Annotated in this window: 87 protein-coding genes and 3 pseudogenes (1 of these 90 running past the window's edge); 41 read left to right on the top strand and 49 right to left on the bottom strand. The window is 74.4% G+C overall.

Annotated features, from left to right (window positions below; genetic code table 11):
- Positions 1–141 precede the first annotated feature (141 nt).
- The 3 genes from ACIQWA_RS00005 to ACIQWA_RS00015 all read left to right on the top strand — a co-directional run bounded on the left by ACIQWA_RS00005 (position 142) and on the right by ACIQWA_RS00015 (position 4,325).
- Positions 142–1,545 carry a short-chain fatty acyl-CoA regulator family protein gene (locus tag ACIQWA_RS00005; protein WP_402476064.1) on the top strand — a complete coding sequence of 468 codons (1,404 nt, stop codon included), beginning with the start codon at positions 142–144 and terminating at the stop codon, positions 1,543–1,545.
- Between the two features lie 612 nt (positions 1,546–2,157).
- Complete coding sequence (locus tag ACIQWA_RS00010) at positions 2,158–2,616, top strand: SRPBCC family protein (RefSeq protein ID WP_402476065.1); 459 nt, start codon at positions 2,158–2,160, stop codon at positions 2,614–2,616.
- Between the two features lie 110 nt (positions 2,617–2,726).
- Positions 2,727–4,325, top strand: a complete 1,599-nt coding sequence (locus ACIQWA_RS00015) for a CHAD domain-containing protein (RefSeq protein ID WP_402476067.1) — start codon at positions 2,727–2,729, stop codon at positions 4,323–4,325.
- A 60-nt stretch (positions 4,326–4,385) separates the two neighbouring features.
- Here the strand turns inward: ACIQWA_RS00015 and ACIQWA_RS00020 are convergent, their stop codons facing one another.
- From ACIQWA_RS00020 to ACIQWA_RS00030, 3 genes are all read right to left on the bottom strand, one after another.
- Entirely contained in the window at positions 4,386–4,700 is a 315-nt protein-coding gene (locus ACIQWA_RS00020; RefSeq protein ID WP_402476069.1) for a WhiB family transcriptional regulator, read from the bottom strand.
- 62 nt (positions 4,701–4,762) lie between these two features.
- Positions 4,763–5,194 carry an SRPBCC family protein gene (locus ACIQWA_RS00025; RefSeq protein ID WP_402476071.1) on the bottom strand — a complete coding sequence of 144 codons (432 nt, stop codon included), beginning with the start codon at positions 5,192–5,194 and terminating at the stop codon, positions 4,763–4,765.
- Positions 5,195–5,223: 29 nt separating this feature from the next.
- A complete protein-coding gene (locus tag ACIQWA_RS00030; protein WP_402476073.1) occupies positions 5,224–6,864 on the bottom strand; it encodes a phytoene desaturase family protein in 1,641 nt (546 codons plus the stop codon).
- Between the two features lie 835 nt (positions 6,865–7,699).
- Here ACIQWA_RS00030 and ACIQWA_RS00035 point away from each other — a divergent pair.
- The 13 genes and pseudogenes from ACIQWA_RS00035 (at position 7,700) to ACIQWA_RS00095 (ending at position 21,161) form a co-directional block, all read left to right on the top strand.
- Positions 7,700–7,981 (top strand): MerR family transcriptional regulator, encoded by a 282-nt coding sequence (locus ACIQWA_RS00035; RefSeq protein ID WP_402477818.1) that lies wholly within the window; start codon positions 7,700–7,702, stop codon positions 7,979–7,981.
- A 457-nt stretch (positions 7,982–8,438) separates the two neighbouring features.
- Positions 8,439–10,226, top strand: coding sequence for a thiamine pyrophosphate-requiring protein (locus tag ACIQWA_RS00040; RefSeq protein ID WP_402476075.1), 1,788 nt, complete (start codon positions 8,439–8,441; stop codon positions 10,224–10,226).
- A 3-nt stretch (positions 10,227–10,229) separates the two neighbouring features.
- A complete protein-coding gene (locus tag ACIQWA_RS00045; RefSeq protein ID WP_402476078.1) occupies positions 10,230–13,289 on the top strand; it encodes an FAD-binding and (Fe-S)-binding domain-containing protein in 3,060 nt (1,019 codons plus the stop codon).
- Between the two features lie 33 nt (positions 13,290–13,322).
- A pseudogene (locus ACIQWA_RS00050) lies at positions 13,323–13,736 on the top strand (enolase C-terminal domain-like protein); the annotation flags it as partial.
- A gap of 78 nt (positions 13,737–13,814) precedes the next feature.
- Entirely contained in the window at positions 13,815–15,575 is a 1,761-nt protein-coding gene (locus ACIQWA_RS00055) for a glycoside hydrolase family 15 protein (RefSeq protein WP_402476080.1), read from the top strand.
- 115 nt (positions 15,576–15,690) lie between these two features.
- Positions 15,691–16,767: an SDR family oxidoreductase gene (locus tag ACIQWA_RS00060; RefSeq protein ID WP_402476082.1), complete on the top strand. Its 1,077-nt coding sequence runs from the start codon at positions 15,691–15,693 to the stop codon at positions 16,765–16,767.
- Positions 16,768–16,859: 92 nt separating this feature from the next.
- On the top strand, positions 16,860–17,315 hold the full coding sequence (locus tag ACIQWA_RS00065) for a hypothetical protein (protein ID WP_402476083.1): 456 nt from the start codon (positions 16,860–16,862) through the stop codon (positions 17,313–17,315).
- Positions 17,312–17,602, top strand: coding sequence for a monovalent cation/H+ antiporter complex subunit F (locus ACIQWA_RS00070; RefSeq protein ID WP_402476086.1), 291 nt, complete (start codon positions 17,312–17,314; stop codon positions 17,600–17,602). Before ACIQWA_RS00065 ends, ACIQWA_RS00070 begins: the two co-directional genes overlap by 4 nt.
- 53 nt (positions 17,603–17,655) lie before the next feature.
- The gene (locus ACIQWA_RS00075) at positions 17,656–17,958 is read left to right on the top strand and encodes a cation:proton antiporter (protein WP_402476087.1); all 303 of its coding nucleotides are present in this window, start codon (positions 17,656–17,658) and stop codon (positions 17,956–17,958) included.
- The gene (locus ACIQWA_RS00080) at positions 17,955–18,245 is read left to right on the top strand and encodes a Na(+)/H(+) antiporter subunit B (RefSeq protein ID WP_402476089.1); all 291 of its coding nucleotides are present in this window, start codon (positions 17,955–17,957) and stop codon (positions 18,243–18,245) included. Before ACIQWA_RS00075 ends, ACIQWA_RS00080 begins: the two co-directional genes overlap by 4 nt.
- Positions 18,242–18,994 carry an MnhB domain-containing protein gene (locus ACIQWA_RS00085; protein WP_402476092.1) on the top strand — a complete coding sequence of 251 codons (753 nt, stop codon included), beginning with the start codon at positions 18,242–18,244 and terminating at the stop codon, positions 18,992–18,994. Before ACIQWA_RS00080 ends, ACIQWA_RS00085 begins: the two co-directional genes overlap by 4 nt.
- Complete coding sequence (locus ACIQWA_RS00090) at positions 18,994–19,341, top strand: sodium:proton antiporter (protein ID WP_402476094.1); 348 nt, start codon at positions 18,994–18,996, stop codon at positions 19,339–19,341. The genes ACIQWA_RS00085 and ACIQWA_RS00090 overlap by 1 nt, the downstream gene beginning before the upstream one ends.
- 2 nt (positions 19,342–19,343) lie before the next feature.
- Entirely contained in the window at positions 19,344–21,161 is a 1,818-nt protein-coding gene (locus ACIQWA_RS00095; protein ID WP_402476096.1) for a complex I subunit 5 family protein, read from the top strand.
- A 161-nt stretch (positions 21,162–21,322) separates the two neighbouring features.
- Here the strand turns inward: ACIQWA_RS00095 and ACIQWA_RS00100 are convergent, their stop codons facing one another.
- The 4 genes from ACIQWA_RS00100 to ACIQWA_RS00115 all read right to left on the bottom strand — a co-directional run bounded on the left by ACIQWA_RS00100 (position 21,323) and on the right by ACIQWA_RS00115 (position 23,090).
- A complete protein-coding gene (locus tag ACIQWA_RS00100; protein WP_402476099.1) occupies positions 21,323–21,724 on the bottom strand; it encodes a DUF2267 domain-containing protein in 402 nt (133 codons plus the stop codon).
- Between the two features lie 51 nt (positions 21,725–21,775).
- Positions 21,776–22,180, bottom strand: coding sequence for a DUF2267 domain-containing protein (locus ACIQWA_RS00105; RefSeq protein WP_402476101.1), 405 nt, complete (start codon positions 22,178–22,180; stop codon positions 21,776–21,778).
- A complete protein-coding gene (locus ACIQWA_RS00110; protein WP_402476103.1) occupies positions 22,177–22,530 on the bottom strand; it encodes an STAS domain-containing protein in 354 nt (117 codons plus the stop codon). The genes ACIQWA_RS00105 and ACIQWA_RS00110 overlap by 4 nt, the downstream gene beginning before the upstream one ends.
- 125 nt (positions 22,531–22,655) lie before the next feature.
- On the bottom strand, positions 22,656–23,090 hold the full coding sequence (locus tag ACIQWA_RS00115; protein ID WP_402476105.1) for an Hsp20/alpha crystallin family protein: 435 nt from the start codon (positions 23,088–23,090) through the stop codon (positions 22,656–22,658).
- A 109-nt stretch (positions 23,091–23,199) separates the two neighbouring features.
- On the opposite strand from ACIQWA_RS00115, the gene ACIQWA_RS00120 reads away from it, so the two are divergent.
- Both ACIQWA_RS00120 and ACIQWA_RS00125 read left to right on the top strand, forming a co-directional pair.
- Positions 23,200–23,916, top strand: a complete 717-nt coding sequence (locus tag ACIQWA_RS00120; protein WP_402476107.1) for a hypothetical protein — start codon at positions 23,200–23,202, stop codon at positions 23,914–23,916.
- Positions 23,891–24,133: a hypothetical protein gene (locus tag ACIQWA_RS00125; protein WP_402476108.1), complete on the top strand. Its 243-nt coding sequence runs from the start codon at positions 23,891–23,893 to the stop codon at positions 24,131–24,133. The genes ACIQWA_RS00120 and ACIQWA_RS00125 overlap by 26 nt, the downstream gene beginning before the upstream one ends.
- Before the next feature lie 206 nt (positions 24,134–24,339).
- On the opposite strand, the gene ACIQWA_RS00130 is transcribed toward ACIQWA_RS00125, so the two are convergent.
- Both ACIQWA_RS00130 and ACIQWA_RS00135 read right to left on the bottom strand, forming a co-directional pair.
- Entirely contained in the window at positions 24,340–26,352 is a 2,013-nt protein-coding gene (locus ACIQWA_RS00130; RefSeq protein WP_402476110.1) for an aldehyde dehydrogenase family protein, read from the bottom strand.
- A 62-nt stretch (positions 26,353–26,414) separates the two neighbouring features.
- Positions 26,415–27,977: an MFS transporter gene (locus ACIQWA_RS00135; RefSeq protein ID WP_402476113.1), complete on the bottom strand. Its 1,563-nt coding sequence runs from the start codon at positions 27,975–27,977 to the stop codon at positions 26,415–26,417.
- Between the two features lie 177 nt (positions 27,978–28,154).
- Between ACIQWA_RS00135 and ACIQWA_RS00140 the strand changes: the two genes are divergently transcribed.
- Positions 28,155–28,610, top strand: a complete 456-nt coding sequence (locus ACIQWA_RS00140; protein WP_402476115.1) for a MarR family winged helix-turn-helix transcriptional regulator — start codon at positions 28,155–28,157, stop codon at positions 28,608–28,610.
- A 148-nt stretch (positions 28,611–28,758) separates the two neighbouring features.
- Here the strand turns inward: ACIQWA_RS00140 and ACIQWA_RS00145 are convergent, their stop codons facing one another.
- Positions 28,759–29,268: a hypothetical protein gene (locus tag ACIQWA_RS00145; protein WP_360232798.1), complete on the bottom strand. Its 510-nt coding sequence runs from the start codon at positions 29,266–29,268 to the stop codon at positions 28,759–28,761.
- A 213-nt stretch (positions 29,269–29,481) separates the two neighbouring features.
- On the opposite strand from ACIQWA_RS00145, the gene ACIQWA_RS00150 reads away from it, so the two are divergent.
- On the top strand, positions 29,482–29,802 hold the full coding sequence (locus tag ACIQWA_RS00150) for a hypothetical protein (protein ID WP_402476119.1): 321 nt from the start codon (positions 29,482–29,484) through the stop codon (positions 29,800–29,802).
- 232 nt (positions 29,803–30,034) lie between these two features.
- The gene (locus ACIQWA_RS00155; RefSeq protein WP_402476120.1) at positions 30,035–30,817 is read left to right on the top strand and encodes a S1 family peptidase; all 783 of its coding nucleotides are present in this window, start codon (positions 30,035–30,037) and stop codon (positions 30,815–30,817) included.
- Between the two features lie 155 nt (positions 30,818–30,972).
- Here ACIQWA_RS00155 and ACIQWA_RS00160 read toward each other — a convergent pair whose 3' ends face one another.
- Positions 30,973–31,602, bottom strand: a complete 630-nt coding sequence (locus ACIQWA_RS00160; protein WP_360232807.1) for a TetR/AcrR family transcriptional regulator C-terminal domain-containing protein — start codon at positions 31,600–31,602, stop codon at positions 30,973–30,975.
- A 95-nt stretch (positions 31,603–31,697) separates the two neighbouring features.
- On the opposite strand from ACIQWA_RS00160, the gene ACIQWA_RS00165 reads away from it, so the two are divergent.
- Positions 31,698–33,239 (top strand): APC family permease, encoded by a 1,542-nt coding sequence (locus tag ACIQWA_RS00165; protein ID WP_402476123.1) that lies wholly within the window; start codon positions 31,698–31,700, stop codon positions 33,237–33,239.
- A 150-nt stretch (positions 33,240–33,389) separates the two neighbouring features.
- Entirely contained in the window at positions 33,390–35,126 is a 1,737-nt protein-coding gene (locus tag ACIQWA_RS00170; RefSeq protein ID WP_402476126.1) for an amidase, read from the top strand.
- A 129-nt stretch (positions 35,127–35,255) separates the two neighbouring features.
- Here the strand turns inward: ACIQWA_RS00170 and ACIQWA_RS00175 are convergent, their stop codons facing one another.
- On the bottom strand, positions 35,256–36,626 hold the full coding sequence (locus ACIQWA_RS00175; RefSeq protein ID WP_402476129.1) for a hypothetical protein: 1,371 nt from the start codon (positions 36,624–36,626) through the stop codon (positions 35,256–35,258).
- Between the two features lie 286 nt (positions 36,627–36,912).
- Here ACIQWA_RS00175 and ACIQWA_RS00180 point away from each other — a divergent pair, with 286 nt between their 5' ends.
- Positions 36,913–37,401 carry an ArsI/CadI family heavy metal resistance metalloenzyme gene (locus tag ACIQWA_RS00180; protein ID WP_402476132.1) on the top strand — a complete coding sequence of 163 codons (489 nt, stop codon included), beginning with the start codon at positions 36,913–36,915 and terminating at the stop codon, positions 37,399–37,401.
- Between the two features lie 20 nt (positions 37,402–37,421).
- Here ACIQWA_RS00180 and ACIQWA_RS00185 read toward each other — a convergent pair.
- Together ACIQWA_RS00185 and ACIQWA_RS00190 are read right to left on the bottom strand one after the other, a co-directional pair.
- Positions 37,422–37,559, bottom strand: a pseudogene (locus ACIQWA_RS00185) (type 1 glutamine amidotransferase domain-containing protein); the annotation flags it as partial.
- 156 nt (positions 37,560–37,715) lie between these two features.
- The gene (locus ACIQWA_RS00190; RefSeq protein WP_402476135.1) at positions 37,716–38,963 is read right to left on the bottom strand and encodes an NADH:flavin oxidoreductase/NADH oxidase family protein; all 1,248 of its coding nucleotides are present in this window, start codon (positions 38,961–38,963) and stop codon (positions 37,716–37,718) included.
- 99 nt (positions 38,964–39,062) lie between these two features.
- Between ACIQWA_RS00190 and ACIQWA_RS00195 the strand changes: the two genes are divergently transcribed.
- Entirely contained in the window at positions 39,063–39,653 is a 591-nt protein-coding gene (locus ACIQWA_RS00195) for a TetR/AcrR family transcriptional regulator (RefSeq protein ID WP_402476136.1), read from the top strand.
- Positions 39,654–39,735: 82 nt separating this feature from the next.
- Here ACIQWA_RS00195 and ACIQWA_RS00200 read toward each other — a convergent pair.
- The 4 genes and pseudogenes from ACIQWA_RS00200 to ACIQWA_RS00215 form a co-directional block, all read right to left on the bottom strand.
- Positions 39,736–40,977, bottom strand: a pseudogene (locus ACIQWA_RS00200) (NAD(+)/NADH kinase).
- Positions 40,978–41,191: 214 nt separating this feature from the next.
- Entirely contained in the window at positions 41,192–41,968 is a 777-nt protein-coding gene (gene uppS / locus ACIQWA_RS00205; RefSeq protein WP_360232833.1) for a polyprenyl diphosphate synthase, read from the bottom strand.
- Between the two features lie 67 nt (positions 41,969–42,035).
- Positions 42,036–42,824, bottom strand: coding sequence for a hypothetical protein (locus ACIQWA_RS00210; RefSeq protein WP_402476139.1), 789 nt, complete (start codon positions 42,822–42,824; stop codon positions 42,036–42,038).
- Between the two features lie 31 nt (positions 42,825–42,855).
- Positions 42,856–43,155: a PadR family transcriptional regulator gene (locus tag ACIQWA_RS00215; RefSeq protein WP_402476142.1), complete on the bottom strand. Its 300-nt coding sequence runs from the start codon at positions 43,153–43,155 to the stop codon at positions 42,856–42,858.
- An 84-nt stretch (positions 43,156–43,239) separates the two neighbouring features.
- On the opposite strand from ACIQWA_RS00215, the gene ACIQWA_RS00220 reads away from it, so the two are divergent.
- The gene (locus ACIQWA_RS00220; RefSeq protein ID WP_402476144.1) at positions 43,240–44,271 is read left to right on the top strand and encodes a hypothetical protein; all 1,032 of its coding nucleotides are present in this window, start codon (positions 43,240–43,242) and stop codon (positions 44,269–44,271) included.
- A 126-nt stretch (positions 44,272–44,397) separates the two neighbouring features.
- Positions 44,398–45,312, top strand: coding sequence for an alpha/beta fold hydrolase (locus tag ACIQWA_RS00225; protein WP_402476147.1), 915 nt, complete (start codon positions 44,398–44,400; stop codon positions 45,310–45,312).
- Positions 45,313–45,370: 58 nt separating this feature from the next.
- Here ACIQWA_RS00225 and ACIQWA_RS00230 read toward each other — a convergent pair whose 3' ends face one another.
- The 10 genes from ACIQWA_RS00230 to ACIQWA_RS00275 all read right to left on the bottom strand — a co-directional run bounded on the left by ACIQWA_RS00230 (position 45,371) and on the right by ACIQWA_RS00275 (position 70,749).
- Positions 45,371–47,173 carry an ABC transporter ATP-binding protein gene (locus tag ACIQWA_RS00230; RefSeq protein WP_402476150.1) on the bottom strand — a complete coding sequence of 601 codons (1,803 nt, stop codon included), beginning with the start codon at positions 47,171–47,173 and terminating at the stop codon, positions 45,371–45,373.
- Entirely contained in the window at positions 47,170–48,981 is a 1,812-nt protein-coding gene (locus ACIQWA_RS00235) for an ABC transporter ATP-binding protein (RefSeq protein WP_402476153.1), read from the bottom strand. Before ACIQWA_RS00235 ends, ACIQWA_RS00230 begins: the two co-directional genes overlap by 4 nt.
- Positions 48,978–50,582, bottom strand: coding sequence for a (2,3-dihydroxybenzoyl)adenylate synthase (locus tag ACIQWA_RS00240; RefSeq protein WP_402476155.1), 1,605 nt, complete (start codon positions 50,580–50,582; stop codon positions 48,978–48,980). Before ACIQWA_RS00240 ends, ACIQWA_RS00235 begins: the two co-directional genes overlap by 4 nt.
- 111 nt (positions 50,583–50,693) lie before the next feature.
- On the bottom strand, positions 50,694–52,115 hold the full coding sequence (locus tag ACIQWA_RS00245) for a salicylate synthase (protein ID WP_402476158.1): 1,422 nt from the start codon (positions 52,113–52,115) through the stop codon (positions 50,694–50,696).
- Positions 52,112–57,481, bottom strand: coding sequence for an amino acid adenylation domain-containing protein (locus ACIQWA_RS00250; protein ID WP_402476160.1), 5,370 nt, complete (start codon positions 57,479–57,481; stop codon positions 52,112–52,114). Before ACIQWA_RS00250 ends, ACIQWA_RS00245 begins: the two co-directional genes overlap by 4 nt.
- The gene (locus tag ACIQWA_RS00255) at positions 57,478–58,839 is read right to left on the bottom strand and encodes an FAD-binding oxidoreductase (RefSeq protein WP_402476163.1); all 1,362 of its coding nucleotides are present in this window, start codon (positions 58,837–58,839) and stop codon (positions 57,478–57,480) included. The genes ACIQWA_RS00250 and ACIQWA_RS00255 overlap by 4 nt, the downstream gene beginning before the upstream one ends.
- A gap of 3 nt (positions 58,840–58,842) precedes the next feature.
- Positions 58,843–59,538 carry a VOC family protein gene (locus ACIQWA_RS00260; protein WP_402476165.1) on the bottom strand — a complete coding sequence of 232 codons (696 nt, stop codon included), beginning with the start codon at positions 59,536–59,538 and terminating at the stop codon, positions 58,843–58,845.
- Positions 59,532–61,844 carry a Gfo/Idh/MocA family oxidoreductase gene (locus tag ACIQWA_RS00265; protein ID WP_402476166.1) on the bottom strand — a complete coding sequence of 771 codons (2,313 nt, stop codon included), beginning with the start codon at positions 61,842–61,844 and terminating at the stop codon, positions 59,532–59,534. The genes ACIQWA_RS00260 and ACIQWA_RS00265 overlap by 7 nt, the downstream gene beginning before the upstream one ends.
- The gene (locus ACIQWA_RS00270; RefSeq protein WP_402476168.1) at positions 61,841–62,974 is read right to left on the bottom strand and encodes a saccharopine dehydrogenase NADP-binding domain-containing protein; all 1,134 of its coding nucleotides are present in this window, start codon (positions 62,972–62,974) and stop codon (positions 61,841–61,843) included. The genes ACIQWA_RS00265 and ACIQWA_RS00270 overlap by 4 nt, the downstream gene beginning before the upstream one ends.
- Entirely contained in the window at positions 62,971–70,749 is a 7,779-nt protein-coding gene (locus ACIQWA_RS00275) for an amino acid adenylation domain-containing protein (protein WP_402476170.1), read from the bottom strand. Before ACIQWA_RS00275 ends, ACIQWA_RS00270 begins: the two co-directional genes overlap by 4 nt.
- A 248-nt stretch (positions 70,750–70,997) precedes the next feature.
- Between ACIQWA_RS00275 and ACIQWA_RS00280 the strand changes: the two genes are divergently transcribed.
- Positions 70,998–72,581, top strand: a complete 1,584-nt coding sequence (locus tag ACIQWA_RS00280; RefSeq protein ID WP_402476172.1) for an MFS transporter — start codon at positions 70,998–71,000, stop codon at positions 72,579–72,581.
- A gap of 66 nt (positions 72,582–72,647) precedes the next feature.
- Here the strand turns inward: ACIQWA_RS00280 and ACIQWA_RS00285 are convergent, their stop codons facing one another.
- The 10 genes from ACIQWA_RS00285 to ACIQWA_RS00330 all read right to left on the bottom strand — a co-directional run bounded on the left by ACIQWA_RS00285 (position 72,648) and on the right by ACIQWA_RS00330 (position 85,118).
- On the bottom strand, positions 72,648–73,391 hold the full coding sequence (locus tag ACIQWA_RS00285; protein WP_402476175.1) for a thioesterase II family protein: 744 nt from the start codon (positions 73,389–73,391) through the stop codon (positions 72,648–72,650).
- 11 nt (positions 73,392–73,402) lie between these two features.
- A complete protein-coding gene (locus ACIQWA_RS00290) occupies positions 73,403–75,916 on the bottom strand; it encodes an ATP-binding cassette domain-containing protein (RefSeq protein WP_402476178.1) in 2,514 nt (837 codons plus the stop codon).
- Complete coding sequence (locus tag ACIQWA_RS00295; RefSeq protein WP_402476181.1) at positions 75,913–76,890, bottom strand: ABC transporter permease; 978 nt, start codon at positions 76,888–76,890, stop codon at positions 75,913–75,915. Before ACIQWA_RS00295 ends, ACIQWA_RS00290 begins: the two co-directional genes overlap by 4 nt.
- The gene (locus tag ACIQWA_RS00300) at positions 76,887–78,434 is read right to left on the bottom strand and encodes an ABC transporter substrate-binding protein (protein ID WP_402476183.1); all 1,548 of its coding nucleotides are present in this window, start codon (positions 78,432–78,434) and stop codon (positions 76,887–76,889) included. Before ACIQWA_RS00300 ends, ACIQWA_RS00295 begins: the two co-directional genes overlap by 4 nt.
- 220 nt (positions 78,435–78,654) lie before the next feature.
- The gene (locus ACIQWA_RS00305) at positions 78,655–79,143 is read right to left on the bottom strand and encodes a Fur family transcriptional regulator (protein WP_402476185.1); all 489 of its coding nucleotides are present in this window, start codon (positions 79,141–79,143) and stop codon (positions 78,655–78,657) included.
- Positions 79,144–79,146: 3 nt separating this feature from the next.
- The gene (locus ACIQWA_RS00310; RefSeq protein ID WP_402476188.1) at positions 79,147–80,007 is read right to left on the bottom strand and encodes a metal ABC transporter permease; all 861 of its coding nucleotides are present in this window, start codon (positions 80,005–80,007) and stop codon (positions 79,147–79,149) included.
- Complete coding sequence (locus tag ACIQWA_RS00315; RefSeq protein WP_402476191.1) at positions 80,004–80,921, bottom strand: metal ABC transporter permease; 918 nt, start codon at positions 80,919–80,921, stop codon at positions 80,004–80,006. Before ACIQWA_RS00315 ends, ACIQWA_RS00310 begins: the two co-directional genes overlap by 4 nt.
- Positions 80,905–81,900, bottom strand: a complete 996-nt coding sequence (locus ACIQWA_RS00320; RefSeq protein ID WP_402476193.1) for a metal ABC transporter ATP-binding protein — start codon at positions 81,898–81,900, stop codon at positions 80,905–80,907. Before ACIQWA_RS00320 ends, ACIQWA_RS00315 begins: the two co-directional genes overlap by 17 nt.
- 73 nt (positions 81,901–81,973) lie before the next feature.
- The gene (locus ACIQWA_RS00325; protein ID WP_402476196.1) at positions 81,974–82,951 is read right to left on the bottom strand and encodes a metal ABC transporter solute-binding protein, Zn/Mn family; all 978 of its coding nucleotides are present in this window, start codon (positions 82,949–82,951) and stop codon (positions 81,974–81,976) included.
- A gap of 340 nt (positions 82,952–83,291) precedes the next feature.
- Positions 83,292–85,118, bottom strand: coding sequence for a serine/threonine-protein kinase (locus ACIQWA_RS00330; RefSeq protein WP_402476198.1), 1,827 nt, complete (start codon positions 85,116–85,118; stop codon positions 83,292–83,294).
- A gap of 362 nt (positions 85,119–85,480) precedes the next feature.
- On the opposite strand from ACIQWA_RS00330, the gene ACIQWA_RS00335 reads away from it, so the two are divergent.
- Complete coding sequence (locus ACIQWA_RS00335) at positions 85,481–88,270, top strand: Ig-like domain-containing protein (protein ID WP_402476200.1); 2,790 nt, start codon at positions 85,481–85,483, stop codon at positions 88,268–88,270.
- Positions 88,271–88,464: 194 nt separating this feature from the next.
- Positions 88,465–88,809: a hypothetical protein gene (locus ACIQWA_RS00340; protein WP_402476203.1), complete on the top strand. Its 345-nt coding sequence runs from the start codon at positions 88,465–88,467 to the stop codon at positions 88,807–88,809.
- A 39-nt stretch (positions 88,810–88,848) separates the two neighbouring features.
- Here ACIQWA_RS00340 and ACIQWA_RS00345 read toward each other — a convergent pair whose 3' ends face one another.
- A complete protein-coding gene (locus ACIQWA_RS00345; RefSeq protein WP_402476206.1) occupies positions 88,849–89,748 on the bottom strand; it encodes a LysR substrate-binding domain-containing protein in 900 nt (299 codons plus the stop codon).
- A gap of 133 nt (positions 89,749–89,881) precedes the next feature.
- Here ACIQWA_RS00345 and ACIQWA_RS00350 point away from each other — a divergent pair, with 133 nt between their 5' ends.
- The 3 genes from ACIQWA_RS00350 (at position 89,882) to ACIQWA_RS00360 (ending at position 92,395) form a co-directional block, all read left to right on the top strand.
- Positions 89,882–90,643, top strand: a complete 762-nt coding sequence (locus ACIQWA_RS00350) for an SDR family oxidoreductase (RefSeq protein WP_402476208.1) — start codon at positions 89,882–89,884, stop codon at positions 90,641–90,643.
- Positions 90,644–90,702: 59 nt separating this feature from the next.
- Positions 90,703–91,353: an ester cyclase gene (locus ACIQWA_RS00355; protein ID WP_402476210.1), complete on the top strand. Its 651-nt coding sequence runs from the start codon at positions 90,703–90,705 to the stop codon at positions 91,351–91,353.
- A 73-nt stretch (positions 91,354–91,426) separates the two neighbouring features.
- Positions 91,427–92,395, top strand: a complete 969-nt coding sequence (locus ACIQWA_RS00360) for an NAD-dependent epimerase/dehydratase family protein (protein ID WP_402476212.1) — start codon at positions 91,427–91,429, stop codon at positions 92,393–92,395.
- Positions 92,396–92,526: 131 nt separating this feature from the next.
- On the opposite strand, the gene ACIQWA_RS00365 is transcribed toward ACIQWA_RS00360, so the two are convergent.
- Positions 92,527–92,886: an ArsR/SmtB family transcription factor gene (locus ACIQWA_RS00365; protein ID WP_402476215.1), complete on the bottom strand. Its 360-nt coding sequence runs from the start codon at positions 92,884–92,886 to the stop codon at positions 92,527–92,529.
- Positions 92,887–93,008: 122 nt separating this feature from the next.
- Here ACIQWA_RS00365 and ACIQWA_RS00370 point away from each other — a divergent pair, with 122 nt between their 5' ends.
- Positions 93,009–94,997, top strand: coding sequence for a heavy metal translocating P-type ATPase (locus tag ACIQWA_RS00370; RefSeq protein WP_402476218.1), 1,989 nt, complete (start codon positions 93,009–93,011; stop codon positions 94,995–94,997).
- A gap of 84 nt (positions 94,998–95,081) precedes the next feature.
- On the opposite strand, the gene ACIQWA_RS00375 is transcribed toward ACIQWA_RS00370, so the two are convergent.
- Positions 95,082–95,828, bottom strand: coding sequence for a G1 family glutamic endopeptidase (locus ACIQWA_RS00375; RefSeq protein WP_402476221.1), 747 nt, complete (start codon positions 95,826–95,828; stop codon positions 95,082–95,084).
- Between the two features lie 186 nt (positions 95,829–96,014).
- Positions 96,015–97,547 (bottom strand): PTS transporter subunit EIIC, encoded by a 1,533-nt coding sequence (locus ACIQWA_RS00380; protein WP_402476224.1) that lies wholly within the window; start codon positions 97,545–97,547, stop codon positions 96,015–96,017.
- Between the two features lie 808 nt (positions 97,548–98,355).
- On the opposite strand from ACIQWA_RS00380, the gene ACIQWA_RS00385 reads away from it, so the two are divergent.
- The 3 genes from ACIQWA_RS00385 to ACIQWA_RS00395 all read left to right on the top strand — a co-directional run bounded on the left by ACIQWA_RS00385 (position 98,356) and on the right by ACIQWA_RS00395 (position 103,081).
- Positions 98,356–100,305: a putative Ig domain-containing protein gene (locus ACIQWA_RS00385; RefSeq protein ID WP_402477820.1), complete on the top strand. Its 1,950-nt coding sequence runs from the start codon at positions 98,356–98,358 to the stop codon at positions 100,303–100,305.
- A gap of 390 nt (positions 100,306–100,695) precedes the next feature.
- Positions 100,696–101,856 carry a serine hydrolase domain-containing protein gene (locus ACIQWA_RS00390; RefSeq protein WP_402476226.1) on the top strand — a complete coding sequence of 387 codons (1,161 nt, stop codon included), beginning with the start codon at positions 100,696–100,698 and terminating at the stop codon, positions 101,854–101,856.
- Positions 101,857–101,920: 64 nt separating this feature from the next.
- Complete coding sequence (locus tag ACIQWA_RS00395; protein ID WP_402476228.1) at positions 101,921–103,081, top strand: serine hydrolase domain-containing protein; 1,161 nt, start codon at positions 101,921–101,923, stop codon at positions 103,079–103,081.
- A gap of 216 nt (positions 103,082–103,297) precedes the next feature.
- Here ACIQWA_RS00395 and ACIQWA_RS00400 read toward each other — a convergent pair whose 3' ends face one another.
- The 3 genes from ACIQWA_RS00400 to ACIQWA_RS00410 form a co-directional block, all read right to left on the bottom strand.
- The gene (locus ACIQWA_RS00400; protein ID WP_402476231.1) at positions 103,298–104,617 is read right to left on the bottom strand and encodes a cryptochrome/photolyase family protein; all 1,320 of its coding nucleotides are present in this window, start codon (positions 104,615–104,617) and stop codon (positions 103,298–103,300) included.
- Between the two features lie 79 nt (positions 104,618–104,696).
- Positions 104,697–106,190 carry an SDR family oxidoreductase gene (locus tag ACIQWA_RS00405; RefSeq protein WP_402476233.1) on the bottom strand — a complete coding sequence of 498 codons (1,494 nt, stop codon included), beginning with the start codon at positions 106,188–106,190 and terminating at the stop codon, positions 104,697–104,699.
- 54 nt (positions 106,191–106,244) lie between these two features.
- Positions 106,245–107,213 carry a MerR family transcriptional regulator gene (locus tag ACIQWA_RS00410; protein ID WP_402476235.1) on the bottom strand — a complete coding sequence of 323 codons (969 nt, stop codon included), beginning with the start codon at positions 107,211–107,213 and terminating at the stop codon, positions 106,245–106,247.
- Positions 107,214–107,505: 292 nt separating this feature from the next.
- On the opposite strand from ACIQWA_RS00410, the gene ACIQWA_RS00415 reads away from it, so the two are divergent.
- Positions 107,506–107,880, top strand: coding sequence for a hypothetical protein (locus tag ACIQWA_RS00415; protein ID WP_402476237.1), 375 nt, complete (start codon positions 107,506–107,508; stop codon positions 107,878–107,880).
- Between the two features lie 32 nt (positions 107,881–107,912).
- On the opposite strand, the gene ACIQWA_RS00420 is transcribed toward ACIQWA_RS00415, so the two are convergent.
- Both ACIQWA_RS00420 and ACIQWA_RS00425 read right to left on the bottom strand, forming a co-directional pair.
- Positions 107,913–108,302 carry a nuclear transport factor 2 family protein gene (locus ACIQWA_RS00420; protein WP_402476240.1) on the bottom strand — a complete coding sequence of 130 codons (390 nt, stop codon included), beginning with the start codon at positions 108,300–108,302 and terminating at the stop codon, positions 107,913–107,915.
- Between the two features lie 82 nt (positions 108,303–108,384).
- Positions 108,385–109,557 (bottom strand): MFS transporter, encoded by a 1,173-nt coding sequence (locus ACIQWA_RS00425; protein ID WP_402477823.1) that lies wholly within the window; start codon positions 109,555–109,557, stop codon positions 108,385–108,387.
- 271 nt (positions 109,558–109,828) lie between these two features.
- Here ACIQWA_RS00425 and ACIQWA_RS00430 point away from each other — a divergent pair, with 271 nt between their 5' ends.
- Both ACIQWA_RS00430 and ACIQWA_RS00435 read left to right on the top strand, forming a co-directional pair.
- Positions 109,829–110,395, top strand: a complete 567-nt coding sequence (locus ACIQWA_RS00430) for a TetR/AcrR family transcriptional regulator (RefSeq protein ID WP_402476241.1) — start codon at positions 109,829–109,831, stop codon at positions 110,393–110,395.
- Between the two features lie 33 nt (positions 110,396–110,428).
- Positions 110,429–110,632, top strand: coding sequence for a hypothetical protein (locus ACIQWA_RS00435; protein ID WP_402476244.1), 204 nt, complete (start codon positions 110,429–110,431; stop codon positions 110,630–110,632).
- Here the strand turns inward: ACIQWA_RS00435 and ACIQWA_RS00440 are convergent.
- Together ACIQWA_RS00440 and ACIQWA_RS00445 are read right to left on the bottom strand one after the other, a co-directional pair.
- On the bottom strand, positions 110,619–112,433 hold the full coding sequence (locus ACIQWA_RS00440) for an alkaline phosphatase family protein (RefSeq protein WP_402476247.1): 1,815 nt from the start codon (positions 112,431–112,433) through the stop codon (positions 110,619–110,621). The genes ACIQWA_RS00435 and ACIQWA_RS00440 overlap by 14 nt on opposite strands.
- A gap of 265 nt (positions 112,434–112,698) precedes the next feature.
- Positions 112,699–114,420, bottom strand: a complete 1,722-nt coding sequence (locus ACIQWA_RS00445; protein WP_402476249.1) for a serine hydrolase — start codon at positions 114,418–114,420, stop codon at positions 112,699–112,701.
- Positions 114,421–114,670: 250 nt separating this feature from the next.
- Here ACIQWA_RS00445 and ACIQWA_RS00450 point away from each other — a divergent pair, with 250 nt between their 5' ends.
- Positions 114,671–115,343 carry the 5' portion of a hypothetical protein gene (locus tag ACIQWA_RS00450; protein WP_402476252.1) on the top strand. It continues 464 nt past the right edge of the window, so 673 of the gene's 1,137 nt are visible here — the first part of the coding sequence; its start codon is at positions 114,671–114,673; its stop codon lies beyond the right edge, outside the window.

The following is a 115,343-nucleotide window of genomic DNA, read 5'->3' on the forward strand; positions in this document are numbered from 1 at the left end:
GGCCGAAGGCTGGGGGCCATCGGCGACCGACGACAACGCGGCGAGGTGCGTGCCCTGGCGTCGCGGGCCTGGCCTGATCCACAAGACACGCCCTAGGCTGCCCGCACCCGGTCGGCTCAGGTGCGTAGTGGGGGGAACGTCATGGGGAAGGCCTTCGCCGGCGCCAGGCTGCGCCGCCTGCGCGAGGAACGCGGCCTCACCCAGGCCGCCCTCGCCCGGCTGATCGACCTCTCTCCCAGCTACCTCAACCAGCTGGAGCACGACGCCCGCCCGCTCACCGTGCCCGTCCTGCTACGCCTCACCGAGGCCTTCGGCGTCGAGGCCGGCTACTTCGCCCCGCCGGACAGCGCCCGGCTCACCGCCGAACTGCGCGACGCACTCGGCGAGGAGGTCGCCGCCGGACGGGTCACCACCGGGGACCTCGACGAGGTGGCCGCCCGACTGCCCGCCGTGGCGCGCCTGCTCATGGACCTCGGCCGCGACCGCCGGGCCGTCGCCGAACAACTCGCCGTCCTCGCCGGCGACCGCGGCCCGGCGCCCGACACCCTCACCCCGCACGAGCAGGTCCGCGAGTTCTTCTACCGCCGCCGGAACTACATCGACGAACTCGACACCGCAGCCGAGGAACTGGCGGCGGAGATCCGGCTCAGACGGGGCGGGGTGCGGGAGGCGCTCGCCGAGCGGCTGACCACCGGGCACGGGGTGCAGATCACCAACGGGGGCGAGCAGCTCCATCGGTACGACCCGAGCACCGGGGTGCTGCGGCTGTCGGACCGGCTGCGCCCGGGCCAGCAGGCGTTCCGGATGGCCATCCAGCTGGCCTACCTGGAACACGACCCGCTGCTGTCCGAACTCGCCGCCCAGGACAGCCCGGAGGCCTCCACCTCCTGGTCGCTCACCCGGATCGGCCTGGCCAACTACTTCGCCGCCGCGCTGGTCCTGCCGTACGCCGCGTTCCACGCCGAGGCGGAGTCGGCCCGGTACGACATCGAGCACCTCGCCGACCACTTCGGCGTCGGCTACGAAACCGTCTGCCACCGCCTCAGCACCCTCCAGCGGCCCCGGCTGCGCGGCGTGCCGTTCTCCTTCGTCCGGGTCGACCGGGCCGGCAACGTCTCCAAGCGCCAGTCCGCCACCGACTTCCACTTCTCCCGCACCGGCGGCACCTGCCCGCTCTGGAACGTCTACGAGGCCTTCGCCACGCCCGGCCGCGTCCACGTCCAGGTCGCCGCCATGCCCGACGGCCGCCGCTACCTCTGGACGGCCCGCGCCGTCACCCGCTCACCCGGCGGCTGGGCCCGCCCCACCAAGACCTTCGCCATCGGCCTCGGCTGCGAGCTCCGCCACGCCGGACGGCTGGTGTACTCGGCGGGACTGGACCTGGCCGACGAGGCCGCCGCCACCCCGATCGGCCTCGGCTGCAAGGTCTGCGACCGCCCCGCCTGCCCCCAGCGCTCCGCGCCGCCCATCGGCCGCCCGCTGGCCGTCGACGAGCACAGCAGCACCTTCGTCCCCTACCCGGCACTTCCCGGTCCTCTGGGCTGACGACCGGACTGGACCTCGGTGAGCCGCCCCGCCGGTGTCGTAGAACGGCAGGTTCTCCTCGCCCAGATCGATGGCTCCGGTCAGCTTGCGTGCCGGCTTCGCCCCGGGGATGTCGGTGAGCACCACCGACCGGTACCGGACGATCTCCGTCGGATAGTTGCCGGTGGTCGGCAGCAGGTCCGCCGGCGTCGCGCCGTCGAGCATCGCCTTGTCCACCTCGAACTTGGGCGGTGTGCCCGCCGAACCCGTACTCGCCGGCGTGGTGGCAGGTGCTCGGGGTGCTCATAGCGATTCCCGTCTGCGCGAAGGTGAGGGAGAGGCCGACACGGCCCGCCGGGCTCGGGGCGCCTGACCCCGGAGCGAATGGCGCCCTCCGAATTGCTCGAAGCTACACAACCAGGTCACAGCATCCGCACACTTGGCCGGACCCGGTGCCCGGCCCGGCAGCCCTCCCCTGCCCCGCTGCGCCACCCGTGATCGCCCGTCCTCCGAGCACGGGATTCCAGCACGGGATTCCAGCGCGGGATTCCAGCGCGGGAGAGCGTTAGCTTCGCCGGCACCGGGGCAGGCGATGCACACGGCAGTCCGACGAGCGCACAGGAGGCGCGGATCATGAGCATGGTGCAGGAATCCGTCGAGGTGGACGTGCCGCTGCACACCGCCTACAACCAGTGGACCCAGTTCGAGGACTTCCCCCGCTTCATGGAAGGGGTCGAGGAAGTCACCCAGATCGACGAGCGGCACAACCGGTGGAAGACCAGCGTCGCGGGAGTGACCCGGGAGTTCGAGACCGAGATCGTCGACCAGTTGCCCGACGAGAAGATCGCCTGGCGCACAGTCGGTGGCGAGGTCCAGCAGATGGGCGTGGTGACGTTCGAGCGCCTGGACGACCAGCACACCACCGTGCGCCTGGCCATGGACTTCGAACCCGAGGGCATCGCCGAGAAGGCCGCGGACGTCATGGGGATGGTGGACCGACGCGTGAAGGGCGATCTGCGGCGATTCAAGTCCTTCATCGAGGACCAGGGCACCGCCAGCGGAGGCTGGCGCGGCCGGATCACCCCCGGCTGAACCAGCAGCCGACGCGGCGGGGCCCCCCCCCCCCCCGGGGGGGGGGGGGCCCCGTCCGCGTCGGCCACCCACGGGGCGTGACCAGGCCCGGGGCGGGAAGGCGGAACACCATGGCCAGCGAACAGACCGAGACAGAACGCACGTACGAGGGGCCCGCGCTTCCCGCAGGCCTGGAGGCACTGCCCGGTGTGGCGGCGGCCCACGGCGCCGAACCGCAGGAACTCGACGCCCGCTACTACGACACACCGGACCTGCGCCTGTTGCGCCACGGGATCACCCTCCGCCGCAGGACCGGCGGCAGCGATCCCGGCTGGCACGTCAAGCTTCCCCTGGGCGCCGACTCGCGTCAGGAAGTGCACGTGCCCCTCGATGCCGGGAACCGGCACCAGGTGCCTGGGGAGCTCGCCGCCCGACTCGCGGCGTTCACCCGCGGCACCGCTCTGATCCCGGTGGCCCGTCTGCGCACCCACCGGGTCCGGACGCACCTGCTCGACCGCGAGCGCCGGATCCTGGCGGAGATCACGGAGGACCGGGTGGCGGCCCAAGCCTTCGAGCCGGAACCGGATCCCGCCGCTCCCGCCCAGGCGGGGCAGGGAGCGCCCCCGGCATCAGCCGGGGGCGGTGCGACGACTCGGGCCGACGGGTGGACCGAGTTCGAAGTCGAGCTGGAGCACGGCACACCGGCGCTGCTCGAGCACATCGACGCCCACCTGACCGCTGCCGGCCTCACCCGCTCCCCGTGGCCCTCCAAGCTCGCCCGCGCCCTGGGCCGTTCCGACGCCCCTCCGGCCGGGCCGCCCGCCGGCACCGGCAGGGCACGATCAGCCGGCGACGTCGTCCTGCACGGCCTCCGGACGCAGTTGGACAGGCTCCTGGTCCTGGACGGCGCGGTGCGCCGCGGCGAGGAGGACTCGGTGCATCAGCTGCGGATCACCGCGCGCCGGCTGCGGAGCCTGCTCAAGGCCCACCGGCGGCTGTTCGACGACCGCCGCTCGGAACCGCTGGCGAGCCGGCTGCGCTGGCTCGCACGGCTCCTGGGTGAGGCCCGCGACCAGGAGGTCCTGTCGGACCAGCTGGTGGACGCCCTGAGCGCGGTGCCGGCCCCCATGCGCGAGGGCGCCCTGCGGGCCCGGATCACCGCACACTACGCCGCCACCTACCGCGCCGCCCGTCAGCACGTGATCACAGAACTCGACGGCGCCCGCTATTTCGGACTGCTCGACGACCTGGAGGCGTTCGTGGCCCGTCCGCCACTGCGCCGCCGGGCGCGCCGCAGTGCCGACGACTACCTGGCCGGCGCCCTGCGGCGCGAGCAACGCCGAACCCTGCGCCGACTCGACCAGGCGCTCGACACCCCGGAAGGGCCCGCTCGGGACGAAGCCCTGCACCGCGCCCGCAAGGCCGCCAAACGCGCCCGCTACACCGCCGAGGACGCCCGGCCCGCCGTCGGCCGCCGCACCGGCGAGCGCCTGGGCCGGTACGCGAAGCGGATGAGGAAACTGCACAAGGTGCTGGGCACCCAACACGACAGCGTGGTGGCCTGCCAGGCCCTGGTCCGCCTCGGCACGCGGGCCGAGGCGGAGCGCCGTCACCTGTTCGCCTACGGCGTGCTGTACGAAGTCCAGCGGCGCGTCGGCGAGGACGCCCTGGATCGCCTGCCCCGGCTGCGCCGTCGCGCCGCCCGCAGCAAGCTCACCCGGATGCCCTGAACCCGGCGGCCCGGCCCCAAACGCAGTGGAGGCCTGCCCGGCGGATGCGCCGTCGGCCCCTCATGCGACGGCCGAGGCGGCGCCCCGGGAGCTGCGGGGGGAGCTGCGGGCCAGGAGCCGCTGCCGCTCGTCCTCGGTGAGCCCACCCCACACGCCGTAGGGTTCACGTGTCTGCAGCGCGTGGCGGCGGCACTCGATGCGGACGGGGCACTCGGCACAGACGGCCTTGGCCGCCTCCTCGCGGGCATGGTGGGCGGCGCCGCGCTCACCCGAGGGGTGGAAGAACAGGGCGTTGTCGGCCTCACGGCACAGGCCGCGAAGCTGCCAGTCCCAGTGGTACACGAAGGCTCCGGGCAGGCGCGAAACGTCCGTCATTGCGGGCCTCTTTCCTGTCGACGATCGCCGGACCTCCCCTCGTATAACCGCGCCCGAGCCGACTATGCGTCCTGGGCGTTGCGGGCCAGGTTGGTGAGCAGTTGGCGGTTGCGAAGGTGCAGAGCCAGCTCGACCGGTGGGCCGTGGAGACGGGCTCCCAGCCCGCGCAGGGGGTGCTCGTCGAGGATGACGAGGGTGTTGTCGGCCCAGGGGATCAGGGTGAAGGCGATTCTGGCGGTCCCGAACGGTTCGGCCTTGGCCTCCAGTTCCAGCCGCTGCCGGGTCTCGCAGATCCGGACCACGCAGGTGTCGTCGAAGGTCAGCGGTCCCAGTCCCACACGGAAGCGCAGCGAGGCGCCGACCGTGGGCCAGTCGCGGTCGGTGTGCAGGATCTCCTTGGTGCCCACCACCCATTCGGCGTAGTGCTGTCCGTCCGCCAGGATGTCCCAGACCCGGCTGGGCGGGCATTCGATCAGCTGCTGACGTTGTGCCATGTGTGCCGTCCCTCTCGCGTAGCGGCTGCTCAGCCGGGCCCGGATCGCGGGTCCCCGCTCAGCAGCCGCTGGGCTGCGCTGAGACCAGGTGACAGGATCCGCCCGGCCAGGAGGCGGTGGGAACGCAGTGCGGCACGGGCGGCGTTGGCACCGCACGCGCCGTGCACGCCGCCGCCGGGGTGGGCGGAGGCGGAGGCGAGGTAGAGGCGCTCGATCGGCCCCTCGGGCCTGCCGGTGCCGGGGACGGGCCGGAAGACGAGCTGCTGGTGGATCGCGGTGGTGCCGCCGTTGAGTGCTCCGCCCACCAGGTTCTCGTCCAGTCCTTGGAGTACGGGCGGGGACAGGATCCGCCGGGCAGTGATCAGCTCCCGGAAGCCGGGGGCGAAGCGTTCCACCTGGCGTTCCAGGCGCTCGGCCATCGCCGCGTCCTCGCGTGCGTCCCACGTTCCGGTGATGGCGTCCTCGCCGAGGTCGGAGGCGATCCGCTGCGGAACGTGGGTGTAGGCCCAGGCGGACTGCGTTCCGGCAGGTGACCGGGAACCGTCGGCCGTGGTCATCTGCCCCAGCAGGGCGAACGGACGGCGCGGAAGACGGCCGGTGGCGACCTGGTGGGCGTAGTCGCTGAGCTCCTCCAGATCCGCTCCGAGGTGGACGGTGCCGGCGTCCGCCGCCTCCGGTGCCGTCCACGGGATGGGGCCCGACAACGCCCAGTCGACCTTGAAGGTGGAGAAGTCCCACTGGAAGCGGCGCAGGTCCCGGCGCAGCCTCGGCGGGAGGTGCTCCCAGCCGACGAGCCCGCCGTAGAGGGCGGTGGCGGCGACGTCCGCGAGTACGGCTCGGCGGGCGCGGTAGCACTGGCCGTCCTCGGTGCGCACACCCAAGGCCTTGCCGCCGCGCACGATCACCTCCACGACGCGCTGGCTGCAGTGGACCCGGCTGCCACGTGACTCGAGCCGGCGCACGAGGGCCTGGGTGAGGCTGGTGGAGCCGCCGACCGGTACGGGCCAGCCGACCTGCTGGCCGAGCATCGCCATCAGCCAGCCGAACGCGGCGCTGCCGGCCGCCTCGGGGAGGAGGTCGGCGTGCAGGGCGCAGCCGGCCAGCAGCAGGCCGGCACCGGGCTCGGTGAACTCTTCCTCTGCCAGCCTGCGGACCGGAAGGGTCAGGAAGCGTGCCGTCCGCAGAATGTCCGTCGGCCGGAGCCGGGCTGCCATCGCGGCAGCCGGTCCGATCGGCGGGAACGGGGTGAAGAGGCTGCGCAGAAGATGGGGGTGGAGGGTCTGCCACAGGGCGGTGAGCCGCTCCCACGCTGCCGCGTCGGGTACGCCGAAGGTCCTCGCCAGGTGGTCGCGCGTGGCGGTGGGACCACGGTGGAGGGTCGCGCAGCGGCCGTCCGCGAGGGGGTGCGCGAGGACGGTGGGGGCGTGGCTCCACGCCAGTCCGTACTGCTCCAGTCGCAGGGCCGTGATGGCGGGAGATGCCTTGGCCAGGGGGTAGAAGGAGCTGAACAGGTCGTTGACGAACCCGGGGTCCAGAGCGCGGTCGCTGCGGACGGCTCCGCCCGGTTGAGGCTGGGCTTCGAGGACCTCGACCTGCCAGCCTGCGTCGGCGAGGACATTGGCTGCCACCAGCCCGTTCGGTCCGGCGCCGATCACGATCGCGTCAGCCATGCTCACTCCTTCGCTGCCGCGGCCCCGCGAATCACGGTACCCAGCGCCGGGCGGGGCGGCTCGGCGGGCAGCCGCCGGTTCCGGCTCGCCCGACCGACACCGGCCGGGCGTCCCACTGCGGCCCTCCCTGCCCGGTGCCGCTCGTCCCTCGTGGCGGGCGGCGGCGGCTAGGGAGGCGCCCACCGCGGCGCAGCGGAGGACTACCTCCCTTCTCGGCTCCGCAAAATCTATGCGCGCCGCAGTAGACATTGCTCGCGGGCGGGTCTAGTGTTTCTCTCGTAGACAGCAGTCGGCGATACCGGCCAGACACGAACTGGCCGGGTTGTTGGACAGAAGTTCGCAGGTCGGTCCGGCAGTGGAGTTCCGAAGCCAGGCAGGTGCAGGACGGCGACGGGGCTGACTGCCGGACCGGGCGGCTCGCAGGTATCAGGGGCTGCCACCAGCAGTACCGAGTAGTACGCAGTTCAGTGAGTGCAGTACCAGCAGTACGAAAGTGACAGTTCAGTACAGAGGATGAACGGAGGGCGCAAGCGCCATCAGGATCGCCCGGCCCGTGAACACTCGTCCGGGCGGACACCGCAGACCCCAAGGCAAGGACGGTGGTTTCCGGTCACGCATTCGCGATCCCCGCACCCTCCTCTCTCGGGGCAGTGCGGCAGTAACAGGACCGGCTCAGGCCGGTAGATGGTGTTGTTCCCCTTCGGGGCCCCGGAGCCGACACGGCCCCGGGGCCCCTCGACGCGTTCTCCTCGAGAACCAGAGAGGTGCAGTGACTACAACGGCCAGCCCCGACACACCCGACAAGCTCGACGACGACGACTACCCCGCTTACACCATGGGACGCGCCGCCGAGATGACCGGCACCACGCCCGGCTTCCTACGAGCCCTCGGCGACCACCGGCTCATCACCCCGCTACGCTCCGACGGCGGCCACCGCCGTTACTCCCGCTACCAGCTGCGCATCGCCATGCGCGCCCGCGACCTCGTCGACCAGGGCACCCCCATCGAAGCGGCCTGCCGCATCGTCATCCTCGAGGACCAACTCGAGGACGCCCTGCGCATCAACGAAGAACTCCGCCGCGCCCAACGCCGCCAGGAGCCCGCCACGGACACCTGACCGGACCGGCAACCCGCCCCCCTGCTCCTTCCAGCCGTACGGCCGCCCGCCGCAGAGGCCGACAGGGGACGGCCTCGCGCCGCACGCTCCGGCCGTCGCCCCGTACGGCACCACCGCGGCGCGGCACCGAACGTGGCGGCTGGAGGGCGCGGCCGGGCCGGGCCCGCCGGTCAGCTGCCCGGGATGGTCCACCCAGCGGGGGCGGCACCGCCCGCGGCGCCGGCGCCCTCGGCCCGTGGTGCCCTTCACCGCTGCGGCCGGGGGCGTCGGCCGTCCCACCCCGACACCCGGACCAGCCGTCACGACAGCCCGCTCACCGCGGCAGGCGGGCAGTCGACGTTCGGCTCCGGGCGGCCTCTCCCCCGCAGCGGGTTTCGTCGCGGCGCCAGCGGTTAGCCGAGTACACGGGTCCGTCCGGCACCCGACGAGCACGACCGCACTGTGGAGGAGTTCGGCGATGAAGGTATCCGACTACGTGCTGGAGCGGCTGCGCGAGTGGGAGGTGGAGCACGTCTTCGCCTTCCCCGGTGACGGGATCAACGGCCTGCTGGCGGCCTGGGGCCGCGCCGAGAACGAGCCGCGGTTCGTGCAGGCCCGCCACGAGGAGATGGCCGCGTTCGAGGCCGTCGGGTACGCGAAGTTCTCCGGGCGGACCGGGGTGTGCGTGGCCACCTCGGGGCCGGGGGCGATCCATCTGCTGAACGGCCTGTACGACGCGAAACTCGACCACGTCCCGGTCGTCGCGATCGTCGGGCAGACGGACCGCAGCGCGATGGGCGGCTCGTACCAGCAGGAGGTCGACCTGGTCAGCCTCTTCAAGGACGTGGCCTCGGAGTTCTGCGAGATGGTCACCGTCCCCGCACAGCTGCCCAACGTGCTGGACCGCGCGATGCGCATCGCCGCGACCCGGCGCACGGTCACCGCGGTGATCATCCCGGCCGACGTGCAGGAACTGGACCACGAGCCGCCCGCGCACGCGTTCAAGCAGGTGCCCTCCAGCCTCGGTGTCCCCCACTACGCGCCCGTGCCCGCGCAGGAGGACCTGGCGAGGGCCGCCGAGGTCCTCAACGCCGGCGAGAAGGTCGCGATGCTGATCGGGCAGGGCGCCCGGCACGCCCGCCGGGAGGTCGAGCAGGTCGCCGATCTGCTCGGCGCCGGGGTGGCGAAGGCGCTGCTCGGCAAGGACGCACTGCCCGACACCCTGCCCTACGTCACCGGCTCGATCGGGCTGCTCGGCACCCGCCCCTCCTACGACATGATGCGCGACTGCGACACCCTCCTCGTGATCGGCTCCAGCTTCCCGTACACCCAGTTCCTGCCCGAGTTCGACCAGGCCAGGGCCGTGCAGATCGACATCGACCCGTCCATGGTCGGGCTGCGCTACCCGTTCGAGGTCAACCTCGTCGGCGACGCGGGCGAGACGCTGCGCCGACTGCTCCCGCTGCTGGAGCGCAAGGCCGACGGCGGCTGGCGCAAGACGATCGAGGACAACGGCGCCCGCTGGTGGGAGGTGATGCGGCGCCGCGCGGAGGTGACGGCGGACCCGATCAACCCGGAGTACGTCGTGCACGCCCTCGACGCGCTGCTGCCGGACAACGCGATCATCGCCGCCGACTCCGGCTCGTCCGCGAACTGGTACGCCCGGCACCTGCGGATGCGCGGTGACATGCGCGGCTCGCTCTCGGGCACGCTGGCGACGATGGGGCCCGGGGTGCCGTACGTGATCGGCGCGAAGTTCGCCCGCCCGGACCGGCCGGCGATCGCGATCGTCGGCGACGGCGCCATGCAGATGAACGGCCTCGCGGAGCTGATCACCGCGGCGAAGTACTACCGGGAGTGGGCCGACCCGCGCATGGTCGTCGCGGTGCTGAACAACCAGGACCTGAACCAGGTCACCTGGGAGATGCGGGCGATGCAGGGCGCGCCGCAGTTCGAACCCTCGCAGAGCCTTCCCGACGTGCGCTACGCCGACATCGCCCGGACGTTCGGCCTGGACGGGGTGCGGGTGGAGAAGCCGCAGGACGTGGAGCCGGCGTGGCGCCAGGCGCTCGCGGCGGACCGGCCGTTCGTCATCGACTTCCGCACCGACCCGGCCGTGCCGCCCATCCCGCCGCACGCCACCTGGGACCAGATCAAGGCCGCAGCGCTGTCCGTACTGAAGGGCGACAGCGACCGGGGCTCCGTCGTGCGGCAAGGGGTGAAGGCCAAGGTCCAGGAGTTCCTGCCCGGCAGCGGAGGGAACTGAGCGATGTCCGAGAGCCGTGACCTGGACCTGAACGCGCTCGAGCGGGCCCTGCGGGCAGAGGTGGACGGCGAGGTCCGCTTCGACGCGGGCAGTCGCGGCGCGTACGCCACCGACGGCTCCAACTACCGCCAGGTTCCGCTCGGTGTGGTGGTACCCCGCACGGTCGCGGCCGGCGCCGCCGCGGTCGGCGTCTGCTCCCGGTTCGCCGCCCCGGTGCTGTCACGCGGAGGCGGCACCAGTCTCGGCGGGCAGTGCACCAACGAGGCGGTGGTCATCGACTGGACCAAGTACTGCGACCGACTGGTCTCGGTGGATCCCGGAGCCCGGACCTGCGTGGTCGAGCCGGGCATCGTCCTGGACCAGCTCAACCGCCAACTCGCCCCGCACGGGCTCATGTTCGGCCCGAAACCGTCGACGCACAGCCACTGCGCGCTGGGCGGCATGATCGGCAACAACAGCTGCGGGGCGTCCGCCCAGGCCTACGGCAAGACCGCCGACAACGTGCGCCGTCTGGAAGTCCTCACCTACGAAGGCGCCCGGTTCTGGGCCGGCCCCACCAGCGAGGACGAGTACGCGCGCATCGCGGCAGCGGGCGGCCCGCGCGCCCGCCTCTACCAGGGACTGCGCGACATCACCGGGCGCCACCTGGCCGAGATCCGTCGCGGCTACCCGAAGATCCCGCGCCGGGTCTCCGGCTACAACCTGGACGCCCTGCTACCGGAGAACGGCTTCGACGTGGCCCGCGCCCTGGTGGGCAGCGAGGGAACCCTGGTGACGCTCCTGCACGCGGAACTGCACCTGGTCGAGGTGCCGGCGGCGGAGGCCCTGCTGGTCCTGGGCTTCGACGACATCTACAAGGCCGCCGACGCCGTCCCCCAACTGCTCGAACACAGCCGCCCCGCCCAACTGGAGGCCATCGACGGGCGCATGGCACAGCTGATGCGCGAGGAGCACGCCCACCTGGACTCGCTGGAGAGCCTGCCCGAGGGCGACAGCTGGCTGCTGCTGCAGTTCACCGGCGACACCGAGCAGGAGGCGGACGCGCAGGCGTACGAGCTGCTGCGGGCGATCGGCCGCGACGAGGACGACCCGTCGGTGACGCTGTCCGACGATCCCGCGCGGGAGCGGGAGATGCTCAAGGCGCGGGAGGCGGGCCTGGGGGTGACGGCCCGTCCGCCGGACGGGTCCGAGACCTGGGAGGGCTGGGAGGATTCCGCGGTGGCCCCGGAGAAGCTGGGCGACTACCTGCGCGACCTGGAGCGGCTGTTCGGCCGGTACGGCTACCAGCAGGCCTCCCTGTACGGGCACTTCGGGCAGGGCTGCGTCCACACCCGGATCCCGTTCCAGCTGCGCGAGGGCAAGGGCGTCGAGGCGTTCCGGGCGTTCCTGTTCGACGCGGCCGACCTGGTCGCCTCCTACGGCGGTTCGCTCTCGGGTGAGCACGGTGACGGGCAGGCGCGCGGCGAACTGCTGCCCCGCATGTTCGGGCAGCCCCTCGTCGACGCGATGGGCGAGGTCAAGGCGCTGTTCGACCCGGGCAACCGGATGAACCCCGGAAAGGTCGTCCACCCCCATCGCGTGGACGACAACCTGCGCCTGGGCGCCGGCTGGCGGCCCGAGCCTCAGCGGACGCACTTCGCGTATCCCGACGACGGCCAGGACTTCACCCGGGCGGTGCTGCGCTGCGTGGGTGTCGGCAACTGCCGCACCCACCAGGGCGGAGTGATGTGCCCGTCCTACCGGGCCACGGGTGAGGAGGAGCACTCCACCCGCGGCCGGGCCCGGCTGCTGTTCGAGATGCTCGGCGGCCACGACGACTCCCCGGTCACCGACGGCTGGCGCTCCAACGAGGTCCGCGACGCACTCGACCTGTGCCTGGCCTGCAAGGGCTGCAAGTCCGACTGCCCGGTCGGGGTCGACATGGCCACCTACAAGGCCGAGTTCCTCGCCCACCACTACCAGGGCCGCGTGCGCCCGGCCGCCCACTACACAATGGGCTGGCTCCCGCTGTGGGCCCGCCTGGCCGGCACGGCGCCGGGCCCGGCCAACGCCGCCCTGCACGCCCCCGGCCTCGCGTGGCTGGGAAAGCGGCTGGCCGGCATCGACCCGCGCCGCACCGCACCCCTGTTCGCCGCCGAACCCTTCCAGAAGGCCTGGCGCAGGCGGGGCAGGGCGCAACCCGATCCCCGCGATCCGCGCACCGTGCTGCTCTGGCCGGACACCTTCACCAACCACTTCCACCCGCACATCGCCGACGCCGCCGTCCGCGTCCTCGAGAACGCCGGGTTCCGCGTCGCCGTACCCGAGGGGCCGGTGTGCTGCGGCCTGACCTGGATCTCCACCGGGCAGCTCGCCACCGCCCGCCGCGTCCTCACGCGCACCACCCGGGCCCTGCGGCCATGGCTGGAGGCCGGCACCCCGATCATCGGCCTGGAGCCCTCCTGTACCGCGGTCTTCCGCTCGGACGCCCCCGACCTGCTCGCCGGCGACCAGGACATCGCCCGGCTGGCTGCGCAGACGCGCACCTTCGCCGAACAGCTCGTCAACCATGCCCGCGACGGCTGGCAACCGCCCCGGATCGGCCGGGCCGCGACCGTGCAGCCGCACTGCCACCAGCACGCCGTCCTCGGCACCGACCCGGACCGTGAACTGATGCGCCGCACGGGCCTGGACGCCAACGTCCTCGATGAGGGCTGCTGCGGCCTGGCCGGCAACTTCGGCTTCGAGCAAGGCCATTACGACCTGTCCCGGGCCATCGCCGAGCAAGGCGTCCTCCCGGCCGTGCGCGGCACCCCACCCAACGCCTTCGTCCTGGCCGACGGGTTCAGCTGCCGCACCCAGATCGAACAGGCCCGGGCCGGACGGCAGGCCCTGCACCTGGCCGAGGTCCTCGCCCTGGCACTGGACGGGCCGCCGCCCACCGACCACCCGGAGAAGACGATCCCGCGCCCGCACCCCGACCACGCGGCGGCCGGCCTGCTGACCGCGGGTGTCGCGGGCGCGAGCGCCCTGGCGGCGGCCGCCGCTGCCGCCCGGCGGCGCCACCGCGCCAGAAGGAGGTAGACCATGCGGTCCCTGCACGAGCGGCTCCACCACCTCACCGGCCTCGCCCACGTCCGCTCCGCCGTCAGCTGCGACGTCGCCGCCGGCGAGTACGGGTACGACCTGCCCTACTTCGCCCGCATGGCCCCGGCCGTGGACTGTCTGCAGGCGGACGCCACCCGCTGCGGCGGCATCACGGTCCGGCTGCGCGCGGCCGCCCTCGCCCAGGCCCACGGACTCCAGCTGTCCGGGCACTGCGCCCCGCACGTCCACGCGCACGCCGCGGCCGCCGTACCGAACCTGCGCCACCTGGAGTGGTTCCACGACCACGTCCGGATCGAGCACCTCCTCTTCGAGGGAACCCTCAGGCCGGACGGGGGCCTGATCCGCCCGGGCCGGAGCGGGGAGCCGGGCCTCGGCCTGACCGTCCGCACCGAGGTCGCGGAGGACTTCCGTGTGCGCGCCTGAGCAGGCCCGGCCCGTCCTCGCCGCTCCGCGTCCGCCCCGGGCTGCCGACCGGCCGCCCGCACCGCCGTCCTGCGGGAGATGGGAAAGGTGACCGCCTCCACCGCCGGCCCTCCCGCTCCCCACGCCCTGCGCGACTACGCCCTGCTCGCGGACGGTGAGCGCGGCGCCCTCGTCGGCCCGCGCGGCGACATCGTGTGGCTGTGCGCACCCGCCTGGGACAGCGACGCCGTCTTCGCCGCCCTGATCGGCGGCCCCGGCTGGTACACCGTCACCCCCACCGACCCCTTCGTCTGGGGCGGCTACTACGAGAGCGGCAGTCTCATCTGGCGCAGCCGCTGGATCACCACCAGCGGCGTCGTCGAATGCCGCGAAGCGCTCGCCCACCCCGGCGACCGGCACCGGGCCGTGGTGCTGCGCCGGATCCTGGCCGTCGACGGCGGCGCCCGCCTCGACGTCCACCTGCACCCGGCGCCGGGATTCGGCGCGCACGCCCTGCGCAAGGTGCGCCGGGACGGACACGGTCGGTGGACGGCCCGGGCCGGGAAGCTGCACCTGCGCTGGAGCGGCGCGCCCGACGCCCGTCCGGGCGATGCGGCGCTGTCCACCGAGGTGCGGCTGGAAGCCGGTCAGCACCACGACCTCGTCCTGGAGATCTCCGACCGGCCCCTGCCCGCACCGGAGGCGGCCGAGGTCCTGTGGCGGTCCACCGAAGCGGCCTGGAGCGCGCGCGTACCCGACCTCGCGAACACCCTGGGCCGGCGCGACGCCCGGCACGCCTACGCCGTCCTGGCCGGCCTCACAGGTCCCGCAGGCGGCACCGTGGCAGCGGCCACCACCAGCCTGCCCGAACGCGCCGAGACGGGCCGCAACTACGACTACCGGTACGTGTGGATCCGCGACCAGGCCTACATCGGCCAGGCCGTCGCCGCCGCCGGTCCGCACCCGCTGCTGGACGACTCCGTACGGTTCGTCACCGCCCGCCTGCTCGAGGACGGCCAGGCGCTCGCGCCCGCCTACACCGCGGCCGGCGCGGCGGTACCCGACCAGCGCACCCTCGACCTGCCCGGCTACCCGGGCGGTTTCGACGTCGTCGGCAACCACGTCAACCGCCAGTTCCAGCTCGACGTGTTCGGGGAGAGCCTGCTGCTGCTCGCCGCCGCGGCCCGCCACGACCGGCTCGACGCGGACGGCTGGCACGCCGCGCTCACCGCCGCCGACGCGATCGCCACCCGGCACCGCGAGCCGGACGCCGGGATCTGGGAACTGCACGACGACCGGTGGGCGCACAGCCGCCTGATCTGCGCGGCCGGCCTGCGGGCGATCGCCGCCACGCCCCGGGCCGGCAGCGGGCGCGCCGCCGGCTGGGAGGCACTGGCGGACGCGATCGTCGCGCAGACCTCCACCGACTGCCTGCATCCCACCGGCCGCTGGCAGCGCTCCCCGACCCGGACGGGCGTCGACGCGGCCCTGCTGCTGCCCGCCATCCGCGGCGCCGTCCCCGCCGAGGACCCGCGCACCACCGCCACCCTGCGGGCGGTGCGCGCCGACCTCGTGCAGGACCACTACGTCTACCGGTTCCGCCACGACCGGCGGCCGCTCCAGGACGCCGAGGGAGCGTTCCTGCTGTGCGGATTCGTCATGGCCCTGGCCGAGCACCAGCAGCACCACGACCTGGAAGCGGTGCGCTGGTTCGAGCGCAACCGCGCCGCCTGCGGTCCGCCCGGCCTCTACGCGGAGGAGTTCGACGTCGCGCAACGCCAGCTGCGGGGCAACCTTCCCCAGGCGTTCGTCCACGGACTGCTGCTCGAGGCGGCCGCCGCGCTCGCACCCGGTCACTGAGCCGGCAGCGGTCCCGGCCGGCTCGACCCCGCGTGCCGACGCCACGGCCCGACGACCGGCCACGCACACGGCGCGGAACCGTTTGCCCCGCCGACTTCGGGAAACCCGGAGAAGCATGGAACCTGTGGAAACCGTATGCCGCACCGTCGTCATTACCGGGGCCAGCGGAGGCATCGGCCGGGCCTGCGCCCAGGCGTTCGCCGCCCGTGGGGACCGGCTGGCGCTGATCGCCCGCGGCCGCGCAGGCCTGGACGGCGCGGTGCGCGAGGCCGAGGAAGCGGGGGCTGCCATGGTCGTCCCCATCGAGGCGGACGTTTCCGACCCGCAGGCGGTGGAGGCCGCCGCCGGACGGGCCGAGGAAGAACTCGGGCCGATCGACGTGTGGGTCAACGACGCGTTCGCCTCCGTCTTCGCCCCCTTCACCGAGATCACCCCGGAGGAGTTCCGGCGCGTCACCGAGGTCAGCTACCTCGGCTACGTGTACGCCACCCGGGCCGCCCTGGACCGGATGCTGCCCCGCGACCGTGGGGTGATCGTCCAGGTCGGCTCGGCGATCGCCTATCGCGGCATCCCGCTGCAGAGCGCCTACAGCGGCGCCAAGCACGCGATCCAGGGCTTCAACGAGGCACTGCGCTGCGAACTGCTCGCCTCCGGCACGCGGGTGCGGACCACGATGGTGCAGATGCCGGCCGTCAACACCCCGCAGTTCGACTGGGTCCGCTCCCGGCTGCCCGACCGGGCGCAGCCGGTGCCGCCGATCTACCAGCCCGAGGTCGCCGCCCGCGCCGTGCTGTACGCGGCCGACCACCCCGGGCGGCGCGAGTACTGGGTCGGCGGCAGCACGGTGGCCACCCTGGCGGCGAACGCCGTCGCGCCCGGGCTGCTGGACCGCTACCTGGCCCGCACCGGCTTCGGCTCCCAGCAGGAGGACCGCCCGCGCCGCACCACGGACCCGGACAACCTGTTCGAGCCGGTCGATGCCCGGCGGGACTTCGGGACGCACGGCCGGTTCGACGACCGCGCCCGGGACCGCAGCGCGCAGCAGCAGGTGGTGCACGCCTTCGGCGCCCTCGCCGACGCGGGGCGTCGCGCGGCCGGACGGGTGCAAGCCGGTTTGCCCGGCCCCGGCGGCGGGTTCCTCTCCCGGATGCGGGGAACACGCGCCCCGCAGTCGCCGGACGGGAGTGGCTGATCATGCCTCGCGGACCGGATCCGCAGCCTCGTCGAGTTGGTGACTGTGGGTGACCGCTCCCGTACCGCCCGACCCCGACGAGAGGAGGACCGGTGCTTGCCCGGCTGGTGGAGCTCGGAGTGTGGGGTGCGGTGCTGACCGGGCTGACGGTGGTCTTCATCGGCCCCGTGTCGCCCGTCGAGATGGTGGTGGCCTGCGTGAGCGCTCTCGGTGGGGCGTTCGCTGCCCGCGGGATGCGCCTGGCCGCCGGCGTCCACCTCCGCGGAGGTCGAGGCGCGGTACGCGCGCTCCGTGCCCTGCCGGGCTCGGTCGTGCGTGGTCTTGCCCTGCTGACGGGCGCGATGGCCCCCGGCCACCCGGGCGGGAGGGTCCGGCGCGTTCGGCTGCGGGCGGGGGCGGGTGCCGGATGGGCCGGCACGCTGCTCGCCGCCTCCCCGGACACCTGCGTGCTCGACGTCCCGAACGACGACGAGGTCATCGTGCACGCCCTGCGCCCGAAGGCGGGGCCGGTCGAGGAGGCCGTGGCCCGCACGGACGGCGCGCGGTGAACGCCTGGACAGCGGCGGCCCTGGTGCTGCTCGCCGTCCCGGCGCCGACGTGCCTGTGGGTCGCGGCGCGCGGCACCGCCGTGCGCCGCCTGATCGGGGCGTCGATGCTGTCGACCGTGGTCGGCGCGGTGTTCCTGCTGCTCCCGATGGCGTACGACCGGTCCTCGTACCAGGACCTCGCCCTGATGCTGGCCGTCCTGGCCCCGGCCGGCACCCTCGTCTTCGCCCGCTTCGTCACCGGCCACCGCCACGACGCCCACCCGCACGATTCCACGCCCGAGACCTGACGAGAGCGCGCCCGCCCGGCCATGTGGACCGGGCCCGCGGGAAGGAGTCCGGATTGACGCCACGCCATGTGATCGTCCTCGCCCTGCTGTGGGCCGGAGTAGGGTGCGTGCTGCTGTCCGCCGCCGCGGTGCTGCGGCTGCGCGGGCCGTTGATGCGCCTGCACGCCCTCGCGCCGGCGTCGGTGGCCGGGGTGCCGATGATCGCCGCGGCCGTGGCCCTCGACCAGGGACTCGGCAGGGGCGCGGCCAAGACGCTGTTCGTCGGCCTGGTCTTCGCCGTCGGCGGAACGGTCACGACGATCGCCGTCGGCCGCGCCACCCGCCAGGCCGAGGCCCAGGACGGGAGCCAGGGGTGAACCAGTGGCTGATCGGGGCCGCCGTCGCCGTCGTCGTCCTCGCCGCCACCACGGCGGTCCTCACCCGCGAACCGGCCCGCCAGGCGGTCGTGCTGTCCGTACTCGGCCTGGGCCTCGCGGTGCTGTTCGCGGTGCTGCAGGCCCCCGACGTGGCCCTCTCCCAGCTCGCCGTCGGCACCGCGCTGACCCCGCTGCTGATCCTGCTGACCGTCCGTAAGGTCACCCGCCGCCCCACCCGCACCGACGACCGAGCCGGGATCGGCGACGACAGGCAGGACCGGAGGTGACGGCCCGCGCCCGGCTGGCCGTGTTCCTGGCGGCGGCCGCCGTGATCGCGGCGTTCTTCACCGCCGCCTGCACCCACCTGCCGCCGTTCGGAACGGACAGCCATCCGTACGGGGAGCGGGCGGTGGCGGCGGCCCTGGACCGACACACCGCCAACGTCGTCTCCTCCGTCAACTTCGACATCCGCGCCTTCGACACCCTCGGCGAGGAGTCCATCCTCTTCGGCACCCTCCTCGGCGCAACCCTGCTGCTGCGCCGCGCCCGGGACGAACGCCACCGCCGCGCCGAGGCGGAACGCGTCGTGCCCACCACCCGCCTGTTCGGCGCACTGCTGCTGCCCGTCACCCTCGTCGTGGGCGTGTACATCGTCGCGCACGGCCAGCTCAGCCCCGGCGGAGGCTTCCAGGGAGGCGTCGTCCTGGCCACCGCCCTCCACCTGGCCTACGTCGCCGCCGACTACCGCGCCCTGAAGAAGCTGCGCCCGCTGACCGTCCTCGACATCGCCGACTCGCTCGCCGCCGCGTCCTACAGCCTCATCGGCCTGGCCGGGCTGATCGCCGGCGGCGCGTTCCTCGGGAACGTGCTGCCACTGGGCACCTTCAACACCATCACCTCCGGCGGTACCGTCCCGGTCCTCAACGCCGCGGTCGGCGTCGAGGTCGCCTGCGGCCTGATCGCCCTGCTCGCCCACTTCCTCGACCAGGCCGTCGAACTCACCGATCCCGACCAGCAGAGAGACGGAGACACCTGATGGGAACGTGGGTCTTCCTGGCCGCCGGATGGGTCCTGCTCATCGCCCTGTACGGCCTGGTCACCAGCCGCAACCTCATCCACGCCATCGGCTGCCTGGCCGTCGCCCAGTCCTCCACCTACCTCCTGCTCCTCGCCGTCGGCTACCGTCGCGAAGCGACCGCCCCCGTCTACTCCGACCTCACCCCCGGCACCCGCCCAGTGGTCGACCCCGTCGTGCAGGCCCTCGCCCTGACCGACGTGGTCGTCGGCGCGACCGTCACCGCGCTGCTGCTCGCCCTCACCATCCAGCTGCGCAAACGCCACCACACCGTCGACCCGCAGGCCCTCACCGGCCTCAAGGGCTGACCGTGACCGAAGCAGCCCTGCTGCCGCTCGCGGTGGCCGTCCCCCTGCTCGGCGCGGCGCTGCTCGCCGTCGCGGGCCGGATCCTGCCCCGGACCGGCTGCGACATCCTGGCCACGGGCTGCGCCGGCGCGGAGGTGGTCTGTCTCGTGCTGCTGTGGACCCGCAGCAGCGGGGGCGTCGCGACCGCGGACCTGGGCGGCTGGCCCGCGCGTCTCGGCATCGTGCTGGCCGCCGATCCGGTCGGCGCCGGACTGGCGCTGTTGGTCGCGGTCCTGGTGCTGGCCGTCGTCGTCTACTCGTGGCGGTTCTTCGAGGAACCCACGGGCGAGCATGCCGGCGCCTTCCCGGCCCTGATCCTGCTGTTCGAGGCCGGCATGGCCGGCTTCGCGCTCACCGGCGACCTGTTCAACGCCTTCGTCTTCTTCGAGCTCATGGGAGCCGCCGCCTACGCCCTGACCGGCTACCGCATCGAGGACCCCCGCCCGCTCCACGGAGCGATCACCTTCGGCATCGTCACCTCCTTCGCGGCCTACTGCTCCCTGCTCGGCATCGGCCTCCTCTACGCCCGCACCGGCGAGCTGAACCTCGCCCGCCTCGGCCGGCAACTGGCCTCCCACCACACCGATGTGCTGACCGTGGCCGCGTTCGTGCTCATCGCCACCGCCCTCCTGGTCAAGGCCGCCGCCGTGCCGTTCCACTTCTGGCTCCCGGACGCCCACGCCGTGGCCCCCACCCCGGTGTGCATGCTGATGTCCGGCGCCATGGTCGAACTCGGCGTCTACGGCATCGCCCGGATCTACTGGACCGTCTTCTCCGGCCCCGGCGGCATCCCCCACCAGGCCTTCCGCACCACCTTCACCGCCCTCGGCCTCCTGACCGCCCTGCTCGGGGCACTGATGTGCTGGCAGCAGCGCCACCTCAAGCGCCTGCTCGCGTTCTCCACCGTCAGCCACGTCGGCCTGTTCCTCATCGCCGTCGCGCTGCTCACCCCCGACGCCACCACCGGCACCGCGGTGTACGTCGCCGCGCACGGCCTGGTGAAGGCCGCGCTGTTCGCCCTCACCGGTGTCCTGCTGGACCGCTACGGGAGCGTCGACGAGCACGGCCTGCACGGCAGAGCGCGTGACCTGCGCACCGTCGGCGTGCTGTTCGTGGCCGGCGCCCTGGCCCTGGCCGGGATGCCGCCGTTCGGCACCGGCCTCGGCAAAGCCCTGAGCGAGGACGCCGCCGGCCGGTGGCAGCCGTGGCTGCCCGCCGTGTTCGTCGCCGCCTCCGCCGTCACCAGCGCCGCGGTACTGCGCGCGGCCCTGCGGATCTTCTGGGGCGCCGGCCCCGCCCCGCGCAGCCGACCGGACCAGGACGAGACCACCGGCGAGGGTGAAGAACCCGAGATCCGTTCCCCCCGGCGCACCCCGCCGCGTGCCATGACGATCGTCCCGGCCGTCCTGCTCGGCCTCGCCGTGCTCGTCGGTTCACTGCCCGCCGTCGCCGCCGCCCTCGCCCGCGGGGCGGCCCGCTTCACCGACGCCGCCGACTACGCCGCGACCGTCCTCGCCGGCCCCGGCACACCGCCCGGACCCGTCCCGGCTGCCGACTGGACCGCAACCGGGGTGCTGCTCGGCCTCCTGTCCACCGGCATCGCCGCAGGCCTGGCCGCTGCCGCCGTACGCAAGCCAGCACCCACCCTGCCCGCCCACCACCCTGCCGCCCGGCTCGTCCGAGCGCTGCGCCGCTCGCACTCCGGGCACCTCGGCGACTACCTCGCCTGGCTCGCCCTCGGGGTCGCGGCGCTGTGCATTGCGATCGCCGCCCAGACCTGAACCACCCGGCCGCCCCGACAACCGCTTCTCCATCCGGATCGCGGCCTCGAAATCCTCGTGCGGCCTGCCCGCGCCGGCCCTTCTGCTGCTCGGCATTGCCCGGGCGATCGCATCGGGCCTGCGCCGGGCGGCATGCTCGGCCCGCCGCCGCTACCGGCGGTTCAGGCGGCGGTCGGGGTGAGGTCGGCGCGGCCGAAGAGCAGCGCCCAGCCGTGCGGCAGTTGGTGGAGGATCCGGTCGGTGAGGTCGTTGCCGGTGAGGTCGGAGAGGGCGGCCAGGACGGTGGAGGTGTCCCAGCGGGCTGCGGCGAGGCTGGTGCCGAGGGCGTCGGCGACGGCTTCGACGAAGGCGGGGGCCGAGACCGGTCGGGGCAGCGGGATCTGGGAGGCGAAGACGGTGCGCCACCGCTCGGGGAGTGCGGCGGCGAGGTCGCAGCGTTCGTCGCCGGTGAGCTGGGAGCCGAGCAGCGCCAGGACGGCGGCGAGGGCGCGTTCGGCCTCGGCGTCGCTCGGGTAGCGGCCGAGGGTGCGGACCTGCTGGATCAGGTGGCGGTGCCGGGTCATGGCGGTGGCCTTCCGGGCGTGGGCCGCCGCACCGGGGCGGCCGTCATGGGGTCAGGGGCGTTGGCCGGCGGCGGGACGGCCGAAGAGCACGTCGTAGCCGGGCGGCAGTTGGAGCAGGACCTGCTCCATGAGCTGGTCGCCGGCGGCGTCGGCGACGGTGGACAGGACGGCGCCGATGTCCCACAGGGCGGTGGTTTCGGCGGCGCCTTCGATCCAGGCGGCGGTGGCGCGCACGAACCGTTCGGGGCTGAGCGGTTCGGTGGCCTGCAGCGGGTTGAGCAGGACCAGGGCCAGCGTCTCGGGCAGGCGGGCCGCGAGGTCCGAGCGCACGGTGCCGACCAGGTGCGCGCCGAGCAGGGCCAGGACGACGCGCGCGCAGCGTTCGGCCTCCTGCGGTGTGTCGTATTCGCCGCGTTCCTGGACCTGGTCCAGGAACGCCTCCCAGCGCAGTGTCATCGCGGGGTCCTCCCTCCGGTCGGCGGTGGATGCCGGGGCTGGGCCGTACGGCCGGGCGGGCGGGGCGCCGGGGCCGGCCAGGCCGTCAGGCCGGTCAGTTCGAGGAGCCGGGCCACCGGGCGGGTGATGCCGCGCAGGGCCAGGCGCGCACCGTTCCGGTCGGCCTGGTTGCGGGCCTCCATCAGGACGTTCAGGCCTGAGCAGTCCATGAAGGTCACCTGTGACAGGTCGAGCACCACCTGCCGGTGGTCCGCCAGTGCGCGGGACAGCTCGCGACGAAGGTCCGGGGCGGAGTCGAGGTCGATCTCGCCGGACACCCTCACCGTGAACGGTGGCACCGGGGTGGTCATGGGGCGCTCGCTGTCCGTCGGGCCCGCAGGTCGCGGGCGTGTCCGGAAGGTCAGGCCGGGGGCGGGGTGTCCCGTGCCGCGCCGCCGGGGGGATTGCGGGCGGCACGGGACGGCTCGGGGAGAGGTCAGGCCTTGATCTGCTTGCGGCCCTCGCCGTGGGCGATGGCGATCTTGCGGGGCTTGGCCTTCTCGGCGACCGGGATCCTCAGGGTCAGTACGCCGGCGTCGTAGTCGGCGGTGATCCCCTCCGGGTCGAGGGTGTCGGAGAGCATGACCTGCCGGGAGAACACACCGAGCGGGCGCTCGGACAGCTCCCACTTCACGTCGTCACCCTGCCGGTGCGGACGGCGCTCGGCCTTGACGGTCACCATGTTCCGCTCGACGTCGATGTCGATCGCGTCCGGGGCCACCCCGGGCAGGTCGAAGCAGATCACGTACTCGTCACCGGAGCGGTAGGCGTCCAGCGGCATCGGGGTCGGCCGCGACCAGGTACCGGTCGTGTTGAGGAACTGCTGGGTCAGCCGGTCGAGTTCGCGGAACGGGTCAGTGCGCAGCAGCATCGCGAAACACCTCCATTGAACGTTGGGTGCCAGTGCGCTTCACCTGAAACCGTTGTAGCACGTCATCCATCCAATGACAAACCCATGGTGTCGTCCGTAGAATGACTTCATGAGTACGAAGCCACCGAAGCCCGCAGCCAGGCCGGAGCCGGTCTCCTTCCTCGCCGCCGCCGCAGCGCTCGCCGTCATCGACGACGCCGTCCGCACGGCCCGAGAATCCGGCCGCCCCGCAGACAGACATCCCGCAGACAGACGTCCCGCGGACAACGACGCACAGGAAGGTGGTGCCGAGCAGGCGCTGGCCGCCCTCGTGCTGCTGCGGGAACTGCGCACCCAGCTCGCCGGATGGGAGGCCCCGATGGTCGAGGCCGCCCGCGCCGCGGGCGCCACCTGGGCCGACCTCGCCCAGCCCATGGGCGTCGCCAGCCGGCAGGCCGCCGAGAACCGCTACCTGCGCCTGCGCCCCGCCGGTGCCACCGCCGCCACCACCGGCACCGCTGCCACCGGCGCGGAGCGGGTCAAGGCCGTGCGCGACCGCCGCGCCGCCGACCGCGCCGTCGACGCCTGGGCCCGCGACCACGCCGCCGACCTGCGCGTCCTGGCCGCCCGGATCACCGCCGCCGCCGGCCACTCCCCCGAGGCCGGGCCCGCCCTGGCCGCACTCACCGCCGCCCTCGGCGCCACCGACCCGGCCGGCCTCATAGCGCCCCTGGCCGGTATGCGCCTCCACCTCGGGGACGCCCATCCCGACCTCGCCGCCCGCCTCGACGACCTCACGGACCGCACCGACCGCCTCCGCCATGACAGCGACCAACGACGCGCCTGACTCCCCGGCCCAGGACCGCTGGCAGCACCTCGAGGACCGCCTCGCGGCCGTCGAGCAGCGGATCCGCGAGCAGGGCACCGCGACCCTCGGCGTCCTCGACACCCATCTGGCCCGCCTCGACGCCCTGCGTCGCCAACTCGCCGCCCAGCCCCAGGGCCCCGACGCGGCCGGCAGCCCGGACCGCCACCCGGGCCCGTCCGCGGGAGCGGCTCATTGAACCGGGCGCCGAACCGGGCGCCTGCCCGAGAGGGCCGTCGGGCGCCATCGGTTCCGGGGACAGAGCCGGGGACGGCAGTCGGTCGACTGCCGTCCCCGGCTCTCGTTCGTCCTCGACGGTCGCCGTGCCTCCGCCGTCCGGGCGGCGGCTGCGCCGGGTCGGACGGTGTCACCACGTGGTCGGCGCGGGGCCGCGGCCCCGTACGGTCAGCCGAGGGGCTTGTCGAGGACGGCCTTGGCGTGGCTGAACGTGTCGATCGAGTACTCGCCGTGGTAGCGGCCCATCCCGCTCTCGCCCACGCCGCCGAACGGCAGCTCGGGCACGGCCAGGTGGGAGACCGTGAGGCCGAAGACGAGGCCGCCCGAGGAGGTCTCGGCCGCCAGTCGCTGCTTGGTCCGCTCCGACTCGGTGAAGGCGTACAGCGCGAGCGGCTTGTCGCGCTCGTTGATGAAGGCGATCGCGGCGTCCAGGTCGGGCACCGCGACGATCGGCAGGATGGGGCCGAAGATCTCCGACTGCATCACCGGCGCCTCGGGAGAGACCTCGGCCAGCACGGTCGGCGCGAGGTAGCGCTGGGCGCGGTCGTGGTCGCCGCCGATGACGGTCCGGCCGTCGCCGAGCAGGGCGGTGAGCCGGTCGTGGTGGCGCTCGTTGACGATCCGCCCGTACTCCGGGCTGCTCGCCGGGTCGTCCCCGTACAGGGCGCGCACGGCCTCGGCCAGGTGCGCCTCCAGCGCGGTGGCGGTGTCGCCGACGGCGAGGACGTAGTCGGGGGCCACGCAGGTCTGCCCGGCGTTCTGGAACTTGCCGCGCGCCACCCGCTGGGCGGTGACCGCGAGATCGGCGCCGGGCTCGACCACCACCGGGCTCTTGCCGCCGAGCTCCAGGGTGACCGGCGTCAGGTACTTGGCGGCGGCCGTCATGACGATCCGGCCGACCTGGCCGTTGCCGGTGTAGAAGATGTGGTCGAAGCGCTGCTCCAGGAGCGCGGTGGTCTCCGGCACCCCGCCCTCCAGCACGGCCACGGCCTCCCGGTCGAGGTAGCGCGGCAGCAGACGGGCGATCGCCGCCGAGGTCGCCGGGGTGAGCTCGCTGGGCTTGACCAGGGCGGTGTTGCCCGCCGCGAGGGCGCCGACCAGCGGGGCGAGGGCCAGCTGCAGCGGGTAGTTCCACGGCGCGATGATCAGCACCACGCCGAGCGGGTCACGGACCACCTGGGCCTCGGCGGGCAGGAAGGCGCCGGGGACGGCGGCCGGGCGCGGCTGCAGCCACTGCTCCAGGTGCTCCACGGTGTGGTCGATCTCGTTCAGCGTGAAGCCGATCTCGCCGCGGTAGGCCTCGGTCGCGCTCTTGCCCAGGTCGGTGTGGAGCGCGGCCAGCAGAGCCTCGGACTGCTCGGTGAGCAGCGCGCGCAGCGCACCCAGCTGGGCGAGGCGCCAACCGAGCGGCCTGGTACGGCCGGTGGCGAACGTGGCGCGCAGGCGGGCCACCACGGTGGCCGGGTCGGTGGCCACGGCGGCGACCAGGGTGCGGGCCAACTCGGCCGAGGAACCGGGGTTCTGGCCGGTGTAGAGGTTGCGGTCGATCACGGTGTGCGGGGTGAACGGCGCGGCCTCCACGAAGTCGGCGCCGAGCTCGACCAGGCGGTCCTGGACCAGCCACTTGGCGCCCGCGGCCAGGCCCACCGCCTGCTCCTCGGCGTTGCTGAAGGCGGTCATCCGGTAGCCGGCGAAGGGCCAACTGCCGTCCTCGTTCCGGGCGGCGAGCAGCGCGGCGGGCGCGTGGCAGACCACGCCCAGCGGCTTGCCCGACGCCAGCGCCCGGGTGAGCAGCCGACCGGAGTCCTCGTCCACGGCGAGGTCCTCCATCGGACCGTGGCCTCCCGGGTAGAAGACCAGGTCGTACGCCTCCGGGTCGACCTCGGCCAGCTTCGCGGGGTGCTCCAGGTCCGCGCGGATGGCCTCCAGGTAGGCGGCCAGCCACTCGGCCTTCTCCTGGCCCCCGCCTGCGGCGCCGCCGTTGGCCTCGGCGCTCAGGCTGCCCCGGTCGACGGGGGCGGGGACGCCGCCGGGGGTGGCGATGGTGATCTCGAAGCCCGCCTCAGTGAAGATCCGGTGCGGCTCGGCGAGTTCCTCGGCCCAGAAGCCGGTGGGGTGCGGGGTGCCGTCGGCGAGGGTCCAGTGGGCGGCGCCGGTGACGACGAAGAGGGCGGAAGTCATGGTTGGTGCTCCAGGTCGACAGGGGGAGGGAGTTGCGGGGTGATCAGGGTTCGTCGGGGTGATCAGGAGTTGTCGGGGACGGCCCCGGCAGCGGTCGACACGGTGACCGCCGCGGCGCGCGGCTGCTCGTCGGCCCGCGCGGTGAGCGGCCGGTGGTGCTTGCTGAGCCCGACCATCGCGACCCCGGCGGCCAGCAGCAGAGCGACCGCGGCGATCACGAAGCTGAGGGTGAACTGGCTCTCCGCGGGCAGCGCGGCACCACCGAGCGCGGCGTAGCTGACCGTCTTGGAGGCGAGCAGCGAGGTCACCACCGCGCTGGCGATCGAGCTCCCGACCGAGCGCGAGATGGAGTTGATCCCGTTGGCGATGCCAGTCTGCTCCAGCGGCACGCTGGCCGCGATCAGGGCGGGCATCGCGGCGTAGCCGAAGGAGATCGCGATGCCGGTGAGCATGCCCGCCGTGATCACCGCGCCCTCGGCGCCGTGCCCGAAGGCCAGCCAGGCGAAGCCCGCCACGCCGATCAGGGCGCCGACCGCGAGGGTGGAGCGGGCGCCGATCCGGCGCACCAGCCGTCCGCCGACCGGGGCGGCGGCCAGCGCGATCAGGGCGCTGGGCAGCAGGTACTCGACGGAGGCGCGCAGGACCGAGGCGGTGAAGCCGTAGCCGGTCAGCCGGCCCGGCATCTGGACGAGGTAGGAGATGCCGATGAACTGGGCGAACGAGGCGAAGCCCACGAAGAGCCCGGTCAGGTTGGTGAAGAGCACCTGGCGGTGGACGAACATCCGCATGTCCACGAGCGGGTTGCGCACCCGTCGCTCGACCAGCACCCAGAGGACGGCGAAGACGGCGGCACCGGCCAGCGCGCCCAGCGTGCGGGCGGAGGACCAGCCCCACTCGTGGCCCTGTGAGATGCCGAGCAGCAGCAGGACCAGGAAGACGGCCAGGGTGAGCGCGCCCAGCACGTCGACCCGGCCCCCGGTGGGCGAACCGCCGTGCGGTACCACGACGGCGACGGCCGCCAGGGCGAGCACCGTCAGCGCGGTGGAGAACCAGAAGACCAGGTGGTAGTCGGGGTGCGAGCCCTGGGTGAGCAGCCCGGTGGCCACCAGCGAGAGGCCGCTGCCGAACGCCAGCGTTCCGCTGACCAGCGCCATCGCCCCGTGCAGCTTCTCGTGGGGCACCTCGTCGCGGATCACGGAGAGGGCGAGCGGGAAGATCGCGGTGGCGGAGCCCTGCAGCACCCGGCCGATGATCAGCAGGGCCAGCGAGGTGGTGGTCGCGGCGATGACCGAGCCGACCACCATGACCGCGAGGACGGCGAGCAGCGTGCGCTTCTTGCCGAACTGGTCGCCGACCCGGCCCAGCAGCGGGGTGAAGACGGCAGCCGAGAGCAGCGCGGCGGTGGTCACCCAGCTGACGCCGGCGGCACCGGTGTGCAGTTCCTTCTGCAGGAGGGCGAGGATCGGGACGACCTGGGTCTGCGCCATGGCCACGACCATCGCGGCCAGGCCCAGCGCCAGGATCAGGGGCGTACTGCCGCGCTTTCCGACCGTGGCGGTGGTAGTGGCAGTGCTACTGGCGGCGGGGGCGGATCGGGGCACGGCGCGATCGGCGGCGTGGCTCATCGGGTGGGGTCCTTCCGGGAGGTGGCGGCCGCGCGGGGACATGGGCCGGCCGGCGCTCGAAGGCAGCGGGCGGAAACCTGGACGGTTGAAGCCTGCAAGGTTGATGTCTTCAAGCAATGCATTGAAGGTAGACCTGAAAGATTGATGAAGTCAAGCAATCCTGCCTACACTCGACGCATGACCCAGCCCGCCACCCCGCCTGCCGCCTCACCCTCCACCGGCACCGCCGCTCCCACGCCGGTCGAGCTGATGGACCAGGTCGCCGGCGCCGCGGCCGCCTACTACCGCCACTTCGCCGCGCTGGCGGCCGAACGCGGCCTCACCCTCATGCAGGGCAAGACGCTCAGCCTGCTGCGCGAGCCCCGCCCCATGCGCACCCTGGCCGAGCTGCTGGCCTGCGACGCCTCCAACGTCACCGGCATCGTCGACCGCCTGGAGGCCCGCGAACTGGTCCGCCGCGAGATGGACCCGGCCGATCGGCGGGTCAAGAACGTGGTGCTCACCGAGGAGGGCGAGCGGACCGTACGGCAGATCCGGGTGGAGCTGATGTCCAGCCTCACCGGGCTGGCCCAGCTGGACGAGGCGGACCGGCGGGCCTTCCAGCGGCTGCTGAGCCAGGTCTTCCCCGGGTGACCGAGACCCCTTCGGGCGCGTCCGGGTCGGCCGACCGCAGCACGGCGGCCCCCGGCCCGAGGTTCGAAGGACCTCGGGCCGGGGGCCGGAGCGGGGGTCACCCGCGGTGGGGCGTCACCCGCGGTGGGGCGTCACCAGCGGCGGACCGTCACTGCCAGGCGCGGTTGACCGCGTCGCGGGCCTGGCCCAGGTACTGCTGGTAGGTGCCGAGGTTCCAGGCCGCCCAGGAGGCCCAGCCCCGGCCGGTGCCGTCGTTGTCGATCCGGTAGGCCTTGCGGGCCGACCAGCCCATGTCCTGCCAGTTCTCGGCCGTGACGACATCGGCATCGTGGTAGTGGACGTCGGGGTACCAACGCTCGTTGATCTGCCACGCCCCGAGGTCCTTGGTGCCCGGGTCGGGGTCGGTGGGGAGGTTGGTGTGGACGGCCAGCCGGTTGCAGCCGGACTCGGCCATCGCGATCGCGACGGCGTAGATCGCGTCGTCGTTGCGGCCCTCGCCGGACCTGTCCTTCGCGAAGCCGGCCAGCTTCGCCTCCCGGGCGCAGGCGTCGATGCCGCTCTGGTCCCCGGAGGCGTGGGCGGTGAAGCCCGTCGAACTGATGGTCAGGGCCAGAGCGACGGCCGATCCGGTCAGCAGTGCACGAGTTCTACGGAGCACGTGTGTTCTCCCTTCGGTGCCGGCCCGGGATCGGGCCGGGTACGGGGAGGGACGCTATGCGGCACCGGTAGACAGGCGGTCAACGCGGAACGCCGGTGCCGCACAGCGCCCCTCCCCCGTACCCCCGTGCCACCCCGTGGGCGCGCGGGAGCGGCCCGGATAGGGTGGAACGGCACGTCAGAGGGCCGGGAGCGGCCGGGAAGGGCCTGGGGCATGGGGAAGAAGAGCGAGCTGGACGACCTGCGGGCCCGGGTGGCCACGCTGGAGGCGGAGGTCGACCGCCTGCGGGGAGAGGCCGCGGCGGCCGGGCGGGCACCGGCGGTGACCGCCAGTCAGACCCAGTCGATGACCCGGATCGCGGATGCCGTCGGCGTCCTGGTCTCCGCCCGGGCGGAGCAGCCGACCCGGGTCCTCCAGGCGCGCGGCGGGAGCCCGGAGAGTCCCGTCACGGAAGCGACGGAGCCTGCGGAAACCCGTAGCCTCCCGGCCCCCGCCCACGGCCAGTTCCTGGAGAGCCTGCTGTCGGGTCGTTAGACCGGGAGCCGGCCCCGACGGCGGGCTCGGAGTCGGGGTACCACCAGGAGGCGGAGAGGCGAGCGATCCTCGCTCATACTTGCGTGTTTACGCAAGCCTCCGATCGTCGGCCCTCTTCCCGCCGAGCGGCGGATGTTCCCGACGGTCCGTCAGGGGCCAGCCTTACGGGCAGCTCGACAGGTTCACGTCATCCCCCACGGGCGGCCCCCACGCCGCCGGACAAGGACACGTCATGAGGCACTTCCCCCTGCCCGGAATCCTCGCCACCGCCGCCGCGGCCACCGCGCTGGTGCTCGCCGCACCGGCGGCCGGCGCCTCCGCCGCGCCCCTGCCCAGCCGGCCCATCATCGGCGGCGGCAGCGCCTCCCAGGGCTACTCCTTCATCGTCTCGCTCCAGCAGAACGGCCAGCACCTCTGCGGCGCCTCGCTGATCTCGCCCACCTGGGCGGTCACCGCGGCCCACTGCGTGGCCGGCGGCACGGCCGACCAGTTCACCGTCCGGGTCGGCTCCAACGACCGCACCTCGGGCGGCGAGGTGGCCTCGCTCGCCAAGGTCGTCCCCCACCCGAACTACAGCACCAACAACGACATCGCCCTGCTCCAGCTCAGCGCCCCCGTCCAGGCCACCCCGATCGCCATCGCCGACGGCGCGCCGGCCGGCACCGCCGTCAGGTTGCTCGGCTGGGGCCAGGAGACGCCGCCGCGCGGCGGCGACAACGGCCCGGACCAGCTCAAGGAGCTCGACACCAGCCTGCTCCCCAGCGGCTGCGCCGAGGGCTTCGACCCCTCCTCCGAACTCTGCGTCAACAACCCGCAGGGCCCGGACGGCAGCAACCAGGGTGCCTGCTACGGCGACTCCGGCGGCCCGGCGATCGCGCAGGTCAACGGCGAGTGGCGGCTGCTCGGTGCCACCAGCCGGGCCGGCGGCACCTCCTCCACCTGCGCGGTCGACCCCTCGATCTACACCGATGTGACGGCGTTCAGGGACTTCGTCCGGAGCACCACGGCCGGCTGATCCCCGACCCCTCCGCGGGGCGCGGCAGCGCCCCCGACCGGCGGCCCGCCACCCTCTCCGGGGGTGGCGGGCCGCCGCTTCGCTGCGGGGCCGACCTGCTCAGGACGCGCCCCACGAGGTCGCAGGACACGCCCTACGACGCCCCAGGACGCCCCCTACGACGTCCGGCGCTCGATCCCGTCCAGCAGCAGGCCGAGCCCCACCTCGAACCCGCGGTCGTCGAGCTCCGTCGCGCCGCCGCCCCGGGCCAGGGAGCCGTCCAGGGCGTCCGCGAGCGCCGGGTACTGCGGCCGGTAGGCGGCCGGTTCCCGGGTGAAGCCCGCGGCGAAGGTCTCCATCGCGGAGCCGAGCACCAGGTAGTCCACGGCCGCAGCGACCTCGGCGGCGTCGGCGGGTTCGAGGCCCGCCCGGCCGAGCAGCGCGAGCAGGGCGTCGTAGCCGGTCAGCGCGCTGTCGGCCTCCACCCGGCGACGGGCCAGCAGGGCGAGGGCGTTCGGGTGCCGCCGGAAGACCGCGCGGTAGCCACGCGCGTACGCCGCGAGGCCGGCCCGCCAGTCGGGGTCGCCCAGCGGCCCGTGGTCGATCTCGTCGTTGACCAGCCCGGAGACGGCGTCGACCAGGGCGTCCTTGCTCGGTACGTGGTTGTAGAGCGACGCCGCCTTCACCCCGAGCCGCTCCGCGAGCGCCCGCATGGTCAGCCCGTCGGGGCCCTCCTCGTCCACCACCTGGAGCGCGGCACGCGCGATCCGCTCGCGGGTCAGCAGTGCCCTGCTCGGTCGGCCCACCGAAATCCCCTCTTCCGCTCTCCGTGTCCGGGGGCTATCGTGCCAGACCGACAGCAGTCGCTAACAAAGTTAGTTTTATCGAGAGGGCGCAGCCAGTGGTCGAGCACACCCCCACCGACGCCACCAACGCCACCGACGCCGCCGATGCCACTGGCACCGCGGACTCCGACCGGCTGGCCGCGCTCGGCTACCGGCAGGAGCTACGGCGCAGCCTGAACGTGCTCGGCAACATCTCCATGGGCTTCGCCGTCGTCTCCCCGGTCGTCGGTCTGTACGCCGCCGTGCAGGTCGGCATGAGCGTCGCGGGCGGCGCCTGGGTCTGGGCGCTGCCGCTCTGCCTGCTCGGGCAGTGCCTGGTCGTGGCCGTCTACGCCGAGCTCGCCTCGCAGTGGCCGCTGGCCGGCGGCGCCTACCAATGGAGCAGACGCCTGTCCAGACCCGCGGTCGCCTGGCTGAGCGGCTGGATGTGGCAGTTCGCCGTGATGTTCGGCAACACCACCGTCGCCTACCTCGCCTCGCCCTGGCTCTTCGCGCTCTTCGGTGCCGTCCCCACCCCCGCCGAGCAGGTCCTCGTCTCGGTCGGCTTCATGCTCGGCTGCGCCCTGGTCAACGCCTACGGCATCAACCTGCTGCGCCGGGTCGTCAGCCTGGGCATCGCCGCCGAGGCCGTCGCCTCCGTGCTGGTCGGCCTCACCCTGCTGCTGGTCTTCCGGCAGCACGGATTCGCCCTGCTCACCGACTTCCTCGACGCCCCGAAGGGGCTGGGCGTCAGCGACACCGGCGCCCTGCTCGCCGCCGTCGCCGTGGCCGGCTGGGCCTTCATCGGCTTCGACGCCTGTGTGTCCACCGCCGAGGAGACCAAGGACGCCGCCCGGCAGGTGCCCAGGGCGATGTGGTGGTCGCTGCTCAGCGTCGGGCTCGTCGTCGTCCTCAACGCCGTCTCGGTCGAGCTCGCCCACCCGGACCCCACCGACGTCGTCGCCCTCAAGGACCTCGACCCGGTGACCACCGCCGTCACCCACGCCTTCGGCGGCTGGGCCGACAAGCCCTTCGTCCTCGTCGTCCTGATCAGCTTCACCGCCTGCCTGATGGCCTCCCAGGGCGGCGCCGCGCGCGGCCTCTACTCGCTCGCCCGCGACGACGTCTTCCCGTTCTCCCGGCAGGTCCGCAAGGTCAACCGGCACAGGGCGCCGATCGGCGGCCTGGTCGCCGCCACGGTGATCAGCTCCGCCGCGCTGCCCCTGGGCCTGAGCACCTCGGCCATCGGCAGCCTGATCACCTTCGGCAGTGCCGCCACCTTCGTGCCGTTCTTCCTGCTCACCGTGGTCGCCCTGACCGCCCGCCTGCGCGGCACCTGGAAGCCCGCCGGGGCCGTCGGCTACGGTCGCCTCGGCACCCCGCTCAACGTCCTGGCGGTGCTGTGGACCGGCTTCGAGGTGGTCAACATCTGCTGGCCGCGCGCCATCCTCGCACCGGCCGGAGCGCCGTGGTACCAGATCTGGGCGGCACCGCTCGGCGTCGGCACCGTCACCCTGGCCGGCCTCGGCTACCTGCTCGCACGCCGCCCCGACCGCCGGATGCCCGACCCGGGCCAGGACCGGCCGCACGGCGACGAACTCGCCCCCGCCGTCGTGTAGTCGACCCGGTCGACCCACCGGGACAGCGCCCCCGACCTTCCGCTTCCGGCTCACAGACTCCGGCTCACAACTTCCGACTCTCCGCGTCCGACCACCCGCTTCCGACTCGCCGCTTCCGACGCGAGACCGAACACCCCTGGAGGAACCCGCATGACCCACCCCTTCGACGTCGTCGAGACGGGCATCGCCGACCTGCGCGCCGCGCTGGAGAAGGGCGAGACCACCTCGGTCGGCCTGCTCGACGCCTACCTGGCCCGGATCGAGGCCTACGACCGGCCTGGCACCGCCACCGCGCTCAATTCGCTCGTCGTGATGAACCCGGAGGCCCGCGCCGAGGCCGAGGCGTCCGACGCCCGCCGCGCCCAGGGCCGCACCCTCGGCCCGCTCGACGGCATCCCGTACACCGCCAAGGACAGCTACCTCGCCAAGGGCCTGACCGCCGCCGCCGGTTCGCCGGCCTTCGAGCACCTCGTCGCCCAGCGCGACGCCTTCGCGATCGAGCGGCTGCGTGCCGCCGGCGCCGTGCTCATCGGCCTGACCAACATGCCGCCGATGGCGAACGGCGGGATGCAGCGCGGCGTCTACGGCCGGGCCGAGAGCCCGTACAGCGCCGACTGGCTGACCAGCGCGTACGGCTCCGGCTCCTCGAACGGCTCGGGCACCGCCACGGCGGCCTCGTTCGGCGCCTTCGGCCTCGGCGAGGAGACCTGGTCCTCGGGCCGGGCGCCCGCCTCGTACAACGCCCTGTGCGCCTACACCCCCAGCCGCGGTGTGATCTCGGTGCGCGGCAACTGGCCGCTGGTGCCGACCATGGACGTCGTCGTCCCGCACACCCGCACCATGGCCGACCTGCTCGAACTGCTCGACGTCATCGTCGCCGACGACGCGGAGACCCGCGGCGACCTGTGGCGCGCCCAGCCCTGGATCAAGCTGCCCGCGGCCTCCGAGGTCCGCCCCGCGTCGTACCCCGCGCTGGCACCCGCCGACGCGGCGGCGGCCGGTTCGACCCTCGCCGGCCGGCGCGTCGGCGTGCCCCGGATGTACATCAACGCCGACCCCGAGGCCGGCACCAACCCCGAGGGCGGCATCGGCGGCCAGACCGGGCAGCGGATCGACACCCGCCCCTCGGTCATCGCCCTGTGGGAGGCCGCCCGCCGCGACCTGGAGGCGGCCGGCGCCGAGGTCGTCGAGGTCGACTTCCCGGTGGTGACCAACTACGAGGCCGACCGCCCCGGCGCGCCCTCGGTGTTCACCCGCGGCCTGGTCGGCCGGGACTACCTCACCGTCGAGATCGAGGACCTGTCCGCGTGGTCCTGGGACGACTTCCTGCGCGCGAACGGGGACCCGGCGCTCGCCACCCTGACCGAGGTCGACGGCGAACGCATCTTCCCCGTGCACGAGGGTGAACTCCCGGGCCGCTACGAGGGCTTCGGCGACACCGTCGCCGACTACCCGCGCTTCGTGCGGGAGCGCCCGTACGCCTCCCTCACCGACATCCCGCTGCTGGAGGCGGGCCTGCGCGGCCTGGAGGAGACCCGCCGGGTGGACCTGGAGGTGTGGATGGACGAACTCGGCCTGGACGCCGTGGTCTTCCCCGCCGTCGCCGACGTCGGCCCGGCCGACATGGACGTGAACGAGGCCTCCGCCGACCTCGGCTGGCGCAACGGCGTCTGGGTCGCCAACGGCAACCTCGTGCCGCGCCACCTCGGCATCCCGACCGTGACCGTGCCGATGGGCACCATGGCCGACATCGGCATGCCGGTGGGGCTCACCTTCGCGGGCCGCGCCTACGACGACACCGCGCTCCTGCGGATCGCCGCCGCCTTCGAGGCGACCGGGCAGCGCCGCACGGAGCCCTCGCGCACCCCGAGGCTCTCCGCCAACTGACGGGCCGGGGCGGCCCGGGGCGGCCCGGTCGGGATCATCCTTCCGGCCGGGCCGCCCGGGTTTCGGGGACGGCGTCCGACGATGGCGACCAGCGACGGCGGGCAGCGATCAGCGATCAGCGATCAGCGATCAGCGACGACGGAACAGCCCGCGGCGCTTCGCCGGCGGCGGGGGCGGGGGCGGGTCGAGCAGCGTCGTGACGGCGTGCAGGAAGGGCCGGGCCTGGGCGGTCATGCCCGTCCGGTGCAGCCGGTGGCGGCCCTCCCCCTCCCACTCGCCCAGCACCGCCCCGCGCTCGCCCGTGATCGGGTCGATCCCGTACTCCAGGGTGAAGAACCGCTGCGCCGAGCCGTCGCCCGGCGAGGCCAGCACCACCGCGAAGGCCTCGGTCGCCGCCCGTGGCCTCGGCAGCACGACCAGGAGCAGCCGGTGCTGCCCGACCTGGACGAACCCGCCCTGGAGGCCGTCCGGCGCCACCCGCTGCTCCGCGGGCAGGCTCGCGCCGTACTCCTCCCACAGCCGCAGCAGTTCGGCGTCGATCCGCTCCCCCGGCACCGACCCCAGGTGGGTCTGCGAGCGCAGCACCCGGTGCGCGAAGCGGTAGTGGTGCGGGCGCGGCGCGGGCAGGTCCCCCTCCCCCTCGGCCAGCCGGGTGACGGCGGCGATCACCTCGTCCGCGTGCACGAGCTCCAGCAGTCCGCCCTCGGCCACCCGGGTGAGCGGGGTCAGCTCCCCGTCGCGCCACCAGTAGGTGTGCACGGACAGCGGCGCGCTGGACGCGTCGTACTCCCGGGCGGCCCTCTCGATCAACACCTCCAGCACGCCCGGGACTTGGAGATCGAACGGCGCGAACAGCAGCCGGAACGGCGTGGGGAACGCCACCACCGCGCCGTCCGGCGGCAGTTCCCGGCCCGTGACCTCGCGGTGGACGGCGTCCAGGGCGAGGACCCGGCTCCCTGTCAGCGCCGAGTCCCCGGTGACGACGTGGAGGCCGCCACCCTGCCCGGTCGGCAGCACCTCGTGCTGCTCGACGGGCAGCCGGGCGAGCCGCGCCCGCGCGGCCTCCCGCAACCGCGGCACGACCCCCAGTTCGGTGACCGCCTCCGAGGTCAGCACCTGCCAGCCGACGGGCGACTCCAGGGCGAGGAACTCCAGTACTCCCGGGGCGACTTCGAGCGCGTGCGGGTGCCGCGCGGACTCGGCCAGCGACGCGGCGTCCAGCAGCAGCGGATAGAGGCGGGCGGCCACCTCCTCCGGCGGGCCGCCGCCCGCCCCCGGGCCCCGCACGGCGGCGACCAGTTCCCGGACGTGGGCCCGGACCAGCTCCGGCAGCGGGACGTCCGCCCGCCGACCCACCAGGTCGAGCAACCCGCCGAGCCCGTAGTCGCGCCCCTGGGCGTCCCGGGCGACGTCCCCGTGCAGGGTGACCTCGCACCCCGACGCCGCGAACGCCGCCCGCACCAGCGCGGCCAGCTCCGGCTCCAACTCCTGCCGTCCCATTGTCCCCTCCCCACTCACGCTCCACCCCCGCCCCCTCGGGGACGCCACCAGCCCCCTGCCCGGTTGCCGTGCCCCGGACACCTCCGGCGGGGCGGCGTGGTGGGCCGGTCAGGCCCGGGGCTGGACGCCGAGGTCGGCGAGCAGGCCGCGGCCGCCGCCTCGTCCCGGTCGAGCACCTTCAGCTCCAGATTCGACGGGCGTCTATGTTGACAGCCATCTATACAGGTGCCAACCTCACCCATATCGACACCTGTCGAATCAAGACCACGGACCGGGGAGACCCACCATGTCCCGCGTACAACTCGCCCTCCGCGTCGCCGACCTCGACGGCTCCGTCGCCTTCTACTCCCGCCTGTTCGGCGTCGAACCCGCCAAGCGCCGCCCCGGCTACGCGAACTTCGCCGTCACCGACCCGCCGCTCAAGCTCGTCCTCCTCCAGGGTGAGGCCGACACCCCCACCCGCCTGGACCACCTCGGCGTCGAGGTCGGGACCACCGAGGAGGTCAGCGCCGCCACCGCCCGCCTCCGGGACGCCGGCCTGGCCACCTTCGAGGAGATCGGCACCGCCTGCTGCTACGTCCTCCAGGACAAGGTCTGGGTCCACGGCCCCGGCCGGGAACCCTGGGAGGTCTACGTCGTCAAGGCCGACGCCGAGACCCTCGGCAGGAGCGCCGACGACACACCAACCGACAGCACCCCCGGCGCCGACGACAGCTCCACGGCCGCCTGCTGCACCGAACCGGCGCCCGCCGGCGCGGGGTGCGCCTGCGGCTGACCGCCACAGCTGCGGTCGCGCTACCCGGGCTGCGCGCCGAGGTCGGCCACCAGCCGGGTCGCGAGACGCTCGGAGGAGGCCGGGTTCTGGCCGGTGTAGAGGTTGCGGTCGACCACCACGAAGGGGCGCAGCGGCACCAGGCCCTTGACGTACCGGGCGCAACGTCCAGCGGTCCGCCGCGGACACGACGCACAGGACCTGCATCTTCGCCATCGCGCCCTCCCGGGGGCTCGTCGTTCCGGCTGCCACGTCCACCCCGCCGGGGTCGACGTTACGGCGCGGGCGCAGCACCGGCGACCCGCCGGGGCCGGGGGTCACCGCTGCGCGGCGCGGGCCGTGGGCAGCCAGGTGCGGTAGCGGCGCAGGGCCTGGCGCTGTTGGAGCTGCTCGGCGAGGAGGGCGACGGCCGGGTGGGTGCCGGGCCTCGGGGCGCGGCCGCGGGCGAGGCGGCGGAGCTGGTGGCGCACCTGGGCCATGGTGGCGGCCGAGGCCAGGGCCTTGTCGGACCAGGTGACCGGTCGTATCCCGCGGTCGGCCTCGCGCCCGGCGGCCCAGCGGTCGGGCAGGTCGGGGGTGACGGCGAGGGCGGTGCCGATGCCGACGACCTCCACACCGCCGGCCAGCGCCCGTTCGGCGGTCTCGCGCCGGGTGATGCCGCCGGTGAGCATCAGCGGGAGCGGGCTGGTGGTGACCAACTCCTCCGCGAGGTCGAGGAAGTAGGCCTCGCGGGCGCGGGTGCGGTCGTCGGCGGGGCGGCCGGTCATGGCGGGGCTCTCGTAGCTGCCGCCGGAGAGTTCGACCAGGTCGACGCCGAGCGGTGCGAGCATCGCGATCACCTGCCGGGCGTCGTCGGCGTCGAAGCCGCCGCGCTGGAAGTCGGCGGAGTTGAGCTTGACGGCGACGGCGAAGGCCGGCGGGACGGCGGCCCGCACGGCGCGGACGACGTCCAGCAGCATCCGGGCCCGGTTCTCCAGGGATCCGCCCCAGGCGTCGGTGCGCCGGTTGACCAGGGGCGACAGGAACTGCGACAGCAGGTAGCCGTGCGCGGCGTGGATCTCCACGCCGTCGAACCCGGCCCGGGCGGCGCGCGCGGCCGTGGTCGCGAACCGGTCGACGGTCGCGCCGATCTGCTCGGGGGTCATCGCGGTGGGACGGCCGAAGCGGCCGCTGTGCCGGCCCAGGTCGACGCCCACCGCGGACGGGCCCCACACCACGCCGGGCATGTCGGCGGCGACCTGGCGGCCGGGGTGGTTGATCTGCATCCAGACCGCCCCGCCGCCGGACTTTGCGGCCTCGGCCCAGGCGGTGAACGGCTCCAGCGGCGCGGCCTCGTCGAGTACGACGCCGCCCGGGCCGGTCAGCGCCTCGGCGTGGACCATGACGTTGCCGGTGATCAGCAGGCCGGTGCCGCCGGCGGCCCAGCGCCGGTACAGCTCCAGCATCCGCGGGACGGGCAGTTGGCCGTCGCCGGCCATGTTCTCCTCCATCGCCGCCTTGGCGATCCGGTTGCGCAGAACAGCCCCCGAGCGCAGGTGCAGGGGCGAGAACAGCTCGCTGGCCATTCGGGTCTCCTCTCCTCGATGTCTCCGTCGACTAGGATGTGTACAGCGCTCACATTAGGCGAGAAATGTGAGCGGTGCATACATCAGGGAGGGTGACCCATGCCACAGCCGACGACCGGCTCGTACCACCACGGCGACCTGCGCGCCGCCTGCCTGCGCGCCGCGCGGGAACTGCTGGAGGAGGACGGTGGCTCCGGCCTGTCCCTGCGGGCGGTCGCCCGGCGGGCCGGCGTCTCGGCGACCGCCCCCTACCGCCACTTCGCCGACCGCGAGGCCCTGGTCTCCGCCGTCGCCTCGGAGGGCTACCTCGAACTCGCCGCCGCCCTCACCGCGGCCCACCCCGCGCCCGCGACCCCCGACGAACTCGCCACCGTCGCCGTCGCCTACGTGCGCTTCGCCCTGGACCGCCCCGCGCTGTTCCGGGCGATGTTCGCCGAGCCCTGCGACCCGGCCAACGAGGAACGGGCCGCCGCGACCGCCGCCGTCCGCCAGTACGTCCACGGCATCGTCCACGGCGTGTTCCCCGGCGCCGACCCGGAGGCGCTGTCCACCGCGGTGTGGGCGCTGGTCCACGGCCTGGCCTTCCTGCACCTGGACGGCAAGCTCGACGCCGCCTCCCCCGAGGCGGTCTCCACCCAGGTCACGGCAGCCGTCCTGGCGGCCTTCGCCGTCGCACCGACCAAGGCCTAGGGTCCGTCAACGTGCCGTCAAAGGGAACGTCCGCCCGCCTCCCGTACCCGTCGGCTCCGGCCGCCGGTCAGCGGGCCGCCGGTCAGCGGGCCGCCGTGGGCGGGGTCAGCCGCAGGCCGGCCAGGTCCGGCGGTACGGCAGCGCCGGAGTCGGAGCCCGGGCGGAAGAACGGGGCGGACTCCCCGTCCGTCGCGGTGGCGGGCGCGTCGGTGAGCCGGAACCGCTCCCGCAGCCGGCCGTAGAAGTCGGTGGGCCGGAGGCGGATCAGCCGCACCCGCTGCGGGGCGCGGTAGACGCCGATCCAGTCCCCCGGGTCGAGGACGCCGCGCAGCTGGCCGTCGATGCTGACCGCCGCCCGGCCGGAGTGCGGCAGGACGCGCAGCGCGACCGGCTCGTCGGGGGCCGCGACCACGGTGCGGTTGAAGGTCATGTGGGCGGCGATCGGGGTGAACACGACCGCGTCCATGTGCGGGGAGAGCACCGGGCCGCCGGCCGCGAAGCTGTAGGCGGTCGAGCCGGTGGGCGTGGCGACCACGAACGCGTCGGCCGAGTATGCGGCCAGTAGCCGGCCCGAGATGTAGACCCCGGCGCTGACCTGGTGGTCCCGGGCGAGCTTCTCCACCACCACGTCGTTGAGCGCGTTGACGTCCAGGGCCAGGCCCCAGCCGTCCCCCGCGCCGTCGCCGGGCCGCACCGACGGGGGTGGCAGGGGCGCGGGGCCCCGCCCGTAGCAGAGGAAGGCCTCCATCTCGGCGGGCACCCCCGGCGGCCTGGAGGCCCGCATGGTCAGCGTCATCCGCTCCTCCACCGGGGCGTTCCCGGCGTGGACGGCGTCCAGGGCGTGTCTTGTGGATCAGGTCGGACCAGACCGCGGCGTCAGGGTGCGTGCATCGCAAGGCGGAGGAGGGAGTCCATGCGGAGCATCGGCGACCGACGACAACGCGGCGAGGTGCGTGCCCTGGCGTCGCGGGCCTGGCCTGATCCACAAGACACGCCCTCGGGCGGCGGCGAGGTCGCGGACCGGCACCTCGGTGAGGAAGCCGACGCTGCCCAGGTCGACGCCGAGCACGCTGGCCCCGGTCTTCACCGCGATCCGGGCCCCGCGCAGGAAGGTCCCGTCCCCGCCCAGGGTGACCACCAGGTCCGGGTCACCGGCCGCGCGGGCCTCCTCACGGCCGGAGCGGCGCCGGTGCTCCGGCGTCCAGACGTCGATCTCGGTGCAGCGGACGCCGTGTGCCGCGCACCAGGCGTGCACGGCACGCGCGGCCTCCCGGGCGGCCTCGCGGCCCTGGTGGACGACCAGACCGAGTCGGTGCACGGGCATGGCGGAGGACCTCGTCTCGTCGCCGGGGTACGGCGGCCCGGCCCGCTCGGATGCGGTGGAGCCGCGCCTTCCTACCGGCCCATCGTGGCGCGTCGACGCCCGATCGGCTCGCCGGACGGCGGCGCGCCGGGCACGGGCGCCCACTGGCCGGGAAGCCCCGAGGCGGTCCTGCCAGCTGGCCGGGACCGGGCAGGAGAACCTACGAGGCCGGGGCTCAGCCGCCGTAGCGCCGTTGCCTGGCGGCGAAGCTGCGTACGGCGCGCAGGAAGTCGACCTCGCGGAACGCGGGCCAGTAGGCCTCGCAGAAGTACAGCTCCGAGTAGGCGCTCTGCCAGAGCAGGAAGTTCGACAGCCGTTGTTCGCCGCTGGTACGGATGACCAGGTCGGGGTCGGGTTGGCCGGCGGTGTACAGGTGCGGGGCGATGTCGTCGACGGTCAGGGCGTCCGCGGCCTCGGTCAGTGACACGCCCGCTTCGGCTCGCGCGTACATCAGGTCACGCACGGCGTCGACGACCTCCTGGCGGCCGCCGTAGCCGATGGCCAGGGTGACGTGAGCGCCGGTGGTGCAGGTACGGGTGGCCTCGACGGCCTCCTTGAGGGCGCGGGCGGTGCTGTCGGGCAGGGCGTCGGTCATTCCGGCGAGGTGGACCTGCCAGCGGGCGTCCGGGCGGGTGAGGCGATCGACGACCACCTGCTCGATCAGCCGCATCAGGTAGGCGACTTCGGTGTCACCGCGGCGCTGGAGGTTCTCGGTCGAGCAGACGAAGACGGTGATGTGCTTGATCCCCAGGGCCTCGCACCACGAGAGCACCTCCTCGACGTGCTCGGCGCCCACCTTGTGGCCGAGGCTCGGGTTGGCCATGCCCATCTGCCGGGCCCAGCGGCGGTTGCCGTCCATGATCAGCCCGACATGCCGGGGCAGTGGACCCGCCATCACCTCGCGGCGCAGGCGGCGGGTGTAGAGCGAGCGGAGCAGGTCGGGCATGGGCACCGTCCAAGTCGGGATGGGAGCGGCCCGCCGGTTCGGGCGGGCCCTGGGCAGGCGGGTGTCGCGTGGCTCACCCGGCCGACGGCAGGTCGCGCAGGTCGCGCAGGGTGCCCGCGCAGACCGCCGTCAGCAGCAGCAGACCCACGCCGATGCCGACACCGAGCGGGTGGAATCCGGCACCGGTGAGCGAGAGTCCGAGGATGGTCGCGCCGCCGGTGGCACTGGCGCCGGCGAGGGTCCACACACCGGCCCGGAGGCGGTCGGTGCCGGGGGGCACGACGGCATCCGCACCGACGCCGGTGAAGATGCGGGGGATCTGGATCGCGCCGAGGCCGAGGGAGATCCACCAGGCCGCGAGTACGGCGGTGCGCAGGGTGGGCGGTGAGGCGTCCGCGTCGACGCCGCCGTGCACCAGGACCACCACCGTGGTGCCGAGGAGCGTCGGTACGGCGAGGCGACGGAGCGCCCAGCCGAGCAAGGTGACCGTGGCGCGCAGCGTGGGCCGGGGCCGGGGTGCGACGAGGGCCACGCCGAGCAGCAACAGGGTGGTGCAGCCGTGTGTGACCTGCTCCCGGACGGCGTCGGCGGGCAGCGGGCCGGCCTGTTCGGCGGCCAGGTGGCTCAGGAACCAGGCGGCGAGGGCGACCGTGATGCCCATGGTGGCCACCCGTCGCTGGCGCTGGGCCGGGGCGTCGGCGGGCCAGTGGGCCGGGTGCAGCCACATGTCCACGATGCCCGCGATCAGGTTGGGCCAGGACTTCCAGCCCGCGCCCCGGGCCTCGTCCTCCACCATCGAGCCCCAGCGCTCGCGGAAGGCGTTCGGGTAGAGCCTGACCAGGCTGCGGGTGACGACGCTCATGCCCACTCCTCTGTTCGCTCGCTGCGCTCGCTCACGCCGGGTTCACCCCCAGGCGCCGCAGTCCCGCGTTCGCGACCCGGGCCATGGCGCGCAGTTCGCGTTCCAGGACCTCGCGGCCGAGGGACGTCAGTCGCACGGGACGCTGGCGGCCCTGCCCGTCGAGCGGCTCGATCAGCCGCTTCGACTCCAGCCTGGCCAGCGCCCCGTACAGGCTGCCGGGGCCCAGCCGCTCCCCGGTCAGCTCCTCGATCGCCGTGTTGATGGCGTATCCGTGCAGCGGCCCGTCGGCCAGCGCGCAGAGCACCAGCGTCTGGGCATCGTTGGCTTGCATGTCGCTCCTTTCGATCTGACGGAGCACCATACTACGTGCCACGAAGTACGTGCTACGTAGTACGCGATGTGTACTATCGCCGCCATGCGACATGATGTGACGATCGATCAGCTGGACGTCGGACACCCGGCTCGGCCCGCCGCGGCCGCGGCGCTGTGGACGTCCGCCGCCGGCGCCGCCGCCTTCACGCTGTTCGCCTACCTGACGACGCAGGTTCGCCCGGTGCGGGCGGGCAGTCCCTGGCAGGGCGATCCATACGACGCGGTGGTGACCTTCACCATGTTCTTCGTCCCCCTGCTCGGTGCGCTCGGCGGAGCAAGGGCGCTGCTGTGCCGCCGCGGCCGACCAGTGCCGCGCTACCGGATCGAGCAGACACTTCGGGCCGGGCTGGTCTGCACGCTGCTCGTCGCCGCCACGCTCGCCACCGACTGGGCGGCGGTGGCCGCGCGGGCGGACCGCGCGTCCTGGGACGGCGGCACCCCCTGGCTGATCGCCTCACTGCTGCCGCTCACCGGGGTGACGGCCGGGAACCTGCTGCTGCACCGCCGGGCGATCCGACGGCTACCGAAGCCGGTGCGCGGGGCCGAGGACACGGGCGGGGACTGGCTGGACGACCTCGCACCCCTCGCGACTCTCCTCGCCGACCCCCGCTCCCGCACCTGGCGCGCGCTCGCCGCGCTGATCGGCCGCGCCAAGGTGCTCGACTTCGTGCGCCTCCGGTTCACCCTGCTCGCCGCCGCAGCCGCCGTCGCCGCCGGCCTGCTGGTCGCCACGGGAATGGCTTCCGGCGAGGGCTGGCCCGGGGCACTGCTCTTCACCGTGGAGACCGCGGTCTTCGCGGGCGGCACCTTCGCCTTTGTGATGATCTGCAACAGCGTCCTGCGGTTCGCCGCGTCTCCTCCCGCGTCGACAACGAGCCGGGCCGCCCGGATCGCGACCACCACAGGCGCGTTGACGCTGCCGGTCGCCCTGGCACTGCGGGACACCGCCTGGCAGCTGCTCGGGCTCGGCGACCAGGTCGACTCCATCGGACAGTGGGCGGCCGCCACCCTCGCATTCGCGCTACTGACGGGCGCGCTCACCTTCGGCGCGACTGCGACCGCAATCAGGAAGTGACAGCGGGAGGCATCGGTCGATTGCCGGAGTCCCGCGAACTATTCAGTATTTTACCAGAATAGCGATGGAAAGTCATATCCGCTGGGGATGTGGAAAATTGGTGCCTTGTTCGCTATGTTGGCGCCCATGACGGCGAGTACTGAATTAATTGTCGAATCTGGCGAATCCGGCGAATTGCAGCTGTGGACCGAACGGCTCGGCAACCCGAACGACCCGGCGGTCCTGCTGGTGATGGGGACCGCCACACCGGGCATCGGATGGCCGGACGAGTTGGTGGACGTGCTGGCAGCCGGCGGTCGCCAGGTCATCCGCTACGACCACCGGGACACCGGCCGGTCCGCCTGCGTGGACTTCGCCACCCACCCCTACACGCTGGCAGACCTGGCCGCCGATGCGACGGCCGTGCTCGACGGCCACGGAGTGGCCGCCGCGCACATCGTCGGGGCGTCCCTGGGCGGTGCGATCGGCCAGTGGCTGGCCGTGCACCGCCCTGAGCGCGTACTGACTCTGACGGCGATGATGACCGGCCCGATGGGCCACAGCGCGGGCCCGGCCTGGGCACGCGCCATGGCCGGCCAGGCACCCGACCCCAGCGACCTACCGCCGCCCACAGCACGCTTCCTGGCGCACCTCGCGCAACGCGCCGCGCTCCCGCAGGGGACTCGCGACCAGTACGTCACAGCGAACCTGGAGACGTGGCGAGTGCTCAACGGTGACGTCCTTCCCTTCGACGAGCCTGCCGCTCGCCGCTTCGTGGAAGCCTCCTTCGACCGGACCGCCAACCACAGCGCGGCCCTCAACCACGATCTGGCAGGACGCCACATGACCGAGGACCGCCTCGCACCGCTGTCCTCGATCAAGGCCCCGACGCTGGTCGTGCACGGCGCGGAGGATCCGCTGCGCCCGCTACCGCACGGCCGTGCCCTCGCCGAGGAAATCCCCCATTCCCGATTCCAGCCGATTTCCGGCATGGGGCACACACTGTTCTCTCCGGGACTTCCCCAACAGATCGGCGAGATCATTCGCGAGCACACCGCGTAGCAGGCGGAACGTCGAGCGGATGCCCGTCAACGGGCTCCCAAATACCGTCCGCCCGCACTCATCCCTCATCGACGGTGCCCGGATCCCGCAAGGGACGCAGCCCGTCCAGGGGCGCCGACGGGCCGAGGTGCCATTCGCGGGCCGCCAGCTGGGCGTGCCACATCCGGGCGTAGCGGCCGTCTGGTTCGGCCAACAGGGCTGCGTGGGTGCCGCGTTGGGCGATCCGGCCGCCGTCCAGGACGAGGATCTGGTCCGCGCCGGCGATGGTGGACAGCCGGTGGGCGATCACCACGACGGTCCGGCCGGCCACGAGTCGGGCGACGGCCTGCTGGACCACGGCCTCGGACTCGGTGTCGAGGGCGGCGGTCGGCTCGTCGAGCAGGACGACGGGAGCGTCCTTGAGGATGGCGCGGGCGATGGAGATGCGCTGGCGTTCCCCGCCGGAGAGGGCCGAGCCGATCTCGCCGACCCGGGTGTCGTAGCCGTCCGGGAGGCGGGAGATGAACTCGTGGGCGTTGGCGGCGCGGGCGGCCGTGGTGATGTCGGCGTCGGTGGCGTCCGGACGGGCGAGGGCGATGTTGGCACGGATGGTGTCGTCGAAGAGGTAGACGTCCTGGAAGACGACGGCGAGGTGGCGCAGCAGGTCGTCCGGGTCGAGGCTGCGCAGGTCGGCGCCGCCGAGGCGTACGGTGCCGTGCTGCGGGTCGGCGTAGCGGGCGATGAGTTTGGTGACGGTGGTCTTGCCGGAGCCGGAGGGGCCGACGAGGGCGGTGAGGCTGCCCTCGGGGACGGTGAACGAGACCTGTTCGAGGGTGGGTTCGCGCTGGCCTTCGTAGCCGAAGGTGACGTCCTCGAAGGTGATGTGGTGGCCGGTGGGCCCTGGGCCGCCGGGGGTGACGGGCAGCGGGCGGACGGCGAGCAGCTCGTCGACGCGGTGGAGGGCCGCTTCGGCCTGTTCGAAGAGCTTGGTCATGACGGCGGCGAGACCGAGCGGTTCGGCGAAGCGGGCGGCGGTGACCACGACGGCGGCGACCGTGGCCGGGGAGAGCCGCAGGTCCAGGGCGAGCGCGGCGCCGAGCGCGACCAGGGCCACGAGGGCGAGCTGGACGATGAGTTGGGCGCCCGCGACCGGGAGGGCGGCGGAGCGGTTTGCGGCGCTCTGGGCGTGGTGCTGGTCGGCGAGCACGGTCCGCAGGCGCGGGGAGTCGGCTCCGGCCTGGCCGGTGGCCTTGAGGACGGGCAGCCCCTGGACGTACTCGACGATCCGGGCGGCGAGGTCGGCGTCGGCCTCGTCCACGTGGTGGAAGCCGGAGTTGGCGCGCCGCTGCACCTGGCGGACCAGCGGGAGGGCGGCGAGGGTGGCGGCCACCAGGACGAGCCCGAGCCTCCAGTCGAGGACGAGTACCACCACGCCCAACACGGCTGGTACGGCGACGAGTTGGATGAAGAGGGTGGAGAGCGAGGAGATCGCTCCGGCGGCGGCGGTGGCGTTGCCGCCGACCACCGAGCCGAGGTCGCCGGCGGCCCGGCGGGCGAGTTCCTGTTGCGGCATGGCGCGCAGGGTCGCGCCCAGGCGCAGCCGGGTGGCCTGGGTGACGAGGTGCCAGTGGTCGTAGGTGAAGGCCGTCTCGCGGATCCGCAGCACGGCTTCGACGGTGACCAGGCCGGCCAGCAGGCCGACCCACAGCCAGGCCCGGTCGGTGCGGACCGGGTCCCGGGTGAGTTCGGCGAGCAGCGGGACCAGGGTCGCGTACGCGGCGGCCTGGACCAGCGAGGCCGCGAGGGAGATCCGCAGGGTGCGGCGGAACTGCGGCGCGTAGGGGCCCGCGGCGGTGAGCATCAGGCGCAGGATCCGCCTCATCGTGTCGTCTCCAGGTCGGCGGTGGCGCCCGGCGTCTGCTGCGGGCCTCCGGTGGTGGTCAGGCCCCAGCGGGTGGCTTCCTCGTGCCGGGCCCAGAGCGCGGCGTAGCGCCCGCCGGCGGCGACGAGCTCGGCGTGCCGGCCGCGTTCGACGATCCGGCCGCCGTCCAGGACGGCGATCTGGTCGGCGTCGGTGACGGTGTTGAGGCGGTGGGCGATGATCAGGACGGTCCGCCCGGCCGTGAGTCGGGCGACGGCCTGCTGGATCGCGGCCTCGCTCTCGGGGTCGGCGAAGGCGGTGGCCTCGTCGAGGATGACGATCGGGGCCTGGGAGAGGATCGCGCGGGCGATGGTGATGCGCTGGCGCTCGCCGCCGGACAGGCGGGCGCCGCGCTCGCCGACCTCGGTCCGGTAGCCGTCGGGCAGTTCGGTGGTGATGAACGTGTGGGCCGCGGCCGCCTCGGCGGCGGCCTGGACCTCGGCGTCCGTCGCGTCGGGGCGGGCGAGCCGGATGTTCTCGGCGACGGTGCCGGTGACCAGGAAGGGTTCCTGGAAGACCAGGGCGACGTGCCGCAGCAGGGCCGCGGAGCCGATCTCGCGGACGTCGACGCCGCCGACCCGGACGGAGCCGGAGTCGACGTCGTGGAAGCGCGGGATGAGCCGGGCGATGGTGGACTTCCCGGAGCCCGAGGGGCCGACCAGGGCGCAGACGGTGCCGGCCGGGATGTCGAGGTCGATGCCGTCCAGGGCCGGTCGGTCGGGTGTGTAGCCGAAGCGGACGTCGCGCAGGGAGACGGTGGCGTCGGCGGGCTCGCGGGGGTGGGCGGGTTCGGGCAGGACGGGGGCGGCGAGCAGCTCGGCGATCCGTACCGCCCCGGCCTTGGAGTCGTTGATGTGGTTGGCCAGGTTCATCAGGGGTGCGACGGCTTCGATGGGCATGGCGCCGATCAGCAGGCCGACCAGGAGATCGGTGTCCGAGATCCAGCCGAGGGCGCGCATCGGGACGGCGGAGGCGGCGACGAGCAGGAGCGTCGGCAGCGGGACGATGAACAGCTTGGTGAGCACTCCGGAGGCCCGGGAGGTGGCCAGCCACTCGGCCACGGCTTCGGTGAACTCCCCCACCGCGGCGGCGAACCGCCGGAAGGAGGCCTGTCCGTCGTCGAAGGTCCGCACCACCGGCATGCCCTGGACGAACTCGACGACGGCCGCGTTGACGTTCTCGTTGGCCCGGTTGTAGCGCTCCCGCTGGTCGGCGTAGTCGCGGGAGAGCAGGGCCAGGCAGACCGCCGCGACCGGCAGGACGAGGAGCACGGCGAGCAGGATCCGCCACTGCACCGCGCCGAGGGCGACCAGGGCGGCGAGCGGCTGGGCGACGCCCGAGCCGAGGAACGGCAGGGCGTCGGCGACGACGTTGTGCAGCGACTTGACGTCGTCCAGCACGATCTTCTTGATCCGTCCGGACCCGAGCCGCTGCACCTCGCCGAGCGGCATCCGGGCGAGGGCGTCGGCGAGCCGTCCGCGCAGTACCACTTCGAGTGCGTAGCTCGCCTCGTGGGCGGTGTGTTCGGCGAGCCACCTGGCGGCGAAGCCCAGGACCAGGGCCGCGAGTGCGGCTACCGTCCAGCCGGTGACGGCGCGGCCGCCGTGCCCGGCGAGCAGGTCCCCCACCGCGAAGGCCACCCCGAGGTACCCGGCGACGGAGCCGAGCCCGCCGGCCACGCCGAGCAGGGCGGCCCCGCCGAGCCGCTTGCGGACGGCCGGGGCGAGGGCGGTGAGGTCGAGGACGGCGCGCAGGCCGCCCGGCTTCATCGGAGACCTCCGCCGACCAGCGCGGCCAGGGCCCGCTTGTCCACCTTGCCGAGGGCGGTGCGCGGGAAGGCCTCCAACACCTCGACCCGGTCGGGGAGTTTGAAGGCGGCGAGGCCGATCGCGGTGAGGTGGGCGGTGAGCTCCGCGCGGGTGGGCGGGGTGCCCCGGGCGATGACGCAGGCGCAGCTGCGTTCGCCGAGGGCCTCGTCCGGGACGCCGACGACGGCGACGTCCAGCACGGCGGGGTGTCCGGCCAGGTGGTTCTCGACCTCCTCGACGGGGACCTTGTCGCCGCCGCGGTTGATGACATCCTTGATCCGGCCCTCCACGACCAGGTGCCCGCTGGGGAGGCGGCGGACGAGGTCGCCGGTGCGGTAGTAGCCGTCGCCGGTGAAGGCCGTCCGGTTGTGGTCGTCGGCGCGGTAGTAGCCGCGGAAGGTGTACGGGCCGCGGACGTGGAGCTCGCCGGGTTCGCCGGGGGCCACCTCGCGGTCGTCGGCGTCGACGATCCGCAGTTCGTCGTCGGGGGCGAGCGGGCGGCCCTGGGTGCGCAGGACGAGGTCCTCCGGGTCCTCGGCCCGGGTGAGGTTGAGCAGCCCCTCGGCCATGCCGTACACCTGCTGGAGGCGGCAGCCGAGGGCCGGGGCGATCCGGGCGGCCGTGTCGGGCGCCAGGCGGGCGCCGCCGACCTGGAGCAGGCGCAGGCTCGCCAGGTCGGCCCCGCTCCAGTCGAGCGCCTCCAGCCAGAGCAGGACCAGCGGCGGGACGAGCGCGGTGGCGGTGACGCGTTCGCGTTCGATCAGCCGGAAGGCGTCCTCGGGGCTGGGGGTGGGGCTCAGCACGACCGTGCCACCGACGTGGAGGGTGCCGAGGACGCCGGGGCAGGCGAGCGGGAAGTTGTGGGCGACGGGCAGGGCGGCGAGGTAGCGGGTGTCGGCGTCGAAGCCGCTCAGCTCGGCGACGGCGGTCAGGTTGTAGACGTAGTCGTCGTGGGTGCGCGGGATCAGCTTGGGCACGCCGGTGGTACCGCCGGACAGCAGGAGCAGGGCGACGTCGCCGGGGTCGGGCGCCGGAAGCGGCTCCGGTTCGGCGTCGACCTCCGCGAGGGCGGTGAACTCCGCCGCGTCCCCCAGGATCAGGACGTGGCGCAGGTCCGGTGCCTGCTCCCGCAGGGTGCGGGCGAGGGGGCGGTGGTCGAAGCCCAGGTGGGTGTCCGGGGCGACGTAGGCGACGGCCCCGGAAAGCCGGGCGAGGTGGACGAGCTCGGTCTCCCGGTGGGCGGGGAGCGCGTAGACGGGGATCGCGCCGAGGCGGAAGAGGGCGAAGGACAGGGCGAGGAACTCGGCCGTGTTCGGCAGGTGCACCAGCACCCGGTCCCGCGGGGCGGTGCCGAGCCGGCGCAGGCCCGCGGCCAGGCGGTCGGCGCGGTCGTCGAGTTCGCGGTAGGTCCAGCGGCGGTCGCCGTCCACGACCGCGGTGTGGGTGGGCCGTTCGAGCGCCCGGTCGCGGAGCAGCGAGCCGAGGGTGCGCCCGCGCCGGTACCCGCGTTCGCGGTAACGGGCCTCGAACTCCTCGGGCCAGCCGGTGAATCCGTCCAGCATGTCAGCCTTTCTGGGTGGAGCGTTCGGGTCGGAACGGTCGGGGTGGAGCGTTCGGGCCGGAACGGTCGGGGGGCAGCGTTCGGGTCGGAACGGTCGGATCGTCGGCCGTCGTCAGCGGTCGGCCGGGACGACGTAGGGCGCCACGGCGGCGAGCTTCTCGCAGGTCTCCTCGTACTCCCGGGCCGGGCGGGACGCCCCCACGACCCCGGCGCCCGCCCGTAGCCAGGCCCGCCCGTCCCGCTGGTACACCGCGCGCAGCACCAGGGCCGCGTCCAGCGAGCCGTCGCTGCCGGCCATCAGGACGGTTCCCGCGTAGAGGCCCCGCGGTTCGTCCTCCAGCTCCTCGATCAGCCGGTACGCGGCGGACTTCGGGATCCCGGAGGCGGTCACGGGCGGGAACACCGCGCCGAGGGCGTCCCAGGCCGTACGGCCGTCGGCCAGGGTGGTGGCGACCCGGGAGGCCAGGTGCTGGACGCTGCCGCGCGGTCTGACCGCGAGGAACTCGCTGACCGCGGTGCTGTCCGGCCGGCCGACCGCGGTCAGCTCCTCGACGGCGAGCTTGACCGAGGTGGCGTGTTCGAACACCTCCTTGGGATCGGCCAGCAGCTCGGCGCGCAGGGCGTCGTCGTGCTCCCGGTCGCCGGTCAGCGCCCTGGTGCCGGCCAGCGGCTGGGTGGACGCCGCCCCCGCGGCGTCCACCTCCAGGACGGTCTCCGGGCTGAAGCCCGCCGCCTGCCAGCCGCCGAGGTCGAGCAGGAAGGAGCGGGCCGGGTCGTTGTGGCGGCGGCCGAGGACGTAGGTGGCACAGAGGTCGACCGGGTACGGGACGGGCACCGGGCGGGAGAGGATGACCTTCTGCAGCCGCTGCCGGCCGATCTCGGCGACGGCGTGCGCGACGGCCGCCCGGTAGGAGCCGCCGTCGACCCGGGCGTCGACCGGCACCGGCTGCGGTCGCGGGTCGTCGGCCGGCTCGGCGAGCAGCTCGCGGACGGCGGCGGAGGCGTCCTCGTCCAGGGCACGGACCAGGATCCCGTCGGCGCCGAGGCGGAGTTCCAGCCGGGGGACCATCAGGTGGGCCAGCCGTTCGCCGGCGGCCCTGGCGTCGGCGCTGGCCAGTTCGAACCGGGCCCAGCCGTAGGCGTGCCAGTCGGCGACCGGCACCCGGTCGAGCGCGGCCCGCACGGCGGACCACGGGGTGCCGGACCAGCGGACGGCCGGCCCGAAGGTGCTGCGGACCTCGCCCGCGTCGACGCGGACCTCGCCCAGCGGATCGCCGGCGACATACCAGTGCTGCCCGCGCTCGTACACCACGTACTCGGTGAGCAGGCCGGAGCGGACCAGCCGGGAGACGACCGCCAGCGGGTCGAAGCTGCCGCCGATCAGGGTCTCCCGGTAGTGCCTGCGCTCGAACTCGTGCCCGGCCTCGGCCTCGTGCCCGGCCTCGAACTCGTGCCCGGCCTTGAACTCGTAGCCGGCCTCGGCCTCGTGCCCGGCCTCGATCCGGTGCCCGGCCTCGATCTGCTGTCCGGTCACGACGTGCCGCCCTTCGCGGTGGTGATCGGTGCGGCGATGAGCTCGGCGACGCGCGGCGCGTTGTGCTCCTCGATGCAGCTGAAGTGGTTGCCCTCGATGTCGGTGACCGGCAGCTCGCCGAGGCAGACGTCCCGCCAGAAGGCGAGCGTGGTGTCGTCCATGCCGGGCGCGAAGCCGGACTCCCCGCGCGGGCGCAGGAAGCGGATGTCCCCGGCGTAGGGCGGCGGCGTGAACCGCGCGGACAGGAAGCTCTGCCGGAACACCCGGAACATCGCGCCGACCATCTCGACCGGCATCTCCTGGCCGGTCGCCTCGGTGACGGCGGCGGCGTAGCTGGCGAAGCGCTGCTCCCGGGTGTGCCCGGCCAGGCGGCGGAAGTAGGCGCCGGCCCGGTCGAGTTCGTCGTCGCCGCCGACCGTGCCGAGCGAACCCAGCGGCACCCGGCCGCCGTTCTGTTCCAGCACCCGGCCGAAGGCGCGCAGCACGGCGGCCGGGTCGATCTCGCCGAAGCCGGTCTGCGGGAGGCTGATGTGCAGGTTGGGGACGAACAGGATCTCGATCATCAGGTCGTCCTCGACGTCGACGACCACCGGGTGGCTGCTCACCAGGACCAGGTCCTCGACCTGCGCGCCGCGTTCGGCCAGGCGCCGGCCGACCTCGGTGGCGAACAGGCCGCCGAGGCAGTACCCGACGAGCTGGAAGCGGGTGTGCCCCTCGGCCAGCAGCCGGTCGGCGTAGTCGTCGGCAAGCCGCTCGACGACCTCGGACGGGTCGAGCCCGCAGTACACCTCGGTGTCGGCGATCACGATCCCGAGCACCGGACCGAGGTCCTGGGCCACCAGCTCCTTCGCAAGCGGCCGGAAGCAGTCCATGGTGCCGAGCCCGGCGTGGAACAGCACCCGTACCGGCCCGTCGCCGCCGGTGCTGAACGGCACCAGGACGGCGTTGCCGCGGTCGGCGGCCCGGCCGGCCGGTCCACCCTCCGCTCCGCCGCCGGACGCCTGCCCGGCGCGGGAGCGCAGGAAGGCGGCGAGTTCGGCGACGGTCGGCTGGTTGAGCAGTTGCCGCAGCAGGGTGTCGAACGGGACGTCGGCGGCCTCGGGCAGCTCCTCGCGGAGCCGCCCGGCCATCCGGGCCATGATCAGCGAGTCGGCGCCGAGGTCGTAGAAGCGCTCGGTGCGCCCGACCCGGCCGACGGCCAGGGCCGTGGCCCACAGCTCGGCGAGCGCGGCCTCGAAGGGGTCGGCGGGCTGTTCGGCGCCGGACGTCCGGGCTCCCCCGGCCGTGACCGGCCGCCAGGTCCGTACCGTGGACCGGTCGACCTTGCCGTTGCCGGTGAGCGGGAGCGCGTCGACGACCTGGACGTGGGTGGGGAGCATGTGCGCGGGCAGCCGCTCCGCCAGGTGCCGCAGCAGTTCGGCCTCGGTGACCTGCTCGCGGTCCGTCTTGAGCCGGGCGGCGAAGAGGTGGATGCCCTGCGGGGCGAGCACGTGGTCGTCCCCGGGCAGACAGAGGATCCCCTCCGCACCGGCGCTCTTCGCCAGCAGGTCCAGCCACTGGTCGCGGTCGAGGTAGGACGGGCCCGAGGTACGGACGGCGTCCTCCGGGGCGGTCATCATGAACGCCTGCGAGGCGAGGATCCAGGGGTGTTCCATCGTCGGCTCGGTCAGCACCAACCAGCCGCCCGGGGCGACGAGTTCGGCGAGCCGGTCGAGCGACGCCGCGGTGTCCCGGGCGTTCTCCAGAACGCCGGCGGCGAGCACCACGTCGAAGGAGTTCGGGGCCAGCCCCTGGGCCCGGTGGTCCGCGTCGACGTCGAAGGTGCCGAAGCGCACCCACGGGTGGCCGCCGAAGCGGTTGCGGGCCTCGGGCAGGAAGAACGGCGAGACGTCGGTGAACAGGTACTCGGCCTCGAAGCCCGTCAGTGCCCGCAGGACGCCCTCGGTGGTGCCGCCGGTTCCCGCGCCCGCTTCGAGGACGCGCAGCGGGCGGCCGGCCGGCTGCTGCTCCGCGATCCGCCGGAACAGCGAGGCGACGGCCCGGTTGAGGTAGCGCGCCATGCCGTGCTCGCGGTAGAGGGCGTCGGCGGTGTCGAACCTCCCTTCGGGGAAGAGGAGTTGGACCGGGTCCTGGGCGCCGGTGAGCAGGGCGGGCAGGCACTCGGCGTTGCGGCGGAGGTAGGCGATGAACTCCGGCGAGCCCAGTGCCCCGGGCCAGTCGGCTTCGAGCCGCTCCCACCGCTCGGCGGCCTCGGCCTCGGTGACCTCGCCGGTTCCGGCCTGGCGCAGCACCTCCCGCCAGCGGTCCGCCAGCCACGCGTGCTGGGGCGCCGGGGTCTCGCCCGTGCGCTCCAGCTCGGCGAGGGCCAGCGCCATGGACGCGAGCACGGCCGCGTCGAGCTGTTCGGCGCAGCGCTCGGCCTGGGCCCGGGTCAGGCCCTCGACCGCGGGCTCCACCTCGGGGAGCGGCCCGGTCGCGGGCCGCGAGCGGCGCGCCGTCTCCACCACGGCGAGCAGCCCGCGCTCCTCGCCCGTCCCGTCGACGACGGCACCCGCCGCCGCCACCGCCGGGTGCTCCAGGAGCGCGGCCTCGATCTCGCCGAGCTCGATCCGGTGACCGCGGATCTTGACCTGGGTGTCCTCGCGGCCGAGGAACTCGATCTCGCCGCCCGGCAGGTAGCGGCCGAAGTCGCCGGTGCGGTAGCCCCGTCGGCCGTCCGGGAGGGTGACGAACCGGTGGGCGGTCGTCTCCGGGTCGCCGAGGTAGCCCTCGGCCAGGCCGGCGCCGGTGATGTACAGCTCGCCCGCCGCCCAGACCGGGCGGTCCCGCAGCGCGCCGTCGAGCACCCGGAAGCCCTGGTTGGCCAACGGCCGTCCGTACGGGATGCTGCGCCGGCCCGGTTCGCGTCCGGTGTACCGGTGGTGGATCGACCAGATGGCCGCCTCGGTGGCGCCGCCGAGGCTGATCACGTCCAGCCCGGGCAGGCGCGCGGTGATCTCGTCCGGCAGGGTGACCGGGATCCAGTCGCCGGAGAGCAGGGCCAGTCGCAGCGTGGGGAGCGCGAGGGCCGGCTCGGTGGCCAGGTAGGCGGCGAGCATCTGCATCAGCGCGGGGACGGAGTTCCAGACGGTGACGCCGTGTTCGGCGATCAGGGCGGCCCAGTGCGAGGGATCGGCGCCGCGTCCGGGGTCGGGCAGGACCAGGGCCCCGCCCACGGAGAGCGGCCCGAGGATGTCGTAGACGGAGAGGTCGAAGCCGAGGTTGGCCAGTCCGAGCACCCGGTCGTCGGCGGTGACGGCGAAGCGGCGGTTGACGTCGGCGACGGTGTTGCCCGCGGCCCGGTGGCTGATCACCACGCCCTTGGGGCGGCCGGTGGAGCCGGAGGTGTAGATCACGTAGGCGGGCGCGTCCGGGTCACCGCCGGTGGAGGAGGGCGCCGGGACCGCGGCCGGCAGTGCGTCGACGGCGATGACGGCGGTGCCCTCCGGCGCGTCGACGGCGACCCAGGACTGGGTGAGCACCTGGCGCACCCCGGCGTCGGCCAGGATCGCGGCCCGGCGCAGCGGCGGCTGGACGGTGTCGACCGGCAGGTAGACGGCGCCCGCGAGCAGCGTGCCGAGCACGGCGGCGACCTGCTCGACGCCCTTGTCCATGACGATCGCGACCCGCTCCCCGGGTGCACAGCCGGCCGCGCGCAGGGCGTCGGCGACGGCGGCGGCCCGGCCGGCGAGTTCGCCGTACCGGACGACCCCGTGCGGGCCGTACACCGCCGGCCGGTCCGGGGTGCGGGCGGCCTGGGCGAGGACGGGCTGGTGGAGCAGGGTGTCGGGCAGGGCGGTGGCGGTGTCGTTGGCCCGGCGGCGTTCCTCGGCCTGCCGGGCGGGCAGCGGGACGGACTGCTCGGCGTCCCAGGCGGCGTCGCCGTCGGCGAGGCCGCGCAGCAGCGCCTCGAAGGCGGCGAACATGTCGTCGACCAGGCCGTCGGGGAAGACGCCCTCGCGGACGTCCCAGTTGACCTGGAGGCCCTCCGCGTCGTCCATCGCCTGGCAGTCGATGAACACCTGCGGGGTCTGGGTGATGCCGTTGCCGTCGAGGCGTCCGGTGGCGCGGTGGCCGTCACCGTCCTCGCCGAGGCCGATCGCGCTGGTGAAGACGATCGGCAGCAGGGCCGCCTCGCGCCCGCGCCGGCGGGCGAGTTCGCGGAGCACCTCGACGCCGGAGCAGAGCCGGTGGTCCAGGTCGTCGAAGAGCCGTTCGGCGAGCGCCCTGGCCCCTGCGGTGAACGGCCCGCCGGCGCTCCAGTCCACGGCGAGCGGGCTGACGGAGGTGAAGTCCCCGACGATCCGGCCGACTTCGGGGTGCAGCGGGAGGCGGTTGAGCACGGTGAGGTTGAGCGAGAAGCGGGGGCTGCGGCTCCAGCGCTCCAGGACGGCGGCGTAGGCGGCGAGCACGGCCGCGGACGGGGTGAGGCCGCGGTCGCGGGCGCGCTCCGCGAGCCCTTCCCAGGCGGGGCGGTCCAGCTTGAGGAAGCGGCGCCGGAAGCACGGCTGGGACGGGCCGTCGGCGAGGGGCAGTTCGGGCGCGGCGGGGAGCTCGTCGATCCGGTCCCACCAGTAGTCGCGGTCGCGCTGGTGGGCGGGGCTCTCGCGCAGCCGTCGCTCGGCGAGCAGGTAGTCGCGGAACCGCAGCTCCAGCGGCGGCAGTTCGCACTCGGGGTCGGCGTGCAGGGCCTCGAACTCGGCCAGCAGCAGCCAGATGCTCGCCCAGTCCGCGATCAGGAAGTCCATGGACAGGTGCAGCACCGCGCGGTCGGGACAGCGGCTGACCTGGACGTCGAACAGCGGCCACCGGGTGGTCTCGTACAGCCGGTGGCCCATCTCCTCGCGCACCGCGTCGAGTTCGTGCTCGCCGCGGTCGGCCGCCGGGACGGCCAGGTGCGGGACGCGGGGCAGGACGCGCTGGTAGCCGTCGGCCTCGACGACCGCCCGCAGCATGTCGTGCCGGGCCACCAGCCGGTTCCACGCGGCCTCCGCCCGCCGCGGGTCGAGGTCGGGGTAGTTCACCTCCAGGTAGACGTGGCAGGCGACGCCGCCGTGGCCGAAGGCACCGCCGCGCCCCAGCAGGTAGGCGGCCTGGACGTCGGTGAGCGGGAACGGCTCGTGGGCGGCCGAGAGGTCCGGTACGACCGCGGTCGGCGTGCTCTCGGCCCGCAGCTGCTCGACGACGGCGGACTTGGCGGCCTTCAGCGCCGCCGCCCGCGACGGGGTGAGGACGCCCTTCGGGGCGCGGTAGCGCAGCTGTCCGTCCTCCTCCCACAGGGTCGCTCCGGCGCGTCGCAGCTCGGCGATCAGTTCGGCGGGGGTCATGCGTCTCGGCCTTCTCTCGGGTCGCGTCGCGGCGGGATGTTGGCGTTGAACCGGAACAGGTTCTCCGGATCCCAGGTCTGTTTGAGGTGCGCCAGCCGGTCGTGGGTCTCGGCGCCGTAGGCGGCGTGCACCCACTCGGGTTCGGGGTCGGGCAGCAGGTTGGGGTACGGGCCGCAGCTCACCGGCTGGAGCGAGCGCCAGGCACGGACGGCCGGCCCGATGTGCACCGGGTTGTCCGCGGCCCCGTACCACTGGGCGCAGACCTCGGCGAACCACTGCGCCCGCCGGTGGGTGAAGGCGGTCGGCCCGGCCGGGGCCCGGCCGATCGCACCGCCGAGGGCGCCGAGGACCAGCGAGAAGTTGGGGCCGGCCGCCGCCCACTGGGCGAGCAGGGAGTCGATCGTCCGGTCGGAGAGCTCGCTGAGCAGTTCGCCCCGGTTGTAGACATGCTGGTCGGCGAAGCCCGGCGGTGACGGCAGCAGCCGCTGGTAGTCGGCGTAGGCCAGCGGTGCGACGCCGTCCGCGACCGGCCGCGGACGGCCCTCGCGCAGGGGCGCCAGGACCTCCTCGCCCTGCACCGGATCGCCGAACCAGCTGGGGATGAGCAGCGCGCCGCGTTCGAAGTGGAGGTGCTCCGGGATGAACGGCAGCGGCGGAGCGGTCCACACGATCGCGATCAGCGAGGCCTGGTCGGGGGCGGTCGCCAGCCAGTCGCGGGCCGTGCGCAGCGCCGCCCCGACCTGCCCCGCCGGGTGGACCAGCGGGCCGGCCAGCACCTGGCCGACGGGGTGCAGCCGGAAGCCGAACCGGACCACCACGCCGAAGTTGCCCCCGCCGCCGCGCAGCCCCCAGAACAGCTCGGGGTGCTGCTCGGCGTCGGCCCTGACCCGCCGGCCGTCGGCGGTGACCAGGTCGAAGAAGAGTGCGTTGTCGCTGGTCAGCCCGAACTGGCGGGAGAGGTCGCCGACGCCGCCGCCGAGGGTGTGGCCGGCGATGCCGACGTCGGTGTTGCGGGCGCCGGGCAGGGCGAGACCGTGCCGCTGGGTGGCGGCGTCGAACTCGCCCCAGGTCAGGCCGGGTTCGGCGACGGCGGTGCGGGCCACCGGGTCGACCTCGATCCGCTTCATGCCGCCGAGGTCGATCACCACGCCGTCGTCGCAGGTGCCCCAGCCGGCGACGTTGGCCCCTCCCCCGCGCACGGCGACGGGCCGTCCGAGGGTGCGGGCGTGGGCGAGCGCGGCGATCACGTCCTCGGCGCTGGTACAGCGGGCGACGGCGGCCGGGCGGCGGTCCACCCGGGCGTTGCGCACCCGGCGGGCGGCGTCGTACCCGGGGTCGCCGGGGGTCAGCAGTTCCATCGTCTAGACCTTTCCGGCGGTGCTGGTGAGGATCGCGCCGTGCAGCTTGCCCTGGTCCAACTCGCGCTCCAGTCCGGCGAGTTCGACCGCGATGACGCCGGTCCTCGGGGCGGGCTCGACGGCCAGCCAGGGGTCCGCGCCGATCAGCGCGTCGTAGCGGGGCCGGTCGGCCGCCGCCACGCCCAGGCGCACCCGGGCCACGCCCCGCGCGCCGTTGGGGTGGGCGGTCCGGGCCGGGCGCTGCGGCGGGTCGTAGGCCGACACGACGAACGGCAGCCCGGCCGGGCGGGGGGCGAGGAACTGATAGCGGACCACGGCGCCGTCCGGGCGGGTGCGCCTGCCCCTCATGACCCGGGAGACGGGCAGCCGGGCGGAGCGCAGTGCCGTCCGGACGCCGGTGAGGTCCCGCTCGTCCGTCTCCAGGGCGAGGTCGCGCCAGCCCTCGCCCGGACGGGCCCAGCGGGCCAGCCGACGCCCGGCGGCACGGCCGTACACGGCGCTCAGCGGCCAGCGCAACGCGGCGGCTGCCGGGGGCAGTTGGAAGAACTCGATGAACGGGCCGGCGTCGAACCAGAGCAGTGCGTTGTGCGCCCGGGCGGGGTCGCTGCCGTACTCCACGGTGAAGCCGAGCGCGGTGTAGTCCGCGACGACGGTCCGCACGTCGTCGACCTTGCAGAGGATGTGACTCGCCCTCAGCATCGCGGGCTCCTCGCGGCGAACAGGCGCTGGCCCAGCGGAGCCAGGGCGTGGTCCTCGCCCGGCAGGGTGAGCACTTCGTCGAGACCGGCTCCGCTCAGGGCCTCCAGCCACTGGCCGCGGGTGAGGAAGGCCCGGCCCGAGGCGGCGCGGGCGTCCTCGGGCGCGGTCATCATGAACGCCTGCGAGGCGAGGATCTCCGGGTGCTCGCGGGTCGGTTCGGTGACCAGCAGCCACCCGCCCGGTGCGAGCAGCCCGACCAGCCCGCGCAGGGTCGCCCCGGTGTCCCGGGCGTTGTTCAGCACGCCGGCCGCGACGACCACGTCGGCGGAGCCGGGCCGGTGCCCCTGCTCCTGCGGTGCGCGGTCGACGTCGAGCAGGCCGAAGCGCAGCCCCGGGTGCCGGCCGAAGCGCTCGCGGGCCGGGCCGAGGAAGAACTGCGACACGTCCGTGAAGAGGTAGTCCGCCCGCAGGCCCGCCCCGTCGAGCGCGCCGACGACGGCTTCGGTCGTCGCACCGGTTCCGGCGCCGACCTCGACGACGCGCAGCGGGCCGGGGCCCGGGTGCGCGGCCGCGACGGCCCGTACGGCGGCGGCGACCGCGGTGTTCAGGTAGCGGGCGGTCACGGTGTCCCGGTAGACGGCGTCGGCGCGTTCGGTCCGGCCCTCGGGGAAGAGCAGCAGGGCGGCCCGCTGCTCGCCGGCCATCAGCTCGGGCAGGCACTCCGCGTTGAGGCGCAGGTAGTCGATGAACGCGGCCGATCCCAGCCCGCCGGTCCAGGCCTCGGCGGCGCGGTCCCAGGCGCGGCCGACCTCGGCCGGGCCGACCGGCCGGGTGGCGCGCAGCTGGTCGCCGTCGCGTTCGAGCAGGCCGCGCTCGGCCAGCAGGTCGATCCACCGCCGGATCAGCCGGTGGTGCGCGGGTGCCACCCGGCCGAGGAGCTCGGACAGGCGGCCGGGCGTGGCGCGGCCGGGCAGCACCGCGAGGAGCATCGAGGACAGGACGGCGTCGTCGAGGCGTTCGACGAAGGCCGCGCTCTGGACGGCGGTGATCCCCCGTACCTGCGGCTCGGCGCTCGCCGCCGCCTCGGCGACGACGCCCTGCAGGGTGAGCGGGCCCTGGGCGGGCCGCCCGCTCGGTTCAGTGCCGCTGCCGACGCCGGCCACAAGTGCCCCGGTTGCCACGGTTTCCACGGTTGGCACGGTTGGCGCGGTTGGCACGGCTGCCACGGCGGCGACCAGGTCGGCGACGGGCAGCGGCCGGTGCACCTGCCCCGGGCGCAGCTCGGGGTAGCCCGTCCGCGCGGTGACGTCCTGCCACATCCGGCAGAGCGTCAGCAGGTACTGGTCGGGGCGCTCACCGCCCGGCCCGCCCAGCACGGCGGCCCGCAGGGCCAGCAGGTCGTCGCCGATGGCGGCCGGCCACAGCTCGCGCAGCGTGCGCCGCAGGCTCGGCAGCCCGCTCGGCCCGCTCGGCCCGAGCACGGTCGTGGTGGGATCGCCGAGGTGGCCGGTGCCGGGGCCCTCGAAGTCGAACCGGTGCTTGACCGCCTCCGGGATGTGCAGGCGCGGGGTCCAGGTGAGCGGGCCGTGGGTGTCGCCGAGGGTGAGGCTGCCGCCGGCCGTTCCGATGGTCACCCGGTGCAGCAGGTGGAGGTGGTTGTCGGGGTCGCCGGGGTCCACCTGGTTGTGCACCCGCAGGGTGAGCGGGGCGCCGCCGATCCGTCCGGTCAGGAGCGCGAACGGACCGCCGGTGCCCTCGGCGGCGGAGATCCCCCAGGGGCGCACCGGGCCCAGCGCGTCGCCGAGGATGTGCAGCAGCGGGAACGCGACCTGGACCGAGCAGGCCGCGTCCAGGTATGCGGCCGGCTGCCGCTCCAGCAGGGCGCGGGCCGCCGCGGTGAAGCGCCGTACGGACGGCAGCCGCACGTACAGGTCGCCCACCCGGTAGTGGACGCCCGCACGGCGGGCCTCGCGCAGGCACGCGGCCAGGTCGTCGTGGTGGACGGGCTGTTCCTGGATGACGTGGACGCCCCGGCGCAGCAGCCGCAGCGCCAGGTCCGTCCCGGCGCCGCCGAGGACGCCCGAGCGGAGCACGACGCAGGCGAGGTCGAGGTCGTCGGGGAGTCGGTCGGGGTCGGTGAACAGCGGCACGCCGTACCGCTCGGCGCACTCCGCCGAGCGTGGGCTGCCCTGGGCCAGCACCCCGACGATCTCGAACTCCTCGGGCCGGGCGGCGAGCGCGGCCAGGTAGAACTGCCCGAACGTCGTCCCGCACACCACTGCCCGCAGCCTGCGCTGCCCGTTCACAGGGCTCCCTCCTCGACGGCGACGAGCCGCTCGATCATTTCCTGGTGGACCGTCGGCTCGGCCACCGCGCTGATCCGCGCGAGGGTGGTCGACGGGTCGAGCACCTCCGCGGCGCGGTGCACGCCGGCGGGGACCTCACCGCCCAGCACGGCGGCGGTGGCGGCCGCGGTCACGGCGCCGGTGAGTTCCGCGATGCCCGGGGCCCGCAGGACCGCCGTCCGGGTGGCCGGCCGGCCCTGGGCCGTGCCGACGAGCTGGGCGAGGAGGGTCACGTACGGCGTGCGGCCCGCGAGGTCCAGGGCGGTGGCCCGGCACAGTCCGGCGACCGCGTCCGCCGGGGCCTGGGTGCGGGCGGCGTCGAGGGCGCCCGCCAGGTGCCCGCCGTCGAGCACGCTGTACCAGCTGCCGTCGCTCAGGGCGAGGTCGCGGGCCAGCCGCACACCCTCGGCGTCGAGGTAGGGCAGGGCGTCGACCGGCCGGGGGAAGAACGGCAGGGTGACGGCGGAGCGGCGGGTGAGCGCGCCGGGGCGGCGGGCGCCGCCGCGCCAGGCGGCGAGCGGTTCGTTGGCGCCGCCGAGGACGCCGTGCAGGTAGTCCTCGGCGCCGGTGGCGGTGAACCGGTCGAGCACCCCGGCGTAGCAGGTCAGCTCGTGCACGGTGGCGAACTCGCGTGCGGCGAGCCAGCGCGGGAGCAGCCCGGACAGGCCGGGGAGCGCGCCCGCGGCGAAGACCGCGCAGCGGCCCTGGGTGGGCAGGGGTGCGGGGTCACCGCCCGCGTCCACGTGGTGGGCGCCCGCCGCGAGGGCCGCGCGGGCGATCCGGGCGGCGCTGCGGTGGGACGGTCCGGCGCAGTTGACGACCACCTCGCAGCCGCGCACGAACGCCGCCAGCGAGGCGTCGTCCTCGACGTCGACCGCGACCGCTTCGACTGCGGCCGCTTCCACCGCGGCCGCTTCCACCGCGGCCGTTTCCACCCCGGCCGCTTGCACCGCTCCGGTCAGGGCGGCCGCGGCGGCCTGCGAGCGCTGCGGGCTCCGGCCGCCGAGCCGCAGCGGGCCCGCGCCCCACCCGGCCAGCAGGCGGGCCGCCTGGGTGCCGACCGCGCCGTATCCTCCGATGACGCCGATCACAGCGTGCCCTCCTCCATGGCGTCCAGTGCCGCGCGTTCCTCGGCGAGCGCCGCGGTGACGCGTTCGAGGCTCGGCCCGGAGAAGATCCGGCGCAGCGGCAGTTCCACGCCGTAGCGCTGCTTGACGCGCTCGATGAAGCGGGTGGCCAGCAGGCTGTCGCCGCCCATCGCGAAGAAGCTGCGTTTGCGGCCGATGCCGGTACGCCCGAGCAACTCGGCCCAGATCAGGGCGACTTCCGCCTCCAGTTCGCCCTGCGGCTCCTCGTCCGGGTCCTCCGGGTCGGTCGCGGCGGCGAGGCTGACCAGGGCCTTGCGGTCGACCTTGCCGTTGGCGCCGAGCGGGAGCCAGGGCAGCACCTCGATCTGCTCGGGCACCATGTGGGCGGGCAGCCAGGCGGTCAGGTGGGTGCGCAGCGCGGCCAGGTCGAGGTCGGCGGCGTCCTCCGGGCGGCGGGCCCGGAGCAGTTGGGTGAAGGTGTCGCCGACCGGCCGGTGGCCGGGGTCGCGCAGTCCCGCCCGGGCGAGGAGTTCGGCCCAGCGCCCGCCCGTCAGCATCGGGCTGCCGGCCAGCCGGCGCTCCCGGTCGAAGCCGGTGTAGCCGCGGTCCAGCAGTGCGGCGGTGAGCAGCGCGACCGGTGTCAGCTCGGTGCGCTCGACGGCGGTCAGGGCGCCGCCGGGCCGGAGCAGCAGGGCCGCCAGGGCGGGGCCCCGGGCCGGGTCGGGGTGGCGGTGCAGGACGTTGTCGGCCAGCACGACGTCGAACCGGTGCCTGAGCGCCTCGGGGATCCGGCTGCCGGGGAAGGGGTGGCATTCGGTGGGGTGCGGCAGGGCGTCCAGCCGGCGGCCGGCGAGGTCGAGCAGCGCGGGGGCGGCGTCGAGCAGCGTGTAGCGGACCAGGCCGGGATCGAGGAGGTGGAGCAGCCGGGCCGCGAACCGGCCGCCCCCGCCGTCGAGTTCGGCGATCTCGACGGGCCGTCCGAGCCGCTCGGCCAGGGCGGTGAGGTCCTCGGCGATCGCGGTGAGGGCGGCGGCGGTGCCGGGGTCGGCGTCGGCGAGGCGCACCGGGGAGAGCACCTCGTCGTCGAGCAGCACGGCGGGGTCGAGCCGGCCGGCCAGGATCCGCCGGTAGTCGTCCAGCCGTTCCAGCAGCCGGGCGTGGGCCCGGGCGACCAGCCGGCCGTACCCGTCCGCGCCGTCCCCGCCGTCCGCCCCGACCCCGCCGTCCGCGCCATCGGCTGCGGGCGCGGGGCGGGCCGCGGCCTCGGGCAGGCCGGGCCCGGCCTCGTAGCGTTCCGCCTCCTCCACCAGGACCTTCTGCTCGACCAGCCAGGCCAGCCACAGCCGCAGGGCGGGCAGGTGTTCGTTCGCCGTGTCCAGTCGGGCGGCGAGTTCGCCGAAGCTCGCGGCCGTGGACTCGTCCAGGCGCAGCAGTTCGACGAGGAACGCCTGCGCGGCCTCGGCCTCGCGCTGGGCGGCTCCGGCGCGGGCGGCGAGCAGCCCGGCGTCCGGCTCGGTGCCGTCGACGGGGCCCGCCGGGCCGGCCGGCGCGGCCGGTACGACGGCGGCGACCAGGCGGCGGCCCGCCCCCTCCCCCGCGACCGCGGCGAGGCCGTGGCCGACGCCGGGGTACTCGCGCAGGGCGGCTTCGACCTCGCCCAGCTCGATCCGGTGGCCGCGGATCTTGACCTGCTGGTCGGCCCGGCCGAGGAACTCCAGGGTGCCGTCCGGCCAGTGGCGGCCGAGGTCGCCGGTCCGGTACCAGCGTTCACCGGCCGTCTCGACGAACCGGCGCCCGGTCAGTTCGGGGGCCGCGCGGTAGCCCCGCGCCACGCCCGCGCCGCCGATCCACAGCTCGCCGGCGGTCCAGTCGGGGCAGTCGCGGCCCAGCGGGTCGACGACGCGGTAGCGCTGGTTGCGCAGCGGGTGGCCGTACGGGATCGAGCGCCAGCCCGGGTCGACGGTGGCGACCTCGAAGGCGTTGGACCAGATCGCGGCCTCGGTCGCGCCGCCGAGGGCGACGAACCGACAGTCGGGACACAGCGCCGCAAGGCGCCCGGGCAGGTCGAGTCCGACCCAGTCGCCGGAGAGCAGGGCCAGCCGCAGCGAGGCCGGGGGCCGGTCGCCCTCGGCGACCACGAGCAGCATGTCGAGCAGGGCGGGGACGGTGTTCCAGACCGTCACCCCGTGCCGCCGGACCAGTTCCAGCCAGCGGCGGGCGTCGCGCCGGGCCTCCTCCTCGACCAGGACGACCGAGCCGCCGACCGAGAGCGGGCCGAAGACGTCGAAGACAGAGAGGTCGAAGTCGAGGGCGGAGACGGCCAGGACGCGGTCGTCCGCGCCGATCCGGTAGCGCTCGTCGATGTCGGCGACGGTGTTCGCCGCCGCGCGGTGGGTGATCTCGACGCCCTTGGGTTCGCCGGTCGAGCCGGAGGTGAAGATCACGTACGCGAGCTCGTCGGGCCCGCTGTCGACGGGGCCGGGCGCGGCCGCCGCCGTCAACTCTTCGACCACGACCGGCCGGACGGCCTCCGACCAGGTCGAGGCGGCCTTCCCGGCCCGGTCGGTGACGACCAGGCGCACGCCCGCCAGCCGGTGGATGCGCTCGCGCCGGGCCGCGGGCTGGTCGGCGCCGATGGGCAGGTAGGCCGCCCCGGCGGCGAGCACGCCGAGGACGGCGGCGATCTGGTCGGGGCCCTTGGGGAGGGTCACCGCGACCGGCTCGCCGGGGCCGACGCCCTGCGCGGCGAGCGTCGCCGCCAGCCGGAGGGCGCGGTCGGCGAGGTCGCGGTAGCTCAGCCACTGGTCCTCGCCCCAGCGCAGGGCGATGCGGTCGGGCTCCTGCCGGGCCCGTTCGAAGAAGCCGTCGTGGAGGCGCCGGTCCGGGGCGCCGGTGCCGGTGGCGTTGACCCGGGCCCGGACGGCGCGCTGGGTGTCGGGCAGCAGGTCGGGGGCGGGCGCGTCCCAGTCGCCCCAGCCGAGCCAGTCGACCAGCCGCAGCTGGGCGGCGAACATCGCGTCCAGCAGGCCGTCCGGGAAGAGCTCCTCGACGGCGTCCCAGTTGAGCCGCACGCCGCCGTCCGGGGCGTCGGTGACCTGGTGGTCGAGCCACACCTGCGGGGTCTGGGACACGCCCCAGACGTGGTCGCGGAAGATCCCGGGGCCGCTCCCTGCGCCGACGCCGAGGGCGCTGGTGAACACCACGGGCATGGTGGTCTCCGGTTCGCCGGTGTGCCGGGCGAGGTCGCGCAGCACCTGGACGGCCGACACCGCGCGGTGGTCGAGCGCGCCCCACAGCTCCTGCTGGACCCGCCGGGCCCGCGCCAGCCAGCTGTCGCCGGGCTGCGGGCGGGCGGCGACCAGCAGCAGGGAGGTGAAGTCGCCCAGCACGTGGGGGATGTCGGGGTGCACGTCCTGACGGTCGAAGAGGGTCAGGTTGAGCGTGAGGTCGGGGCGGGCGCTCCACCGGCCGAGCACCTCGGCGAAGGCGGTGAGCAGCACGGCCGACGGGGTGAGGCCGTGGGCGCGGGCGCGCTCGGCGACCGGGCGCCAGTGGGCCGCGCCGATCTGCGCCTCCCGGCGGGTGAAGCGCGGCCGGCCCACCTCGGAGGGGTCGACGGCCAGCGGGAGCTGGGGGGCGGGCGGCAGGACGGGCAGCTGCCGGTCCCAGTACTCCCGGGCGGCGGCGAGGGCGGCCGGCTCGGGTGCGGCGGCGAGCACGTAGTCGCGGAACGAGACGCCGACCGGCGGCAGTTCGACCTCCGGGTCGGCGTAGAGGGCGCCGAGTTCGGTGTAGAAGGTGAGGATGCTCAGGGCGTCGAGCACGATGTTGTCGATGCCGACGGCGAGGCGGACGCGGTCGCCCGCGCGGACGGCGCGGATCGCGAACAGCGGCCAGGCCGCCGGGTCGAACACCTGGTGCGAGGCGGTGTCGCGCAGTTCCCGGAAGGCGGCCTCCGGGTCGGGCCCGGCCTCGGTGACGGCGATGCGGTAGCGCGGAACCTCGGGCAGGATCCGCTGCTCGCCGCGCCCGTCGACCACGGCGCGCAGCATCTCGTGGCGCCGGACGAGCCGGTCGACGGCGTCCTCCAGACGGGCCAGGTCGAGCCCCGGTACGTCGTACTCCCGGTAGAAGTGGCAGCCCGTGCCGCCGAGGGTGAACTCCTCGCCCCGGCCCAGCCAGTAGGCGCGCTGGACGTCGGTGAGCGGGAAGGGCTCCGACCGGTGCGCCGGATCGGCCGCGAGCGGCGGGCGGGCGGGGGCGCCCTCGTCGCGCCGCAGGGCGGCGGCGAAGTCGGCCAGCACGGGCCGGGCGAACAGCTGGGCGAGCTTGACGTCGGCGAAGCCGTCCGCGCGCAGCCGCGCCACCAGGCGGGTCGCGAGCAGCGAGTCGCCGCCGAGCGCGAAGAAGTCGTGCTCCCGGCCGACGTCGGGCACGCCCAGCACCTGCGACCAGGCCGCGGCGGCCCGGCGCTCGGTCTCCCCGGCGGGCGGGGTGACCGGGGCGGCGGCTGGGTCGGCGACCAGGTCGCGGCGCAGCGCGGCCCGGTCGACCTTGCCGTTCGCGGTGAGCGGCAGGGCGGGCAGCAGCACGATCCGCTCGGGGACCATCGCGGCGGGCAGGCGCTCGCTCAGGTGGGCGCTCAGCTGGGCGCTCAGCGCGGCGGGGTCGGGCTCCCCGCCCGGGCGGGCGGGCGGTCCGCCGGCGGAGACGGCGGCGAGCGCGCTCCAGTCGGGCACCTGGTCGGCCGTCGGCGCGGTGACCGCGGCGGCCAGCCGGCCGTCCTCGCAGACCACGGCGACGCCCTGGCCGATGCCGGGGAAGGCGGTCAACGCGGCCTCGATCTCGCCGAGTTCGATCCGGTGGCCGCGCACCTTCACCTGGTGGTCGGCCCGGCCGAGGAACTCCAGGGTCGCGTCGGGCAGGTAGCGGGCCCGGTCGCCGGTGCGGTACCAGCGCCGGCCGTCGAGCTCCGGGAAGCGCTCGCGGGTGCGGTCCGGGTCGTTGCGGTAGCCGCGGGCGACGCCGGCGCCGCCGATCCACAGCTCCCCGGGCACGTGGTCCGGACAGTCGCGCCCGAGCGGGTCGACCACCCGGCAGACGACATTGCGCAGCGGCAGGCCGTACGGGACGGACGTCCAGCCCGGGGGCACCGGGGCGGCCACCTCGCACACGGTGGAGTGGACGGCGGTCTCGGTGGTGCCGCCGAGGGCGACGAACCGCCCAGCGGTGGTCGCGGCGGTGGTCGCGGCGGTGAAGCGGCGCGGCAGGTCCAGCGGCACCCGGTCGCCGCCGACCAGGGCGAGGCGCAGCGGCAGACCCGACGGTGCCGCCGTGACCAGCATGTCGAGCAGCGCGGGCACGCAGTTGACGACGGTGGCGCGGTGGCGGCGGGTCAGTTCGGCCCAGGCGTGGGCGTCGCGCCGCTCGCCCTCCTCGACGCACACGACGGCGCCGCCCGCCGAGAGCGGGCCGAAGACGTCGTAGACGGAGAGGTCGAAGTCGAGGGCGGAGAGCGCCAGGGTGCGGTCCCCGGGCCCGACGGCGAAGCGCTCGTTGAGGTCGTCGACGGTGTTCATCGCGGCGGCGTGGGTGAGCTCGACGCCCTTGGGCTCGCCGGTGGAGCCGGAGGTGTAGATCACGTAGGCGAGGTTGGCGTCGCCGCCCGGGACGGGAGCGGCCAGCGGCACGGTGTCCGGCGGTACGTCGACGCTGTCGAGGACCAGCCGGATCCCGGCGGTGCGGTGGATGCGTTCGCGCCGCAGCTCGGGCTGGTCGACGCCGATCGGCAGGTAGGCGGCGCCCGCGGCCAGCACGCCGAGCACGGCGGTGACCTGGTCCGGGCCCTTCGGCAGGGTCACGGCGACCAGGTCGCCGGCCGTGACGCCCCGGGCCCGCAGGTGGGCGGCCAGGGCGAGGGAGCGGCGGGCGAGCTCGCCGTAGCCGAGGGTGCCGTCGACGCCCCAGCACAGGGCGGTCGCCCCGGGGTCGGCGGCGGCGCGGGCGAAGAACCCGTCGTGCAGCCGGGCGCCCGAGGTCGGGCCGGTGGTGGCGTTGGCGCGTTCCCGTGCGGCGAGCTGGGCGGCGGGCAGCAGCGCGGGGACGGGCCGCGCCCAGGCGTCGGGGTCGGTGAGCAGCCGGTCGAGCAGCGTGCCGTAGGCGGCGAACATGGCGTCCAGCACGCCGGGGAGGAAGGCGTCCTCGCGGGCGTCCCAGTTGACCAGCAGCCCGCCGTCCAGCTCGGTGACCTGGGCGTCCAGCCACACCTGCGGCCCCTGCGAGATGATCCAGACGGCCTCTCCGAAGGACTCCCGGACCTCGGCCGGGAACAGCTCCCCCAGCCCGAGGGCACTGGTGTGGACGACGGGGGCGAGGATCCGCTGCCCGTGCAGGCGGGAGGCGTCGCGCAACACCTCGACCCCGGAGTGCCCGGCGTGCGCGGCGTCGGCGTGGAAGCGCGCCTGGAGGCGGGCGGCGCGCTCGGCGAAGGTGCCGGGCGCGGCACCGTCCCAGGCCAGCAGCACGGAGGAGGTGAAGTCGCCGACCAGGTCGCCGACTTCGGCATGCAGCGGCTCGCGGTCGAAGAGCGGGAGGTTGAGCGTGAAGCGCGGTTCGGCGCTGAAGGCGGTCAGCGTCTCGGCGAACACGGCGGCGAGCGCCAGTGCGGGCGTCAGGCCGTGCCCGCGCGCCAGTTCGCCGAGGCGGCGCATCGACGCGGCGTCCAGCCGGCGGTGCCGGCGCACCACGGTGGGGGTCTGCGACGGTTCGCCGAGGGGCAGTCCGGGGGCGCCGGGCAGCTCGGGCAGGTGCCGGCGCCAGTGGTCGCGGTCGGCCTCGAGGGCCGCCGCCCGGGCCGGGGTGGCGCGGGCGGCCCGGCGCTCGGCCAGGTAGCGCGGGTAGCTGTAGCCGAGCGCGGGCAGCGGCGTGTCGGGGGCGGCGTAGCTGCGGGCGAGGTCGGCGAGCAGGATGCGCAGGCTGAGCGCGTCGGCCGCGACCATGTCGAGGTTGAGGTGCAGGCGGGTGCCGCCGGGCCTGATCGCGTCCGGCAGCTGGGACAGCTGGACGTCGAAGACCTCGCCGGCGGCGATGTCGAGGCTGCGGTGGGACAGCTCCCGTCGGAGGTCGGCGAGCCTTGCCTCGGCCTCGGCGGCGCCGGCGCCGCGCAGGTCGTGGACCCGCAGGCCGGGCCAGCTGCTGTGCTCGGGGATCCGCTGGCGGCCGTCGTCCAGGATGTGCGCCCGCAGCATCCCGTGCCGGGCGAGCACCGCCCGGACGGCGGCCTCCAGCCGGACCGGGTCGACCCCTTCGCCGTCGAACTCGTTGTAGAAGTGCGCGGCCACGCCGCCGAGTTCCTGGTCCTGCTGGCGTCCGACCCAGTAGGCGTGCTGCATCAGCGCGAGTTCGAAGGGCTGGGACTCGTCGACGTCCTGGAGTCCGGGCCGGACACCCTCCCCGGCTCCGGTGCGCGGCCGGCCTGTGAGAGGTCGGCCGCTGAGCGGTTCGCCACTGACCATTTCGCCGCTGAGTGGTTCGCCACCGAGCGGCTCGCTGCTGAGCAGTTCGTGCCAGGCCGCCAGGGTCGGCTGCGCGGCGAGCTCGGCGAAGCCGATCTCCAGGCCGGTCCGCCGGAGCCGGCCGGCCAGCCGCATCATCGCCAGCGAGTCCAGGCCGAGCGCGATCAGGTTGTCCTGCGCGCCGATCTGTTCCGCGGGCAGGTCGAGCAGTTCCGCGACGACTCCCGCGAGGTCGGCTGCTGCGATCCCGTGATCCTGCGACAAGTGGGTTCCCCTCCTCGGGATGTGGGTGCGCGCGCCGAAGGGCGGCGGGGTCGGGGTGGCGAGCGCCGGCCGCGACCGGTGGACCGGCCCGGATCCTGCGGCCGAAATCCCTATTGGTAGTGGTTATCATATGCAATAAGACCCTCCGGCAGGCAAGTCCCGTCGCGCAAACACCAGTTCAAGTCCACAGCGGCCGCCGGGGGAACGGAATATGACGACTCGTCATGACACAGGCAGAGAGGACGAGCATGAGTGCAACGGAACTCGACCCGGTCGAGGAGCAGGCCGCACCCGAGGTCCGCAGCGGCCGGCGCTGGACGACCGCGGTCACCTCCCTCGCGGCGGCGATGATGACCCTGGACATCACCGTGGTCAACGTCGCCCTGCCCCGCATCGGCCAGGACCTCGACGCCTCACTGGACAGCCTCCAGTGGATCGTCAACGCCTACACACTGACCTTCGCCGCCCTGCTGCTCACCGCCGGTTCGGTCTCCGACCGGATCGGCCGCCGCAGGATCTTCCTCGGCGGCGTCGCCCTGTTCACCGCCGCCTCGGCCGGGTGCGCACTCGCGCCGAACGCGGCCGTCCTGATCGCGGCCCGCGCCGTCCAGGGCGCCGGCGGCGCGATGGTGCTCGGCACCTCGCTCGCCCTGATCGCCGGAGCGTACGAGGGCGCCCCCGCCCGCTCACGGGCGACGGCCATCGGGCTGTTCACGGCCGGCGGCGCGGTGTCGGCCGCACTGGGCCCGCTGGTCGGCGGCTCGATCGTCGAATGGCTCAGCTGGCCGTTCCTGTTCGCGGTCAACCTGCCGATCGGCCTGTTGATCCTGCTCGGCGCGGCCCGTACCGTCCCCGAGAGCGTGGCCGACGACGCACCCCAGCGGATCGACTACGCCGGGGCGGTCCTGGCGGTGTTCGCCCTGTTCGCGCTCAACTACGCGCTGCTGACCGGGTCCGAGCAGGGCTGGTCGACACCGGACGTCCTGACCGGGCTGATCGCGGGGACGGCGCTGTTCGCGGCCTTCACGGCCGTGCAGTGGCGGCTGGGGCCGGACGCCATGCTCGACCTGCGGCTGTTCGCGATCCCCACCTTCAGCGGCGCCGTGCTGCTCAGCTTCGCCGCCCGGATCTTCAGCTTCGGCCTGCTGCCCTTCCTCACCCTGTGGCTCGGCGGCATGCTCGGGCTCAGCCCGTTCCGGATCGGGCTGGTGCTGCTCGCCCAGTCCGTGGCGCTGGTGATAGCGGCCCCACTGAGCGGACTGCTCACCAAGGTCATGCCGGTCGCCCGGGTCCTTGCGCTGGGGATGGCCGTCGTCGGCGTCGGCATGCTGCTGGGCGTGGGGATCGGGCCGGAGGACGACTGGACGGCCGTCCTGCCCACCCTGGTCCTGCTGGGCGTGGGCGCCGGGCTGACGCTCCCCCACCTGCTGGCGCTGGCGGTCGGCGTCGTGCCGGCCTCCCGCGCGGGAACGGCCTCCGGCGCCGCCAACAGCTTCTTCCCGCTCGGCACCGCGACCGGCGTCGCGGCCTTCGGCGTGGTGCTCAGCGGTACGGTCGGCGCGACGATGTCCTCCTCCGCGCTCAGCGGGGCCGGCGTGCCGTCCGGCGACGGAGGCCACCTGCGGGCCCTCGTCGCCGCGGGCCAGTTCGACGAACTGGCGGCCGCCGTCCCGCCGACCGCCCGCGACCAGGTGCTCGCCCTCGCCCACACCGCCTACACCGACGCGCTGTCGACGATCTTCCTGGTCGCGGGCGTGGCCGGGCTGCTCGCCGCGGTGGCCGCCCTGGTGCTGGTCCGCGAACGGGACGGCCTGGACGCCCCGGCCGCCTGACCCGCCACACGAACGCGCCGCCCGTACCCGGCTGGTCAGCCGGGTACGGGCGGCGCGTTCCAGGTTCTAGACGGCGCCGACGAGCCGGCGCCTGACCGCGGCGACCACCGCCCCCGGCTGCGCCGAGAGGTAGAAGTGCCCGCCGGGGAAGGTGAGCAACTCGAAGGCGGCCGAGGTCCATCGGCGCCAGCCGTCGGCCTCCTCGGCGGTCAGCTCGGTGTCGTCCGCGCCGACCAGTGCCGTCACCGGGCAGGGCAACGGACCGGCCGGCCGCGCCCGATACGTCTCGATCAGCCGGTAGTCGCCGCGCACCGCCGGGAGCACGAGGCGGCGGACCTCGGGCATGGCCAGCAGCTGGGCGTCGGTGCCGCCGAGGCCCACGAGTTCGGCGCACAGCGAGTCGTCGTCGAGGAGGTGGGTGCTCCCGCCGTGGTGGTACTGCGGCGCCTCCCGGGCCGAGACGAACAGGTGCACCGGCGGGCGGTGGCCCCGGCGTACGAGCTCCAGGGCGAGCTCATGGCCCACCGTCGCGCCCATGCTGTGCCCGAAGACCGCCCAGGGCCGGTCCACCAGCGGCGCCAGCCCGGCCGCGAACTCCCCCACCAGTGCCGGGAGATCGGCGGGAGCGGGGTCGTCCATCCGGTCCTCGCGCCCGGGCGGGCAGGGCAGCACCAGCTCCACTTCGGGCGGGAACAGCGCGGCCCACTCGCGGTAGAGGCCGGGCGAGCCGCCGGCGTGCGGCAGGCAGACCAGCCGCAGGGCGGCGTTCGGGCGAGGTCGGGGGCGGCGCAGCCAGGCGGCCGGGGTCATCGGGGTCGTCCTCACGGTCGGTCGGTCACGGCGGCGGACGGCGGCAACGCCGGTACGGCCGCGAGCAGTTCGCGGGTCAGCGGATCGGCGGGCGCGGTGAGCAGCTGGTCGACCGTCCCGCTCTCCCTGATCCGGCCGTCGGCGAGGACGGCGATCCGGCCGCCCAGCCGGGCGGGCACGGTGAGGTCGTGGGTCACCACGACCAGGGCCACGCCGAGGTCACGGCGCAGCTCCGCCAGCAGGGCGACGACGGTGTCGGCGGTCGGCGCGTCCAGGGCGCTGGTCACCTCGTCGCACAGCAGTACGGCCGGTCCGGCGGCCAACGCCCGTGCCAGCGCCACACGTTGGCGCTGTCCCCCGGAGAGCTGGGCCGGCCGCCGGTCGGCATGGCCGGGGGAGAGCCCGACCCGCTCCAGCAGCCGTTCCACCTCCCGCCGCAGCCCGCGCTCGTCCAGGTCCGGGCGGAAGCGGGCGAGCGGACGGGCGACGATCCGCCCGACACTGTGGCGCGGGTTGAGCGAGTCGTACGGGTCCTGCGGCACGAGCTGGAGCGACCTCAGCTGCTCGCGGGAGCGCCCGCGCAGTCCGTGCGCCGCCTCCCGGCCGGACAGCCGGAGGGTGCCCGACCAGTCGGCGTGCAGACCGGTCAGGCAGCGCAGCAGGGTGGTCTTGCCGCCGCCGGAGGGGCCGACCACGCTGAGGCAGCCGCCGGGTTCCACGGAGAGTTCGATGCCGGCCAGCACCGTGCGCCCGCTCCGGCGGGCGTCGAGTCCGCGCAGGGCGAGGGCCGCGGCGCCCCCGGGGGCGGGCGCGTCCTCGGGCCGGGGCCGCTCGGTCCGCCGGGCGGCGCCGACCAGCCGGCGGGCGGCGGCGCTCTCCGGACGGGACAGCACCCGGCCGACCGGGCCGCGCTCCACCAGCCGCCCGGCGTCGAGCACCGCCACCTCGTCGGCCACCGCCGCGACTTGGGCGAGGTCATGGGCGACCAGCAGCACGGCGGGCCCGCCCTCCGCGCGCAGGCGCCCGATGTCGGCGAGCAGCGCGGCGGCCGTCACGGGGTCGAGGGCGCTGGTCGGCTCGTCCAGGACCAGCAGGTCGGGCCGGTGGGCGAGGGCCGCGGCCAGCGCGACCCGTTGCCGTTGCCCGCCGGACAGCTGGTGCGGGAAGCGGCGCCGGAACTCCTCGTCGCAGGGCAGTCGCACGGTCCGCAGGGCGGCCCGGATCCGTTCCGGGCGCTCGTCCCGGGGGACGGACCGGGCCCGCAGGAACTCGCCGATGTGGTCGGCCACCCGCAGGGTCGGGGCGAGGGAGGTGCGCGGGTCCTGGGGGACGTAGCCCGCGTGGCGGCTGCGCAGCCGGCGCAGCTCGCGCTCAGGCAGTCCGAGGACGGACCGCCCGGCCAGGTGGGCCTCGCCGCCCAGGAGCGTGAGCCCGGGGCGCAGTTCGCCGAGGGCGGCCAGCGCGAGCGTGGTCTTGCCGCTGCCCGAGGGCCCCACCAGGGCGAGGATGCGCCCGGGCGCGAGGTCGAGGTCGACGCCGTCGACGACGGAGCGCGGCCCGTCCGGACCGTCGGCCCGGATGGTCAGTCCGCGCAGCCGCAGCACCGCGGCCTCGCCGGTGCGGTCCCCGCCCACCGGCGCCGGGCGCCACCGGGCGGGCTCAAGGCGCCGGGCGGGCTTCGGGCGCCAGAGGGCGGGCCTGAGGCGCCGGGTGGGCTTGCGGCGCCGGGGGCGCGCGGCGGGGAAGGCGGCGTCCACCAGCAGGTTGGCGGCCAGCAGCAGCACCAGGATCCCGGCCGCCGGAACGGCCACCGCCAGGGGCTGCAGGGTGAGCCCGTCGCGGTTCTCCAGGACCATCAACCCCCAGTCCGCCGCCGGTGGTTGGGCGCCGTAGCCGAGGAATCCGGCGGTGGCGACGATGAACACCGCGCCGACGAACCGGACGGCGGCGTCGGCGGCGAGCACCGGCGCGAGGTTGGGCAGCACCTCGCGCACCAGCACGTGTCCCGTCCGCTCGCCGCGGGCGAGGGCCGCCTCGACGTAGTCGTGCTGCAGCGCCTGGAGGGTGGCGGCCCGCACCACCCGGACGATCTCCGGCAGCAGGACCACCGCGGCCGCGACCCCCACCCCGGCGACTCCCCGGCCCACCGCCACGACGGCGACGCTCAGCAGCAGGAAGCCGGGCAGGCTCAGCAGCACGTCGGCGGCGCGCAGCACCACGGTGTCCGTCCGCCCACCGCGCAGCGCCGCCGTCATGCCCGCCACCGCGCCCAGGAGGTACGCGACGGCGAGCGCCGCCACGGACAGCAGCACCAGCGAGCGGCCGCCGGCCAGGAACCGGCTGAGGACGTCGGAGCCGAGGTGGTCGGTGCCGAGCGGCGTCGCGCCGCCGGCCGGGGCGTACGGCAGGTCCTGCACGTCGCCCGGCAGGTGCGGGGCGAGCAGCGGCCCGAGCAGGGCGAGCAGCACGCACCCGGCGAGCACCGCCCCGGCCGCGGTCGCGCGCCATCGTGTGGTGACGGTCAACTCGTACTCCTTGCCGCCGGGTTGAGCGCGGCCGCGAGGAGGTCCGCGAACAGGTTGAGGGTGACGGTGACCCCGGCGACGAGCAGTGTCACGCCCTGCACGACGGGGGCGTCCCGCGCGGCGGTGGCGTTGACCAGCGCGGCGGCCAGCCCGGGGTAGCCGAAGAGGGTCTCGGCGACCAGGGTGCCGCCGAGCAGGTAGGCCAGGTAGCGGGCCAGCACCGGCACGGCGGGCACCACGGCGGCCGGAAGGATCCAGCGCAGCACCACCCGGTGCTCGGGGACGCCGCCCAGCCGGGCGGTGCGGGCCGCGTCGGAGTCGCCGGCGGCGATCACGCCGGCCCGCACCAGCCGGACGTTCTGCGCCAGGCTGACCGACAACAGGGTCAGCACCGGCAGGACGAGGATCTGCGGCCGGCTCAGCACGCCCTGCCCGGCCGGGGGCAGCGACACCGCGGGCAGCCAGCCGAGGCCGACGGCCAGCAGCAGGACCAGCAGCGTGCCGATGACGAACTCGGGCAGGCTGACCAGGGTGAGCGTCACGCCCGACACCACCCGGTCGGCGGCCCGCCCGGCGCGCATCCCGGCCCACAGTCCCAGGCCGAGGGCGAGCGGAACCAGCAGCGCCGCCGCGACGGCCCCGAGCAGCAGGGAGTTCCCGGCCCGTCCGGCGATCAGCTCGGCCACCGGCCGGCCGTTGGCGTACGAGGTGCCCAGGTCGCCCTGGAGGGCGTGCCAGAGCCAGTGGCCGTAGCGGGTCCAGGGCGGCTGGTCCAGGCCCAGGCCGTGGCGCAGTTCGGCGATCTGCTCGGGCCCGGCGCGGCCGCCCAGCCGGGCCGCGGCGGCGTCGCCGGGGGCCAGCGCGGTCGCGGCGAAGACCAGCACCGAGGCGGCGAGCAGGGTGCCCGCCGCCGCGGCGAGCCGGCCCAGGACCGCCCGCGCCGTGCGCGCGGACCGCCGCCGGGGCGCCGTCACGGCGCGAGGAAGGCGTCGCGCAGGCACGGGTAGTCGAAGAAGCCGCGCGGCTGGACGCCGTGGACGCCCGGGGCGGACGCCGCCACCGGGGGGATCCGGGCGAACACCGCGTCGCCGCCGTGCTCGTAGAGGTGGTGCTGCACGTCGTGGACGGCGGCGGTGCGCTTCGCGTCCCCGACGGCGGTGTGCAGGGCGGCGATCAGCCCGTCCAGGGTCCCGCCGGCCGGGCCGGTGAACGGGTAGGAGGCCTTGGAGCCGTAGTACATGGAGAGTTGGAGGGGCAGCGGCATCGCGTGGTACAGGTTGGTCTGCAGCGGGGTGCTCAGCAGGGTCTTGATGTCCGCGTAGTAGTCCGCGGCGGGGACCTTGTCGACCGACACCGTGAGGCCGCCGCCTCGGGCCTGCTGGACGAAGGCGGTGGCGCTCTCCAGCGTCCCGTACTCGTAGTCGCTGGTGCGCACCGTGAGCCGCCCGCCCGGGAGCAGCTTCTTCGCCTGCTCGGGATCGTAGGCGCGGCGCGGCAGCGTGGTGTCGTACCAGGACTGGTGGCGGCCGAGCGCGTCGTCGGCGACCTCGCCGTAGCCGAGGGTGACGGTGCGGACCATGGCCTCGCGGTCGATCGCGTACTTCACCGCCCGGACGGCCTCGGGCCCGGTGAACGGGCCGGTGCCGAGGTTCATGGTGAGGGCGAGTTCGCTCCAGAGTTCCTGCGGCGCGGTGAGGAAGCGCAGGGCCGGGTTCTTCTCCTCGGCGCGGGCGGCGGTGAGGGTGAGGCCGCCGGCGTAGTCGAACTGGCCCGCTTTCAGGCCGTTGAGCCGGGCGGCGGCGTCCGCGACCGAGAACAGTTCGATCCGGTCGAGGTAGGGGCCGCCCTCGGCCGCGCCCCAGTAGTCGGTGCGGGGGGTGAGCAGGCTGCTGCCGCCGGCCGTCCAGCTCTTGAGGGTGTACGGCCCGGAGCCGGGCGCGTGGGCGAGGTCGGTGGTTCCGTCGGGGAAGACGAACATCGACTGGGCCAGCACGAGGTCGAAGAAGCCGTCGGGGCCCTTGAGCCGCAGCTCCAGGGTGCGCGGGTCGCGGACGGCGGACCCGGCGGGGTCGAGGCCGGCCAGCAGCCCGGCCTGCACGGTCGGACTGGCGGCCAGCGTCCGGAGCCTGAACAGCACGTCCTGGGCGGTGAGTTTGCGGCCGTCACTGAAGGTGACGCCGTCGCGCAGCCGTACCGTCCAGCGGGTGGCGTCGCCGTCGGGGGTGACGGACTCCGCGAGCCGCCACACCGGTGTGCTGCCGTCGATCTCGCCGAGGGTGTCCCAGATCAGCCGGGCCCGGACGTAGTCGACGGCGCTGCCGGTGGCCTGGAGCACGCTGGTCGACTCGGCCGCGGATCCGGCGAAGGCCGCCCGGAGCGTCCCGCCCCGGCGGGGCGCGACCGTGGCCGTCGGGCCGGTGGCCGCGGCGAGCGGGGGCCGGGCGGTCGACGAGCTGCTGCCGCAGGCCGTCAGCAGGCCGCTGCCGAGCACCGCGCCGGTGCCGAGCGCACTCAGCACGGCTCTGCGGGATATCTGATGGTTCCGACGATTCGTCATGGTGTCCTCACTCTTGGGCGACGCCCCAAACCCTAGATTGAAACGATAATGCTTTTCAATAAGAGGGCCGCAGTCGCCCCCGCGGTCGCTCCTTCCGGCTCCCGCCGCAGGCCCGAAGGCGCCCGCACCGGGCCGGGCGGGCGTTGACAGGGCGGGGCGGGGCGGGGCCAGGCAGGCCGGGTCAGTCGGCGGTACGGCAGTCCGGGCAGACGCCCGCCAGCTCCACGGTGTGCTGGACGTCGGCGAAACCGGACAGCTCCGCGATCCGCTCGGCCCAGGCCTCCACCGCGGCCGAGTCCACCGGCGAACTCAGGCCGCACGCACGGCAGATCAGGTAGTGCCGGTGGTCGGCGCCCGGCCGGTAGCGGAACAGCCGCTCACCGTTGGTGTCCCGGACGACGTCGGCGCGGCCGACCTCGGCCAGCGCGGTCAGGGTCCGGTAGACGGTGCTCAGGCCCACCCGCGAGCCGGTGATCAGCAGGCCGGCGTGCAGCACCTGGGCGCTGACGAAGTCCTCGCAGCCCCGCAGGGCCCGCAGCACCTCGGCGCGTTGCGGGGTGAGGCGGCCCAGCCCGTCGTGGTCGTTGTCCGGTTGCGCGTCCGTGTCCTTCCGCCGATCGGCGGCCCGCCGGAAGGCCGTGGTCAGCGCCCGGCTGCGGGTCTCGGCCACGGGTCAGCCCGTCCCGGCGGCCGCGGTGCGAGCCGGCCGCGGGCCGGAAGCACGGCGCCGCCGGACCAGGAAGGTGGCCGCGTACACGACCGTGGCCGTCGCCATGATCGCGAAGCTCGGCGGCAGCTTCGGCGCCGCCGCGCTCAGCAGCAGCCCGCCCCACATCTCCGCGACCGCGAGCCCGGCGGACAGCGCCAGCGCCCGGAACGGCCGGTCGGTGAGCCGCAGTGCCGCGCCCGCCGGAGCCGCGAGCAGGCCCAGGAGCAGCAGCGAGCCGACCGCCTGGGTGGCCTCCCCGGCGCAGGCCCCGACCAGGGCCAGGAAGCCGAGCCCCAGCGCCCGCACCGGCACGCCCCGGGCGGCCGCCACGGCCTCGTCGAGGGTGGCGAACAGCAGCGGGCGGGCGATCAGCAGCAGGACGACGCAGATCGCGCCCGCGATCGCCACGGCCACCGTCGTCTGGCTGCCGTGCAGGCCGAAGATCGAGCCGAACAGCACGCTCGTCCCGGCGCCGCCCTGGGCGCCGCTGCGGGAGGTGGTGTAGACGGTCAGGAAGAAGGCGCCCAGGCCGAGGATCCAGGCGAAGACGCTGCCGATCACCACGTCGTCCGCCCGCCCCCGCCGGCCGAGGCCGCCGATCAGCAGGCCCACCCCGACGGTCGCCGCGAACAGCCCGAGCCGCAGGTCGTAGCCGCCCGCCAACGCGGCCATCGCGCCGGTGAAGGCGACATGGCTGAGCGCGTCGCCGGTGAAGATCTGCGCCCGCAGCACCAGGAAGCAGCCCACCAGCCCGCACGCGAGCGCGATGAACGTCCCGGCGAGCAGGGCGTGTTGGAAGAACGGCTGGGACAGGACGGCGGTCATGGCGCAGCTCCGATCGCGACGGCCGTACGGGCGCCGCCGAGCAGGCGGTCCCGGGCGAAGCGCACCAGGTGCGCCAGGACGTAGCCGGCGAAGGCGAAGCCGGTCACGAAGAAGCCGAGCGGGTACGGCCGGTAGTAGGCCGCGACCAGGCCCGCCCAGCAGGCCGCCAGCCCCAGGGCGACCGACAGCAGCAGGCTCAACCCCGGCCGGGCGGTGAGCTGTTGGGCCGTCGCCGCCGGGATCACCATCAGCGCGAACACCAGCAGGGTGCCGGTGATCTGGCTGGCCTCGGCGGTCGCCGCGCCGAGCACCACCAGGAACAGGGTGTCCAGCAGCCGTACCGGCACCCCGCGCCCGGCCGCCACCTCCGGGTCCACGGAGGCGAACAGCAGCGGCCGTCCGATCACCGCCAGGGCGGCCAGCACCACCGCGCCCACCACCGCCAGGGTCACCACCTGGCCGGTGGTGATGCCCAGGAAGCTGCCGAACAGCAGCGCCGTCGGCCCCTCCAGCAGGCCCTTGTACAGGCTGATGAACAGGTATCCGCAGGCCAGCACGAAGGCCTGCACCGTACCGGTACCCGCGGACTCCTCGGCGCCGCTCCCCCGGCCCCGGCGGCCGAGCGCCGCCAGCACCAGCGCGGTGGCGACGCAGAACCCGAAGTAGCCGAGCGTGGTGGCGAAGCCGAGCAGCACGGCCAGCGAGGCGCCCGGGAACGCGGACACCGACAGGGTGTGCCCGACGAAGGTCTGGCGGCGCAGCACCATGAACCAGCCCACCACGGCGCACACCAGAGCCACGACCAGGCCGGCCCGGAAGGCGTTCACCATGAACGCGTAGGACCACATGTCCTGGAAGTCGGCGACCAGGTCCCAGCCGAAGGCCGGCGGGGTCGCGTCAGCTGCCAGCAGCACGGCCGCCCCCGTTCCCGTGCCGGTCGCTGTGGAGGTGCCGGTCGCTGTCGACGTGCCGGTCGGAGTGGACCGCCGGGGCCTCCGGCTGGCCGACCACGACCAGCCGCCCGTCGCCGGTGCGCAGCACCTCGACCGGCGTGCGGTAGAGGCGGCTCAGCGTCGCGGTGGTGATCACCTCGTCCGGGGCGCCGGAGACGGCACCGCCCTCGGCGATGTAGACCACCCGGTCCAGGTGGTGGAGTATCGGGTTGACGTCGTGCGCGACCATCACCACCGACACCTGTTCCAGGTGGCAGACCTTGCCCAGCAGGCAGGCGATCGCCGCCTGGTTGGTCAGGTCCAGGCTGTCCAGCGGCTCGTCCAGCAGCAGCACTCGGGGACGGCGGACCAGCGCCTGCGCGATCAGCAGCCGCTGCTGCTCGCCGCCCGAACACTGCCCGATCGGCCGGTGCGCGTACTTCGACGCGCCCACCAACTCGATGACCTCCCGCACGCGTTCGCGGGCGGCCACGCGCTTCGCGCGGTTCAGGAACGGGACGGGGATCCCCCACGAATCCCCGTCCAGCCCGAGCCGCACCACATCGATCCCGCGGATCCGGACGGTGGCGTCGAAGTTGCGCCGCTGCGGCAGGTACCCGATCGCCGCGTTCCGCCCGCCGGGCGCCGCGCCGAGCACCCGTACCTCACCGGCGGCCGCCGGGAGGACGCCCAGCAGGACCTTGACCAGGGTCGACTTCCCGACCCCGTTGGGGCCGAGGACGGCGGTGAACTCCCCGGCCCCCACGGTCAGATCGATACCCGACCAGAGGGTCCGCCCGCCCACCCGCACGGCGGCCCCGCGCAGCGACAGCACCGGCTCCCCGCCGGGCGCGGTGCGCTCCGTCTCCGTACGGGCCTCCTCCGTACGGGCCTCCTCCGTACGGACCTCCTCGGTACGGACCTTCTCGGCACGGACCTTCTCGGTCGGGTGGATGCTCATGCGCCCGCCTCCCTCCGCTTGCCAGGGGCATTCGCCCGTGCGCACCTCTTGACGGTGAGCTCGCTCCGCTCGCTCACTTGCCCGTCGCCTGCTTCAACGCGTCGGCGAGGCCCTGGAGCTGCCGGGCCTGCCAGTCCTGGAAGCTGGCCCCCGCCGGGGTGAGGGTCTCGGTGACCTCGACGACCGGTATGCCCTGCGCCTTGGCGGCGTTGACCTGGGCCACCACGTCGGGGTTGGAGTTCTGGGAGTTGTAGACGTAGACCTTGATCTGCTTGCCGGCGATCTGCTGGTCGATGGCGGCCTTGTCGGCGGCGGTCGGGTCGGTGCCCTCGCTCTCGGCGTCCAGGAAGGTCTCCGGGGTGAGCAGCTTGAGGCCGACGCTCTCCGCGAGCGGGGTCACGATCGACTCGGAGGCGCCGATCGGGGTGCCCGCGTACGTGGCCTTGATGTCGGCTTCCAGCTTGTTGTACGTGGCCAAGGTCTGGGTGGTGAAGGCCTTCTCCTGGCTGTCGAAGTAGGCCGCGTCGGCCGGGTCCAGCTTCTTGTAGTCGGCCGTGATCCGGTCGATGACCTTGGTGACGCTCTCGGCGGAGTACCACTGGTGCGGGTTGTCGCCCTCCTTCTTGCCCAGCAGGTCGCCGACCTTGAGCACGGTCCGGCCCTGCGCCGGGTTCGCGGACAGCAGCTTGTCCGACCAGGCGTCGTAGCCGATCCCGTTGCTGATCACGTAGTCCGCGCCCGCGATGGTGCGGCCGTCGGCGGCGGTCGGCTCGTAGGAGTGCGGGTCGGTGTCGGGGTTGGTGATGATGCTGTTCACCTTCACGTGGTCACCGCCGAGTTGGGTGGCGATGGAACCCCAGAAGTTCTCCGCGGCCGTCACCTGGATCACCTTCGAGCCGCTGCCGCTGCTCGCGCCGCCGGACGCACCGGACGCGTTCTTGGCCGACGAGCCGGTGGAGCACGCACTGGTCGCGGCGAGGGCGGCGACCGCGGTCAGGCCGAGCACGATTCTCGGAAGGCGGCGGGGCTTGCTGGACGGGACGACACGCATGGCGGACTGCTCCTCGAAACCTGCCGGCACCGCCGTCTGGGCGGGTCCGGCTCCGTTGGACGCCTTCACCATAGATGAAAATGATTTTCATACCTAGGGGATCCGGGGGCTAGGTGGAAATCATTGCCAAAACTTGGCAACCGGCGAACCGTCGCCGCCGACGGACCGGGACACCCTGGCCACATCACTCAATGCACTGATCATGTCGCGCACGGTGACACCAATGGCCGTGGAAGTGGCTGACGAACCGTCAAGGTTCGTTTCTGGCAGGAAAATCGAAACCGCCCCCCGCCCCGAGAAAGGGGCGGGAGGCGGAAGGCCCGTGCGCGGAGCGGGGCGATCAGGAAGGCGGCTTCCAGAGGGTGACCAGCCCGGCGAACGCCGGCGGGTCCATCGGCGTCCCGGCCTGCCGCACGTCAGTGATCTTCAGCATGGCGAGGTTGCCCTTCGAGGTGACGGTGCACAGCACGTCGCCCTTCGCGATCGCGTGGCGCTCGATCAGCGCGGTGTTGCTGAGCTCCGACGGCAGCGGGGCGCTGTCCACAGCCTGGCGGCAGGCCTCCGGTGACGTTCCCGCGCTCTTGGCGACCGGGGTGCCGAAGGTCAGGTACTGGATGATGTAGGACAGCTCGGCTTCGTGGTCGCCGACCTCACCACGCGGATTCACCTTCGGGGCGTCCAGGTCCACCGAGATCAGCTCGCCGACGGCGGGGGTCCCGATCAACAGGGGGCGGTCGGTGAAAACCGCGGTGTAACCGCCCTTCGGGGACGCCGCGCCGGATCCCGGTCCCGCTCCCGGTCCCGCCCCCGATCCCGAAGCCGCGTCTGCCGGGCCGGTGGCGCCCGGCTGCCCGCTCGCGCTCGCCCGGGGGCTCACGCTCACCTCCGGCTGCGCAGCCGTGGCCGCACCGGACCCGGACTTCCCGTCACCGGACAGGGCCCACGCCGTACCGGCCGCGGCGGCCAGCACCACGGCGAGCGCACCGGCCACCAGGGCCCGCCTGCGCCGCGAAGCTTCCGCCGCCTGCGCTGCCATTCCCGCCGCCGACCCCGCTGCCGACCCCGCCGCTTCTCCCGCACCCGCCGGCCCGGGCGCACCCGCCGTCTGCGTGGGCGCGCTGTGCACCTGGTCCCCGTACGGGGCGCGGGCGTTCCCCGAGGCCTGGGTGGGCACATACGTGGCCGTCGGCCGGGGCGGAGCCGCCGCCGCGCCGGGGGCCTGCGCATCCGCTCCCGTCAGCAGCTGCTCCACCTGGCGCCGGCGTTCGGCGACCGCCGCCGCCAGGGAGGCGGGCAGCCAGTCCCCCAGGTCCCGCGACGGACGCCCGGACGCCTGCTCGCACAGCTCCGCCAGTTCGGCCGGGGTGGGCCGGGCGGCCGGATCCGCCGCGAGGCAGCGCTCCAGCAGAGGGCGCAGCCCGTCCGGGTAGCCGGACAGGTCCGCCGGTCGCTGCGCGGTGTTGGCGATCCGGGTGGCCACGGTCAGCGCCCCGCCCGTCCCGTAGGGGTGGCGGCCGGTGGCGGCGACGGCGGCGATCAGACCGAGCGCGAACACGTCGGTGGCGGGGGTGAGTTCACTCCCGATGCCGTGCTCGGGCGACATGAACTGCGGGGTGCCGATGAAGCCCCCGCTCTGCGTCAGCCTGGTGGCCTCGGCGGCACGCGCGATCCCGAAGTCGATCACCCAGGGCCCGTCCGGGCCGAGCAGGAGGTTGCCCGGCTTGAGGTCGCGGTGGACGATCCCCGCGGAGTGCATGGAGTCCAGTGCCCGGGCCACGCAACCGACCAGCTGGAGGGCGACGGGCAGCGGCAGCGAACCGTGGGCGTCGAGCGCCTCGTCGAGCGGTAGGCCGGGGACGTACGCCGTGGCCAGCCACGGCTGCTCGCCGTGGGCGTCGTGGTCCAGCACGGGCACCAGGTGGTAGCCCCGCACCTTCTCGGCCGCGCGCACCTCCTGCTGGAAGCGGCGACGGAACTCGGGGTCGCCGGCGTACTCCCGGCGGATCACCTTGATCGCGAGCGGCTGGTTGCCGCGCGTGCGCGAGAGGTAGACGGACCCCATTCCGCCCTCGCCGATCTGCGCGAGCAGCCGGTACCCGGCGATCTCCTGCGGCTCGTCCGTGCTCAGCGCACGCAGCGCGCCCTTGCTCCCGTTGATGGACCCCACCCCCGATGTGCCGTGACTTCGAAGATCAAGATCTTAGCGAACAAGATCCTCTCGAACACGAACGTGACGGCCCTGATCAGGTCGCCGGGGGCAGCTCGGCGGCGCGCACCGCGACCTCGCGGCAGCGCGAGCGCATCGTCGAGGACCACCCCAGCCGTGCCGAGGCCATGGCCCTCACGCGGACCTGGGTCGGCGTCGGCGGCGCGGCGCAGATGGTGACCGGTACTGCCGGCACCCGCTGCTCGGCCGTCTGCGGTACTTCCGTGAGCGAACGTGTCCATGCCGGGAGTGCCGGATCACCAACCGTCCTAACTCGGTCACACAATGTGACGGCCATGTCACGTGATCGAAAGGACCGACCTGTGGCACCCGCACACCGACGGAGACCGATCCCTCCCGGGCACCCCGGCAGACGCTCCCTCAGGCGCCCGCTCGGCGCGGCCCTCGCGCTCTCGCTGGCCGCCGGACCGCTGCTGCTGTCCGTACAGGCCTGGGCCGGCGAGAGCGCCGCGCCGCCGCCGAACCCGACCACCACCGCGAGGTCCGGCGGCGCCACCGACCAGCCGCCCGACCGGACGGACCGTCCGGGACCGGAGACACCCCGGCTGGTCCGGCCACTGCAGCGGGTGCCGGGGCTGAACATCGTCGACGCGGACGCCTCCGCCGGCTCCACCCCGACCTTCGGCGAGCCGTCGATCGCGATCAACCCCGCCAACCCCCAGCAGATCGCCATCACCCGCTTCGGCCCCGTCCCGGGATCGCGCTGGAACAACGCCGCCCAGCTGCTCTACTCCACCAACGGGGGCACCACCTGGAACCCCGAGTCGGCCATCCCGGTGCCGCCGGGCGTCGCGGGCACCTCCGGCGGGCCGTGCGACCAGACGATCGACTACGGCCGCAACGGCACCCTCTACGGCACCTTCCTCACCTGCGCCAACGGTGCCAACGTGGTCGTCACCGGCTCGACCACCGACCCCACCAAGGCCTCGTCGTGGGCGTGGAACAACCCCACGCCCACCACCACCCAACTCACCACCGGCACGCACCCGTTCAACGACCAGCCCTGGCTGATCACCAACCCCGACACCGGCACCCCGACCCAGGACAACGTCTACGTCGGCTACCAGGACTTCAACGCCCCCGGCACCACGGCCAGTCCGCACGACCGGGTGAACGTCGCCCGCAACCACGCCAGCCCGGTCGACTTCCCCACCGCCAACGACGTGGGGGTCGGATCGGGGGCCCTGAACGACGGCATCAACGGCGGGCTCCGGCTGGCCGGCGACCCGCGCAACGGCGCCGTGTACGCCCTGTACCAGCAGGGCGGCAGCAACATGGTCAGCCAGCCCCAGCCCGTCACCATCAGGATCAACCGGTCCACCGACGGCGGCCGGACCTGGGACCTGGGCAACCCCCGGTCCCCGAGCACACCCCCGACCACGGCCACGGACGGCGTCACCGTCGCCTCGGTCAGCAGCGACCAGGGTGGCCAGGGCTTCAAGTTCGGCGGGGTCAACGCGCTGCTCGGCGGCATCCACCACGCCGCCGTCGACCCGACCAGCGGCGACGTGTTCGTCGCGTACGGCGTCGACGTGTCGGGCACCAACCAGATCCGGCTGCGCCGGCTCACCGACAACGGCGCGAACGACCTCACCATCGGCTCCGAGGTGAACGTCTCCACCTCGACGAACGCGGCGCTGCCGTCCGTCGCGGTGCTCAGCGACGGCACCGTCGGGGTCCTCTACCTGACCTCCGACGGCAACAACACCAACGGCTTCCCGATCTTCACCGCGCACCTCGCCCGGAGCTTCGACCACGGCGCCACCTTCACCGACTTCTCGCTGCGCTCCTACACCACGCCGATGGGCACCCCCGGCGCCCCCACCGAGCGGCTGTTCGGTGACTACGAGCAGCTCAAGGCGGTCGGCACCACCTTCTACGGCGCGTTCGTCGGCAACCTCAACGGCACCGGCCAGACCACCGCCCAGCCGACCGACACGATCTTCTTCAGCGTCCCGAAGACGGCGACCAGCTCGACGCTCACCTCCTCCGCGAACCCGTCCGTCTACGGGCAGCCGGTGACCTTCACCGCCACCGTCGTACCGACCCCGGACGGCGGAACGGTCACGTTCACGGTGGACGGCACCCAGCTCGGCAGCCCGGTGCCCGTCGACACCACGACCGGGAAGGCCACCTCGGCCGCCATCTCCTCGCTGACCGTCGGTGACCACACCGTCGAGGCCACCAACAGCGGTGACCTCGACTTCCAGGGCAACACGGCGATGAGCCTGACCCAGACCGTGAACCAAGCCTCCGTCACCACCACGTTGGCCTCCTCGGACGGCGGCCAGGCGGCCTTCGGACAGCCCGTCACCTTCACCGACACGGTCTGCCCGGCACCCCCGAGCACCGACCCGGCCCTGCCGCCCTCCGGGACGGTGACGTTCCGGGACGGCTCCACCGTGCTGGGCACCGGCACCCTCGCCCCCGGTGGCGGCGCCCACTGCGGTCAGGCCCAGGTGACCTTCGGCAACCTGCTTCCCGGCAGCCACACGATCACCGCGCAGTACAGCGGCGACGGCAACTTCCTGGCGGGCCGGCCGGAGACCCTCACCGAGGTGGTGACCTGCGCCAACGTCATCACCGGTGACGTCCGCGGCGGCGTGGACGCCACCGCGCCGAGCACCTGTGTCATCGGCGCCACCGTGCACGGGTCGGTCCGCGGCGCGGCCGGCGGGGCCCTGTTCATCGGCGACTCCACCGTCTTCGGCGGTGTGCACTCCGAGAACGGCACGCTCTTCGGCATGTGCGGCTCCAGCACCACCGGCACGGTGGAGGTCGGCCGCGCGAGCGGGTTCGTCCTCGTCGGCGACCCGGGTGACGACGGCTGCACCGGCAACCGGGTCAACGGCTCCGTCCACCTCGACGACAACCACTCGGGCGCCGAGCTGATCGCCAACCGGATCGGCGGCTCGGTCGAGGTCAACGGCACGACGGGCACCGGTCCGTTCCCCGAGGACTCCCGGGCCGAGATCGAGGGCAACACCATCGGCGGCTCGCTCCACTGCACCGGCAACAACCCGCCGCCGACCAACGGCGGCAACCCCAACACCGTCCACGGCGCGCGCACCGGGCAGTGCGCCAATCTGTGAACCGGTGAACCGGTAAGTCGATCCGAGGGGTCCGGCGCCGCGCGCCGGACCCCTCGGCATTCCCGCGGACCCCCAACGCGTGGACATGACCGTTGCACGGATAATGACCGGACCGTCGGCCGACCGGGCCGGCGGGCAGCGATCGATCGAGAGGCAGCGCACGGATGACCCTGGAGGCAGGACGACGCGTCAGGTTGACGGAGGACCTCGGGCTCGGTGAGGCCGTCGCCGGCGAGCCCGCTGCCGCCGTCGGCTTCCTGTCGCTGGGTGCCGGGGCCGAGGGCACCGTCGAGCGGGTGGACGGCGAACTCCCGGAGAGCGAAGGGGTCCGCGAGTACCAGCGGCTCAAGGCGCTGTTCGACGACTACGGGCACACCATGCCCGAGGCCAGCCGGGAGCGGCTGGTGGCGCAGCTCGCCGCGCTGGAGCCGGAGTGGGCCGAGCACCGGGAGCGGGGGAGCCGGGTGACGGTCCGGGTCCGGCTGGACAACGGGTTCGTCCTCGACGGTGTGCACCAGGACGTGCTTGCCGCACTGTGAGAGGGGGTCCTCCCGGCCCGGGCCGCCGCGCGCAGTGCGTCAGCCCGTCCCCGGGTTGATCCTGGCCCGCTGGGCCAGCAGCTCGGTGAAGGCCACGGTGAGCGGGTCGGGGCGGGTGCGGGTGTAGGCGGCGAGGGCGCGGCGGACCGGTGGGTCGGGCCGCAGCAGCAGGCCGTCGAAGTGCGCCGGCACGATGTCGGCGGGCACCAGCGCCGGGCCGAGGCCGGCCGCGGCCAACAGCGGTGCGGCGGAGGTCTGTTCGGCGCGGACCGCCGCCCGGGGGTGGAAGCCCGCGCGGGCACAGGCCTGGTCGAGCAGGTCGGCGAGGCCGTTGTCGGGGGCGTAGTGGACCCAGGCCCGGTCCGCGAGCTCACCGAGGGCGATGGAGCGGGTGGGGCGGGCCGCGAGCGGGTCGTCGGAGGCCAGCACGACCGTGAACTCCTCGACGCCGAGCTCCCGGATCGGCCCCTCCCAGCCCTCCGGCACCGGGCCGATGGCGAGATCGGCCCGGCCCGCGGCCATCGCCTCCTGGAGCCGCTCGGCGTGGGAGTACTCGCGCAGCCGGATCCGCACGCCGGGGTGCCGGCGGTGCCAGGCCCGGAGGACGGGCGGCAGGATGCCGAGGCTGATCGAGTAGACGGCGGCGACCTCCAGCTCCCCCTCCTCCAGGCCGCTGGCGCGCCGGGCCACCGCTTGCAGGCGCTCCGCCTCGGCCAGCGCCGCCCGGGCGTGCGGCAGTACGGCCCGGCCGGTCGGGGTGAGCCGGACCGCGCGCGGCAGCCGTTCGAGCAGCGGGCCGCCGAGCGCGCCCTCCAGGGCCCGGATCTGGTGGGAGAGCGCGGGTTGGGTGACGTGCAGCTGCTCGGCCGCGCGGGTGAACGAGCCGGTGTCGACCACGGTGACCAGGTATTCGAGCTGTCGGAGCGTCGGCGTTGCCATGAGCAGATTTTATGGCAGCGGTAGAGAACAAGCCTTGGACTCATGGCGGCGCCCCGGGAGAGGGTCGTGGTGTGGCCGCCGCGCACAACGCAGCGGACGGCCGGATCCCCGATGCCCCCGAAGGAGAACCCCCATGTCCATCGGCACCCCGCCGCCGTCCGCCGTCACTCCGCCGCAGGGCACCTCGCTGCTGGGGCAGCGACTGATCGTGGTGGGCGCGGGTTCGCACACCGGCCGCGCCGTGGCCACCGCCGCCTCGGCGGCCGGCGCCACCGTCGTCCTGGCCGGCCCCGACCCGCGCAAGCTGGAGTGGACGGCCGGCGAACTGGCCGGGCCGTCCGAGGTACTGCCCGTCGACCTCGCCGAGGAGCAGTCGATCGCCCGGTTCGCCGAGCGGGTCGGCACCTTCGACCACCTGGTCTCGACCGCCGCGATGCCGGCCAACGGCCCGCTGCGGGAGCTCGAACTCGCCGACGTCCAGCGGGCGTTCGCCGCCAAGGTGATCGGCCCGCTGCTGCTCGCCAAGCACCTGGCCGGGCAGGCCGCCGAGCGCGGCTCGTTCACCTTCTTCTCCGGGGTCGCCGCCTGGCGACCGGCGCCCGCCCGTACGGTGATGGCCACCACCAACGGCGCACTGGCCTTCCTGGTGCAGGCCCTGGCGGTGGAGATCGCCCCGGTGCGGGTCAACGCGGTCTCCCCCGGCATCGTCGACACCGGCTCCTGGGACGGCCTGGGCGCCGACAAGGACGCCTTCCTGCGCGGCGTCGCCGCCCGTAACCCGGCCCGCCGGGTCGGCACCCCGGAGGACCTGGTCAAGGCGGTGCTGTACGCGATCGACAACCCGTACGTCACCGGCACCGTGCTGCACGTGGACGGCGGCGGCCGACTCGCCTGACCGTCCGCCCCGCCCCCGATCGCCTACCCCACCCCAACCGCCCCGAGGAGCAACTCCCCATGCGCTGGCCGTTCCTGAGCCGTGCCACCACCCGCACCGCCGCCGCCCTCGCCACCGTCGCCGCCCTGGCGGCCGGCACCGCTGCCGCCGCGCCCGCCCTGACCACCGCCCCCTCCCCCTCCCCCTCCCCCGAGCGGGGCCACCACCGGCCCGCGCCCAGCTGGCCGCAGAACCTGATCGACCGCTCGCCCGACCTGGTCCAGCCGAAGGCGCTCACCGTCGACCGTTCGATCGGCGCCCGGCGAGCGGCTCAGGAGGTGCGACTGGCCCAGCAGTTGTACACCTTCTGGAACACCGGGCAGCAGCGGTACCTGGACGCCGCCATCAGCCCGCAGTTCCGGGACAACACGCTCCCGTCCGGCCGCCCCCAGGGCCCGGCCGGCCCGCTGTTCGCCTCGAAGAACATCCGCGCCGCCGTCCCGGACCTGACCTGCGGGCTGTCCGACGTGCTGGTCGCCGGTGACCGGATCACCGCCCGGCTGGTCTTCCGCGGCCACTTCACCGGCACCTTCGACGGCATCCGGGGCCGGGGCCAGGCCGTCGAGTTCAACGCCATCGACATCCAGCACGTCGGCACCGACCGGATCGTCGAGGACTGGCACATCGAGGACAACCAGGCACTGCTGGCCCAACTGGGCGTCCACGGCTGAGGCCTGCTGACGCACTCGGCCCGGTCCCGGCGATCCCTTGGCCGGAACCGGGCCGAGCTGGAACGATGGTCCGATGCGCATACTGATCATGGGCGGTACCCGGTTCGTCGGCCTCCACTTCGCCCGGGCCGCGCTGGCCGCCGGGCACGACGTCACCGTGCTGCACCGCGGCCGCTCCGGCGCCCACCTGCTCCCCGAGGCCACCCACCTGATCGCCGACCGCGACGCGGACCTCACCGCGCTGCGCGGCCTGAGCTGGGACGCCACCGTCGACGTCAGCGCCTACTTCCCGCGCCAGGTACGGCAGTTGGCCGCGGCCCTGGACCCCGGCGCGGCCGGGCGCTACCTCCTGGTCTCCTCCATGGCCGTCTACGACACCCCGGCCGCCCCCGGGTTCACCGAGGACTCCCCGCTGCTCCCGGCCGACGGCCCGGAGCCCGAGGAGATCACCCCGGCCACCTACGGCGTGCTCAAGGTCCAGTGCGAGCGGGCGGCCGTCGAGCGGTTCGGCCCGGACTCACTGCTGGTGCGGCCGACGTACGTGATCGGCCCCCAGGACTACACCCACCGCTTCGACCACTGGGTGCAGCGGATCGCCCGTGGCGGCGAGGTGCTGGCCCCGGGCCGGCCCGACGCCCCGCTCCAGGTCGTCGACGCCCGCGACCTCGCCGACTGGATGCTCGACCTGCTGACGAAGGGCGCCACCGGCGCCTACCACGCCGCGACTCCCCCGCCGTTCACGATGGGCGACCTGCTCGACGCCATCGCCTCCGCCGTCGCCCCGGCCGGGACCACGCTCACCTGGGTCGACGACGACTTCCTCCTGACCTCCGGCATCCAGGACCGCGCGCTGCCGCTGTGGAGCGCCGACCCGCTGCGCCGGGCCACCAACACCGCCGACCCGGCCGCCGCCCTCGGCACCGGACTCCGGCTCCGCCCGGTGGCGGACACCGCCCGTGACATCGAGCCGTTCGAACCGCTGCCGCAGGCCCTGACCCCGACCGCCGAGGCCGACCTCCTCGCCGCCTGGCACGGCCGCTGAACCGTACGGCCGTCCGGCACCGGCGCTGAACATACAGCCGTCCGGCACCAGCGCTGGCCCGTCCCGCGCCGGCGCCGAACCGACCGGACGGCCACCCGCGCCGCGCCGGCTGACCTCACCTCGCCCGTGGCTCAGTCGAGTTCGGCGTCGCTGAGCCCGAGGCGCAGGTGCTCGATGTGGTAGACGGCCTGGTCGAGCAGGGCCGCGACGTGGTTGTCGTAGAGCGCGTAGACCACCGAGCGGCCCTCGCGCCGCCCGACCACCAGGCCGAGGTTGCGCAGCAGGCGGAGCTGGTGGGAGCAGGCGGACTGTTCCAGCCCGACCTCGGCGGCGAGTTCGGTGGCGGCACAGGGCCCTTCGCGCAGCCGGGAGAGGATCAGCAGCCGGGAGGGGGTGGCCAGGGCCTGCAGGGTGGTGGCCACCCGGGCGGCGCTGGCTGCGTCCAGGCGGGTGTGCGGGACGGCGGTTGCGGGGGCGGCTCCATGACCCATGCGGGCAATAGTACAACTCATACATGAAGACACGTTCATATGTTCATGTATGGTGAATGAGTCACCGGCTCCGCCCTGCCCCGAGCCACCGGCTCCGCCCTGCCCCGAAGGGTCCCGTCCGCATGCCCACCACCCTGATCGAGCGCCCTGCGCCGCCCGCCGCACCGCGCCCCGACACCGCCCCGCGCCGTCGCACCCGGGTGTTCGCCCTCCCGGAGGCCCGCTGGGCCGCCGCCGCGACCGTGCTCTTCCTGATCGCGCTCCCGCTCCAGCTCACCGGCGCCCCGGCCTGGTCCTGGGGCCCGCTGTACGCCCTCGCCTACGCCACCGGCGGCTGGGAACCCGGCTGGGCCGGGCTGCGGGCCCTGCGCGAGAAGACCCTCGACGTCGACCTGCTGATGATCGTCGCCGCGCTCGGCGCCGCCGCCGTCGGCCAGGTCATGGACGGCGCGCTGCTGATCGTCATCTTCGCCACCTCCGGCGCCCTGGAGGCCCTGGCCACCGCCCGCACCGCCGACTCCGTGCGCGGACTGCTCGACCTCGCCCCGCCCACCGCCACCCGGCTGCTGCCCGGCGGCGCCGAGGAGAGCGTGCCGACCGAACGGCTCGCCGTCGGCGACACCGTCCTGGTGCGCCCCGGCGAACGGATCGGCGCCGACGGCCGGGTCCTGGACGGCGCGAGCGAGGTCGACCAGGCCACCATCACCGGCGAGCCGCTGCCCGTACCCAAGCAGCGCGGTGACGAGGTGTTCGCCGGCACCCTCAACGGCACCGGCGCCCTGCGGATCCGGGTCGAACGGGACGCCGCCGACTCGGTGATCGCCCGGATCGTCCAGCTGGTCGAGGAGGCCTCGGAGACCAAGGCGCCGACCCAGCTGTTCATCGAGAAGGTCGAGCAGCGCTACTCGATCGGCATGGTGATCGCCACCCTGGCCGTCTTCGCCGTGCCGCTCGCCCTCGGCGCCGCCTTCACCGGCTCGCTGCTGCGGGCGATGACCTTCATGATCGTCGCCTCGCCGTGCGCCGTGGTCCTCGCCACCATGCCGCCGCTGCTCTCCGCGATCGCCAACGCCGGTCGCCACGGTGTCCTGGTGAAGTCCGCGGTCGTGATGGAACGCCTCGGCCAGGCCGACGCCGTCGCCCTGGACAAGACCGGCACCCTCACCGAGGGCACCCCCCGGGTCACCGACCTCCGTCCACTGGCCGGCTCCGGCCTGTCGGAGGAGGAGCTGCTCGCGCTGGCCGCGGCCGCCGAGCACCCCAGCGAGCACCCGCTCGCCCGCGCCGTCGTCGACGCCGCCCGCACCCGCGGCCTGGCCCTCGCCACGGCCGAGGACTTCACCTCCGCCCCGGGCATCGGCGTCACCGCCACCGTCGACGGCCGTACCGTCGCGGTCGGCGCCCCCGCCCGGATGCCGACCGGCGCCGAGGGCGAAGTCCTGGCCGAAGCCGCCGCTCTGGCAGGCGAGTTGGAGGACGGCGGCCGCACCGCCGTGCTGGTCGAGCGGGACGGCGTGCCGGTCGGCCTGCTCGGCATCGCCGACCGGCTGCGCCCCGACGCCGCCGGCACCGTCCGCGCGCTCACCGCCCTGACCGGCACCGCGCCGATGCTGCTCACCGGGGACAATCCGCGCGCCGCGGCCCGGCTGGCCGCCGAGCTCGCCATCACCGACGTACGGGCCGGCCTGCTGCCGCAGGACAAGGTCGCCGCCGTCCGCGAACAGGAGCGGGCCGGACGCAAGGTCCTGGTGGTCGGCGACGGCGTCAACGACGCGCCCGCGCTGGCCGCCGCCCACACCGGCCTCGCGATGGGCCGGGCCGGCTCCGACCTCGCCCTGGAGACCGCCGACGCCGTCATCGTGCGCGACGAACTCGCCACCGTCCCGGCCGTGTTGGCACTCTCCCGGCGGGCCCGCTCGCTCGTGGTGCAGAACCTGGTGATCGCCTCGGTGTTCATCTCCGTGCTGGCCGTCTGGGACCTGGTCGCCACCCTGCCGCTGCCGCTGGGCGTCCTCGGCCACGAGGGCTCGACCGTCCTGGTCGGCCTCAACGGCCTGCGGCTGCTCCGCGAGTCCGCCTGGACCAGGGCCCGGACCGGGACCACCCGCTGAACCACCCGCTGAACCACCCGCTGAACGGCCCAGGCCGCCGCCCCCGTCACCGAAGGGGGGCGGCGGCCTTCCGTACGCTCGGGGTCAGCTGTGCTTCCAGGTCACCGAGAAGGCGCTGCCGCCGCTCAGCCCGGAGGTGGTGGCCTTGGTGACGCCGCCGGAGGCCATCGTGATGGCGTCCGGGTTGAAGCCGCCCAGGCTCTGGCCGTTGACGGTGGCGCTGCTGAACGAGACCGAATGGAAGTTCGACAGCGGGAGCACCCCGGTGGAGCTGGAGGGGGCTTCGGCGATCACCTCGGCGGAGGCCAGCGCGGCACTCTTGAGGGACTTGTTGACGGTGCGGCTCCAGCCCGCCGTGGTGTCGGCGAGGGTGAGGGTGAAGGAGCCGCTGCCGTTGGTGGTGACGCTCGCGGTGAAGTGGTCGCCGGGGCGCACGGTGTTGCTGTAGTTGACCGGGTAGGCCGGGTACATCTCGTACCAGGAGGAGTACACCGGCGAGCCGCCGGAGCAGTCGGCCTCGGTGCCGGTCTGCTCGACGCTGTTGCTGCCGTCACCGTCCAGGCCGACCCAGAAGCTGGACCAGGTGTCGGTGCCGGTGCAGGAGACGGCGGGCTGGACCCAGCTGGCCTTGACGCTGGTGAACCGGCCGCCGGTGGCGGCGTAACCGGACCAGTTGCCGCTGGTGCTGTGCAGTGTGCCGCCACCGTGATGGGCGGCGAGCGGAGCCTGGACGAGGGTGGGGGCGGTGGCGGCGACGGCCGGTGCGGCGGCGCCCAGGACGGTCAGCAGGGCGGTGGCCACGGCGAGGGTGCGCCGACGGGCTTCGGGCATGGCTACTCCCTTGTGAGGGGGTGGAGTTGGCCGAGCGTCGACAAAGGTAGACCCGCCGGGTCGACCCAGTAGGTCACGCGGACATAACGAACCGTCACGCCGTCCGAGGGTCAACGCCACCCCGTCCGCACCACCGCGCGCGGAGGTACCGGCTCCCCCACCCGCTCTCCCGCCCGGAGGCCTACCTCACGTGCCGTCCCCGACGGCCGGGGCGGGTGCGCCGGGTGCATCGGCCGGGGCGGGCGCGCCAGGCGCGTCGGCCGGGGCGGGCGCGTCGTACTCGGCGAGCATCGCGCGGGTGAAGCCGAAGAAGTAGGTGGCCAGGAAGCCGACGAGATAGCCGGTCAGCAGGCCGCCGCCGTAGACGGCCGCGCTCGCCGCCAGGCCGTGCGGGCCGGCCAGCAGCGGGAACAGGGCCCAGCCGGACGGGCCGACGGCGGTGGAGCCGACCGCGCTGCCGAGCTGGCCGGCCACGCCGACGAAGGCGCCACCGGCGGCGCCGCCCACGCAGGCCGTGACGAACGGGCGGCCGAGCGGCAGGGTCACCCCGTAGACCAGGGGCTCGCCGATGCCGAGCAGCCCGGCCGGGAGGGCGGAGCGGATGGTCGCCCGGATCGAGGCGTTGTGGCGCAACCGGAGGTAGACGGCCGCGGCGCAGCCGACCTGCCCGGCGCCGGCCATGGCGAGGATCGGCAGCAGCACGGTGGAGCCCTGCTGCTGGATCAGGGTGGTGTGGATCGGGATCAGCGCCTGGTGCAGGCCGAGCATCACCAGCGGCAGGAAGAGGCCGCCGAGCACCAGCCCGGCGAGCAGCCCGCCGTGGGCGAGCAGCCAGGTGGCGGCGTGGCCGATGCCGGTGGAGACCTCCCCGGCGACGAACATCAGGCCGTACAGGGCGGCCAGTCCGCCGAACAGGACGGTGACGGTGGGGGTGACCAGGACGTCCAGCGCGGGGGGCACGACCCGCCGCGTCCAGCGCTCCAGTTGGACGGCCAGCAGGGCGGCGAGCAGCGCCCCGACCACGCCGCCCTGACCGGGGGTGAGGTGGTGGCCGAAAGCCTCCACCTTGGCGACCCCGGCGTAGACGATCACCCCGGCCACGGCCCCGCCCAGCACGGGAGTGCCGCCGAACTCCTTCGCCGTGTTGTAGCCGACGAAGACCGCGAGCAGCGACATGAACCCCGAGGAGACCGCCGTCAGTGCGGCGACCAGGGCCGGCGCCCAGCCGAGGTTGGCCAGCGCCCCGGACAGGGCGGCGACGATGCCGCAGCCGATCAGGGCGGGGATCAGCGGGACGAAGACGTTCGCGATCCGGCGCAGCGCCTGCTTGACCGGGGTCGCGTTACGCACCCGGGCCTCCGCCCGGATCCGCTCCCCGCGCCCGGCGAGTTCCTCGGCAGTGGGAGCCGATGCGGTGGGGGCGGAGGCGGCGGGGGCGTCGGCGCGGGGGGCGTCGGCGCGGGGGGCGTCGAGCAACCGCCGCAGCTGCGCCGTGACCCCCGCGACGGCCCCCGGGCCGAGCACGATCTGGTACGTGTCGTCGTCGACCGTGCCCAGGACGGCCGGCAGCGCCGCGAGCGCCGCGCGGTCGACCAGGGAACGGTCCGCCAGCCCCAGCCGCAGCCGGGTCATGCAGTGGGCCACCGAACGGATGTTGGCGGCGCCCCCGACCAGCGGGAGGATCGCCTCGGCCACGGCGCGGTTCTTCTCGTCCGACATGCCAGAGGAGGTACCCGGATCGTCCCGGCGCCCAACCGGGGCCCGGCCGGTGGCCCCCGTACGCCTCGCCCGCCCCGTAGCCCGCTGCGGCTCGGCGAACTCGCCGCGCTCGAAGGGGTGGCCGTCCCGTCGATGGTCCGAACGGTCGGCCCGCTGGTCGCCGAGGGCCTGATCGCCAAGACCCCTGACCCGCAGGACGGACGCTCCCAGCTCCTCGCCCCCACCGGGCCGCCCCGCCTTCGCCCCCACGGATCGACGGTGAACCAACCACGCCCGGTGGGGTGTTGACGAACCGAAGCCGTCCCGGCCGCTGCCACGCCGACACGGCCGTACGGCGCGAGGCCCGGCCCGGCCTCGGCCGTTCCGTGTGCGAGGTGAACCCCCGCTCAGCGGCGGTGACGGCGCACCGGCGCCAGTGGCGGGATCCCGCCCGGTCAAGCCTCGGTCATGGGGTGGACTTCGGCCTTGTTCGCCGCCACCGGGCTTGGCTACCTTCCTACCGCTGACGCCGTGCAGGCTCAGCACCACTCCCTTGGCATGCCCCGATCAACCATCGTCCGGCGGCGCTCCCCGTCCCCCACGGGCCGACGTGCCGTGCCCCGCCGACCCTCCAGGGCTGCCGTCTGCTCGTGCGCGTCTCCCCCTCACACCCCGGGCCGACTCGCCGGCCGGCCGCCTCACATCGGCCTCGTCGGCGCCCCCGGGGTCCGACCCCCCACCTGGGAGGGCTCCGTTGCGCAACTTCCTCCGTTCCCCACTGCGGCAGGGCCGGCTCCGGGCCGGCACCGCGACCTTCGCGGTCGGCGCCGTGGTCGCCGCCGGCCTCGCGCTGGCCGCCCCGGCCGACGCCTCCACCGCCTGGTCCGGCACGACCGGTACCTCCGGCAACGGCGTCAAGCACGTGTGCGCCAAGCCGACCGGCCCGCACCAGATGGCCTGTGACGCCCTGGTACGCACCGACGTCGTCCAGCCGCACGCCTTCGCCCTGAACGCGGTCTCGCCGAACGCGACGCCGTCCGGCCTCGGCCCCGGCGACCTGCAGAGCGCCTACGCGCTGCCGGCCAACGGGGGCGCCGGGCAGACCGTCGCCATCATCGACGCGCAGGACGACCCCAACGCCGAGTCCGACCTGGCGACCTACCGCACGCAGTACGGGCTGCCTGCGTGCACCACCGCCAACGGCTGCTTCAAGAAGATCGACCAGAACGGCGGCACCAGCTACCCGACCTCCGACACCGGCTGGGCGGGCGAGATCTCGCTCGACCTCGACATGGTCTCCGCGGTCGCGCCGAACGCCCACATCCTGCTGGTCGAGGCCAACTCGGCGACCATGGCCGACCTCGGCGCCTCGGTCAACCAGGCCGTCGCCCAGGGCGCCAAGTTCGTCTCCAACAGCTACGGCGGCTCCGAGGACTCCAGCGACACCAGCTCGGACAACCAGTACTTCAACCACCCCGGCGTGGCCATCACCGCCTCCTCCGGCGACTCCGGCTACGGCGCCCAGTACCCGGCCGGCTCCCAGTACGTCACCTCCGTCGGCGGCACCTCGCTGACCCGCGCCTCCAACGCCCGCGGCTGGAGCGAGTCCGTCTGGGGCTCCACCTCCGGCGGCAACGGCGCCGGCTCCGGCTGCTCCGCCTACGACCCCAAGCCCAGCTGGCAGACCGACAGCGGCTGCGCCAAGCGCACCATCTCGGATGTCTCCGCCGTCGCCGACCCGGCCACCGGCGTCGCCGTCTACCAGACCTACGGCGGCAGCGGCTGGGCCGTGTACGGCGGCACCAGCGCCTCCGCGCCGATCATCGCCGCCGTCTACGCCGACGCGGGCACCCCGGGCGCGGGCGACGTCCCGGCCAAGTACCCCTACCAGCACGCCGGTTCGCTGAACGACGTGACCAGCGGCGCCAACGGCAGCTGCTCGCCGAGCTACCTGTGCACCGCCGGCGCCGGCTACGACGGACCGACCGGGCTCGGCACCCCCAACGGCCTGGCCGCCTTCACGGCCGGCGGCAGCACCGGCGGCAACACCGTCACGGTCACCGGCCCCGGCAACCAGAGCGGCACCGTCGGCACCGCCGCCAGCCTGCAGATCCACGCCAGTGACTCGGCCTCCGGCCAGACCCTGAGCTACTCGGCCACCGGCCTGCCGGCCGGACTGTCGATCAACTCCTCGTCCGGCCTGATCTCCGGCACCCCGACCACCGCGGGCAGCAACAACGTCACGGTCACCGCCAAGGACACCACCGGGGCCACCGGCTCCGCGTCCTTCACCTGGACCATCGCGGGCTCCGGCGGCGGCACCTGCACCGGCGGCGGCCAGCTGCTCGGCAACCCCGGCTTCGAGACCGGCGCCGCCTCCCCGTGGACCGCGTCCAGCGGCGTGCTCGACAACTCCAGCAGCGAGCCGAGCCACTCCGGCTCCTGGAAGGCCTGGCTCGACGGCTACGGCACCACCCACACCGACACCCTGAGCCAGACCGTCACCATCCCGGCCGGCTGCAAGGCGACGCTCAGCTTCTGGCTGCACATCGACACCGCCGAGACCGGCACCACGGCCTACGACAAGCTCGCCGTCCAGGCCAACTCCACCACCCTGCACACCTACTCCAACGTCGACGCCGGCACCGGCTACGTGCAGCGGACCTTCGACCTGTCGAGCTTCGCGGGCCAGAGCGTGACCCTCAAGTTCACCGGCACCGAGGACTCCTCGCTGCAGACCAGCTTCGTCATCGACGACGCCGCCATCAACGCCTCCTGACCGACCGACGGTTCCAACCCGGTGGGCCGCGACCTCGTTGCGGCCCACCGGCCTGTTCCACGCCGGCCTGTCCGCCCGGGCCCTGTCCCGCGCCTGCGCCTGCGCGCCCCTGGGCGGTGAGGAGCGCGGGCCGCGCCCTCGCCCGGGAGCCCTCGACCGCCTTCACCGCGGCCGTCTCCGGCCCCTGGATCCTCCACACCGCTGAGGGACCGGATCGTCCACGGACCCGGCCGTACCGGCCCGGGAGTACGGTCCCGGGCCCGGCGCCGACCCGGAGCAGGTTCCCGGGTGCAGTCTCGTCCTCCGCGCGGACGGATTGACGGTCCGTCGGATGGTCCTCTTGGAGGGCGCCGAGAACAGCTCCGGCGCCTTGTCCAGAGGAGCCCTACCGTGAACGCACACGCACCGCAACAGCACCGTCCGAACCGCCGCGGCGCCCGGGGCGGGGTGGCGGCGACCGTGACCGCCGTGGCCGCCGCCGTGGTGGCCGGTGTCCTGGCACCGGCCACGGCCTCCGCCGCGCCGCGGCCGGACGCCGTCCAGCAGCGCCTCGACGCCCTGGTCCAGCAGGACGGGGCTCCCGCTGCCCTCGCCACCGTCAAGGGCCGCGACGGCCGCACCCGCACCTACACCGCCGGCGTCGGCGACGTGACCACCAAGGCCAAGGTCCCGAGGGACGGGCAGCTCCGGGCCGGCAGCAACACCAAGCCGTTCACCGCCGTCGTCGTCCTGCAACTGGTCGCCGAGGGCAAGGTCAGCCTGGACGCGAGCGTGGACACCTACCTGCCCGGCCTGGTGCGCGGCGACGGCATCGACGGCCGGAACATCACCGTCCGCCAGCTGCTCCAGCACACCACCGGCCTGCCCGAGTACTTCGACCACGACACCGTGCTCAATGACTCCAAGCGCTACTACGAGCCGCGCGAGCTCCTCGGCACCGCGCTGGCCAAGAAGGCCCACTTCGCCCCCGGCGCCCAGTGGGAGTACTGCAACACCAACTACCTGCTGGCGGGCCTGATCATCCAGAAGGTCACCGGACGCCCGCTCGGCGAGGAGGTCAACAAGCGCATCGTCGACCGGATCGGCCTGCGCCACACCTACTTCCCCACCCCCGGGGACACCAAGCTCCGCGAGGCCCACCCCGAGGGCTACTACCGCACCGAGGACGGGTCGCTGCGCAACTACACGGAACTGGACCCCTCCTGGGGCTGGGCCGCCGGCGCGGTGGTCTCGACCAACACCGACCTGACCACATTCTTCGGCGCGCTGCTGGGCGGCCGGCTGCTGCCCGCCGCCCAGCTCGCCGAGATGCGCACCACCGTTCCCGCCGAAGCGTTCGGCCCCGGGGTCCGCTACGGACTCGGGCTGGCGAGCCGCCCGCTCTCCTGCGGCGGCGTCGCCTGGGGGCACGGCGGGACGATCCCGGGCTACTACACCGCCGGCGGGGCCACCGACGACGGCCGCGCCGTCAACTTCGCCGTGACCTTGATCCCTGACGACGACACCGCGAAGCACGTGGGGCAGGCGGTGGACGATGCGCTCTGCCACTGATCCCCGGACGCCTGACGCCCCGCCGCACCGCCCCGCACCCTCGCCACCCAGCAGTGGAGTCCCGATGAACGAACACTCCCCGCAGCGCACGGCGCGCCGCCTCCGCATGGTGCGCTACGCCACCACGGCCGCCGCCGGGCTCGCCCTGACCGCCCTCACCCCGACCGCGGCCACCGCCGCACCGCGCCCGGACGTCGTCCAGCAGCGCCTCGACGCCCTGGTGCAGGAGGACGGGATGCCCGCCGCCCTCGCCACCGTCAAGGGCCGCGACGGCCGCACCCGCACCTACACCTCCGGCGTCGGCGACCTGGCCACGGGGGCCAAGGTCCCGGTCGACGGGCAGCTCCGGGCCGGCAGCAACACCAAGGCGTTCACCGCCGTCGTCGTCCTGCAACTGGTCGCCGAGGGCAAGGTCGGCCTCGACACGGACATCGACACCTACCTGCCGGGCCTCCTGCGCGGCGACGGCATCGACGGGCGGAAGATCACCGTCCGCCAGCTGCTCCAGCACACCAGCGGCCTGCCCGAGTACATGGAAGCCCCCGGGCTGACCGACTTCACCACCATCCAGTACCGCTACTTCGAGCCGCGCGAACTCCTCGACGGGGCACTGGCCCAGAAGGCGTTGTTCCCCGCCGGGACGGACTGGGCGTACAGCAACACCAACTACCTGGTGGCCGGCCTGCTGGTCCAGAAGGTCACCGGCCGCCCCTACGGCGAGGAGGTCACCAAGCGCGTCATCGACCGGATCGGCCTGCGCCACACCTACGTCCCGGCCACCGGGGAGACCGCCCTGCGCGAGCCCCACCCGCACGGCTACCTGCCGCGCACCGCTCCGGACGCCCCGCAGGTCGACTACACCGAGATGGACTCCTCGATGGCCTGGGCCGCGGGGGCGGTCGTGTCCACCAACAGCGACCTCAACACCTTCTACGGCGCGCTCCTGGCGGGCCGTCTGCTGCCGGCCGCGCAGCTCGCCCAGATGCGCACCACCGTCCCCGCCGAACTGCTGGGCCCCGGCGTCCGCTACGGCCTGGGGATCCAGAGCAGGCCGCTGACCTGCGGCGGCCTCGTCTGGGGACACGGCGGCACCGCCGCGGCCTACCGGAACCGGGGCGGCGTCACGGAGGACGGCCGTGCCGTCAGCATCACCGTCACCACCGTCCCGGACGCGCCCGCCACCAAGCACCTGACCGACGCGGTCGACGCGGCCCTCTGCCGCTGACCCCCGTCCGGGCGGACGTCCACCTCGTCCCTCCTCCCGGGAGCAGGGACGATCCGACCGCCCTGACCCACCGGGTCCGCGCGGAGCTCGACCTGCCGGCCCTGATCCGGTCGGTGCCCTGTCGGAGTCGCGGGTGGACGCCCTGCCGGCGCCGGCGCTCACCGTGGCCGTGTCCCTCACAGGGCCGTGGCTGCGGCGAAAGCAGTCCCCGCCGGTCTATTCCAGGCCCCGGGCCCGGCGCATCCGGGCCGTCAGGGTGTCGGGGGCGATGATCGGGTCCGGGTACTCGGGGGCGAGCAGCCAGGGGCGGTGCACGGCCGGTCCGGGCAGGTGGGCCAGCTCCGGCACCCAGCGCCGTACGTAGGCTCCGTCCGGGTCGTGGCGGTCGGCCTGGCGCAGCGGGTTGAGCACCCGGTTGGGCCGGGTGTCGGTGCCGGTGCCGGCCACCCACTGCCAGTTGAGCTGGTTGTTCGCGACATCGCCGTCGACCAGCAGCGAGAGGAAGTGGGCGGCGCCGATCCGCCAGTCCAGGTAGAGCGACTTGGCGAGGAAGCTCGCCGTCAGCAGCCGGGCCCGGTTGTGCATCCAGCCCTCCTCGGCGAGCTGGCGCATCCCGGCGTCGACGATCGGGTAGCCGGTGCGACCCTGCCGCCAGGCCTCGGCCTCGTGCTCGTCGTGGTGCCAGCGGTCGTCCCGGGCGCGGTAGTCGCGGTGCGCGGCGTCGGGGCGGGCGGCGAGCACCTGGTGGTGGAAGTCGCGCCAGGCCAGCTGCCGGACGAAGGCCTCCGCCCCGGGGCCGCCGCGCTGGAGGGCGCGGGTGGTCAGCTCGGTGGCCGACAGGCAGCCGAAGTGCAGGTACGGGGAGAGCCGGGAGGTGTCGTCGGCCGCCAGGTCGTCGTGGACGTCGGCGTACGCGTCGACGTCCCAGCGCCGCCACCGTTCCCGGGCCGCGGTCTCGCCGCCGCGCGGCAGCGAGGGCGAGAACGGGCCGCTGACCACGAGGTTCTCGCTGCCGATGCCGTCCGGCGTGCGGATCACCCGGGGCGCGCCCAGCACGGTGCGGTGCGGGGCCTGCTGCCAGGCGCGGTGGTACGGGGTGAAGACGGCGTAGTGGTCGCGGCCGGCCGGGGCGACCCGCCCGGGCGGCACGACCGTCACCGAGGCGTCGTGGACGTGCAGCCGGTCGCCGAACAGGGCGAGCAGCGCGGCCTCGCGCCGCCGGGCGTAGCCGCTGACCCCGGCGGCGACGTGCACCGTCCCGGCCCCGGTCTCGGCGGCGAGCCTGGCCGTCTGCTCGGCGGTCGGGCCCCGGCGGACGATCAGCCGGGAGCCGGCCCAGCGCAGCGAGGCGTCCAGGTCGGCGAGGCAGTCGGCCAGGAAGGCCAGCCGGTTGGGGGCGGCGAAGCCGGCCGCCTCGACGGCCGGGTCGAGGACGAACAGCGGCACCACCTGGTCGGCGGCGGTTCGGGCGGCGTGCAGCACGGGGTTGTCGTGCAGGCGCAGGTCCTGGGTGAACAGGGCGATCGAGACGGTCATCGGCGGGACCTCGGGGCGGGTGCGGTCGGGGTTCTCGGGGTGGGGGTTCCGGGGGTGGGGTTCCAAGGCGGTCGGCCGGTCACGCGGCGTGCCGGGCCCGTTCGGTGATGTTGCGCGCCATGGCCTCGAACACCAGGGAGTGGAACGGCGCCACCGACCACCAGTAGGCGTGACCGGCCAGTCCGTGCGGGTGGAACAGGGCGCGCTGGCGGTAGCGGGTGCCGCCGTCCCCGTCCGGGGAGACCCGCAGTTCGAGCCAGGCCAGGCCGGGCAGCCGCATCTCGGCCCGCAGTCGCAGCAGGCGGCCGGGTTCGATCTCCTCGACCCGCCAGAAGTCGAGGGCGTCGCCGACCCGCAGGTGGTCCCGGTCGCGCCGGCCGCGCCGCAGGCCGACCCCGCCGGCCAGCCGGTCGAGGGTGCCGCGCAGCGCCCAGGCGAACGGGAGGGAGTACCAGCCGTTCTCGCCGCCGAGGCCCTCGACGACCCGCCACACGGCGGCCGGGTCGGCGTCCACCCGCCGTTCCCGCAGGTCCTGGTAGAGGCTGCCGCCGGCCCAGTCGGGGTCGGTGGGCAGCGGGTCGCTGGGGGCGCCGGGCAGCGAGGCGGAGGACCACCGGGTGGTGACCCGGGCCTCGCGGATGCGGCGCAGGGCGAGTTCGAGGGCACGGTCGAGGCCGGTCAGGCCCTGCGGCGGGTCGGGGATCCAGCGGGCGATGTCGTGCTCGTGGCAGACGACTTCGTGCCGCAGTGACTCCACCAGCGGGCGGGCGAGCGGGCCCGGCACGGGGGTGACCAGGCCGACCCAGTGGCTGGACAGCGACGGCGTGAGCACCGGCACCGGCAGGATCAGCCGGGGCGGCAGGCCGGCCGCGCGGGCGTAGCGCTGCATCATCAGCCGGTAGGTCAGCACGTCCGGTCCGCCGATGTCGAAGGCCCGGTCGACCTCGGGCGGCAGCGCGGCGGCGCCGACGAGGTAGTGGAGCACGTCGCGGACGGCGATGGGCTGGATCCGGGTGCTGACCCAGCGCGGGGTGACCATGGCGGGCAGGCGCTCGGTCAGGTAGCGGAGCATCTCGAAGGAGGCGGAGCCGGAGCCGATGATGACGGCGGCCCGCAGTTCGGCGGTGGGCACCCCGGCCTCCCGCAGCACCCGACCGACCTCGGCGCGCGAGCGCAGGTGCGGGGACAGGTCGGCCTCGGGCACCCCGGCGGGCACCAGCCCGCTGAGGTAGACGATCCGGCCGACCCCGGCGCGGGCGGCCGCGCGGGCGAAGGCCCTGGCGGCGCGGCGGTCGGTGGACTCGAAGTCCGGCCCGGTGCCGAGGGAGTGGACCAGGTAGTAGGCGACTTCGATGCCGTCGAAGGCGCCGTCCAGCGTCTCCGGCCGGGTGACGTCACCGGTGGCCGTCTCCACCTCGGCGCGCCACGGCTGGTCGCGCAGCCGGCCCGGGTCGCGGGCCAGGCAGCGGACGCGGTGCCCGGCGGCGAGCAGCTCGGGGACCAGACGGCCGCCGATGTAGCCGGTGGCGCCGGTGACCAGGCAGTGCTTGCCGGTCGGGGTCGGCTCGTCCATGTCCGCTCCTTCCGTACGGTGGGGTGTTGCTGAGGAATGTGTGCTGGACTCCGGTCAGCGGAGCAGTCCCGCCAGCTGGTCGAGGGCGGTGGCGAGGTCGCGTGGTCGCAGGGTGCCCGGCGGGCGGCGGGGACCGGCCCAGCCCGGTCCGGCGACCAGCACCACCGGCTGGGTGCGCGCGCCCTGCGGGCCCCAGGCCGTACGGACCACCCGTTCGACCAGGGCCCGGTCGGCGGTGCGGGTGACCTGCGACCAGAGCAGCACGGCGGGCGGGCCGGTCCGGCGCACCGCTTCGAGCAGCGCCTCGGGCGGCAGCGCGGGCCCGAACATCCGGAACGGCAGACCGCGTTCGGCCAGCGCCGCGGCGAGCGCCTCCAGCGGGAGGGCGTGCAGTTCGGACGGCATCCCGGCGAGCAGCGCGGCCGGGCCGGGCAGCGGCTCGGTCCGGTCGGCGACCCGGCGCAGGGCGGCCGCCACGTGCCAGGACAGCAGGTGCTCCACCTCGACGTAGCGCTCGCCCTCGGCGACCCACTTGCGTCCGGCCGCCCGCAGCGCCGGGGTCATCACCTCCGTCCAGGCGAGGACGGCGCCGAGTTCGTCGACGCTACGGCGCAGGATGCGGGCCACCTCGGGGGCGTCCAGCCGGACGGCGGCCCGGGCCAGTCCCCGGCACTCGGGGCGCACGGTGCCCACCGGCAGGGTGTTGCCGCCGGAGGCCGTACCGGTACGGGCCGTCGGCCGCCCCGTCCCCGGTCCGGTCTCGGAGCCGGAGGCGGCCCCGGCCGCCAGGGCCGTCCGCGCGGCCTCGGCGGGATTGACACCCCGGGCGGTGAGCCGGCACATCTCCTCCAGGACGGCCACGTCCTCCGGCTCCCACCGGCGGTGCCGCCCGGGGGCGCGGTGGGCCGGGCCGATGCCGTAGCGGCGTTCCCAGGACCGGATGGTGGTGGGCGAGACGCCGAGCCGGCGGGCGAGGGCTCCGGTGGTCAGTCCGGCCGGGGCCGGTGCGGTCGGGGCGGTCACGGCCGCGAGCCTACGACGGGGCGCCGGGGCCCGGTCGACCGACGCGCGCGGCCGGGCCCGCCCGTCGGCGGTCCGGTCGGGTACGGCCGGTCCGGCGGGTCCGGCGGGACCGGTGGGCCGCGCGGAGGACGGCCGGTCGGTGATTTCCTGCACGTTCCGACCGTCGCGCACCCACCCGCTGCACGGGTAGTCGCACCGTTTTCGCACCGTTTTCCAGCCGTGCCGGCAGGCCTGGCGAGGGTTCCGCCGGGCCCCGGCTCGACCACCGGCTCCTTCCCCGAGCGACGGGCCGATGCAGTTCCTCGCCCAGGTCCTCCTGAACGAGCCCGACGACGGCACCGACGAACCGGTGCTCTTCCTCGAGGCCGTCGGAGCGGCGGCAGTCGCACACGAGGACGGCCCCGACTACGACACGGCCCGCGAGGCCTGGACGGCCAGGACCAGGCGTCCGCCGTCCGCCGTCCTCGGCCGGCTCGGCGGAAGCCCGGCCTGGCTCCAGGGCGACGAGACGCCCTCCTGCCCCGGGTGCGACCGCCCCATGCCGCTGGCCGTCCAGCTGGAGGAGGGGCCCGACCGCGCCACCGCCATGAACTTCGGCGGTGGCGGCCGCGCCTTCGCCTTCACCTGCGGGCCCTGCGCCCGGGCCGTCCTCCTCTGGCAGTGCTGAACCACCGGCCCGGATGGCCCGGTGCCCCAGGTTCAGCCCGTCAACTGGGCTTGGAAGATCGCGCTGTTGAAGTAGGCCCTGGCCTCCCGGATGAGGCCGGTGTCGTCCAGTTCGTAGATGTTGATGCCGGACCAGTTGACCGGCTTGCCGTCCAGTGCGACGGCGGCGCCGCGCCAGGAGACGGCGACGTGCCGGCCGACGGTGTGGGCCTCCAGCGGCGTGAGGCCGAGGAAGGGCCGGAAGTTGGGCAGCACGGAGGCGATGAACTCGTGGATCGCGGCGCGTCCGGTGATCGGCGGGGTGCCGACGGGGTCGTGGAAGACGCCGTCCTCGGCGAAGGCCGCCGCCCAGGTGTCGGCGTCGCCGTCCTGGGAGGCGCGGAAGAACTGGAGGACGGCGGCGGGCATGGCGGGGAATGTCATGGCAGGTCCCTTCGGAGGCTGGAGCGGGAAGGTCGAGGGCGTGGAAGCGGCGGTGGCGCCCTGGCGAAGGCGCGGCGGCCGTTCATTCGGCCGCGGCCGGGGGCGCTGACGGCGTGTCCGTACGGCCGGGTCCGCGCAGTCGGGCGGCGAGCGCGACCGCCGCGGCGAGGGCGATGAGGGCGCACACCCCCGGCCAGCCGTACCGGGCGTGGACCCGGATGCCCAGCCACGATCCGGCGCTGCCGCCGAGGAACGAGCAGGTCATGTAGGCGGTGTTCAACCGGCTGCGGGCCGCCGGGTTCAGGGCGAAGATCCGGGCCTGGTTGGCGACCTGGCTGCACTGCACCGCCACGTCCAGCAGCAGGAGCCCGACGACGAGCCCGGCCAGGCCGGTCGCTCCGCCCGCCGCGCCCGCGGTGAGCACGGCGGCCGCGGCGAGGGTGGCCGCGATGCACCAGCCGTTCACCCGGTCCGGGCCGTGCCGGTCGACCCAGCGGCCGGCGGCCGGGGCGCAGAACATGCTGGCCGCGCCGATCAGGGCCAGCACGCCGACCGCCTGGGTGCCCAGGCGGTAGGGCGGCCCGGTGAGCAGCAGGGCGAGCGCCGTCCAGGCGGCGCTGAACCCGGCGAAGAGGGTGGCCTGGTAGAGCGCGGAGCGGCGTAGGCCGGGCTCGGTGCGGAGCATCCGTACGGTGTCGGCGAGCAGGGCGGGGTACCGCTCGCGGGTGGCCGGCCCGGTGCTGGGCAGGGCCAGGGCGAGGACCAGCGCGAGCAGGCCGGTGAGTCCGGCTGCGACGAGGTAGGGAGCGCGCCAGCCGAGGTGGTCGCCGAGCACGCCGCCGAAGGTGCGGGCCAGCAGGATCCCGCCGATCAGGCCGCCCTGGAGGGTGCCGATCACGGCGCCGCGCCGGTAGGGTGCGACCAGGCCCGCCGCGAGGGGCAGCAGCAGTTGCGGGACGACCGTGGCCAGGCCGACCACGGCACCGGCGGCGACCAGCAGGCCGGCGGCCGGGGCGAGCCCGGCGGCCAGCAGTGCGCAGCCCGTCACGGCCAGCAGCACGCTGATCAAGGGGCGGCGGGGCAGCCGGTCGCCGAGCGGGACGAGCAGGAAGATCCCGGCGGCGTAGCCGAGTTGGGTGACGGTGGCCACGCCCGCCGCCGTGCCCGGCGCGATGCCGAACCCGTCGGCGACGAGCGGGGTGAGGGCCTGGGGGAAGTAGACGTTCGCCACGCTGACGCCGCAGGCCAGCGCCATCACCAGCGGCAGCCGCCGGCCCGGCTCGGCGGGCGGCGACGGAGCCGGCGCGGGCGCGGGCGCAGGCGCAGGCGCAGGCGGAACGGACGGCAACGGAAGTGGCGCGGGCGAGGCGGGCACTGGCGAGGCGGGCACTGGTGAGGCGGGCGCGGGCGGATCGATCCTGGGCATCACCACTCCATTCGAACGAACTAGTTGGTTCGGAAGCTCGAAGAGAGCGTCGCAGACCGTCGCGGGATCGTCAAACGAACCGGTTCGTTACCATCGCTCCATGGCCTACGACTCGACGGCAACCAAAGAGCGGATCCTTACGGCGGCGGCCGCCGAATTCGCCGCCCACGGCGTCGCCGGCGCCCGGGTGGACCGCATCGCCGCCCAGGCCCGGGCCAACAAGCGGGCGATCTACGACTACTTCGGCGACAAGGACAAGCTCTTCGCCGCCGTCCTCGAACGCCTGATGGCCGACCTCGCCGAGGCCGTCCCGCCCGGCGACGACGACCTGCCCGCCTACGCCGGGCGCCTCTTCGACTACCACCGCGCCCACCCGGAGGCGCTGCGGCTGCTCATGTGGGAGGCCCTCGAACTCGGCGACGGGCCCGTCCCCGGCGAGGCGGCCCGCACCCGCCACTACCAGGACAAGCTCCAGGCCGCCCAGGGCACCGGCGACCCCCGCACCCGCCTGTTCTTCGCCCTCGGCCTGGTCGGCTGGAGCCTGGCCATGCCCCAGCTCCGCCGCATGATCTTCGGCCCCGACCACAGCCTGGACGAGCTCCGCACCGACATCGCCCAGGCCGTCCGGGCCCTCCCCACCACCGCCGCACCGGCCGACGAGGCCTGAGGGCTGTCCCACCGTCGGCTCTACGCCCGCCGGGTGACCTTCGCGCCGGACGGTGGGGTGGCCGCCGAGGTCCGGACCGAGGACGGCGGGGCGCCGCAGCGGTGCGGGGTGCGCGGCGCCGGAGCGATCTGCAGCGGCACGGTGCTCCAGCTCGGAGGAGGAGAAGAGCGGGCGGCCCGCCCGGGCTTCCCCGGGCGGGCCCCTTCGGCCTCCGGCCCCGCCGTCAGCCGACGGTGACGGTGAACGGACCGGCCAGCACCGAGTAGCCGTCGTTGGCCAGGAGGTACGCGTCGTACCGGCCCGCGCCGCCGAGCTTGCCGCTGGCAAAGGTGAGGGCGCCGCTCTGGTTCGGGGCGTAGGACCAGGTGAGCGAGGAGCGGGAGCCCGGGGTGACGCCCGCCGGGTAGAAGCCGATCCAGTTCTTGGCACCGGCCTGGGCGGCGGTCGGCAGGGCGTAACGCAGGGTGAGGTTGCCGCCGGCGGCGACCGCGTTGAGGTCGCCGGTCAGGGTCGGGCCGGTCGCGGTGAACGGCGCGAACGCGGCGTTCAGCGGCGTCGCATAGGTGTCGTTGGCGGTCAGGCCGGGCAGCCCGAGGGCCGACTCGAAGGTCCGGCCGATGCCGTAGTGGTCGTAGTGCAGCGGGCTGCTGGTCCCGGCCGGGACGGTGCCCTGCGAGCCGACGACGACGGTGGCCACATGGTCGTAGCCCTCGTTCTGGCTCTCGTCCCAGGTCAGCACGAGCAGCGAGCGCTGCTGGGTCCAGGCCGGGGAGGACAGCACCGGGGCGAGGGTCTGCTGCAGCCAGCCGTCCTGGGCCTTGAGGCTGGTGGCGCTGCCGTTGCCGGAGGCCTCGCCGTCGTAGTAGTCGTCGGCGGCGATCCAGGAGAAGTTCGGCGTGGTGGCCGCCGACTTGAGGTCGGTGGTCAGCTGCGAGGTGTCGAACAGGTGAGCCGCGCAGCGGGCCGGGTTGCCGCTGATGTCGGTGTAGTTGATGAACGGCGCGTCGTCGGGCATGTAGTAGCTGTCGTAGGTCTTGGTGGTGTTGCAGGGCGTGCCCATGCCCTGCTCGTAGGCCTTCCAGGTCTTGCCGGCGTCCTCGATGGTGTCGCCGAGGTTGCGCTGCGGGGAGTTGATGTTGGGCCAGTAGGTGGCGCCCTTGGTGTAGGTGTCACCGCCCGCGATCGCCAGGTAGTTCTCGTCGCTGGGGTGGTAGACGCCGTGCGAGTCGGTGAGGGTGGCGCCCTGGGACATCAGGCTGTGGATGAACGGGGTGTCCGCCGGGTCGTTCATGATCTGGGTGTAGTCGGTGTTCTCCATCATGACGGTGAACACGTGGTCGTAGCCCGGGACCTTGGAGACCGGCGGGGCGATCGGCGCGGGCGCGGCGACCGGGGTGTCGAGGGTGAGCGAGAGGTTGTCCAGGTAGCCGGTCTCGTTCGTGGTGGAGAGGAACTGCACCTCGACCTGGATCGAGCGGGTCCCGGCCGGGACGGCGCCGGTGGCGCTGCGGGCGAGGAACTTGGTACCCAGGCCGCGGTCGGTCGCCGAGACGGTCGGCAGCTTGGCGGTGGCGCCGAGCGGGTTGCCGCCGGCGTCCTGGAAGTGCAGGCTGACCGCGGCGTAGCCGCCGTACGTGGTCCAACCGCCCAGCCAGCCCGCCAGGTTGTAGTGCACGCCGCCGCCGTCGATCGCGCCGGCCGCCGAGGAGACGTCGACGGTCTGGCTCATCGAGCCGTCCCCGAAGTTGCCCGGTGCGAAGAAGGCCTTGCCGGCGGTCTGCCCGTCGTTCGGCAGGCCGAAGGAGCCGACCGTGGAGCACATCACGTCGATGCCGCCGGTCTGGACGGTCCAGCCCGGGACGGTGGTGGCGGCGCTCCAGTCGTTGGTGCAGTAGCCGCCGGCCTCGGCGTCGCCGTTGACGATCAGGTTGCCGCTGCCGCTCGCGGCCCGGGCGTCGGCGGGGGCGCCGACGACCAGCGCGCCGACGAGCGGGAGGGTGGCGAGCAGTCCGCCGAAGGGGCTCCAGCGCAGTCGCATGGGGGTACCTCGTCCCGTTCCGTTGGTTGCGTGAGGGTGGGTGCCGGTGGCGGTGCACCACGGGCGGGACACAGAAGTACCGGTTCCGCGCCGCCCGGGGAAGGGCGCGCGGGCGAACACGGGCCGAACTTGGTCAGACAACTTCGCGCAGCGGGCCCGCGCACGGGGCGTCAGGCAGGAACGGGCCTCAGGAGCGGGCCTCAGGGACGGGCCTCAGGAGCAGGCCCAGGGAGCGGGCCTCAGGAACGAGCCTCACGAACGGGCCTCACGAACGCGTGAAGGTCCCGAGGCCGTCCACGTCCAGCTGCTCGACCACCAGCTTGGCGGCCCGCCCGTCGCCGCCGACCGTGAAGGTCACCCCGGACAGGCCGACGGCGTTCTCCCCCTTGCTGGCGAAGCTGAACACGTCGCCGTCGAAGTGCGTCAGCGGGTACCGCAGCCCGGCGGGCCCCACCGTCATCACCAGCCCGCCGTCCTGCTCGCTGACGGCCAGCGGCCCGTAGTAGCCGCTGCCGTACGTCCCGACGTAGGCGGAGTTCGGCTTGGCCGGGGCGGCGCCGGCCGGGGGCTTGGCGTAGTCGGTCTTCGAGACGGGGCTCGCCGCGGCGGCGGGCACCACCTTGCCGAGGAAGGACAGCCAGTCGACCGTCTCGTGACCGTTCTGGGCCAGGTCGAAGAACTCCTCGGCGATCGCCTCCGGCACGCCGGTCGGCTGGCCGTTGGTCAGCACCACGATCCCCAGCTGCTCGGAGGGCAGCAGGGTCACCGTGGTCGCCGCGCCCAGCTCGAAGCCACCGGAGTGGTTCAGCCGCAACCGTCCGTCGGCGTCGGTGTTCACGTTCCAGCCGAGGCCGTAGAAGCCCGCGGGGGCGGCCGGCGCCCTCGGCGGGCTGTTGACGTAGTGCGGGGTGCGGGTCTCGTTCAGGGCGGCCGGGTCGATCACCGCCCGGCCCTCGAACTTCCCGTCGGCGAGCTGCAACCGCATCCACCGGGCGAGGTCCTGCACGGTGGAACTCACCCCGCCGGCCGGGGATTGGGAGTCGGCGTCCTCGGTGGTGCTGACCTGCCAGCCGCCGTCCGTCTTCACGTGCGGCGCCGCCTTGTTGCCCGCGGCGTCGTAGTCGGAGCGCCGCGAGCTGGTGGAGTTCATCCCCAGCGGCTTGTAGAGGACGTCCGCCGCGAGGTCCTCCCAGGCCACCCCCTTGGCCTTGGCGACGGCCACCGCCGCCTCGGTCAGGCCGTAGTTGGTGTAGGCGTAGCTCGCCCGGAACGGGCTGAGCGGCTGGTCACGCAGGTGCTGGACGATGTAGTCGCGCTGGTAGCCGAGGTCCTCCAGCAGGTCACCGGCGTGGTCCGGCAGGCCGCTGCGGTGCGAGAACAGGTCGGCGATCGTCACGTGCTCCGTCACGTACGGGTCGGCCAGCGCGAAGCCCGGGTCGTGGGCGGTCACCGGGTCGTCCCAGGTGGCGACCTTCTGGCCGACCGCCCCGGCGACCACCGTCGAGGAGATCGGCTTGGAGACCGAGGCCAGCTGGAACACGGTGTCCGGGTCCACCTGGTCGGGCTTGCCGAGCTGCCGGACGCCGAAGCCCTTCGCGTGGATCACCTTGTCCTGGTACACCACGGCGACCGCCACCCCGGGGACGCCGGTCTTCGCCATCGCGTCCTGTACGTAGCCGTCGATCCGGCCGACGGCGGCGTTCACCTGCTGGTCCGTCAGCTGCGGCGCCGGCTGGGCGGGCGGCGCGGTGGCCGGGGCGGTGGCCGGGGCGGAGGAGGGGGACGAGGCGGAGGAGGGGGACGGCGTGGGCGCGGCCTCCGGGTCGGTGGCGGCCGCCGAGGTGCACCCGGCGAGCAGCGGGCCGCTCAGCAGCAGGGCCGCCAGCGCCGGTGCGCCCACCGCCCGGCCGGAGCCGTGGGCGGTGCGACCGGCAGTGCGGTGGGCTGCGCGGTGGGCTGCGCGGTGGGCTGCGCCGTGACGGTCCATCGGGGGTCCTCCCTCGTCCGGGCGGCGCGGCACCAGGCCCGTCGGTGCCGCCGTCCGCCGTACGGCGGGAGTGTGGACGGCGGCACGCGCCCCCGGCCGCCGCCGCGCGCTGCCCCCCACGCAATCCACCCGTCCGGCGGCAGGCCGCGGCGCAGCGCGGGGCTCCGGGCCGCCGGGGGTCTGGTCACGCGTGCCCGGGCCTGCCAAGCTCTCAGGCGCCAACTGTCCCGAACGATCAGGAGGACGACGGATGCGACTGTTCGGACCGAGACGGTCCCTGTCCCGCTGGCTCACGGCGGCGGTTCTGTTACTGGGCGCCCTGACCCTCGCGGGCGCCCCGGCCGCGCAGGCGGCCCAACCCGCCCAGCTGGCCCAGCCCGCCCGGTCCGCCCAAGCCGTGCAGGCCGCGCCGCAGGCCGACGGCACGACGACGATCTGCGGCTACACCCCGGTGCCCACCGGCTGGGTGATCGTCAGTGAGCAGTGGTCCGGGTGCAGCGGCTACGGGTTGTTCACCATCGCCGACGCCTCGGCCCTGACCTCCGTCCAGGCCTGCTCGAACGGGCCGGTGCCCAGCGGCTGGGTGATCACCGCGATGCAGAGCGGCGCCGGCACCTGCGGGAGCTACCCGCTGTACTCGCTGCTCAAGGTCACCACCCAGACCGTCCTCCAGGACTGCGGGCAGTCCCCGATCCCGCCGGGCTGGGTGATCACCGCCATCCAGACCGTCTCCCCGGCCTGCGGCACCTACAGCACGTACACCCTCGTCCCGCTGGGCGACCGGACCAGCGTCCAGGCCTGCGGCAACTGGCCCGTTCCCAGCGGGTGGGTGATCACCGCGACCCAGAACGGCGCCGGGTGCGGCAACTACCCGCTGTACTCCCTGTTGAAGGTCACCACCCAGACCACCCTCCAGGACTGCG

It is taken from the genome of Kitasatospora sp. NPDC098652 (assembly GCF_044760155.1).
GTDB lineage: Bacteria > Actinomycetota > Actinomycetes > Streptomycetales > Streptomycetaceae > Kitasatospora.

Coding starts and splice junctions, on each gene's coding strand:
- ACIQWA_RS00005 (WP_402476064.1), top strand. CDS start 142: ATGGGGAAGGCCTTCGCCGGCGCCAGGCTGCGCCGCCTGCGCGAGGAA.
- ACIQWA_RS00010 (WP_402476065.1), top strand. CDS start 2,158: ATGAGCATGGTGCAGGAATCCGTCGAGGTGGACGTGCCGCTGCACACC.
- ACIQWA_RS00015 (WP_402476067.1), top strand. CDS start 2,727: ATGGCCAGCGAACAGACCGAGACAGAACGCACGTACGAGGGGCCCGCG.
- ACIQWA_RS00020 (WP_402476069.1), bottom strand. CDS start 4,700: ATGACGGACGTTTCGCGCCTGCCCGGAGCCTTCGTGTACCACTGGGAC.
- ACIQWA_RS00025 (WP_402476071.1), bottom strand. CDS start 5,194: ATGGCACAACGTCAGCAGCTGATCGAATGCCCGCCCAGCCGGGTCTGG.
- ACIQWA_RS00030 (WP_402476073.1), bottom strand. CDS start 6,864: ATGGCTGACGCGATCGTGATCGGCGCCGGACCGAACGGGCTGGTGGCA.
- ACIQWA_RS00035 (WP_402477818.1), top strand. CDS start 7,700: ATGGGACGCGCCGCCGAGATGACCGGCACCACGCCCGGCTTCCTACGA.
- ACIQWA_RS00040 (WP_402476075.1), top strand. CDS start 8,439: ATGAAGGTATCCGACTACGTGCTGGAGCGGCTGCGCGAGTGGGAGGTG.
- ACIQWA_RS00045 (WP_402476078.1), top strand. CDS start 10,230: ATGTCCGAGAGCCGTGACCTGGACCTGAACGCGCTCGAGCGGGCCCTG.
- ACIQWA_RS00055 (WP_402476080.1), top strand. CDS start 13,815: ATGGGAAAGGTGACCGCCTCCACCGCCGGCCCTCCCGCTCCCCACGCC.
- ACIQWA_RS00060 (WP_402476082.1), top strand. CDS start 15,691: ATGGAACCTGTGGAAACCGTATGCCGCACCGTCGTCATTACCGGGGCC.
- ACIQWA_RS00090 (WP_402476094.1), top strand. CDS start 18,994: ATGGGAACGTGGGTCTTCCTGGCCGCCGGATGGGTCCTGCTCATCGCC.
- ACIQWA_RS00100 (WP_402476099.1), bottom strand. CDS start 21,724: ATGACCCGGCACCGCCACCTGATCCAGCAGGTCCGCACCCTCGGCCGC.
- ACIQWA_RS00105 (WP_402476101.1), bottom strand. CDS start 22,180: ATGACACTGCGCTGGGAGGCGTTCCTGGACCAGGTCCAGGAACGCGGC.
- ACIQWA_RS00110 (WP_402476103.1), bottom strand. CDS start 22,530: ATGACCACCCCGGTGCCACCGTTCACGGTGAGGGTGTCCGGCGAGATC.
- ACIQWA_RS00115 (WP_402476105.1), bottom strand. CDS start 23,090: ATGCTGCTGCGCACTGACCCGTTCCGCGAACTCGACCGGCTGACCCAG.
- ACIQWA_RS00120 (WP_402476107.1), top strand. CDS start 23,200: ATGAGTACGAAGCCACCGAAGCCCGCAGCCAGGCCGGAGCCGGTCTCC.
- ACIQWA_RS00125 (WP_402476108.1), top strand. CDS start 23,891: ATGACAGCGACCAACGACGCGCCTGACTCCCCGGCCCAGGACCGCTGG.
- ACIQWA_RS00130 (WP_402476110.1), bottom strand. CDS start 26,352: ATGACTTCCGCCCTCTTCGTCGTCACCGGCGCCGCCCACTGGACCCTC.
- ACIQWA_RS00135 (WP_402476113.1), bottom strand. CDS start 27,977: ATGAGCCACGCCGCCGATCGCGCCGTGCCCCGATCCGCCCCCGCCGCC.
- ACIQWA_RS00140 (WP_402476115.1), top strand. CDS start 28,155: ATGACCCAGCCCGCCACCCCGCCTGCCGCCTCACCCTCCACCGGCACC.
- ACIQWA_RS00150 (WP_402476119.1), top strand. CDS start 29,482: ATGGGGAAGAAGAGCGAGCTGGACGACCTGCGGGCCCGGGTGGCCACG.
- ACIQWA_RS00155 (WP_402476120.1), top strand. CDS start 30,035: ATGAGGCACTTCCCCCTGCCCGGAATCCTCGCCACCGCCGCCGCGGCC.
- ACIQWA_RS00170 (WP_402476126.1), top strand. CDS start 33,390: ATGACCCACCCCTTCGACGTCGTCGAGACGGGCATCGCCGACCTGCGC.
- ACIQWA_RS00175 (WP_402476129.1), bottom strand. CDS start 36,626: ATGGGACGGCAGGAGTTGGAGCCGGAGCTGGCCGCGCTGGTGCGGGCG.
- ACIQWA_RS00180 (WP_402476132.1), top strand. CDS start 36,913: ATGTCCCGCGTACAACTCGCCCTCCGCGTCGCCGACCTCGACGGCTCC.
- ACIQWA_RS00190 (WP_402476135.1), bottom strand. CDS start 38,963: ATGGCCAGCGAGCTGTTCTCGCCCCTGCACCTGCGCTCGGGGGCTGTT.
- ACIQWA_RS00195 (WP_402476136.1), top strand. CDS start 39,063: ATGCCACAGCCGACGACCGGCTCGTACCACCACGGCGACCTGCGCGCC.
- ACIQWA_RS00210 (WP_402476139.1), bottom strand. CDS start 42,824: ATGAGCGTCGTCACCCGCAGCCTGGTCAGGCTCTACCCGAACGCCTTC.
- ACIQWA_RS00215 (WP_402476142.1), bottom strand. CDS start 43,155: ATGCAAGCCAACGATGCCCAGACGCTGGTGCTCTGCGCGCTGGCCGAC.
- ACIQWA_RS00220 (WP_402476144.1), top strand. CDS start 43,240: ATGCGACATGATGTGACGATCGATCAGCTGGACGTCGGACACCCGGCT.
- ACIQWA_RS00225 (WP_402476147.1), top strand. CDS start 44,398: ATGACGGCGAGTACTGAATTAATTGTCGAATCTGGCGAATCCGGCGAA.
- ACIQWA_RS00230 (WP_402476150.1), bottom strand. CDS start 47,173: ATGAGGCGGATCCTGCGCCTGATGCTCACCGCCGCGGGCCCCTACGCG.
- ACIQWA_RS00235 (WP_402476153.1), bottom strand. CDS start 48,981: ATGAAGCCGGGCGGCCTGCGCGCCGTCCTCGACCTCACCGCCCTCGCC.
- ACIQWA_RS00240 (WP_402476155.1), bottom strand. CDS start 50,582: ATGCTGGACGGATTCACCGGCTGGCCCGAGGAGTTCGAGGCCCGTTAC.
- ACIQWA_RS00250 (WP_402476160.1), bottom strand. CDS start 57,481: ATGACCCCCGCCGAACTGATCGCCGAGCTGCGACGCGCCGGAGCGACC.
- ACIQWA_RS00255 (WP_402476163.1), bottom strand. CDS start 58,839: ATGGAACTGCTGACCCCCGGCGACCCCGGGTACGACGCCGCCCGCCGG.
- ACIQWA_RS00260 (WP_402476165.1), bottom strand. CDS start 59,538: ATGCTGAGGGCGAGTCACATCCTCTGCAAGGTCGACGACGTGCGGACC.
- ACIQWA_RS00280 (WP_402476172.1), top strand. CDS start 70,998: ATGAGTGCAACGGAACTCGACCCGGTCGAGGAGCAGGCCGCACCCGAG.
- ACIQWA_RS00285 (WP_402476175.1), bottom strand. CDS start 73,391: ATGACCCCGGCCGCCTGGCTGCGCCGCCCCCGACCTCGCCCGAACGCC.
- ACIQWA_RS00310 (WP_402476188.1), bottom strand. CDS start 80,007: ATGACCGCCGTCCTGTCCCAGCCGTTCTTCCAACACGCCCTGCTCGCC.
- ACIQWA_RS00320 (WP_402476193.1), bottom strand. CDS start 81,900: ATGAGCATCCACCCGACCGAGAAGGTCCGTGCCGAGAAGGTCCGTACC.
- ACIQWA_RS00325 (WP_402476196.1), bottom strand. CDS start 82,951: ATGCGTGTCGTCCCGTCCAGCAAGCCCCGCCGCCTTCCGAGAATCGTG.
- ACIQWA_RS00345 (WP_402476206.1), bottom strand. CDS start 89,748: ATGGCAACGCCGACGCTCCGACAGCTCGAATACCTGGTCACCGTGGTC.
- ACIQWA_RS00350 (WP_402476208.1), top strand. CDS start 89,882: ATGTCCATCGGCACCCCGCCGCCGTCCGCCGTCACTCCGCCGCAGGGC.
- ACIQWA_RS00355 (WP_402476210.1), top strand. CDS start 90,703: ATGCGCTGGCCGTTCCTGAGCCGTGCCACCACCCGCACCGCCGCCGCC.
- ACIQWA_RS00360 (WP_402476212.1), top strand. CDS start 91,427: ATGCGCATACTGATCATGGGCGGTACCCGGTTCGTCGGCCTCCACTTC.
- ACIQWA_RS00365 (WP_402476215.1), bottom strand. CDS start 92,886: ATGGGTCATGGAGCCGCCCCCGCAACCGCCGTCCCGCACACCCGCCTG.
- ACIQWA_RS00370 (WP_402476218.1), top strand. CDS start 93,009: ATGCCCACCACCCTGATCGAGCGCCCTGCGCCGCCCGCCGCACCGCGC.
- ACIQWA_RS00375 (WP_402476221.1), bottom strand. CDS start 95,828: ATGCCCGAAGCCCGTCGGCGCACCCTCGCCGTGGCCACCGCCCTGCTG.
- ACIQWA_RS00380 (WP_402476224.1), bottom strand. CDS start 97,547: ATGTCGGACGAGAAGAACCGCGCCGTGGCCGAGGCGATCCTCCCGCTG.
- ACIQWA_RS00395 (WP_402476228.1), top strand. CDS start 101,921: ATGAACGAACACTCCCCGCAGCGCACGGCGCGCCGCCTCCGCATGGTG.
- ACIQWA_RS00400 (WP_402476231.1), bottom strand. CDS start 104,617: ATGACCGTCTCGATCGCCCTGTTCACCCAGGACCTGCGCCTGCACGAC.
- ACIQWA_RS00405 (WP_402476233.1), bottom strand. CDS start 106,190: ATGGACGAGCCGACCCCGACCGGCAAGCACTGCCTGGTCACCGGCGCC.
- ACIQWA_RS00415 (WP_402476237.1), top strand. CDS start 107,506: ATGCAGTTCCTCGCCCAGGTCCTCCTGAACGAGCCCGACGACGGCACC.
- ACIQWA_RS00420 (WP_402476240.1), bottom strand. CDS start 108,302: ATGACATTCCCCGCCATGCCCGCCGCCGTCCTCCAGTTCTTCCGCGCC.
- ACIQWA_RS00425 (WP_402477823.1), bottom strand. CDS start 109,557: ATGGCGCTGGCCTGCGGCGTCAGCGTGGCGAACGTCTACTTCCCCCAG.
- ACIQWA_RS00430 (WP_402476241.1), top strand. CDS start 109,829: ATGGCCTACGACTCGACGGCAACCAAAGAGCGGATCCTTACGGCGGCG.
- ACIQWA_RS00440 (WP_402476247.1), bottom strand. CDS start 112,433: ATGCGACTGCGCTGGAGCCCCTTCGGCGGACTGCTCGCCACCCTCCCG.
- ACIQWA_RS00445 (WP_402476249.1), bottom strand. CDS start 114,420: ATGGACCGTCACGGCGCAGCCCACCGCGCAGCCCACCGCGCAGCCCAC.